102 protein-coding genes, 1 other RNA gene and 1 pseudogene (1 of these 104 only partly in view) are annotated in these 114,546 nt (G+C 60.3%); 52 read left to right on the top strand and 52 right to left on the bottom strand.

Features of this window, described 5'->3' with window-relative positions; genetic code table 11:
• The 6 genes from rraA to FW800_RS06965 form a co-directional block, all read left to right on the top strand.
• A protein-coding gene (gene rraA, locus FW800_RS06990; RefSeq protein ID WP_005790380.1) for a ribonuclease E activity regulator RraA crosses the window boundary here: on the top strand, window positions 1–75 show its 3' portion. It extends 417 nt beyond the left edge of the window; only the last 75 of its 492 coding nucleotides appear in the window; its start codon lies off the left edge, out of view; it ends in the stop codon at window positions 73–75.
• A 15-nt stretch (window positions 76–90) separates the two neighbouring features.
• Window positions 91–1,086 carry a zinc transporter ZntB gene (locus FW800_RS06985; protein ID WP_005790378.1) on the top strand — a complete coding sequence of 332 codons (996 nt, stop codon included), beginning with the start codon at window positions 91–93 and terminating at the stop codon, window positions 1,084–1,086.
• A gap of 86 nt (window positions 1,087–1,172) precedes the next feature.
• Window positions 1,173–1,418 (top strand): hypothetical protein, encoded by a 246-nt coding sequence (locus tag FW800_RS06980; RefSeq protein WP_005790375.1) that lies wholly within the window; start codon window positions 1,173–1,175, stop codon window positions 1,416–1,418.
• 2 nt (window positions 1,419–1,420) lie between these two features.
• Window positions 1,421–2,245: a mechanosensitive ion channel family protein gene (locus FW800_RS06975; protein ID WP_003193288.1), complete on the top strand. Its 825-nt coding sequence runs from the start codon at window positions 1,421–1,423 to the stop codon at window positions 2,243–2,245.
• An 87-nt stretch (window positions 2,246–2,332) separates the two neighbouring features.
• Window positions 2,333–2,923: an RNA polymerase sigma factor SigX gene (gene sigX, locus FW800_RS06970; RefSeq protein WP_003193286.1), complete on the top strand. Its 591-nt coding sequence runs from the start codon at window positions 2,333–2,335 to the stop codon at window positions 2,921–2,923.
• 107 nt (window positions 2,924–3,030) lie between these two features.
• Window positions 3,031–4,011, top strand: a complete 981-nt coding sequence (locus FW800_RS06965) for an OmpA family protein (RefSeq protein ID WP_005790371.1) — start codon at window positions 3,031–3,033, stop codon at window positions 4,009–4,011.
• A gap of 60 nt (window positions 4,012–4,071) precedes the next feature.
• Here the strand turns inward: FW800_RS06965 and cobA are convergent, their stop codons facing one another.
• The 8 genes from cobA to FW800_RS06925 all read right to left on the bottom strand — a co-directional run bounded on the left by cobA (window position 4,072) and on the right by FW800_RS06925 (window position 15,347).
• Window positions 4,072–4,815 (bottom strand): uroporphyrinogen-III C-methyltransferase, encoded by a 744-nt coding sequence (gene cobA / locus FW800_RS06960; RefSeq protein ID WP_446437275.1) that lies wholly within the window; start codon window positions 4,813–4,815, stop codon window positions 4,072–4,074.
• 10 nt (window positions 4,816–4,825) lie between these two features.
• On the bottom strand, window positions 4,826–7,534 hold the full coding sequence (locus tag FW800_RS06955) for a nitrate reductase (RefSeq protein ID WP_446437274.1): 2,709 nt from the start codon (window positions 7,532–7,534) through the stop codon (window positions 4,826–4,828).
• Entirely contained in the window at window positions 7,534–7,851 is a 318-nt protein-coding gene (gene nirD / locus FW800_RS06950) for a nitrite reductase small subunit NirD (RefSeq protein WP_005790365.1), read from the bottom strand. Before nirD ends, FW800_RS06955 begins: the two co-directional genes overlap by 1 nt.
• Window positions 7,848–10,301 (bottom strand): nitrite reductase large subunit NirB, encoded by a 2,454-nt coding sequence (gene nirB / locus FW800_RS06945; protein WP_032879922.1) that lies wholly within the window; start codon window positions 10,299–10,301, stop codon window positions 7,848–7,850. Before nirB ends, nirD begins: the two co-directional genes overlap by 4 nt.
• Before the next feature lie 233 nt (window positions 10,302–10,534).
• Window positions 10,535–12,202: a protein kinase domain-containing protein gene (locus FW800_RS06940; RefSeq protein WP_446437273.1), complete on the bottom strand. Its 1,668-nt coding sequence runs from the start codon at window positions 12,200–12,202 to the stop codon at window positions 10,535–10,537.
• Window positions 12,202–13,413 carry a nitrate/nitrite transporter gene (locus FW800_RS06935; protein ID WP_078822055.1) on the bottom strand — a complete coding sequence of 404 codons (1,212 nt, stop codon included), beginning with the start codon at window positions 13,411–13,413 and terminating at the stop codon, window positions 12,202–12,204. Before FW800_RS06935 ends, FW800_RS06940 begins: the two co-directional genes overlap by 1 nt.
• A 145-nt stretch (window positions 13,414–13,558) precedes the next feature.
• On the bottom strand, window positions 13,559–14,134 hold the full coding sequence (locus FW800_RS06930) for an ANTAR domain-containing response regulator (protein ID WP_005790358.1): 576 nt from the start codon (window positions 14,132–14,134) through the stop codon (window positions 13,559–13,561).
• Between the two features lie 13 nt (window positions 14,135–14,147).
• Window positions 14,148–15,347 carry a CmpA/NrtA family ABC transporter substrate-binding protein gene (locus FW800_RS06925; RefSeq protein ID WP_446437272.1) on the bottom strand — a complete coding sequence of 400 codons (1,200 nt, stop codon included), beginning with the start codon at window positions 15,345–15,347 and terminating at the stop codon, window positions 14,148–14,150.
• Window positions 15,348–15,594: 247 nt separating this feature from the next.
• On the opposite strand from FW800_RS06925, the gene FW800_RS06920 reads away from it, so the two are divergent.
• The 5 genes from FW800_RS06920 (at window position 15,595) to FW800_RS06900 (ending at window position 18,840) form a co-directional block, all read left to right on the top strand.
• Window positions 15,595–16,506, top strand: coding sequence for a secretin N-terminal domain-containing protein (locus tag FW800_RS06920; protein ID WP_446437271.1), 912 nt, complete (start codon window positions 15,595–15,597; stop codon window positions 16,504–16,506).
• 15 nt (window positions 16,507–16,521) lie between these two features.
• Window positions 16,522–16,737 (top strand): FliM/FliN family flagellar motor switch protein, encoded by a 216-nt coding sequence (locus FW800_RS06915; protein ID WP_005790352.1) that lies wholly within the window; start codon window positions 16,522–16,524, stop codon window positions 16,735–16,737.
• A 165-nt stretch (window positions 16,738–16,902) separates the two neighbouring features.
• Window positions 16,903–17,286, top strand: coding sequence for a winged helix-turn-helix domain-containing protein (locus FW800_RS06910; protein ID WP_446437270.1), 384 nt, complete (start codon window positions 16,903–16,905; stop codon window positions 17,284–17,286).
• Complete coding sequence (locus FW800_RS06905) at window positions 17,279–17,740, top strand: transglycosylase SLT domain-containing protein (RefSeq protein WP_005790348.1); 462 nt, start codon at window positions 17,279–17,281, stop codon at window positions 17,738–17,740. Before FW800_RS06910 ends, FW800_RS06905 begins: the two co-directional genes overlap by 8 nt.
• 80 nt (window positions 17,741–17,820) lie before the next feature.
• A complete protein-coding gene (locus FW800_RS06900) occupies window positions 17,821–18,840 on the top strand; it encodes a quinone-dependent dihydroorotate dehydrogenase (RefSeq protein ID WP_446437269.1) in 1,020 nt (339 codons plus the stop codon).
• A 127-nt stretch (window positions 18,841–18,967) separates the two neighbouring features.
• Here FW800_RS06900 and rmf read toward each other — a convergent pair whose 3' ends face one another.
• Complete coding sequence (gene rmf, locus FW800_RS06895) at window positions 18,968–19,183, bottom strand: ribosome modulation factor (RefSeq protein ID WP_002553055.1); 216 nt, start codon at window positions 19,181–19,183, stop codon at window positions 18,968–18,970.
• 532 nt (window positions 19,184–19,715) lie between these two features.
• On the opposite strand from rmf, the gene rlmKL reads away from it, so the two are divergent.
• Together rlmKL and FW800_RS06885 are read left to right on the top strand one after the other, a co-directional pair.
• Window positions 19,716–21,980: a bifunctional 23S rRNA (guanine(2069)-N(7))-methyltransferase RlmK/23S rRNA (guanine(2445)-N(2))-methyltransferase RlmL gene (rlmKL, locus tag FW800_RS06890; RefSeq protein WP_005790343.1), complete on the top strand. Its 2,265-nt coding sequence runs from the start codon at window positions 19,716–19,718 to the stop codon at window positions 21,978–21,980.
• Between the two features lie 230 nt (window positions 21,981–22,210).
• On the top strand, window positions 22,211–24,637 hold the full coding sequence (locus tag FW800_RS06885) for a sensor domain-containing diguanylate cyclase (protein WP_446437268.1): 2,427 nt from the start codon (window positions 22,211–22,213) through the stop codon (window positions 24,635–24,637).
• A gap of 81 nt (window positions 24,638–24,718) precedes the next feature.
• On the opposite strand, the gene dacB is transcribed toward FW800_RS06885, so the two are convergent.
• Window positions 24,719–26,179 (bottom strand): D-alanyl-D-alanine carboxypeptidase/D-alanyl-D-alanine endopeptidase, encoded by a 1,461-nt coding sequence (gene dacB, locus FW800_RS06880; protein WP_005790339.1) that lies wholly within the window; start codon window positions 26,177–26,179, stop codon window positions 24,719–24,721.
• A 236-nt stretch (window positions 26,180–26,415) separates the two neighbouring features.
• On the opposite strand from dacB, the gene FW800_RS06875 reads away from it, so the two are divergent.
• Window positions 26,416–26,760, top strand: a complete 345-nt coding sequence (locus FW800_RS06875) for a YggL family protein (RefSeq protein WP_446437267.1) — start codon at window positions 26,416–26,418, stop codon at window positions 26,758–26,760.
• A 55-nt stretch (window positions 26,761–26,815) separates the two neighbouring features.
• Here FW800_RS06875 and FW800_RS06870 read toward each other — a convergent pair whose 3' ends face one another.
• A complete protein-coding gene (locus FW800_RS06870) occupies window positions 26,816–28,006 on the bottom strand; it encodes a benzoate/H(+) symporter BenE family transporter (protein WP_446437266.1) in 1,191 nt (396 codons plus the stop codon).
• Window positions 28,007–28,250: 244 nt separating this feature from the next.
• On the opposite strand from FW800_RS06870, the gene FW800_RS06865 reads away from it, so the two are divergent.
• Entirely contained in the window at window positions 28,251–29,015 is a 765-nt protein-coding gene (locus FW800_RS06865; RefSeq protein ID WP_005790335.1) for a GntR family transcriptional regulator, read from the top strand.
• Between the two features lie 122 nt (window positions 29,016–29,137).
• Here the strand turns inward: FW800_RS06865 and guaD are convergent, their stop codons facing one another.
• The 4 genes from guaD to xdhA form a co-directional block, all read right to left on the bottom strand.
• Window positions 29,138–30,442, bottom strand: a complete 1,305-nt coding sequence (guaD, locus tag FW800_RS06860; protein ID WP_446437265.1) for a guanine deaminase — start codon at window positions 30,440–30,442, stop codon at window positions 29,138–29,140.
• A 7-nt stretch (window positions 30,443–30,449) separates the two neighbouring features.
• The gene (gene xdhC / locus FW800_RS06855; protein WP_446437264.1) at window positions 30,450–31,292 is read right to left on the bottom strand and encodes a xanthine dehydrogenase accessory protein XdhC; all 843 of its coding nucleotides are present in this window, start codon (window positions 31,290–31,292) and stop codon (window positions 30,450–30,452) included.
• A gap of 123 nt (window positions 31,293–31,415) precedes the next feature.
• Window positions 31,416–33,815, bottom strand: a complete 2,400-nt coding sequence (xdhB, locus tag FW800_RS06850; RefSeq protein ID WP_103733631.1) for a xanthine dehydrogenase molybdopterin binding subunit — start codon at window positions 33,813–33,815, stop codon at window positions 31,416–31,418.
• Window positions 33,808–35,256 (bottom strand): xanthine dehydrogenase small subunit, encoded by a 1,449-nt coding sequence (gene xdhA / locus FW800_RS06845; protein WP_446437263.1) that lies wholly within the window; start codon window positions 35,254–35,256, stop codon window positions 33,808–33,810. Before xdhA ends, xdhB begins: the two co-directional genes overlap by 8 nt.
• A gap of 280 nt (window positions 35,257–35,536) precedes the next feature.
• Here xdhA and FW800_RS06840 point away from each other — a divergent pair, with 280 nt between their 5' ends.
• The 9 genes from FW800_RS06840 (at window position 35,537) to FW800_RS06800 (ending at window position 48,689) form a co-directional block, all read left to right on the top strand.
• A complete protein-coding gene (locus tag FW800_RS06840; protein ID WP_005790326.1) occupies window positions 35,537–36,196 on the top strand; it encodes a GntR family transcriptional regulator in 660 nt (219 codons plus the stop codon).
• A gap of 2 nt (window positions 36,197–36,198) precedes the next feature.
• Window positions 36,199–39,687 carry a chromosome segregation protein SMC gene (gene smc, locus FW800_RS06835; RefSeq protein WP_446437262.1) on the top strand — a complete coding sequence of 1,163 codons (3,489 nt, stop codon included), beginning with the start codon at window positions 36,199–36,201 and terminating at the stop codon, window positions 39,685–39,687.
• Window positions 39,688–39,946: 259 nt separating this feature from the next.
• Window positions 39,947–40,810: a cell division protein ZipA gene (gene zipA, locus FW800_RS06830; protein ID WP_446437261.1), complete on the top strand. Its 864-nt coding sequence runs from the start codon at window positions 39,947–39,949 to the stop codon at window positions 40,808–40,810.
• Between the two features lie 87 nt (window positions 40,811–40,897).
• Window positions 40,898–43,264 carry an NAD-dependent DNA ligase LigA gene (gene ligA / locus FW800_RS06825; protein ID WP_103733634.1) on the top strand — a complete coding sequence of 789 codons (2,367 nt, stop codon included), beginning with the start codon at window positions 40,898–40,900 and terminating at the stop codon, window positions 43,262–43,264.
• A 117-nt stretch (window positions 43,265–43,381) separates the two neighbouring features.
• The gene (locus FW800_RS06820; protein ID WP_446437260.1) at window positions 43,382–44,548 is read left to right on the top strand and encodes a zinc-binding metallopeptidase family protein; all 1,167 of its coding nucleotides are present in this window, start codon (window positions 43,382–43,384) and stop codon (window positions 44,546–44,548) included.
• Window positions 44,549–44,683: 135 nt separating this feature from the next.
• Window positions 44,684–44,780, top strand: an RNA gene (gene ffs, locus FW800_RS06815) — signal recognition particle sRNA small type.
• Between the two features lie 150 nt (window positions 44,781–44,930).
• Window positions 44,931–46,892 (top strand): AAA family ATPase, encoded by a 1,962-nt coding sequence (locus FW800_RS06810; RefSeq protein ID WP_103733636.1) that lies wholly within the window; start codon window positions 44,931–44,933, stop codon window positions 46,890–46,892.
• Window positions 46,893–47,050: 158 nt separating this feature from the next.
• Window positions 47,051–48,097 (top strand): N-acetylmuramidase family protein, encoded by a 1,047-nt coding sequence (locus tag FW800_RS06805; RefSeq protein WP_032879947.1) that lies wholly within the window; start codon window positions 47,051–47,053, stop codon window positions 48,095–48,097.
• A gap of 1 nt (window position 48,098) precedes the next feature.
• Window positions 48,099–48,689: a hypothetical protein gene (locus tag FW800_RS06800; protein WP_446437259.1), complete on the top strand. Its 591-nt coding sequence runs from the start codon at window positions 48,099–48,101 to the stop codon at window positions 48,687–48,689.
• A 113-nt stretch (window positions 48,690–48,802) separates the two neighbouring features.
• Here FW800_RS06800 and FW800_RS06795 read toward each other — a convergent pair whose 3' ends face one another.
• Window positions 48,803–49,666 carry a LysR family transcriptional regulator gene (locus FW800_RS06795; protein ID WP_446437258.1) on the bottom strand — a complete coding sequence of 288 codons (864 nt, stop codon included), beginning with the start codon at window positions 49,664–49,666 and terminating at the stop codon, window positions 48,803–48,805.
• A 99-nt stretch (window positions 49,667–49,765) separates the two neighbouring features.
• On the opposite strand from FW800_RS06795, the gene FW800_RS06790 reads away from it, so the two are divergent.
• From FW800_RS06790 to FW800_RS06765, 6 genes are all read left to right on the top strand, one after another.
• Window positions 49,766–50,707, top strand: coding sequence for a DMT family transporter (locus tag FW800_RS06790; protein WP_103733639.1), 942 nt, complete (start codon window positions 49,766–49,768; stop codon window positions 50,705–50,707).
• 77 nt (window positions 50,708–50,784) lie between these two features.
• Window positions 50,785–52,851: a DNA polymerase III subunit gamma/tau gene (dnaX, locus tag FW800_RS06785; protein WP_446437257.1), complete on the top strand. Its 2,067-nt coding sequence runs from the start codon at window positions 50,785–50,787 to the stop codon at window positions 52,849–52,851.
• A 43-nt stretch (window positions 52,852–52,894) separates the two neighbouring features.
• Window positions 52,895–53,233, top strand: a complete 339-nt coding sequence (locus FW800_RS06780; protein WP_003193199.1) for a YbaB/EbfC family nucleoid-associated protein — start codon at window positions 52,895–52,897, stop codon at window positions 53,231–53,233.
• A gap of 139 nt (window positions 53,234–53,372) precedes the next feature.
• The gene (locus FW800_RS06775; RefSeq protein WP_032879952.1) at window positions 53,373–54,407 is read left to right on the top strand and encodes an NADP-dependent oxidoreductase; all 1,035 of its coding nucleotides are present in this window, start codon (window positions 53,373–53,375) and stop codon (window positions 54,405–54,407) included.
• A 66-nt stretch (window positions 54,408–54,473) separates the two neighbouring features.
• Window positions 54,474–55,076: a recombination mediator RecR gene (recR, locus tag FW800_RS06770; RefSeq protein WP_005790294.1), complete on the top strand. Its 603-nt coding sequence runs from the start codon at window positions 54,474–54,476 to the stop codon at window positions 55,074–55,076.
• A 200-nt stretch (window positions 55,077–55,276) separates the two neighbouring features.
• Window positions 55,277–56,425, top strand: a complete 1,149-nt coding sequence (locus FW800_RS06765) for an acyl-CoA dehydrogenase family protein (protein WP_446437256.1) — start codon at window positions 55,277–55,279, stop codon at window positions 56,423–56,425.
• Between the two features lie 117 nt (window positions 56,426–56,542).
• Here FW800_RS06765 and FW800_RS06760 read toward each other — a convergent pair whose 3' ends face one another.
• Together FW800_RS06760 and fnr are read right to left on the bottom strand one after the other, a co-directional pair.
• Window positions 56,543–57,091, bottom strand: coding sequence for an adenine phosphoribosyltransferase (locus FW800_RS06760; protein WP_005790291.1), 549 nt, complete (start codon window positions 57,089–57,091; stop codon window positions 56,543–56,545).
• 78 nt (window positions 57,092–57,169) lie between these two features.
• Window positions 57,170–57,904 (bottom strand): fumarate/nitrate reduction transcriptional regulator Fnr, encoded by a 735-nt coding sequence (fnr, locus tag FW800_RS06755; RefSeq protein WP_005790290.1) that lies wholly within the window; start codon window positions 57,902–57,904, stop codon window positions 57,170–57,172.
• Window positions 57,905–58,059: 155 nt separating this feature from the next.
• Here fnr and FW800_RS06750 point away from each other — a divergent pair, with 155 nt between their 5' ends.
• Window positions 58,060–58,521 (top strand): hypothetical protein, encoded by a 462-nt coding sequence (locus tag FW800_RS06750; RefSeq protein ID WP_446437255.1) that lies wholly within the window; start codon window positions 58,060–58,062, stop codon window positions 58,519–58,521.
• 6 nt (window positions 58,522–58,527) lie between these two features.
• On the opposite strand, the gene hemN is transcribed toward FW800_RS06750, so the two are convergent.
• The 6 genes from hemN to ccoG all read right to left on the bottom strand — a co-directional run bounded on the left by hemN (window position 58,528) and on the right by ccoG (window position 65,354).
• A complete protein-coding gene (hemN, locus tag FW800_RS06745) occupies window positions 58,528–59,910 on the bottom strand; it encodes an oxygen-independent coproporphyrinogen III oxidase (RefSeq protein ID WP_032879955.1) in 1,383 nt (460 codons plus the stop codon).
• A gap of 103 nt (window positions 59,911–60,013) precedes the next feature.
• Window positions 60,014–60,697 carry a sulfite exporter TauE/SafE family protein gene (locus FW800_RS06740; RefSeq protein WP_446437254.1) on the bottom strand — a complete coding sequence of 228 codons (684 nt, stop codon included), beginning with the start codon at window positions 60,695–60,697 and terminating at the stop codon, window positions 60,014–60,016.
• Window positions 60,690–60,902, bottom strand: coding sequence for a cbb3-type cytochrome oxidase assembly protein CcoS (ccoS, locus tag FW800_RS06735; protein WP_032879957.1), 213 nt, complete (start codon window positions 60,900–60,902; stop codon window positions 60,690–60,692). Before ccoS ends, FW800_RS06740 begins: the two co-directional genes overlap by 8 nt.
• A 22-nt stretch (window positions 60,903–60,924) precedes the next feature.
• On the bottom strand, window positions 60,925–63,375 hold the full coding sequence (locus FW800_RS06730) for a heavy metal translocating P-type ATPase (RefSeq protein ID WP_446437253.1): 2,451 nt from the start codon (window positions 63,373–63,375) through the stop codon (window positions 60,925–60,927).
• Between the two features lie 8 nt (window positions 63,376–63,383).
• On the bottom strand, window positions 63,384–63,923 hold the full coding sequence (locus FW800_RS06725) for a FixH family protein (protein ID WP_032879960.1): 540 nt from the start codon (window positions 63,921–63,923) through the stop codon (window positions 63,384–63,386).
• Between the two features lie 15 nt (window positions 63,924–63,938).
• Window positions 63,939–65,354, bottom strand: a complete 1,416-nt coding sequence (gene ccoG / locus FW800_RS06720; protein ID WP_032879961.1) for a cytochrome c oxidase accessory protein CcoG — start codon at window positions 65,352–65,354, stop codon at window positions 63,939–63,941.
• Window positions 65,355–65,920: 566 nt separating this feature from the next.
• Between ccoG and FW800_RS06715 the strand changes: the two genes are divergently transcribed.
• Window positions 65,921–66,418, top strand: coding sequence for a hypothetical protein (locus FW800_RS06715; RefSeq protein WP_446437252.1), 498 nt, complete (start codon window positions 65,921–65,923; stop codon window positions 66,416–66,418).
• Window positions 66,419–66,513: 95 nt separating this feature from the next.
• On the opposite strand, the pseudogene FW800_RS06710 reads toward FW800_RS06715, so the two are convergent.
• The 9 genes and pseudogenes from FW800_RS06710 to ccoN (FW800_RS06670) all read right to left on the bottom strand — a co-directional run.
• Window positions 66,514–66,627 (bottom strand): annotated as a pseudogene (locus tag FW800_RS06710) (VapC toxin family PIN domain ribonuclease); the annotation flags it as partial.
• Window positions 66,628–66,692: 65 nt separating this feature from the next.
• Window positions 66,693–67,670, bottom strand: coding sequence for a cytochrome-c oxidase, cbb3-type subunit III (gene ccoP, locus FW800_RS06705; RefSeq protein WP_446437251.1), 978 nt, complete (start codon window positions 67,668–67,670; stop codon window positions 66,693–66,695).
• The gene (locus FW800_RS06700) at window positions 67,667–67,852 is read right to left on the bottom strand and encodes a CcoQ/FixQ family Cbb3-type cytochrome c oxidase assembly chaperone (protein ID WP_005790274.1); all 186 of its coding nucleotides are present in this window, start codon (window positions 67,850–67,852) and stop codon (window positions 67,667–67,669) included. The genes ccoP (FW800_RS06705) and FW800_RS06700 overlap by 4 nt, the downstream gene beginning before the upstream one ends.
• Before the next feature lie 5 nt (window positions 67,853–67,857).
• A complete protein-coding gene (gene ccoO / locus FW800_RS06695; protein WP_003193167.1) occupies window positions 67,858–68,466 on the bottom strand; it encodes a cytochrome-c oxidase, cbb3-type subunit II in 609 nt (202 codons plus the stop codon).
• Window positions 68,466–69,908: a cytochrome-c oxidase, cbb3-type subunit I gene (gene ccoN, locus FW800_RS06690; RefSeq protein WP_446437250.1), complete on the bottom strand. Its 1,443-nt coding sequence runs from the start codon at window positions 69,906–69,908 to the stop codon at window positions 68,466–68,468. Before ccoN (FW800_RS06690) ends, ccoO (FW800_RS06695) begins: the two co-directional genes overlap by 1 nt.
• 417 nt (window positions 69,909–70,325) lie before the next feature.
• Window positions 70,326–71,273, bottom strand: a complete 948-nt coding sequence (gene ccoP, locus FW800_RS06685) for a cytochrome-c oxidase, cbb3-type subunit III (RefSeq protein ID WP_005790271.1) — start codon at window positions 71,271–71,273, stop codon at window positions 70,326–70,328.
• Window positions 71,270–71,470: a CcoQ/FixQ family Cbb3-type cytochrome c oxidase assembly chaperone gene (locus FW800_RS06680; protein WP_032879966.1), complete on the bottom strand. Its 201-nt coding sequence runs from the start codon at window positions 71,468–71,470 to the stop codon at window positions 71,270–71,272. Before FW800_RS06680 ends, ccoP (FW800_RS06685) begins: the two co-directional genes overlap by 4 nt.
• Before the next feature lie 3 nt (window positions 71,471–71,473).
• Complete coding sequence (gene ccoO, locus FW800_RS06675; protein WP_446437249.1) at window positions 71,474–72,082, bottom strand: cytochrome-c oxidase, cbb3-type subunit II; 609 nt, start codon at window positions 72,080–72,082, stop codon at window positions 71,474–71,476.
• A 10-nt stretch (window positions 72,083–72,092) separates the two neighbouring features.
• Window positions 72,093–73,517 carry a cytochrome-c oxidase, cbb3-type subunit I gene (gene ccoN, locus FW800_RS06670; RefSeq protein ID WP_005790268.1) on the bottom strand — a complete coding sequence of 475 codons (1,425 nt, stop codon included), beginning with the start codon at window positions 73,515–73,517 and terminating at the stop codon, window positions 72,093–72,095.
• A gap of 79 nt (window positions 73,518–73,596) precedes the next feature.
• Between ccoN (FW800_RS06670) and FW800_RS06665 the strand changes: the two genes are divergently transcribed.
• Entirely contained in the window at window positions 73,597–74,289 is a 693-nt protein-coding gene (locus FW800_RS06665) for an alpha/beta family hydrolase (protein WP_248131086.1), read from the top strand.
• A 102-nt stretch (window positions 74,290–74,391) separates the two neighbouring features.
• Here FW800_RS06665 and FW800_RS06660 read toward each other — a convergent pair whose 3' ends face one another.
• Entirely contained in the window at window positions 74,392–75,957 is a 1,566-nt protein-coding gene (locus FW800_RS06660) for a methyl-accepting chemotaxis protein (protein ID WP_032879969.1), read from the bottom strand.
• 151 nt (window positions 75,958–76,108) lie between these two features.
• Window positions 76,109–76,900: a CPBP family glutamic-type intramembrane protease gene (locus FW800_RS06655; protein WP_446437248.1), complete on the bottom strand. Its 792-nt coding sequence runs from the start codon at window positions 76,898–76,900 to the stop codon at window positions 76,109–76,111.
• Between the two features lie 421 nt (window positions 76,901–77,321).
• Here FW800_RS06655 and FW800_RS06650 point away from each other — a divergent pair, with 421 nt between their 5' ends.
• Window positions 77,322–78,182, top strand: coding sequence for a DMT family transporter (locus FW800_RS06650; RefSeq protein ID WP_446437247.1), 861 nt, complete (start codon window positions 77,322–77,324; stop codon window positions 78,180–78,182).
• Between the two features lie 88 nt (window positions 78,183–78,270).
• On the opposite strand, the gene FW800_RS06645 is transcribed toward FW800_RS06650, so the two are convergent.
• Window positions 78,271–79,155 carry a DMT family transporter gene (locus tag FW800_RS06645; RefSeq protein WP_032879973.1) on the bottom strand — a complete coding sequence of 295 codons (885 nt, stop codon included), beginning with the start codon at window positions 79,153–79,155 and terminating at the stop codon, window positions 78,271–78,273.
• 153 nt (window positions 79,156–79,308) lie between these two features.
• On the opposite strand from FW800_RS06645, the gene aceK reads away from it, so the two are divergent.
• The 5 genes from aceK to FW800_RS06620 all read left to right on the top strand — a co-directional run bounded on the left by aceK (window position 79,309) and on the right by FW800_RS06620 (window position 87,447).
• Window positions 79,309–81,018, top strand: coding sequence for a bifunctional isocitrate dehydrogenase kinase/phosphatase (aceK, locus tag FW800_RS06640; protein WP_446437246.1), 1,710 nt, complete (start codon window positions 79,309–79,311; stop codon window positions 81,016–81,018).
• A 110-nt stretch (window positions 81,019–81,128) separates the two neighbouring features.
• Window positions 81,129–85,040, top strand: a complete 3,912-nt coding sequence (gene hrpA, locus FW800_RS06635) for an ATP-dependent RNA helicase HrpA (RefSeq protein ID WP_446437245.1) — start codon at window positions 81,129–81,131, stop codon at window positions 85,038–85,040.
• Between the two features lie 320 nt (window positions 85,041–85,360).
• Window positions 85,361–86,482 carry a beta-ketoacyl-ACP synthase III gene (locus FW800_RS06630; RefSeq protein WP_005790250.1) on the top strand — a complete coding sequence of 374 codons (1,122 nt, stop codon included), beginning with the start codon at window positions 85,361–85,363 and terminating at the stop codon, window positions 86,480–86,482.
• A 123-nt stretch (window positions 86,483–86,605) separates the two neighbouring features.
• The gene (locus FW800_RS06625; RefSeq protein WP_122732159.1) at window positions 86,606–87,220 is read left to right on the top strand and encodes an RNA polymerase sigma factor; all 615 of its coding nucleotides are present in this window, start codon (window positions 86,606–86,608) and stop codon (window positions 87,218–87,220) included.
• Window positions 87,214–87,447: a zf-HC2 domain-containing protein gene (locus FW800_RS06620; RefSeq protein WP_032879977.1), complete on the top strand. Its 234-nt coding sequence runs from the start codon at window positions 87,214–87,216 to the stop codon at window positions 87,445–87,447. The genes FW800_RS06625 and FW800_RS06620 overlap by 7 nt, the downstream gene beginning before the upstream one ends.
• A gap of 40 nt (window positions 87,448–87,487) precedes the next feature.
• Here the strand turns inward: FW800_RS06620 and FW800_RS06615 are convergent, their stop codons facing one another.
• Window positions 87,488–88,810 (bottom strand): putative porin, encoded by a 1,323-nt coding sequence (locus FW800_RS06615; RefSeq protein WP_005790244.1) that lies wholly within the window; start codon window positions 88,808–88,810, stop codon window positions 87,488–87,490.
• 284 nt (window positions 88,811–89,094) lie between these two features.
• On the opposite strand from FW800_RS06615, the gene FW800_RS06610 reads away from it, so the two are divergent.
• On the top strand, window positions 89,095–90,228 hold the full coding sequence (locus FW800_RS06610) for a GNAT family N-acetyltransferase (RefSeq protein WP_446437244.1): 1,134 nt from the start codon (window positions 89,095–89,097) through the stop codon (window positions 90,226–90,228).
• 118 nt (window positions 90,229–90,346) lie between these two features.
• On the opposite strand, the gene aqpZ is transcribed toward FW800_RS06610, so the two are convergent.
• From aqpZ to FW800_RS06585, 5 genes are all read right to left on the bottom strand, one after another.
• Window positions 90,347–91,048, bottom strand: a complete 702-nt coding sequence (aqpZ, locus tag FW800_RS06605; protein WP_005790241.1) for an aquaporin Z — start codon at window positions 91,046–91,048, stop codon at window positions 90,347–90,349.
• Window positions 91,049–91,222: 174 nt separating this feature from the next.
• A complete protein-coding gene (locus FW800_RS06600) occupies window positions 91,223–93,055 on the bottom strand; it encodes an ABC transporter ATP-binding protein (protein ID WP_032879980.1) in 1,833 nt (610 codons plus the stop codon).
• An 82-nt stretch (window positions 93,056–93,137) separates the two neighbouring features.
• Window positions 93,138–93,701: a peptidylprolyl isomerase gene (locus FW800_RS06595; protein ID WP_078822021.1), complete on the bottom strand. Its 564-nt coding sequence runs from the start codon at window positions 93,699–93,701 to the stop codon at window positions 93,138–93,140.
• A 3-nt stretch (window positions 93,702–93,704) separates the two neighbouring features.
• On the bottom strand, window positions 93,705–94,508 hold the full coding sequence (locus FW800_RS06590) for an alpha/beta fold hydrolase (RefSeq protein ID WP_248161955.1): 804 nt from the start codon (window positions 94,506–94,508) through the stop codon (window positions 93,705–93,707).
• Window positions 94,509–94,522: 14 nt separating this feature from the next.
• The gene (locus FW800_RS06585; RefSeq protein WP_446437299.1) at window positions 94,523–95,446 is read right to left on the bottom strand and encodes a LysR family transcriptional regulator; all 924 of its coding nucleotides are present in this window, start codon (window positions 95,444–95,446) and stop codon (window positions 94,523–94,525) included.
• Between the two features lie 49 nt (window positions 95,447–95,495).
• Between FW800_RS06585 and FW800_RS06580 the strand changes: the two genes are divergently transcribed.
• From FW800_RS06580 to FW800_RS06570, 3 genes are all read left to right on the top strand, one after another.
• Window positions 95,496–95,810 (top strand): 3-phosphoglycerate kinase, encoded by a 315-nt coding sequence (locus FW800_RS06580; protein ID WP_446437243.1) that lies wholly within the window; start codon window positions 95,496–95,498, stop codon window positions 95,808–95,810.
• Window positions 95,811–95,961: 151 nt separating this feature from the next.
• Window positions 95,962–96,561, top strand: a complete 600-nt coding sequence (locus tag FW800_RS06575; protein WP_103733652.1) for an FMN-dependent NADH-azoreductase — start codon at window positions 95,962–95,964, stop codon at window positions 96,559–96,561.
• Between the two features lie 203 nt (window positions 96,562–96,764).
• Entirely contained in the window at window positions 96,765–97,637 is an 873-nt protein-coding gene (locus FW800_RS06570) for a carboxylate/amino acid/amine transporter (protein WP_005790229.1), read from the top strand.
• Here the strand turns inward: FW800_RS06570 and FW800_RS06565 are convergent.
• Entirely contained in the window at window positions 97,591–98,622 is a 1,032-nt protein-coding gene (locus tag FW800_RS06565) for an NADP-dependent oxidoreductase (protein ID WP_446437242.1), read from the bottom strand. The genes FW800_RS06570 and FW800_RS06565 overlap by 47 nt on opposite strands.
• A gap of 63 nt (window positions 98,623–98,685) precedes the next feature.
• Window positions 98,686–99,474, bottom strand: coding sequence for an SDR family NAD(P)-dependent oxidoreductase (locus FW800_RS06560; RefSeq protein WP_103733654.1), 789 nt, complete (start codon window positions 99,472–99,474; stop codon window positions 98,686–98,688).
• Window positions 99,475–99,601: 127 nt separating this feature from the next.
• Between FW800_RS06560 and FW800_RS06555 the strand changes: the two genes are divergently transcribed.
• Complete coding sequence (locus FW800_RS06555; RefSeq protein WP_148852760.1) at window positions 99,602–100,168, top strand: TetR/AcrR family transcriptional regulator; 567 nt, start codon at window positions 99,602–99,604, stop codon at window positions 100,166–100,168.
• A gap of 16 nt (window positions 100,169–100,184) precedes the next feature.
• Here the strand turns inward: FW800_RS06555 and FW800_RS06550 are convergent, their stop codons facing one another.
• Entirely contained in the window at window positions 100,185–101,477 is a 1,293-nt protein-coding gene (locus FW800_RS06550; protein ID WP_103733655.1) for a mechanosensitive ion channel family protein, read from the bottom strand.
• A 192-nt stretch (window positions 101,478–101,669) separates the two neighbouring features.
• Here FW800_RS06550 and FW800_RS06545 point away from each other — a divergent pair, with 192 nt between their 5' ends.
• Window positions 101,670–103,016: a DEAD/DEAH box helicase gene (locus FW800_RS06545; protein ID WP_005790219.1), complete on the top strand. Its 1,347-nt coding sequence runs from the start codon at window positions 101,670–101,672 to the stop codon at window positions 103,014–103,016.
• A 47-nt stretch (window positions 103,017–103,063) separates the two neighbouring features.
• Here the strand turns inward: FW800_RS06545 and FW800_RS06540 are convergent, their stop codons facing one another.
• Window positions 103,064–103,339, bottom strand: coding sequence for a hypothetical protein (locus FW800_RS06540; protein ID WP_032879994.1), 276 nt, complete (start codon window positions 103,337–103,339; stop codon window positions 103,064–103,066).
• 154 nt (window positions 103,340–103,493) lie between these two features.
• Between FW800_RS06540 and FW800_RS06535 the strand changes: the two genes are divergently transcribed.
• On the top strand, window positions 103,494–103,895 hold the full coding sequence (locus tag FW800_RS06535) for a transcriptional regulator (protein ID WP_446437241.1): 402 nt from the start codon (window positions 103,494–103,496) through the stop codon (window positions 103,893–103,895).
• A 39-nt stretch (window positions 103,896–103,934) separates the two neighbouring features.
• Here FW800_RS06535 and FW800_RS06530 read toward each other — a convergent pair whose 3' ends face one another.
• The 3 genes from FW800_RS06530 to FW800_RS06520 all read right to left on the bottom strand — a co-directional run bounded on the left by FW800_RS06530 (window position 103,935) and on the right by FW800_RS06520 (window position 105,986).
• On the bottom strand, window positions 103,935–104,804 hold the full coding sequence (locus tag FW800_RS06530) for a DUF6279 family lipoprotein (protein WP_446437240.1): 870 nt from the start codon (window positions 104,802–104,804) through the stop codon (window positions 103,935–103,937).
• A gap of 66 nt (window positions 104,805–104,870) precedes the next feature.
• Window positions 104,871–105,593 (bottom strand): TorF family putative porin, encoded by a 723-nt coding sequence (locus FW800_RS06525; RefSeq protein ID WP_248128978.1) that lies wholly within the window; start codon window positions 105,591–105,593, stop codon window positions 104,871–104,873.
• 213 nt (window positions 105,594–105,806) lie between these two features.
• A complete protein-coding gene (locus FW800_RS06520) occupies window positions 105,807–105,986 on the bottom strand; it encodes a hypothetical protein (protein WP_003193095.1) in 180 nt (59 codons plus the stop codon).
• Window positions 105,987–106,308: 322 nt separating this feature from the next.
• Between FW800_RS06520 and FW800_RS06515 the strand changes: the two genes are divergently transcribed.
• Both FW800_RS06515 and FW800_RS06510 read left to right on the top strand, forming a co-directional pair.
• Entirely contained in the window at window positions 106,309–107,145 is an 837-nt protein-coding gene (locus tag FW800_RS06515; protein ID WP_019820451.1) for a CvfB family protein, read from the top strand.
• 112 nt (window positions 107,146–107,257) lie between these two features.
• A complete protein-coding gene (locus tag FW800_RS06510; protein WP_032879998.1) occupies window positions 107,258–107,656 on the top strand; it encodes a DUF2177 family protein in 399 nt (132 codons plus the stop codon).
• Here FW800_RS06510 and FW800_RS06505 read toward each other — a convergent pair.
• Window positions 107,600–108,778 (bottom strand): MFS transporter, encoded by a 1,179-nt coding sequence (locus tag FW800_RS06505; protein ID WP_446437239.1) that lies wholly within the window; start codon window positions 108,776–108,778, stop codon window positions 107,600–107,602. The genes FW800_RS06510 and FW800_RS06505 overlap by 57 nt on opposite strands.
• Window positions 108,779–108,882: 104 nt before the next feature.
• Between FW800_RS06505 and ptrR the strand changes: the two genes are divergently transcribed.
• Both ptrR and FW800_RS06495 read left to right on the top strand, forming a co-directional pair.
• Entirely contained in the window at window positions 108,883–109,776 is an 894-nt protein-coding gene (gene ptrR / locus FW800_RS06500) for a putrescine utilization regulator PtrR (RefSeq protein ID WP_103733660.1), read from the top strand.
• Window positions 109,777–109,918: 142 nt separating this feature from the next.
• Window positions 109,919–110,041, top strand: coding sequence for a PA1414 family protein (locus FW800_RS06495; RefSeq protein ID WP_003193089.1), 123 nt, complete (start codon window positions 109,919–109,921; stop codon window positions 110,039–110,041).
• Window positions 110,042–110,230: 189 nt separating this feature from the next.
• On the opposite strand, the gene FW800_RS06490 is transcribed toward FW800_RS06495, so the two are convergent.
• On the bottom strand, window positions 110,231–111,613 hold the full coding sequence (locus tag FW800_RS06490; RefSeq protein WP_032880003.1) for a sodium:solute symporter: 1,383 nt from the start codon (window positions 111,611–111,613) through the stop codon (window positions 110,231–110,233).
• Between the two features lie 131 nt (window positions 111,614–111,744).
• Complete coding sequence (gene speB / locus FW800_RS06485) at window positions 111,745–112,695, bottom strand: agmatinase (protein ID WP_032880005.1); 951 nt, start codon at window positions 112,693–112,695, stop codon at window positions 111,745–111,747.
• A 149-nt stretch (window positions 112,696–112,844) separates the two neighbouring features.
• On the opposite strand from speB, the gene FW800_RS06480 reads away from it, so the two are divergent.
• Together FW800_RS06480 and FW800_RS06475 are read left to right on the top strand one after the other, a co-directional pair.
• On the top strand, window positions 112,845–113,738 hold the full coding sequence (locus FW800_RS06480) for a LysR family transcriptional regulator (protein WP_005790200.1): 894 nt from the start codon (window positions 112,845–112,847) through the stop codon (window positions 113,736–113,738).
• A gap of 7 nt (window positions 113,739–113,745) precedes the next feature.
• Window positions 113,746–114,351 (top strand): tRNA-uridine aminocarboxypropyltransferase, encoded by a 606-nt coding sequence (locus FW800_RS06475; protein WP_446437238.1) that lies wholly within the window; start codon window positions 113,746–113,748, stop codon window positions 114,349–114,351.
• The last annotated feature ends 195 nt before the right edge of the window (window positions 114,352–114,546 follow it).

Raw genomic sequence — 114,546 nt, 5'->3', positions numbered from 1 at the left:
CGTCCGGGTGAGTACATCTACGCCGACAATAACGGCGTGATCGTGTCGCCCAGCCCGCTGAAAATGCCTGAATAAACCCAAGGAGTCTGGATGTTCGAGGAAGAGAACGCGCAATGGGGGCTGGTACATGCCCTGGTGCTGGATGGTAAAGGCGGTGCGCGTTCGATTGCCCGGACTGAGCTCGACGATCTGCAGTTGCAACCCCAGGAAAGCCTGTGGCTGCATTGGGATCGCAGCCATCCCCAGACCCAGACCTGGCTGCGCAAATCCAGCGGCCTGAGCGAATTTGCCTGCGACCTGCTGCTGGAGGAGAACACCCGCCCACGGTTGTTGCCGTTGCCCGACGCCGAATTGCTGTTGTTTCTGCGCGGGATCAATCTCAACCCCGGGGCAGAGCCGGAGGACATGGTTTCGGTGCGTATCTTCGCCGCCGCCAATCGTGTGATCTCCCTGCGTTTGCGCCCGTTGCGCGCCACCGATGAGCTATTGGTGCAACTGGCGGACGGCAAAGGCCCAAAAACGGCGTCTGAACTCATCCTTTATATGGCTCAGTACCTGACCAACAAAGTGCAGGATCTGGTTACAGGGTTGTCAGAAATCGTCGATTCCGAGGAAGAAAAACTCGATGCCGACGAACGGTATACCCCAGAGCACGGCAGCGTTTTGCAGATCCGTCGGCGCGCGGCCGGGCTCAAGCGGTTTTTGGCACCACAGCGGGATATTTTTGCCCAGCTGACGCGAATAAAATTGGCATGGTTCTGCGATGACGATGCTGACTATTGGAACGAGTTGCACAACAGTCTGACCCGTTACCTGGAAGAGCTGGAACTGGCCAGAGAGCGCGTGGGGCTTGTGCTTGAGGCCGAAGACCGGCGCTTGAGCCTGCGCATGAACCGCACCATGTATCGCTTCGGGATCATCACCGGGATCTTCTTGCCGATGAGTTTTCTCACCGGTTTGCTCGGTATAAATGTGGGTGGCATTCCGTTCTCCGAGAGCCCCTACGGATTCATGATTGCGTGCCTGTTGATGGTCTCGGTGGCCCTGGGACAATGGTGGCTATTTCGACGATTACGATGGGTTTGAGCTGAATATGACCTGAACGTAGGAAAGGGTCGATGTGACCCGATGAATTTTACCCTCGTCTTTTAATTCACTTGCGAGAGGTCTCTATGCACGATCCGTTCGAACAGTCTTTGCGTGACATGCTCAATGCTTCGCCATCCAACCGTGATGACGATGCTTGCCTGGGTCGCGTATTGAAAACCGCCAACCGTCAGGTCGGTGCGGGTGATCTGTTCGGGCTGCTCGGGCGTTGGTTGCCGGCATTGATGATGGCCCTGAATAACGGTTCGGCCCATGTGTCACCGGTTTCCCGCCGTAAACCTCTTGCTCGCACTGCTGATAAGGCTGATTGAATATGGAACTTGATCTCTGGACCCAGAGCCTGGTCACCGCGATGACCGCATTGTGGACCAAGGTTGCGAATTTCATTCCCAACCTGTTTGGTGCCCTGGTCCTGGTGTTGCTGGGCTTTGTCGTGGCCAAGTTGCTCGACACCCTGTTGTCCAAGCTGCTCGCCAAACTCGGGCTGGATCGCCTGATGGCCGGCACCGGTTTGACCAAATTGCTGGGTCGCGCCGGGCTGCAGGTGCCGATTTCTACCTTGATCGGCAAGATCGTCTACTGGTTTGTTCTACTTATTTTTCTGGTTTCTGCAGCGCAATCCCTTGGGCTTGAGCGAGTTTCAGCTACGCTCGACATGCTGGCACTGTATTTGCCGAAAGTTTTCGGCGGCGCGCTGGTGTTGCTGGTAGGTGTTTTACTTGCGCAATTGGCCAATGGGCTGGTGCGCGGGGCCGCTGAAGGCGTGGGGTTGGACTACGCGGCAGGCTTGGGGCGAATCGCACAGGGGCTGGTGATCATCATCAGTATTTCCGTCGCGATCAGCCAGTTGGAAGTCAAGACTGACCTGCTGAACCACGTTATTGTGATTGTTTTGATTACCGTTGGTCTGGCCGTTGCACTGGCCATGGGTTTGGGAAGCCGGGAAATTGCCGGTCAGATTCTTGCGGGAATCTATGTGCGTGAGCTATATCAGGTTGGGCAACAAGTGCGTGTGGGCGAGGTTGAAGGGCAGATCGAGGAGATCGGCACGGTCAAGACGACAGTGCTGACCGATGACGGAGAACTGGTTTCGCTGTCCAACCGGATTCTCCTGGAGCAGCAGGTCAGTAGCCGCTAATCCGGCAAACCCTGCTAATGTACGCCGCCGCAAACCCGGGTGACCGGGTTGCAACGGACATTGACCTGACTGCCGGCACGACTTGTTTTGAATAAAGCCCAAACGCTGTCCACGCGCTATGACCCCCGTGAGCTCTCTGATGAGGAGTTGGTCGCGCGCTCGCACACGGAGCTGTTTCACGTAACACGCGCGTACGAAGAATTGATGCGCAGGTATCAACGCACTCTGTTCAACGTTTGTTCAAGGTATTTGGGGAACGATAGAGACGCGGACGATGTCTGTCAGGAAGTGATGCTCAAGGTGCTATATGGCCTGAAGAACTTCGAGGGCAAATCGAAGTTCAAGACCTGGCTGTACAGCATCACGTACAACGAGTGCATCACGCAGTATCGGAAGGAACGGCGAAAGCGTCGCTTGATGGACGCTTTGAGTCTGGACCCCCTTGAGGAGGCGTCTGAAGAAAAGGCGCCGGCACCCGAGGAGAAGGGCGGACTTGATCGCTGGTTGGTGCATGTGAACCCGATTGACCGGGAAATTCTGGTGCTTCGCTTTGTCGCAGAGCTGGAATTCCAGGAAATCGCTGACATCATGCATATGGGCTTGAGTGCTACAAAAATGCGGTACAAACGTGCTCTTGATAAATTACGTGAGAAATTTGCGGGCGAGACTGAAACTTAGTGCGTAGCAAATATCTCTTACGTGTAGGCAAGTTCTGTTAGACTTGTCGCCGAGTTGTCCCCCGGTTTGTGGGACTGCTTTACAATCACCAGATGGGGATTTAACGGATGAAACTGAAAAACACCTTGGGCTTGGCCATTGGTTCTCTTATTGCCGCTACTTCTTTCGGCGTTCTGGCACAAGGCCAAGGCGCAGTTGAAGGCGAGCTGTTCTACAAGAAGCAGTACAACGATAGCGTTAAGCACATCGAAGATGGCTTCAACCCAGGCGCTCGCATTGGTTACTTCCTGACCGACGATCTGTCGTTGAATCTGTCGTACGACAAGACCAATCACACCCGTTCGAACGACGGCACTGGCAACCAGAAGATCAAAGGTGACACTGGCAGCCTCGTTGCTCAGTACCACTTCGGTCAGGCTGGCGTTGATAGCCTGCGTCCATACGTTGAAGGCGGTTTCGGCCACCAGAGCCGTACCAACGTCAAGGCTGACGGCCACAGCGGTCGCGACCAGACCACTTTCGCCACCATCGGTACTGGCGTGAAGTACTACTTCACCAACAACCTGTACGCTCGTGCTGGTGTTGAAGCTGACTACGGTCTGGACAACGGCAAGTGGGACTACTCCGCACTGGTTGGCCTGGGCGTGAACTTCGGCGGTAACGCTGGCGCAGCTGCTCCAGCTCCTACCCCAGCACCAGCTCCAGAGCCAGTTCCAGAGCCAGAAGCTCCGGTTGCTCAGGTTGTTCGTGTTGAGCTGGACGTTAAGTTCGACTTCGACAAGTCGGTTGTTAAGCCTAACAGCTACGGCGACGTGAAAAACCTGGCCGACTTCATGGCTCAGTACCCAGACACCAACGTAGAAGTTGCTGGTCACACTGACTCCGTCGGTCCAGACGCTTACAACCAGAAGCTGTCCCAGCGTCGTGCTGACGCTGTTAAGCAAGTCCTGGTTAAAGATGGCGTAGCTCCTAGCCGCATCACTTCCGTTGGTTACGGTGAGTCCCGCCCAGTTGCTGACAACGCAACTGAAGCTGGCCGCGCTGTTAACCGTCGCGTAGAAGCAGCTGTTGAAGCCACCGCTAAGTAATTAGCCTGGCTTTACAAAAAAACCCGGCTTAGGCCGGGTTTTTTTCGCCTGGAATTTGCCTCAGGCACTGGTCGCCGTCGTCAGGCAAGCCGCCTGCGCAGCACCAGCAACGCTACCAATCACCAGGATAGCCGGGCTCTTCAGGGCGAACGCTTGCGCATCCTCATGCATCCGCTCCAGATCGCTGCGGCATTCGCGCTGCTGGGGCAGCGAAGCATTTTCGATCATCGCCACGGGCATGTCCGGGGTCATCCCACCTTCGAGCAACTGCTGACGAATCTCCTCCAGCTTCGCCACGCCCATGTACACCACCAGTGTGGTTCCACTTTCCGCCAGTGCGCGCCAGTTCAACTGGCTATCGTCCTGAGTATGAGCAGTGACCAGCGTCACCCCACGGCTCACACCGCGTAACGTCAGGGGGATATCGCAGCTCGTCGCTCCGGCCAACCCCGACGTGATGCCGTTGACCAACTCCACCTCAATGCCACGTTCGCGCAGCCACAGCGCCTCTTCGCCACCGCGACCAAAAATGCACGGGTCGCCGCCCTTGAGCCGCACCACGCATTTGCCCTGGCGGGCATACCGCAGCATCAGGCGATGGATAAAATCCTGAGGGGTGGAGCGGCAGCCACCGCGTTTACCGACGGTAATCACGCGTGCATCGCCGCAGTGTTCGAGCACGGCCGGGTTGACCAGGTCATCAATCAGCACCACGTCCGCTTCATGCAGGGCTCTGACTGCCTTGAGGGTCAGTAACTCCGGATCACCGGGCCCCGCGCCTACCAGCCACACTTTTGCGCTCATGTTGTACCCCTTACACACTGATGGCGATTGGCTGCGGTTTGCTGGCCAAAAGACGTTTGATTTCTGGCACGCAGGAGCCGCATTGGGTGCCGCAGCCCAGTTCTCGTTTAAGTCCATCCAGGTCCAGGCCGCGACCAACGCCCGCACACACGGCGTTTTCGCTGACGTTCTTGCAGTTACACACAATCTTGTTGCTGGCCGTTGCGGCACCGGGTGGCGCGCTTAAAGGTGCCAACAGCCAGCGTCGCAGTTGCTCGTCGGCGCGGCCTTCCAGCCACAGGCTTTGCAACCAGTGGCGGGCCAGGGTTTCGCCGGCCAGGCGCAGGGCGGTGATACGGCCTTTTTCGATTTTCACGCGCTTGCCGATCGAGCGGCGCGGGTCGTCGTAGGCCATGACCGGACCGTCGTTCAGGCCCAGCAAGTGGTCAATCCGAGTCAACAAATGCAGGTCCGGCGCCTCGGTATGGGCTGCCCGTACCAGCAACGCAGGGCGTTCACGGCCGGCCAGGCTAAGGCTGACGTAGGCAAATTCCTCACACAGCGGGCGCAGCGCTTCGAAATGCTGCTGCACATTGCCCTCGATCAACGCGAACAGCTGCCACGGCAGTTGCACGGCTTCCAGACGCACCCCGCTGTGCTTGAGTTCAGGCTGTTTGGACAGTGGGTCAAACGCCGGTTGGGTGATCACATTGACGCCGCCCTTGAGAAAGCGGTCGCCCCAATGCATCGGCAGAAATGCCTGGCCGGGCCGTACGCTGTCATCGCTGCTGACAGCGACGATCACGCTGCCGCGACGGCTTTTCAGGCTGACCAGGTCACCTTCCTGGAGGCGGTGGCGGCGAAGCTCGTCCGGGTGCAGGCTCAACAGCGCTTCACTGACATGCCCGAACAACTGTGCGGCCGTGCCGGTGCGGCTCATACCGTGCCACTGGTCACGCAGACGGCCGGTGATCAAGGTCAGGGGGAAGCGCGCGTCCCGTTGTTCCTTGGCCGCGCGGTAAGGGTCGGCCACAAACCGCGCCCGGCCATTGTCGGTGGGGAAGATGCCATCGCTATACAGGCGCGCTGTGCCTGTCTGTGCGCCTGTGGGAAACGGCCATTGCTGCGGGCCGAGTTGGTCGAGCAGGCCATGGCTGATACCGGACAAGTCGAGGTCACGCCCTTGAGTGAGCCCCTTGAACTCGTCAAACAGCTGCGCCGGCTGTGCAAAGGCGAACAGGCTGGGCAACCCTGGCCGTAGGCGACGCTCCAGGCGCTGTGCGAAATCTACGGTAATTGCCCAGTCCGCCCGCGCCTCTCCCGGTGGGCTGATGGCGCGGCGTACGTGGGAAATACGCCGCTCGGAATTGGTGACCGTGCCGTCTTTTTCGCCCCAACTGGCGGCAGGCAACAGCAGGTCGGCATAAGTGGCGGTTTCGGTGGTGCGAAAAGCCTCCTGCAACACCACGAACGGGCACGCCGCCAAGGCCGCACGCACGGCGTTCTGGTCGGGCAAGGATTGTGCAGGGTTGGTGCAGGCGATCCACAGGGCCTTGATCTTGCCTGCCTGCATCTGTTCAAACAGTTCGATCGCGGTAAGGCCGGCGGGTGCAGGCAGTTGCTCCACACCCCAATAGGTGGCCACTTCAGCGCGATGTGCCGGGTTGGACGCCTCGCGGTGGCCCGGCAGCAGGTTGGACAGGCTGCCGGTTTCGCGACCGCCCATGGCATTCGGTTGACCGGTCAGGGAAAACGGCCCGCACCCCGGCCTGCCAATGGTGCCCGTGGCCAAGTGCAGGTTGATCAACGCGCTGTTTTTTGCGCTGCCGGCAGTGGATTGGTTGAGGCCCATGCACCATAGCGACAAAAAGCTGCTGGATGTGCCGACCCACTGCGCACATAGGCGCAGTTGTTCGACGCTGATCCCGCACAACTGTGTGACCATCTGCGGCGTGTAGTCATGCACCAGGCGCTTGAGCTCGGCCAGGCCATCGGTGTGGGCCTGGATGAACGCACGATCAATCCAGTCTTCCCACAGCAGCAAATGCAAAATCCCGTGAAACAACGCCACGTCCGTCCCCGGCAAGATTGCCAGGTGCAGGTCAGCCAAATCGCAGGTGTCTGTACGCCGAGGATCAATCACCAGTACTTTCATCTGCGGGCGCTGCGCTTTGGCCTGCTCCAGGCGTCGGAACAATACCGGGTGGGCGTAGGCCATATTGCTGCCGACGATCATCACGCAGTCGCTGTTTTCCAGGTCTTCATAACTGCACGGCGGCGCATCGGCGCCCAGGCTGCGTTTGTAGCCGACCACCGCCGATGACATGCACAGCCGTGAATTGCTGTCGATATTGTTGGTGCCCACCAACGCCCGGGCCAGCTTGTTGAAGCTGTAGTAATCCTCGGTCAATAGTTGCCCCGAGATATAGAACGCCACGCTGTCCGGGCCGTGCTCGGCGATGGTCTCGGCGAACACGTTGGCGGCGTGATCCAGGGCGGTGTCCCAGTCGGTACGGGTACGGGCCAAACCTTTGCCCAGGCGCAACTCCGGATACAGGGCGCGTGCGCTCACGTCGCCGGTCAGGTGCAGGCTGGCGCCTTTGCTGCACAATTTGCCGAAGTTGGCCGGATGGCTCGGATCGCCTTGTACCCCCAGGATCTGCTCGCCGTCATGCTCGATCAGCACGCCGCAGCCCACGCCGCAATAACAGCAGGTGGACGCGGTGGTCTGGCGGTTCATCAACCCGCGTCCCGCAGGGCCAGCATCACCCGGCCGTTTTCTACCCGGGCCTGATGATGGTGGGCGCAGCCGATATCCGGCGCCTGGGCTTCGCCGGACGCCAGGTCAATCTGCCAGTTGTGCAGCGGGCAGGCGACGCGCTTGCCATAGATTAAGCCTTGGGAGAGCGGGCCGCCCTTGTGCGGGCAACGGTCGTCAAGGGCGAAGACTTCGTCGTCACTGGTACGAAAAATCGCGATGTCGCCTTTGGGCCCGCTGATGATGCGCGAGCCCAGGGTATTGATTTCATCAAGGGCGCAGATATCCAGCCAGTTCATAGCGACACCTCCAGTTGTTTGACCGGGATAACGTCGAACTCCTTTTTCAGCAGCGGCTGTTCCAGGCGTTCCTTCCACGGGTCCTGTTCGAATGACAGCGAGAACTGCAAACGCTCATTGAGCGCCTGGCGGCGGGCCGGGTCTTCGAGTACGGCCTTCTTGATGTGCTCCATGCCCACTCGTTGCAGGTAGTGCACCGTGCGTTCCAGGTAGAACGCTTCTTCGCGGTACAGCTGCAGAAATGCGCCGTTGTATTCGCGCACTTCATCGGCGGTCTTGAGCTTGACGAAAAACTCCGCGACTTCGGTCTTGATGCCGCCGTTGCCACCGATATACATCTCCCAACCGGAGTCGACACCGATAATTCCCACGTCCTTGATGCCCGCTTCCGAACAGTTGCGTGGGCAACCGGACACCGCCAGCTTGACCTTGTGCGGTGACCACATATTGAACAGGTCATGCTCAAGCTCAATGCCCAATTGGGTGGAATTCTGCGTGCCGAAACGGCAGAACTCGCTGCCCACGCAGGTTTTCACGGTGCGGATGGATTTGCCGTAGGCATGGCCGGACGGCATATCCAGGTCCTTCCACACCCCTGGCAAGTCCTGCTTCTTGATGCCGAGCAAGTCGATGCGCTGGCCGCCGGTGACTTTCACCATCGGCACGTTGTACTTGTCGGCCACATCGGCGATGCGGCGCAGCTCCGAAGGATTGGTCACGCCGCCCCACATCCGTGGGACTACAGAGTAGGTGCCGTCTTTCTGAATATTGGCGTGGGCCCGTTCGTTGATCAGTCGTGATTGCGGGTCGTCCTTGGCCTCGCCCGGCCAGGTTGAAATCAGGTAATAGTTGAGCGCGGGGCGGCAGGTGGCGCAGCCATTGGGGGTACGCCAGTTCAGGTAGCGCATGGTGCTGTCGATAGTCAGCAAGTGCTGCTCGCGGATAGCCTGACGGATCTGCCCGTGATTAAGGTCGCTGCACCCACAGATGGCCTTTTCGCTTTTGGGTTTGACGTCAGCCGCGCCGCCCACGGTGTTGATCAGGATCTGCTCAACCAGCCCGGCACAGGAACCGCAGGAGCTGGCGGCCTTGGTGTGTTTTTTCACCTCATCGACGCTGAACAGCCCTTGTTCCTGGATTGCCTTGACGATGGTGCCTTTGCACACGCCGTTGCAGCCGCAGACTTCGGCGCTGTCGGCCATGCTCATGGCTTTGTCCTGGCCTTGATGGCCCACATCGCCCAAGGCGTTCTCACCGAACATCAGGTGATCGCGGATCTCGCCAATTGCATGGTTCTCACGGATCTGGCGGAAGTACCAACCACCATCCGCGGTATCGCCGTACAGGCACGCACCGACCAGGATGTCGTCCTTGATTACCAGCTTCTTGTATACGCCGCCGATCGGGTCGGAGAGGGTGATGGTCTCGGTGCCTTCACCGCCCATGAAGTCGCCGGCAGAAAAGAGGTCGATGCCGGTCACCTTCAGCTTGGTCGAGGTCACCGAGCCTTTGTAAGTGGCAAAGCCCAGTTGGGCCAAGTGGTTGGCGCAGACCTTGGCCTGTTCGAACAGCGGCGCCACCAGGCCATAGGCGATCCCGCGATGGCTGGCGCATTCGCCGATCGCGTAGATGCGCGGGTCGTAGGTTTGCATCGTGTCGTTGACCAGGATCCCACGGTTGCAGGGGATGCCGGACTTCTCCGCCAGTTCGGTGTTGGGGCGGATACCGGCGGCCATCACCACCAGGTCGGCGGGGATGATGTCGCCATTTTTGAATTGCACCGAGCCGACGCGACCATTACCGGCATCATGCAAGGCCTGGGTTTGCTCGCACAGGCGAAACACCAGGCCACGGCTTTCCAGTTCGGTTTGCAGCAACTGGCCGCTGGTCTTGTCCAGTTGGCGTTCCAGCAGCCATTCACCGAGATGCACCACCGTCACGTGCATACCGCGCAGCATCAGGCCGTTGGCCGCTTCCAGGCCGAGCAGGCCACCACCGATCACCACCGCGTGCTTGTGGGTCTTGGCGGTGTCGATCATCGCCTGGGTATCGGCAATGTCGCGGTAGCCAATCACGCCCTGCAAGGTGTTGCCGGGAATCGGCAGGATAAACGGCGTAGAACCGGTGGCGATCAGCAGGCGATCGTACTCGGCCTCGGTGCCGTCTTCGGCGATGACTTTGCGCTTGACCCGGTCGATCTGCACCACCTTGCGGTTGAGCAGTAGCTTGACGTTGTTATCCAGGTACCAGTCGAGGTCGTTGAGCACGATCTCTTCGAAGGTTTGCTCACCGGCCAGCACCGGCGACAGCAGGATGCGGTTGTAGTTGGTGTGGGGCTCGGCGCCGAATACGGTGATGTCGTACAGCTCGCTGCTCAGCTTGAGCAATTCTTCAAGGGTGCGAACCCCGGCCATGCCGTTGCCGATCATCACCAGTTTGAGTTTTTTCATATCGTTCTCCGCAATGGCTCGACAAATCATGCGCAAACAAAAAAAGGCGTCCCCGCTAGTCAGCTAGCGAGGACGCCTTTGTCCTGGTCCCGTTCTCTCGGGAAGCTCGACCCTTCGACGTTGAAGGGGCGGCTATATGTGGGTTGTTGGAAGACCTAATGCAGCAGCTGTGCCAAGTTGCAAACCCCCAGTTTTATTGGGCGTTTAAACAGGAGAGAGGTGGATTTTGCTCGTTAGTGGTGCAGCAGCCAGTACAGCAGCACCAGATTGATCAACAGTGAGGCCACTGCCAGGGTTTGCCAGACCTTCAGCGGCTCGCGCTCCAGCAGCGGTCGTGGCCGTACGCTCAGTTCGCGGCGGTCGGCCTGTTCCAGTACCAGCAGCCATTCTTCGGCAGTTTCATAGCGCTGTGCGGGCAGGGCGGCCACGGCGCGCTCCAGGCTGTGGGGCAACCAATCCGGCAGATCAGGGCGATAGCGGCTGGCGCTGACAGGCTGGTTGAAACGCGGGCGTTGGAAGGCTTCGATTTCGCCGTAGGGGTAATGCCCAGTCAGCAGGTAATACAAGGTCACACCGACACTATACAAATCCTGTTGCGCAGTAGGATGCTCGCCTGCGAAAGCTTCGGGCGCGATAAAACTCGGGGTGCCGGGTAGTAAGTGGGCACGGTCTTCAGAAAGGCCAGGGCAGTAGGCCAGGCCAAAGTCCAGCACCCGCAGTTCCCCGTCATCGCCCAGCAGCAGGTTTTCCGGCTTGATGTCGCGGTGCAGAATCTGTCGGCGATGCAGCAGGCCCACGGCTCGCAGCAAGCGTTCGGCGATTGACTGCCATTGCGCCAGCGGCAGCGGGCCTTGTTGTTGAAACAGCTGGGCGAGGGTCTGCCCGGGGTATTCGCGCATCACGTAGTACAAATGCTGACGACCACTGGCGGTATGCACCTCCGGAAAGGCACGGCCAGCGACGCGGCGCAGAAACCACTCCTCCGACAACAAGGCTTGGGCGGCGTCGGTGTCATCGTGGCGCAAGGGCAAGGTCTTGAGCAGCCAGGGTTGCCGCTGCGCATCGTGCACGCGATACAGCAACGATTGCCGACTCTGCGCGAGCACGCTTTGCACCTCCCAGCCTTCAAAGATCTGCCCAACCTTCAGCGGCGGCGGCGTTGGCCATTGCTGCAACTGCACCAAGGCGTCGCCGAGGGTGGCGGCGCCGAGTTGGTCGATGCGCACCAGCAAGGCGCTGGCGTTGTCTTGGCTGCCGGCCAGGTGGGCGGCGCTGACCAGGGTGCTGACGGCCAGGTCGAGGTCGTCTTGCTCACGCAGAATCGCGCCAATGCTGTGATCGCCCAACGTCGCCCACACCCCGTCGCTGAGCAAGAGGAAACATTCGCCCTCGCGCAATTGGCCGTCGAGGAAGTCCAGCACCAGGTGCTGATCCAGGCCAAGGGCGCGTTTGAGTACGTGCTGCATACCCGGCTGTTCCCACACATGGTCTTCGCTGAGGCGTTGCAACTCGCCGTCGAACCAGCGATATGCACGGCAATCACCGACATGGGCCAGCGTGAAGCGTTGGCCGCGAAACACCAGGGCGCTGAGGGTGGTGAGCAACGGTTGCCCACCACCGTTGGCTTGCAGCCAGCGATTTTGCGCGACCAACAGACGTTCGAGCGCCTGGGCCACCCCCCAGGTCTGCGGCGTGGCGTAGTAGTCCTGCGCCAGCGCCTGCAAGGTCGAGCGCGCGGCCAGGCCACCGTCGGCGCATTGGCTGACGCCATCGGCCAATGCGCACAGGTAGCCTTTGCTCGCCGCCAGTTCCGCCATCGGTGTGACCACCCGCAGCGCATCCTGGTTTTCACTGCGTGGGCCAATGGCGCTGGCCTGGGCGACGCTCAGTCGAAGGCTCATCAGACGCGGGCAGCGGTGACCGCAGCCGAGCCCCAGGTGGTTCTCCAGCGGCGCTTGACGCCATGCAGGCCAAACCAGGCCAGCACTCCGAGGCTGGCGAACAACCACAGCGCCAACTGGTAACTGCCGGTGCTCTGTTTGATCGCGCCCATGCCGGCGGCGAGGGCGAAGCCGCCGATGCCACCGGCCATGCCGATCAAGCCGGTCATTACGCCGATCTCACTGCGAAAACGCTGCGGCACCAATTGGAATACCGCGCCATTTCCGGCACCCAGGCCGAGCATGGTGCAGACGAAAAGCGCCAGCGCCGCGTAGGAGCTGGGCAGGTTGAAACCCACTGCGGCAATACAGATCACCGCCACGCTGTACATGCCGAGCAGGGTCTTGATCCCGCCAAAACGGTCGGCCAGGGCGCCGCCCAGCGGGCGCATCAGGCTGCCACCGAACACGCAGGCCGCGGTGTAGTAGCCGGCGGTCACCGGGCTCAGGCCGTACTGGTCGTTGAAGTAGCCGGGCAGGGCGCTGGCCAGGCCGATGAAGCCACCAAAGGTCACGCTGTAGAAGAACATGAACCACCAGCTGTCGCGGTCGCCCAGGGCCTTGAAGTAGTCGGCCATGGACTTGGCTTTCGGACGTTGTGGTGCGTTGCGTGCGAGCCAGGCGAATACGATCAGGGTAAGGACCAGCGGAATCAGCGCAAAGCCGAACACATTGCTCCAGCCGAACGCAGCCGCCAGCACCGGTGCCAGCAAGGCGGCAAATACGGTGCCGGAATTACCGGCACCGGCGATGCCCATGGCCTTGCCCTGGTGCTCTGCGGGATACCACTGCGATGCCAGGGGCAGAGCCACGGCAAAGGAGGCACCGGCCATGCCCAGAAACACGCCCAGCAGCAAGGCTTGCTCGTAACTGTGGATCCCCAGCTTCCAGGCGCAGAACAGCGCCACGATCACAATCACTTGGCCTATCAGCCCAGCGGTCTTGGGTGACAGCTTGTCGGCCAACATGCCCATCAGAAAACGCAGGACCGCGCCCGCCAGGATCGGCGTGGCCACCACCAGGCCGCGCTGCTGGGTGGTCAGGTGCAGGTCGGCGGCAATTTGCACCGCCAGCGGGCCCAACAGGTACCAGACCATGAAACTCAGGTCGAAATACAGGAACGCGGCAAACAGGGTCGGGGTATGCCCGGATTTCCAGAAGCTTGATTTCATCACGCACCTCAACGGTTGGGGGTCTGAAACGAAAAAACGCCGCCACCGGGTTCGCGAGGGCAAACCGGGTGGGCGACGTCTTTGTCGTGGAGGGGCAACCGCCGTTGGTTACCTGTGAGGATTCTTTAGCAAGAGCTGAGCCAGATCAGCCGAGCAACTCGCTCATGGCAATAATCTGCTCTGCCACCTGGATCAGTTTCTGCTGGCGACTCATGGCCTGACGGCGCATCAGGGTGTACGCCTCTTCTTCATTACAGCTCTTCATTTTCATCAGCAGACCCTTGGCCAACTCGATGCGTTTACGTTCGGCCAATTGCAGGTCACGGGCCTGCAACTGCGCGCGCAGGGCCTGGTCACTCTCGAAGCGGGCCATGGCCACATCAAGGATCGGTTGCAGGCGTTGGGCCTGAATACCTTCGACGATATAGGCACTGACGCCGGACTTGATTGCCTGGCGCATCACATTCGGGTCATGCTCATCGGTAAACATCACGATAGGCCGGGGCTGGTCGCGGCTGACCAACACCACTTGCTCCATCACATCGCGGCCGGGTGACTCGGTATCGATCAGGATCACGTCCGGGCGCACTGTTTCGACGCGTGCGGGCAGGTCGATGGTCAGGCCGGATTCATCGATCACCTCGAAGCCGGCTTCGGTCAGGGCGGCCTTGAGGCGCCCGACCTTGCGCGGGGTGTCATTGATCAACAGGATTCGTAGCATCATTGAGCTCCTGTCAGCGCAGCGCTTGACTGTGGTTGTCATCGCCCAGGGCATTGAGGCGGAAGCTGCGGGCGTAACCGGCGGGGTCGGAGCCGTCCCAGATTTTGCCGTCGATCAATTGACTGCTGCGCATCGGCGCGTCGCCAACGCTGAGGCCCAGCGCATCGGCGGCCTGGCGATACAGTGCCAATTGCTGGACCTGGCAGGCGACGCCGAGGTAGTCAGGGTCTTCACGCAACAAGCCCCAACGCCGGAACTGGGTCATGAACCACATGCCGTCGCTGAGGTAGGGCAAATTCACCTCGCCACCGGCGAAAAAGCGCAAAGCATGGGGATCCTGCCACTGGTTACCCAAGCCGTCCTCGTAATGACCCAGCAGACGCGGCTCGATGCAGTCCAACGGGGCGTCGAGGTAGTCGCGAGCGCTGAGCAACTGCGCGGTGGAACGGCGGTTTTCAATGCTCTGTTCGATAAACCGGCTGGCCTCGAGGATCGCCATGACCAATAGGCGGGCGGTATTGGGAAACCCGTCGACGAACGCCTGGGTGCAGCCCAGGACCTTTTCCGGATGATTGGGCCAGATCGCCTGGGTGGTCGCCAGAGTAAAGCCTTGATGATGTTGCACTGCACTGGCACTCCAAGGCTCGCCGACACAAAAACCGTCGATGCGTCCGGCCTGCAGGTGCGCCACCATTTGCGGCGGCGGCACCACCACGCTGTTCACATCCTGCAATGGATGAATGCCTTGGCTCGCCAGCCAGTAATACAACCACATGGCGTGGGTGCCCGTGGGAAATGTCTGGGCGAAGGTCAGTTTTGTCCGGCTTTGGTGCACGTGGCGTTCCAGCGCTTCAGGAGTGACCACTCCCTGGTGTTGCAGGCCGTGGGACAGGTTGATGCTCTGGCCGTTCTGGTTGAGGCCCATCAGTACGGCCATGTCGGTAGGCGCAACGCCGCCGATGCCCAGATGCACGGCATAGATCAGCCCGTACAGCCCGTGGGCGGCGTCCAGCTCGCCACTGACCAGCTTGTCACGCAGGTTGGCCCAGGATGATTGGCGCTTGAGGTTCAGTGTGAGGCCGTAGGGCTGGGCGAAGCCCTGGGTGGCAGCGACCACCAGCGACGCGCAATCGGTCAGGGCCATGAACCCCAGGTCAAGGCTGCTCTTTTCCGGGGCATCGCTGCCGTTTACCCAAGCCAGCGGATCGTTCATCAATACCTGCCTTTTCTGAAAAAAAAAGCGTCGTTTCCCGGCTTGGCGTGACAGGCCATTGCCGGGTAACGACGCCTTTGTCCGTAGGCCCGCGCCGCCTTTGGTGCGGGCCTGATACAAAGTGCGAAGCAAGGCACATGCCACGGGGGCGTGGTGCAGTCTGCCGTCAACTTTTCATCATGATTGAACCTCTTGCGCCTCGCAGTATGGCCGCTTCTTCAGGCCAGATCGCCCAGGAATACCCACGGTGCACACTGATTCCCCGAACCCCATTAACTGCCGCTGGCTGCACTGCGGGTTACTGTGTGCCGCCCTGTTGCTGGGTAGCCGCGCAGCCTGGGGCCAGGCGTACCAGGCACAGGATGAAAGTTTGCATACTTTCTTTACCGCGCTGTCGGGGCCATTGGGCCTGCCTGTGGTCACCAGCCGTGCGGTGGCGCGCAGGCGCATCAGCGGAATCTTCGACTTTGCAGCGCCGCAACGGGTCCTGGAAACCCTCGCTGAGCAGCAAGACCTGATCTGGCACCGCAGCGGGCAAGTGGTGCATCTCTACACCGCCGATGAGGTGCGTAGTTCTGCGGTCGTGCTGCGGCATATCTCAGTCAATCGGCTGCGCGGCATCATGCGGCGTGCGGGGCTGGATGAGCCGCGCTACCCATTGCGTGAGAGCGGGGCACGTACGTTCTACGTTTACGGGCCACCGAGCTATGTCGATCATGTCTTGCGGCTGGCCAGCCTGATGGACCAGCCACGCCGCAAGCAGCCCGAAGGCGCAACGGCATTCGGCGTTGTCCAGGTGATCAATGCAGCTGTTCAGGACCGCCAGCAAGGAGAGGGTGCCAATAAGGTCCGCGTACCGGGTATGGCTGCCATGATCGAAGCCCGGCTATCCCCTGCGCAGAAAGGTCAATTGGCAGACGGTAGCCTGGTGTTGGTGGCCTATTCGGATACCAACAGTTTGTTGATCAAGGGCCAGCCTGCCCAGGTGAGTCTTATCGAAAAACTGGTGGCGGAGCTGGATAGCGCCACGGTCCAGGATGACGTTTCGTCAGGCCCTGACCCATTACCGCCACCTCCCGCGCCTGCGCAATTGAGCACAGCACAACATGAGCGTGTGCAGCGTGCGTTCCTGCGCACCGATCGTGAGTTTTCCCCATGAAAAAGGCGTTTGTCCATGCACCTGGAAATACTGCTGCAGGAGCAATTGATCAGCCGCAAGCGTTTGGCTGCGTTCGCACCGGGGAAGGTGCTGCCTCTGGATCCAGGGGCGACTCGATGTGTGGAGGTACGGGTCAATGGGCAACTGATGGCGTTGGGTGAGCTGGTGCAACTGGAGGATCGGCTGGGGGTTGAGTTGCAGGAGACGTATCAGGAATGGCTACCCCAATAAGTGCGTGAGGAGAATTGTCTGACCGAAAGTTTCCAAAAAAGGGCGCCCGAATGGGCTTTGTCCTAGCGCGAGCCGTAGGCCGGTTTTTTATAGTCGTGACATTGGCAGGTGAGCCGGTACGGAAACTAAGGATGTGAATGTCAGTAGTAAAAAGCAGAGGTGCGTATGGCCGTCGTGATTGATGAATCGACGACCTCCCTGGTCTTCGCTCGCTGGACCTTGCATGGCGATGGCCGGTTGACGGGCGGCGATGCGGATATTCAGTTGCCGCCCAAGGAGTGGCATGTGCTGCGATTGTTGCTGGCCTCCGGTGGCACGCTGATGACCAAGGATCGCCTGCTGGAGCTGGCCTGGCCCCGGGGAGAGGTGGCCGATGAGTCACTCACGCGCTGTATCTATTCCCTGCGCAAACATTTGAGCGCCGACAAAGGGTTTATCAAGACGATTTATGGCAAGGGGTATCGCTTTACGTGCCCGGTGCGGGTAGGGGAACCACCACGGGGTGTCGTGCATGTGTGCTCTGTGTGTGGCCAGGCCAGCAATGCTTAAGGTTTGGAGCGTGGTACTGCTGCTCGGTGGGCTGATGGGCAGTCACCAGGCACTGGCCTATTGCTGGGACGAGGCGGCCAGCCGGTACGATCTCGAACCGGAACTGTTGCAGGCTATCGCTGATGTCGAATCGGGTTCGCGTGCGCAGGCGATCAACTACGCCAACCGCAATGGCACGCGTGATATCGGCTTGATGCAGATCAACAGCATCCACCTGCCGCGTTTGCTCAAACAGGGCATTACCGAGGAGCGGTTGTTGAGCGAACCTTGTTTGTCGGTGCAAGTCGGTGCCTCGATTCTGGCCGAGTTTATTCAGCGTTTCGGCTACAACTGGATGGCGGTGGGTTCCTACAATGTTGGACCGGGCCCTGGCTCGCAGCGTGAGGCGTTGCGCCAGCGCTACGCCGAAAGGATCTGGGTGCGTTATCAGGCGTTGATTGCTCAGCGCCGATGAGCGCAGCACGCCTCGCATGAGGCCCGCCACCCCGGCTATAATCGCGTCACCTTTTGCCGCCATCCGAGTCTAGCCCGCCCATGTATACCTTGGCCCGCCAGCTGTTGTTCAAACTCTCCCCGGAAACCTCCCACGATCTGTCCCTGGACTTGATCGGTGCCGGTGGCCGCCTGGGGCTCAATGGCCTGGTATGCAAGGCTGCGGCGAAAGTGCCGGTGTCGGTGATGGGCCTGGATTTTCCCAATCCGGTCGGCCTGGCAGCCGGCCTGGACAAAAACGGCGCGGCCATCGACGGGTTTGCACAGTTGGGGTTCGGCTTCGTTGAAATCGGCACCGTGACGCCACGGCCACAGCCGGGAAATCCCAAGCCACGCATTTTCCGCCTGCCGGACGCAGAGGCGATCATCAATCGCATGGGTTTCAACAACCTCGGCGTCGATCACCTGTCATCGCGGGTTCAAGCGGCAAAATACACAGGCATCCTCGGGATCAATATCGGCAAGAACTTTGACACGCCGGTAGAGCGTGCAGTGGACGATTACCTGATCTGCCTGGACAAGGTGTACGCCCACGCCAGCTACGTCACCGTCAACGTCAGCTCGCCCAATACCCCGGGCCTGCGTAGCCTGCAATTCGGTGACTCCCTCAAACAACTGCTCGAAGCCTTGCGCCAGCGTCAGGAAGACTTGGCCGTGCGTCATGGCAAGCGCGTACCCCTGGCAATCAAGATCGCCCCGGACATGAGCGATGAAGAAACCGTACTGGTGGCCCAGGCCCTGATGGATGCGGGCATGGACGCAGTGATTGCGACCAACACCACCCTCAGCCGCGTGGGCGTCGAGGGGCTGGCCCATGGCGACGAGGCGGGCGGCCTGTCCGGCGCGCCGGTACGGGACAAGAGCACCCATATCGTCAAGGTGCTGGCGGCCGAGTTGGCCGGGCGTTTGCCGATCATCGCGGTGGGCGGTATTACCGAAGGCAAGCACGCGGCCGAGAAGATCGCGGCTGGCGCCAGCCTGGTGCAGTTGTACTCCGGCTTTATCTATAAGGGGCCGGCGTTGATTCGCGAGTCGGTGGATGCCATCGCTGCCCTGCGCTGACAATCTGCCAGGCAATAAAAAGGGCTCCATAAAGGAGCCCCTGGGCCGAAGCCCGCCGCCCGGATGGGGCGCGCGTGGTTAAGTCGTTACTCATTCAAAGATGTGTGTCGGAATAAAATGCCCCTGATTAGCCGACGGCGTGAAGTTCGTTGAGTCTGTGGATGCCCGCAGTGCCAGTCATACCGTCCCAGTTGTCGCCGCGTCCTTCTCGCCAGCCGTTGATCCAGGCTTGGCGTACCGACGGTAGAGTAAATGGGCAAAGCTCACGGGATTTTCCATGAACGCCATATTGATATCCGCGTAAAAATGCTCTTTCCAACGGATCACGCTTAAGTCTTCTCATAGGGTGTTTCCCTCACTTGTTGACTGTCTAGATATCCTTCGGCCTTGTCCAAGGCCGGGCAGAGTTTTTCTGCCGTTGGTGGGCTCGCTGCCGGCGTGGCGAGCCGATGTGTCGGCGTCGTTACGGCGCCAACCTGTGTTGAGTTCTAACCAATAGGTCACATGTATTCAATGATCGTTTTGTCATAAGCACGTAACGATAACGATGCTATAGCCATAAGCTGGGATGGTTTTTCGCCCCTTTTATGGAGCAAAGCCAGCTATGATGTGCCCTGCACAGCGAAGCGGGTTAATCCTTTAGTGAGAATGCCCGCCTGTTGCAGTCGGTTATTATTCGACGAAGGGTCTGAATATTTCCTTTTGTTGCTTCACATTGTTTCTCTGCCCCGTCAAACAAGGCTCAACGGCCCGGAAAGCGGGGTGGGACGGCACATTCGTGCCACGCGAGTACTCTTCAAGAAAAGTGCTTGATTGAAAACCGAGCCGGCGATGCGTCGCCCGTTCATTTATTGCTGAAAAGCCTGGAATGCCCCATGTCGGACCGTTTTGAACTCTTCCTCACTTGCCCCAAGGGCCTCGAAGGCCTGCTGATCGAGGAAGCCGTCGGGCTTGGCCTTGAGGACGCCCGCGAGCACACCTCGGCCGTTCGCGGCATGGCCGACATGGAAACCGCCTACCGCCTGTGCCTGTGGTCACGCTTGGCCAACCGTGTGCTGCTGGTACTCAAGCGCTTCCCGATGAAGGACGCCGAAGACCTCTACCACGGCGTGCTGGATATCGAATGGGCCGACCACATGGTTCCCGACGGTACCCTGGCGGTCGAGTTCAGCGGTCACGGCTCGGGCATCGACAACACCCACTTCGGCGCGCTGAAGGTCAAGGATGCGATCGTGGACAAGCTGCGCACCCCAACCGGCGAGCGTCCATCCATCGACAAGATCAACCCGGACCTGCGCATTCACCTGCGCCTGGACCGTGGCGAAGCGATCCTGTCCCTGGACCTTTCCGGCCACAGCCTGCACCAGCGTGGCTACCGCCTGCAGCAGGGCGCGGCACCGCTGAAGGAAAACCTGGCAGCGGCGATCCTGATTCGCGCCGGCTGGCCACGCATTGCAGCCGAAGGCGGCGCGCTGACCGACCCGATGTGCGGCGTCGGCACCTTCCTGGTTGAAGGCGCGATGATCGCCGCCGACATGGCCCCCAACCTCAACCGCGAGCTGTGGGGTTTCACCACGTGGCTGGGCCACGTCCCGGCGCTGTGGAAAAAGCTGCACACCGAGGCCAGCGAGCGTGCGGCCATTGGTATGAACAAGCCACCGTTGTGGGTACGCGGTTACGAAGCCGACCCGCGCCTGATTCAACCCGCCCGCAATAACATCGAACGCGCCGGCCTGAGCCACTGGATCAAGGTGTACCAGGGAGAAGTGGGCACGTTCGAGCCGCGCCCGGACCAGAACCAGAAAGGCCTGGTGATCTGCAACCCACCCTACGGTGAGCGCCTGGGTGACGAAGCCAGCCTGTTGTACCTCTACCAGAACCTCGGCGAGCGCCTGCGCCAGGCCTGCATGGGCTGGGAAGCTGCGGTGTTCACCGGCGCGCCGGACCTGGGCAAGCGCATGGGCATCCGCAGCCACAAACAGTATTCGTTCTGGAACGGTGCGCTGCCGTGCAAATTGCTGCTGATCAAGGTCAACCCGGATCAGTTCGTCACCGGCGAACGTCGCACGCCGGAGCAGCGCCAGGCTGAGCGTGAGCAAGCGGCTTACGACCAGGCGCCGACCGAGCCCGTTGAGCGCCAGTACAACAAGAACGGCAACCCGATCAAGCCAGCCCCGGCCCCGGTGGTCGAACAGGCGCGCTTGAGCGAAGGCGGGCAGATGTTTGCCAACCGCCTGCAAAAGAACCTCAAGCTGCTGGGCAAATGGGCCAAGCGTGAAGGCGTGGATTGCTACCGTGTGTATGACGCCGACATGCCCGAGTACTCCATGGCCATCGACCTGTACCACGATTGGGTTCACGTACAGGAATACGCGGCACCAAAATCCATCGACCCGGAAAAAGCTTCGGCGCGCATGTTCGACGCCCTGGCAGCGATTCCCCAGGCCCTGAACGTCGACAAGAGCCGCGTGGTGGTCAAGCGTCGCGAGCGTCAGAGCGGCACCAAGCAATACGAACGCCAGAGCGCCCAGGGCAAGTTCACCGAGGTCAGCGAAGGTGGCGTGAAGCTGCTGGTCAACCTCACCGACTACCTGGATACCGGCCTGTTCCTCGACCACCGCCCGATGCGTATGCGCATCCAGAAAGAAGCGGCCGGCAAGCGCTTCCTCAACCTGTATTGCTACACCGCCACCGCCAGCGTCCATGCTGCCAAGGGTGGAGCGCGCAGCACCACCAGCGTCGACCTGTCCAAAACCTATCTGGACTGGGCGCGTCGCAACTTCTCCCTCAATGGTTTCTCCGACAAGAACCGCCTGGAGCAGGGTGATGTCATGGCGTGGCTGGAGGCCAGTCGCGATGAGTTCGATATGATTTTCATCGACCCGCCGACCTTCTCCAACTCCAAGCGCATGGAAGGTATCTTCGACGTGCAGCGTGACCACGTGCAGTTGCTCGACCTGGCCATGGCGCGCCTGGCGCCGGGTGGCGTGCTGTACTTCTCCAACAACTTCCGCAAGTTCCAGTTGGAAGACAACCTCAGCGAACGCTATGCGGTCGAAGAGATCAGCGACAAGACCATCGACCCGGATTTTGCGCGCAATGCGAAGATCCACCGGGCCTGGAAAATCACTGCTCGCTGATTAATATCAGCAGTTCTGAATGCGCCGAGTATCCAGTGTGGGAGGGGGCTTGCTCCCGATAGCAGAGTATCAGTCACCAATGTATTGGCTGATCCACCGCTATCGGGAGCAAGCCCCCTCCCACATTAAGCCCCTGCAGTTTTTAGGCTGGTCAAACACCCGACCAATGGCTATAACTTAAACCCCAGCCAACGTGACACCCCCGCACACTGGCGTTGTGAGTGTTGCCTATGCCGATGCAAGCTGTCCGCCCGAAAATCCTTGGTTTTATCAGTGAACAGGCGTCGGCTTGGCTGGTGGCATTGGTGGTGTTGTTGGCTGGCAGCGCGTTGACGATGGTTGTCGCGTGGGCGACTGCCGACCTGTATCAGCAACAGGTGCGCCAGCGTTTCCAGTTGCTGGTCAATGAGCGCTACACCCGCATCCAGGAGCGTTTTGAGGATCAGGAGTTGCGCCTGGGTAGCCTGCAGCGTTTCTTCATCAACTCTGGCGATGTCTCCCGTGCCGAGTTCGACGGCTTCGCCCAGCCACTGCTGCTCAATGCGCGTGCCTACGCCTGGGCACCGCGCATATTTCGTGAGCAGCGCAGGGCGTTCGAGCGAGAGATTTCCCGTCAGCGTGGCATCCCTTTCAGTATCCGTGAACTCAATGGCTTGGGTGAGTTGGCGCCCGCGCCCGAGCGCGATGAATACGTACCGGTGTTGTACAGCCAGACGCAAAGCCTGCTGGGTTCGCCCTTGGGGTTTGACCTGCTGGCCCAGCCCTTGCGCCGGTCAGCCCTGGAGCGTGCGCAAAAAAACGCCAGGCCGGCAGTGTCACAGCCCATGCAATTGGTGGGCGTGGAGCCTGCCTACGCGGGCGGCGTGCTGCTGGTGGCGCCAGTGAGCAAAGCCGTTGGTAGCGAGCCCTACGGCTTTGTCATGGCGGTGCTCAGCATGCGCCAACTGGTGGCCGATGGGTTGCCCAAACCGAATCGCGACAATCTGGTCATGCAGATCGTTGACACTTCCGATACGCAGCAACGGGTGTTGTATGCATCCAGCAATACGGTGGGCAACAGCGACCTGACGGCGACACGCCGCCTCACCCTTGGCGATCACGTCTATGCCCTGAGCCTGCGTGCCAGCGAGGTGTTCGACAAGGCCAATCATTCCTCGATGAACACCATTCTGGGCATGGGTGTGCTGCTCAGCGCCTTGCTCAGTGCCTTGCTCTACGTGCTGGTCAGCCAGCGCCAGCGTGCGCTGAAACTGGTGGAACAGCGCACCGTGCAGTTGCGCTTGCGTGAGCAAGAGTTGCGTGGGGCTCACGGGCAATTACGCAGTGTGCTGAATGCGGCGACTCAGGTCGCGATCATCGCCACCGATTTGCGCGGTGTGATCAACACCTTCAATGCCGGCGCCGAACAGATGTTGGGTTTCAAGGCCGAAGAGGTGCTGGGTCGCCTGACCCTGGAAAGCCTGCACCTGGCCGTGGAACTCGAAGCGCGGGCTGCGCCGTTGAGCCTGGCGCTAGGCAAACGTATTGCGCCGAGCCAGGCGATGCTGGTGGAGAGCCCTGACAGCCTGCATGAAGCTCGCGAGTGGACGCTGGTGCGCAAGGACGGTACCCAACTGACGGTCAACATGCTGGCCACCGTGCTCCTGGACGACTTTGGTCTGTGGGTCGGGCACTTGGCAATTTACCTGGATATCACCGAGCAAAAGCGCGCCTATGAAGCCCTGGCCGCCCGGGACCGTCTGCTGAAAAAACTGAGTGCTCATGTGCCTGGCGGGATTTTCCAGTTCACCCAGGACCTGCAGGGCAATGGGCGTTTCATTTATGCCAGCGAAGGTATGCGCGATATCTATGAAATCGAACTTGGCGCATTACAGCAGGATGCAGGCAAGGTGCTGGAACGCATTCACCCCTTGGACATCGAGCGAGTGCGTGCCTCGATACGTTTGTCGGCGTTGCAACTGAGCCATTGGCGCGAAGAATATCGCGTGCAGTTGCCTCAGCGAGGCTTGCGCTGGATTCGCGGCGAAGCGACACCTGAAGAGTTACCTGGAGGCGGTACGCTTTGGCACGGTTATGTGTCGGATATTTCCGATCTCAAACGGGTCGAGGAAGAACTGCGCGCGCTTTCCATCACTGACTCTCTGACGGGCATCTATAACCGGCGTTATTTTCAGGATCGGCTCAAGGGCGAGATGCTGCGGATCAACCGCACCTCGGGCGCACTGTCGTTGATCATGCTCGATATCGATCACTTCAAGCGCATCAACGACCAGCATGGTCACGCCGTGGGCGACGGGGTGTTGCAGGAGTTGTGCAAGCGCATAGGCCAGCGCTTGCGCCGTACCGACGTGTTTTGCCGCCTGGGTGGGGAAGAATTCGTGGTGCTGTGCCCAAGTACCAATGGTGCCCAGGCCTATAGCCTGGCAACTCAGTTGTGGCAGTCGTTGCGCGATACGCCGATGGAACCGGTGGGCATCGTCACTGCCAGCTTTGGCGTAGCCAGTTGGCGGACCGATGAAGATATCGATGGGTTGCTGCTGCGCGCTGATTCGGCAGTGTATGTGGCCAAGCAGGCGGGCAGGGACCGGGTCGAGGCGTGTGGGAGCGAGCAAGCCCTACTGACTGTAGGAGCGAGCTTGCTCGCGAAAAAACCATAGACGCCGCGTGTACTCAGGAAACACGCGTGATCGTTGACGTTTTTCGCGAGCAAGCTCGCTCCTGCAGGGTAGTGTGATGCTTTACAGAACCGGCGCGGCTGCAACGGCCTTCGGCTGGCGATACAGGTCCAGGAGCACCTGGTCCAACACCGATGACGCGCCCCAAGGCTTGGAGTCGTTGAGAATCGCCACCACCGCCCAAGTGTTGCCATTGTTGTCACGGCTGAACCCGGCGATGGCGCGCACGGTGTTCAGGGTACCGGTCTTCACATGAGCTTCGCCGCGCATCGCTGTGGTCTTCAGGCGTTTACGCATGGTGCCGTCAGTGCCGGCGATTGGCATCGAACTGATGTACTCCGCCGCGTAGGGGCTTTTCCAGGCGGCTTGCAGCATGGCCGCCATCTCGCGGGCGCTGACCCGTTCGGCGCGGGACAGGCCGGAGCCGTTCTCCATCACCAAGTGTGGCGCGGTGATGCCTTTTTTGGCCAGCCATTGGCGCACGACGCGTTGCGCGGCCTTGGCATCGTCGCCATCGGCATCGTTGCGAAATTGCGCGCCCAGGCTCAGGAACAGTTGCTGGGCCATGGTGTTGTTGCTGTATTTGTTGATGTCGCGAATGATTTCCGCCAGGTCCGGCGAGAAGGCGCGGGCCAGCACCTTGGCATCCTTGGGCACTGGCGCCTGGATATCGCGGCCCTGGATGGTGCCGCCCAGCTCCTTCCAGATCGCACGCACGGCGCCGGCGGTGTAGGTGGCGTGGTCGAGCAGTGACAGGTAAGTCTGCGAGCTGCAGCCATCGGCCAGTTGGCCGCTGACAGTCACGGTCACACTGCCGTCGGCGGCGGTCACCGGGTTGTAACGCACGTCACCGGTGCACTGTTTGGCGTTGGTGACTTTCACCTGGTTGTCGATGCGAATGCTGGCAATCGGCGGTTCGACCGACACGATCACGCGTCCCGAATCATTACGGGTCACGAAGCGCAGGGCCTTGAGGTTGACCAGCAAGGCATCGGGCTTGACCAGGAACGGCTTGTTCTCGTCGTTGCCGTCGTCATTGAAATCAGGCAACAGCGGCTGGTTGAAGAAGTTGCGATCCAGTACCAGGTCGCCGGTGACCTGCTGCACGCCATTGGCACGCAGGTCGCGCATCAGCAGCCAGAGCTTTTCCATGTTCAGCTTGGGATCGCCGCCGCCCTTGAGGTACAGGTTGCCACGCAACACGCCACCGCTGAGGGTGCCGTCGGTGTAGAACTCGGTCTTCCACTGGTGGTTGGGGCCGAGCATCTCCAGGGCCGCGTAAGTGGTCACCAGCTTCATGGTAGAGGCCGGGTTCACCGATACGTCGGCATTGAATACGGTTGGCGTACCGGGGCCGTTCAGAGGCAGCATCACCAGAGACAACGCGGTATTGGGCAGTTTGGCTTTCTGCAAGGCCTGCGCGACGCTGGGGGGCAGGGCAGTATTGATGGGGGCGGCAGTGGCCGAAAGGGCCAAAGGCAAAAGGACACTGGCAAGTAATACAGAACGCAACGATTTGATCATAAGAAATAAAACCCTACTGCTGAGAAGGGTGAAAAAGGCGAGGGGTATATAAGAAAATCCCTCAATGGTCACGAAAGTGTCGGCATTATGCCCCAAGGTGGCTTCACTTGTAGCTGAACGATAGCCGCTAATCAGGTTTTTTTAACGGCCGATGCGCCGCCCGTCCCAGAGAGTCGGGCAATTGCCGCCTTAAACTGCTAAAGTGCCGCCCGTTATTACTTATGAGGATTGTTCCAATGGCGACTAACCGTTCCCAGCGTCTGCGCAAAAAACTGTGCGTTGATGAATTTCAAGAGCTGGGTTTCGAACTGAACCTGGACTTCAACGAAGGCCTGAGTGAAGAAGCTATCGACGCTTTCCTCGAAGCATTCATCAAAGAAGCCATGGAAGCCAATGGTCTGGGCTATGTCGGCGGCGATGACTACGGTCTGGTTTGCCTGCAGAAGCGTGGCTCGGTGTCCGAAGAGCAGCGCGCTGCTGTCGAAGCCTGGCTGAAAACCCGTTCCGAGCTGACCAAGGCTGAAGTCAGCCCGTTGCTGGACGTCTGGTACCCGGAAAAGCCGATCAATCCGGTAGCCTGATGTACTGAAACAGCGACCCGCCCGGGTCGCTGTCTCGTTATGAGGTTTTAAAATTTCAGGCCTTGCGCCAATTCAAGATCAACAGCGTCAACACCCCCGCCACAATCCCCCAGAACGCCGACCCGATGGAAAACAACGTCAAGCCTGACGCGGTGACCATAAAGGTGATCAGCGCCGCTTCCCGCTCCTTCGGCTCATTCATGGCAATGCTCAGGCCGTTGATGATCGAGCCAAACAACGCCAGCGCCGCAATCGATAGCACCAGTTCCTTGGGCAGGGCTGCGAACAATGCTGCCAGCGTGGCGCCGAATACCCCGGCAATCCCATAGAACACCCCACACCACACCGCAGCGGTGTAGCGCTTGTTGCGGTCTTCATGGGCGTGCGGCCCGGTGCAGATCGCCGCGCTGATCGCCGCCAGGTTGATGCCGTGGGAGCCGAACGGTGCCAACACCAGCGAGGCCAGGCCGGTGGTGGTGATCAGCGGCGAAGCCGGCACGGTGTAGCCGTCGGCCCGCAGCACGGCGACCCCGGGCATGTTCTGCGAGGTCATGGCCACCACAAACAGCGGGATACCGATGCTGATGGTCGCCGCCAGTGAGAAATGCGGTGTGGTCCATACGGGCGTCGCCACTTCCAGATGAAAACCGCTGAAGTCCAGCAACCCCATCAGCCCCGACAGCGCGGTGCCTATCAGTAGCGCGGCAAGCACGGCATAGCGCGGCGACAGGCGCTTGATGATCAGGTAGGTGAAAAACATCCCCAGTACCAGACCGGTGCGATGCTGCGCAGCGACGAAGATTTCGCTGCCGATCTTGAACAGGATCCCCGCCAGCAACGCCGCCGCCAGCGATGCAGGGATGCGCTTGACCAGTTTTTCAAAGCTGCCGGTCATCCCGCATAGGGTCACCAGCACTGCGCAGGTGATGTAGGCGCCGATGGCTTCGCCATAACTCACGCCGCCTAAACTGGTGATCAACAGCGCCGCGCCGGGTGTGGACCAGGCGATGGTGATGGGTGTGCGATAGCGCAGGGACAGGCCGATGCTGCATACCGCCATGCCGATGGAAATCGCCCAGATCCACGAAGAAATCTGTGCGGTGGCCAAACCGGCGGCTTGGCCGGCCTGGAACATCAGCACCAGGGAGCTGGTGTAGCCGGTCATCATGGCGATAAAACCGGCGACGATGGCCGAGGGGGAGGTGTCGGCCAGCGGGCGCAAGGGCGCTTGGGTGGCGTCGGTCATGGAAGGGTGTTCCTTTTACCTGGGATTTGCCGGTGACGGCGCAGATTCAAGCCTAAACTCAAACGTAACGAGTCATTGCAATACAGCCGGGGCCGCAAACAGCCGTACAGTGTGTTGGCGCATTGGGTTGTGTACAATGTGCGCTGTTTTTAGGTGATACTTGCCAGCGACCCGTAGTTGCCGTATTACCTTGAATTTGCCGTATTACCGTTAATTCGCCGCCGTTCTCCCTACCCGAGTGCCCATGAACGAACAGTTGCAACCTCTCAAGAAACAACCGCGAGCCGGCAAGACCGGTCGCAGCGGAACCCAGGACGATATCGTCTACGCGCATATCTTCGAGGCGATCCTCGAACAACGCCTGGCACCCGGAACCAAATTGAGTGAAGAGGCACTGGGCGAGATCTTTGGCGTTAGCCGCACCATCATTCGCCGCGCACTGTCGCGCCTGGCCCATGAAGGCGTGGTACTGCTGCGGCCCAATCGCGGCGCAGTGGTTGCCAGCCCCAGTGTGGAAGAAGCGCGCCAGGTGTTCATGGCCCGGCGTCTGGTGGAGCGAGCGATCACGGAGTTGGCGGTGCAGCACGCTACCGCTGAGCAATTGGCCGAGTTGCGCCAGATGGTCAATGACGAGCGCGACAGTTTCTCCCGCGGTGATCGCGGTGCCGGTATCCGTCTTTCCGGCGAGTTCCACCTGAAACTGGCCGAAGCGGCCAAGAACGCGCCGTTGATCAGCTTCCAGCGCAGCCTGGTGTCCCAGACCTCATTGATCATCGCCCAGTACGAAAGCGGCAACCGCTCGCACTGTTCCTACGATGAGCACACCCAGTTGATCGACGCGATCGAAGCCCGCGATGCGGTGCTGGCGGTGAACTTGATGATGCATCATATGGATCATATCGACAGCAAGCTCAACCTCGATGAAGAGAGCGCGTCGGATGATTTGCATGCGGTGTTTTCGCACCTTCTACAGACTAAAAAACCTGGGCGCACGTCTGTAAAGTTGTAAACCCAATCAAATGTGGGAGCCGGGCTTGCCCGCGATGCAGGCGCCGCGGTGTATCAGTTACACCGCGGTGATGCTATCGCAGGCAAGCCAGCTCCCACATTGGTTTTGTGGTGTCTCTGAGATCAGCGCTGGTGCACCAGCTGGCCGGCTGCATAGGTTTGAAACACTGCCCGATCATCCCCCAGCGTCATCAGCACAAACAACGTCTCGGCAATGTTATTGGCCTGCTTCAAGCGATAGCTGAGCAGTGGCGTGGCGTTGTAGTCCAGCACCAGGAAGTCCGCATCCGTCCCCGGCTGCAATGTGCCGATCCTGTCTTCCAGACGCAACGCGCGCGCACCGCCCAGGGTCGCCAGATAGAGCGACTTGAACGGGCTCAACCGCGCTCCCTGCAACTGCATGACCTTATAGGCTTCATTCAGTGTTTGCAGGAGCGAGAAGCTGGTGCCGCCGCCCACGTCGGTGCCCAGGCCTACGTTCAATTTGTGCTTCTCGGCCATGGGCAAGTTGAACAACCCACTGCCGAGGAAGAAGTTCGACGTTGGGCAGAACGCCACCGCCGAGCCGGTCTCCGCCAGCCGTGCGCATTCGTCGTCACACAGGTGCACGCCGTGGGCAAACACCGAGCGCTCGCCGAGCAGTTTGTAATGGTCGTACACGTCCAGGTAGCCGTTGCGCTCGGGAAACAGCTCGTTTACCCACTCGACTTCCTGCTTGTTCTCACTGATGTGGGTCTGCATGTACAGATCTGGGTATTCGCCCAGCAATTGCCCGGCCAGCGCCAGTTGCTCAGGCGTGCTGGTGGGGGCGAAGCGTGGCGTAACGGCATAATGCAGGCGGCCTTTGCCGTGCCAGCGTTCGATCAACGCCTTGCTTTCCTGATAGCCGGATTCAGGTGTGTCGGTCAGGTAGTCCGGCGCGTTGCGGTCCATCATCACTTTGCCGGCGATCATGCGCAGGTCGAGTTTCTCGGCCGCTTCAAAAAACGAGTTCACCGATTGCGGGTGTACGCTGCCGAAGACCAGTGCGGTGGTGGTGCCGTTGCGCAACAACTCCTTGATGAAGATATCCGCGACGTTATCGGCGTGGGCCTTGTCGGCGAACTGGCTTTCACAGGGGAAAGTGTAGGTGTTGAGCCAATCCAGCAATTGCTCGCCGTAGGCGCCGATCATGCCGGTTTGCGGCAGATGGATATGGGTGTCGATCAGGCCGGGGGTGATCAATGCGTCCTGGTAGTGCGTGATGTCGATGTCGGCGGGCAGCGTCGGCAGCAGGTCGCTGGCGTGGCCGAGCGCACTGATCTGGCCGTTATCGATCACCAGCAGGCCGTCTTCGAAATACTCGTAGGAGGCGTCGATGCCAACGATGGCAGGGTCGTCGATGCTGTGCAGGATGGCGGCGCGGTAGGCTTTGCGAGTCAAAGGCATGGTTATCTCAATTGATAGCTTGGCTGCGGCGCGAAGCCGGCAGCAGTTTGGCAATGGGTTCGGCGCCGGCAGTGTGCTGGCCGAAATTGGCGTTATAGGTGGCGATGATTTCGCCGGCGATGGAGATGGCGATCTCTACCGGCAACTTGCCCTTCACCTCTGTGAGGCCCATGGGGCAGCGCATGCGTTGCAACCGTGCGGTGTCGAAGCCGCGGTCACGCAGGCGGTGTTCGAATTTGACGCGTTTGGTTTTCGAGCCGATCAGGCCGAAGTAGGCGAAGTCATTGCGCTTGAGCAGGGCGGCGGTGAGTTCCAGGTCCAGCGCGTGATTGTGGGTCATGACGATGCAGTAACTGCCCGCGGGCAGGTCGGCAATTTCATCGACCGGTTCTTCACTGACGATTTTACGCACGCCTTGCGGGACGTGCTCCGGAAACTCCTGCTCACGGGAATCGATCCAGCGTACGCGGCAGGGCAAGCTTGCCAGTAACGGCACCAGCGCACGCCCGACATGGCCGGCGCCAAACACCGCGATCTGCGCCTGCACCTGGCCCATGGGTTCGAACAGCAATACCGCCACGCCACCGCAGCACTGGCCCAGGCTCGCGCCGAGGCTGAAGCGCTCCAGATGAGTGGTTTGCTGGCCGCGCACGAGCATGTCGCGAGCGAGCTGCATTGCCTTGTATTCCAGGTGCCCGCCGCCGATGGTGTCGAAGGTGCGCGCGGCACTGATCACCATCTTGGAACCGGCATTACGTGGCGTGGAGCCCAGCTCTTCGATGATGGTCACCAGTACGCAGGGTTCGCCCTGGTTTTGCAGGGTGGCGAGGGCGCTGATCCAGTTGTCCATGTCTACCTCAACATTTCTGCTGTTAGTTCGGCCGCTATCGCAGGCAAGCCAGCTCCCACATTTGATCGGGTTAGCACCTCAAAATGTGGGAGCCGGGCTTGCCCGCGATGGCAGCGCCTGGGTCTAGAGCGAAGCCAATTCAGTGTCAGCCTCGACAGCCTTCGCCGCCCGCAACTGCCGCATCTGCTCACACCCCCACAACACCCGCTCGGGCGTGGCCGGCGCATCGATCTTTGGTTGCTGGCGATAGTCAGCCAAACTCGCCACCGCATCTTTGATCGCGCACCACGAAGCAATCCCGAGCATGAACGGCGGCTCACCCACGGCCTTGGAATGGAATACTGTGTCCTCCGGGTTCTTGCGGTTCTCCACCAGTTTCACCCGCAGGTCCAGCGGCATGTCCGCTACGGCCGGGATCTTGTAGCTGGCCGGCCCGTTAGTCATGAGCTTGCCCTTGTTGTTCCACACCAGTTCTTCCATGGTCAGCCAACCCATGCCCTGGATAAAGCCGCCTTCGACCTGGCCGATGTCGATGGCCGGGTTCAACGAAGCGCCCACATCGTGGAGGATGTCGGTGCGCAGCATCTTGTATTCGCCGGTCAGGGTGTCGACGATCACTTCGCAGCAGGCCGCGCCGAACGCGTAGTAGTAGAACGGTCGTCCGCGCGACTGGCTGCGGTCGTAAAAGATTTTCGGGGTCTTGTAGAAACCGGTGCTCGACAGCGAGACCTGGCCGAAATACGCCTGCTGGATCAACGCTTCGAACGTCAGGATCTGCTCGCGTACACGCACATGGCCGTTGCGGAACTCTACGTCCGCTTCACTGACGTCGTACTTGCGCGCAGCGAACTCCACCAGGCGCTGCTTGATGGTCTCGGCGGCATTCTGTGCCGCCTTGCCGTTCAGGTCGGCACCGCTGGAAGCCGCAGTGGGCGAGGTGTTGGGCACCTTGTCGGTGTTGGTGGCGGTGATCTGCACGCGGTCGATGTCCACCTGGAACACTTCCGCCACCACTTGCGCGACCTTGGTATTCAAGCCCTGGCCCATCTCGGTGCCGCCGTGGTTCAGGTGGATGCTGCCGTCTGTGTAGATATGAATCAGCGCGCCGGCCTGATTCAGGAAGCTTGCGGTGAAAGAAATGCCGAATTTCACCGGGGTCAGCGCCAGGCCCTTTTTCAGGATCGGGCTGTGGGCGTTATACAGACGGATCGCTTCGCGGCGTTCGGCATATTGGCTGCTGGCTTCGAGTTCGGCGGTCATCTCTTCGAGCATGTTGTGCTCGACGGTCTGGTAGTAGTGGGTGACGTTGCGCTCGGTCTTGCCGTAGTAGTTGGCCTTGCGTACCGCCAGTGGGTCTTGGCCTAAATGGCGGGCGATGGCGTCCATCACTTCCTCGATGGCGACCATGCCTTGGGGGCCGCCGAAGCCGCGATAGGCGGTGTTGGAGGCCGTGTTGGTCTTGCAGCGATGGCCGTTGACCGTCGCATCGCCCAGGTAATACGAATTGTCGGCGTGGAACATCGCGCGGTCGACAATCGAGTTGGACAGGTCTGGCGAGCAGCCGCAGTTACCCGCCAGTTCCAGGTTGATCCCGTGCAGGCGACCGTTGTCGTCGAAGCCCACGTCGTACTCGATATAGAACGGGTGACGCTTGCCCGTCATCAGCATGTCTTCAACCCGCGGCAAACGCATCTTGGTCGGCTGACCGGTCAAGCGTGCCACCACCGCGCACAGGCAGGCGGGGCTGGCGGCCTGGGTTTCCTTGCCGCCGAACCCGCCGCCCATGCGACGCATGTCCACGACAATCTTGTTCATCGACACGTCAAGCACTTCGGCCACCAGCTTCTGCACTTCGGTAGGGTTTTGCGTAGAGCAATAGACGATCATGCCGCCGTCTTCGGTGGGCATTACCGAAGAGATCTGGGTTTCCAGATAGAAGTGTTCCTGGCCGCCGATATGCAGGGTCCCCTGGATACGGTGCTTGGCACTCGCCAGCGCAGACGCCGAATCGCCGCGTTGGTGCGTGTGGCTGTCGAGCACGAAATGCTTGTTGCGAAAGGCCTCGACCACATCCAGCACCGGCTCCAGGTCTTCGTATTCGATCACTGCCGCCATCGCTGCCTTGCGCGCGGTCTCCAGGTCACGGGCCGCCACGGCCAGCACCACCTGGCCGACGAACTGCACAGTGTCGATGGCCAGCAATGGGTCGCCGGGCATCAACGGCCCGATGTCTTTCAGGCCCGGTACATCTTCGTGGGTAATCGCAATGCGCACGCCGTCGAAGGCGTAGCAGGGCGCAGTGTCGATACTGAGAATGCGGGCGTGGGCACGGTCGGACAGGCGCGCATACAGGTGCAACTGGTTGGGAAATTCCAGGCGGTCATCGATGTACTGCGCTTCGCCGCTGACGTGCTTGGCGGCGCTGTCATGCTTGACGCTGCGCCCGACCCCGGAGGTGAGATCCCGGGCAAACAGTTCGGCAAGTTCGGCCTGGGTCTTTACGACGGCGTGATGGTTAGACATAAGCGGTCACCCGAGTCTCGATGTGCGGCGTTTGCAGTTCGATGAAGTATTTGCGCAGCAGGTTCTGCGCGCTGAGCAGGCGATACTCCTTGCTGGCGCGGAAGTCCGACAGCGGGGTGAAGTCCTGTGCCAGGGCGGCGCAGGCTTTCTCGACCGTGGCCGAGTTCCAGATGGCGCCCACCAGCGCGGCCTCGCAACTTTTTGCGCGTTTTGGTGTGGCAGCCATGCCGCCGAAGGCAACGCGCGCCGCGCTGATCACACCGTTGTCGATGTTCAGGTTGAACGCCGCGCACACGGCTGAAATATCATCGTCCAGGCGCTTGGACACCTTATAGGCACGGAACAGTGCGTGGCCTTTGGGCACGATGATCTTCTCGATGAACTCGCTGTCCTGGCGGGCGGTGACACGGTAATCGATGAAATAGTCTTCCAGCGCCAGCGTGCGGCGGGTGTTGCCTTTGCACAGTACGATCTGGGCGCCGAGCGCAATCAACAGTGGCGGCGAATCCCCAATCGGTGAGGCGTTGCCGATATTACCGCCCAGGGTGCCCTGGTTGCGGATTTGCAGGGAGGCGAAGCGCTGCAGCAGTTCGCCGAAGTCCGGGTATTCATGGTGTAGCGCGGTGTAGCAATCGGAGAGAACGGTGGCCGCGCCGATCTCCAGGCGGTCGTCGAAATGTTCGATGCGCTTCATGTCTTCAATGTTGCCGACGTAGATCATCACCGGCAGGGTGCGGTGGAACTGGGTGACTTCCAGCGCCAGGTCGGTGCCGCCGGCCAGCAGGCGGGCTTGCGGATAGGCGTCGTAGAGGTCGGCCAGGTCGGCGACGGTCAAGGGCACCAGGCAGCGTTTGTCACCGCTGTTGAGCTCGCCGGTCTGGGTGGGCGCGATGCTTTTAAGGCGGGCGATGGTGTCGGCCTCGCGGCAGTCGAACTGATCCTGAGGCTTGTTGCAGCAGGCTTGTTCGGCGGCGGCCAGGATCGGGCGATAACCTGTGCAGCGGCACAGGTTGCCGGCCAGGGCTTCATGGGCTCTGTGGCTGTCGGGGGCGTCACTGTTTTTTTGCAGGGCAAACAACGACATCACGAAACCCGGGGTGCAAAAGCCGCACTGCGAGCCATGGCACTCGACCATGGCCTGTTGCACGCTGTGCAGTTGGCCCTGGTGCTTGAGATCTTCAACGCTGATCAGTTGTTTGCCGTGCAGCGACGACACGAAAGTCAGGCAGGAGTTGAGGCTGCGGTAACGAATCTGCTCGGTGCCTTGGTCATCGGTATGCAGCTCACCGACCACCACCGTGCACGCACCGCAGTCGCCGCTGGCGCAGCCTTCCTTGGTACCGGATTTGCCCACATGCTCACGCAGATAGTTGAGCACGGTCAGGTTGGGGTCCAGGGCGTGCTCGCTACGGAGTTCCTGGTTGAGTAAAAACTGGATCACGGAAGGCCTCGCAGACTCATTATTGTTGTTAACCGCTTTGCGCCGAATCTAGTCATGTCTGACTTTTCGGTCAATGGTTTTCTGACCTATGGGTCAAGAAAATGCGATCGCAACACTTTCAATTATGGTTCAGTCTTCTGGCACCGGTGTTTTTGGCGGCGTGTGGGCTGTTAACGTTGCTTATTTCATGCCAAATTCGCCACGGTGGGCGTAGCGCCATCAGCGAGCCAATGCGCTACACTGCCGCGCTTGTACCGATAGAAGATTTTGAAGGGAAAACATGACGTTCAAGGCGCCGGACAGTCTCGCCGAGCAAATCGCTCACCACCTCGCCGAACGTATCATTCGCGGCGAACTCAAGCCTGGGGAGCGGATCCAGGAACAGAAGGTCACGCTGGCGCTCAACGTCAGTCGCGGTTCCGTGCGCGAAGCCTTGCTGATCCTCGAACGCCGCCATCTGATCGCGATCCTGCCGCGCCGTGGCGCCCACGTCACCGAGCTCACCGCGCACAAGGTGCAGAGCCTGTGTACGTTGATGGGCGAGATGTACATCCTGCTCGGCAATGCAGTGGCCGAAGGCTGGCAGACCCAGGCCGATATGGCGCCGTTCTTGCAGATCCAGCAACGCCTGCAGCTGAGCTTGGAGCGCGAGGACATCCGCGCCTTTGTCGAAGAAAGCTTCAGCGTGATGCGCGCCGCGTATCCCTTCGCCAACAACCCGTATTTGCAGGAAACCGTCGAAAACCTGCAGCCGGCGATGAACCGCGCTTATTACCTGGCCCTGGATCAGCGCAAGGCGTCCATGAGCGAGTTCCAGGCACTGTTCGAGCAATTGCTCGCCGCGGTGCTCGCCCGTGATCTGGTGCAGATTCGCCTGGTGCTGTCGGCCTACTGCCAGCGCAGTAGCTCGCTGGTCATCGCTGCGTTGGCGGACGCCTAAGCGTGCGGCTCAAGTGCATCAAGTTGGCGGGGTTCAAATCCTTCGTCGACCCGACTACCGTGAACTTCCCCAGCAACATGGCAGCGGTAGTGGGACCCAATGGCTGCGGCAAGTCGAACATCATCGACGCCGTACGCTGGGTGATGGGCGAGAGCTCGGCGAAGAACCTGCGTGGCGAGTCGATGACCGATGTCATCTTCAACGGCTCCACCAGCCGCAAGCCGGTGAGCCAGGCCAGCATCGAACTGGTGTTCGACAACTCTGATGGTACCCTGGTCGGCGAATACGCCGCCTACGCAGAGATCTCCATTCGCCGCAAAGTCACGCGCGACAGCCAGAACAGTTACTTCCTCAACGGCACCAAGTGTCGCCGTCGGGACATCACCGATATTTTCCTTGGCACCGGCTTGGGCCCGCGCAGCTATTCGATCATCGAACAGGGCATGATCTCCAAGCTGATCGAAGCCAAGCCCGAAGACCTGCGTAACTTTATCGAAGAAGCAGCCGGCATTTCCAAGTACAAGGAGCGCCGCCGCGAAACTGAAAACCGCATCCGCCGTACCCATGAAAACCTCGCCCGCCTGACCGACCTGCGCGAAGAGCTTGAGCGCCAGTTGGAGCGTCTGCACCGCCAGGCCCAGGCCGCCGAGAAGTATCAGGAATACAAGGGCGAAGAGCGCCAGCTCAAGGCGCAACTGTCGGCCCTGCGTTGGCAGGCACTGAACGATCAAGTGGGCCAGCGCGAAGCGATCATTGGCACCCAGGAGGTCAGCTTTGAGGCGCTGGTGGCCGAGCAACGCAATGCTGATGCCAGCATCGAACGCTTGCGTGACGGGCACCATGAATTGTCCGAACGCTTCAATCTGGTGCAGGGGCGTTTCTATTCGGTGGGGGGCGATATCGCTCGGGTCGAGCAGAGCATCCAGCACGGCCAGCAGCGTTTGCGCCAGTTGCAGGATGACTTGAAGGAGGCCGAGCGCGCCCGCCTGGAAACCGAGTCGCACCTGGGCCATGACCGCACCTTGCTGCTGACCCTCGGCGAAGAGCTGGACATGCTCACCCCCGAGCAGGAAATCACCAACGCCGCCGCCGAAGAGGCCGCCGCCGCGCTGGAAGAATCCGAAACCACCATGCACGCCTGGCAGGAGCAGTGGGATACCTTCAACCTGCAATCGGCCGAGCCGCGTCGCCAGGCCGAGGTGCAGCAGTCGCGCATTCAGCAACTGGAAACCAGCATGGAGCGCCTGGCCGAACGCCAGCGTCGCCTGCAGGAAGAACGTGTATTGCTCGCCGCCGACCCCGAAGACGCGGCGATCATGGCGCTGAGCGAGCAACTGGCCGAAAGCGAAATGACGCTGGAAGAGTTGGAAGCCAGCGAGGAACAACAGGTGGAACGCCTGGAGCAATTGCGTCAGCAACTGCATACGGCAACCCAGGCGCAGCAGCAGGCCCAGGGCGATCTGCAACGGCTCAATGGGCGCCTGGCATCTCTTGAAGCCTTGCAGCAAGCTGCGCTGGACCCTGGCACCGGCACCGCCGAGTGGCTGCGCGACCAGCATCTGGCCGAGCGCCCGCGCCTGGCCGAAGGCTTGAAGGTAGAAGCCGGTTGGGAGCTGGCGGTAGAAACCGTACTCGGCGCCGATCTGCAAGCGGTGCTGGTGGACGATTTTGGCGGCTTCGACCTGGCCGGTTTCGCCCAGGGCGATTTGCGTTTGCTCAGCCCGGCGGCCGACGGCACGCGGGTACCGGGCAGCCTGCTGGACAAGGTCGAGGCGGCGATTGATTTGTCGCCATGGCTGGGCCAGGTCAAGCCGGTTGAGTCACTTGAACAGGCCCTGGCCCAGCGCGGTCAACTGAGCGCCGGCGAAAGCCTGATCAGTCGCGACGGTTATTGGATCGGCCGACATTTCCTGCGCGTGCGCCGTGCCAGCGAAGCGGAAAGTGGCGTATTGGCCCGCGGCCAGGAAATCGTCAACCTGATCGCCGAACGCGAAGAGCGCGAAGCCACCCTCGAAAGCCTGGAAACCGAACTGCAAACCCTGCGCGCCACCCAGCGCCAGCAAGAGACTGGCCGCGAACACCTGCGCCGCTTGTTGCAAGACGAAGCGCGCCAGCAAGGCGAATTGAAAGCCCAACTGTCGGCGAGCAAAGCCAAGGTCGAACAACTGACCCTGCGCCGCACCCGCCTTGACGAAGAAGTGGCCGAGATGGGCGAACAGCGCGCCCTTGAACATGAGCAGGTTGGCGAAGCGCGCCTGCAATTGCAGGAAGCCCTCGACAGCATGGCCCTGGATACCGAGCAGCGCGAGTTGCTGCTGGCCCAGCGTGACAGCCTGCGCGAACGCCTCGACCGCGTGCGCCAGGAAGCTCGCCAGCACAAGGATCACGCTCACCAGTTGGCGGTGCGCCTGGGCTCTCTGCGGGCCCAGCATGATTCCACGCGCCAGGCCCTTGAGCGCCTGGAGATGCAGTCCGAACGCCTCACCGAAAAACGTGAGCAACTGAGCCTCAACCTGGAGGAGGGCGAGGCGCCGTTGGAAGAGCTGCGCCTCAAGCTTGAGGAACTGCTCGACAAGCGCATGACCGTCGACGTAGAGCTCAAGACCGCGCAGATCGCCCTGGAAGATGCCGACCGCGAACTGCGTGACGCTGAAAAGCGCCGTACCATGGCCGAGCAGCAATCCCAATTGATCCGCGGCCAACTCGAACAACAGCGCATGGAGTGGCAAGCCCTCACCGTGCGCCGCAAGACCTTGCAAGACCAGTTGCTCGAAGACGGTTATGACCTGCATGGCGTGCTCAACACCCTGACCGCCCAGGCCAACGAGAAGGAAGCCGAAGAAGAACTTGAGCGGATTGCCGCACGCATTCAACGCCTTGGCGCCATCAACCTTGCGGCGATCGATGAGTACCAGCAGCAGTCCGAGCGCAAACGTTATCTGGATGCTCAGGATGCCGATCTGGTCGAAGCCCTGGACACCCTGGAAAACGTGATCCGCAAGATCGACAAGGAAACCCGCAACCGCTTCAAAGATACCTTTGATCAGATTAATGGCGGTTTACAGGCGTTATTCCCAAAAGTTTTCGGTGGTGGCAGTGCCTACTTGGAACTGACGGGCGAAGATCTACTCGATACAGGGGTAACGATCATGGCGCGGCCTCCGGGCAAGAAGAACAGCACCATCCATTTGTTGTCCGGTGGCGAAAAAGCCCTGACCGCATTGGCCCTGGTATTTGCCATCTTCAAGTTGAACCCGGCGCCGTTCTGTATGCTCGACGAAGTTGACGCGCCGCTGGATGACGCTAACGTTGGACGCTACGCTCGGTTGGTCAAAGAGATGTCCCAGACTGTGCAGTTCATCTACATCACCCACAACAAGATCGCCATGGAAATGGCGGACCAGTTGATGGGGGTCACGATGCACGAGCCGGGCTGTTCGCGTTTGGTCGCAGTGGATGTGGAAGAGGCGATGGCAATGGTGGAATCCTGAACCATGCCAGGAGAGAGAATTTACGGCACGTCGTAGGGCGATTTACCGGTCTGGCGAAAGTGGCAAATGGACATATTTGTTCAAGGCATTTTGACAGACGGTGTAAAGTTATCTTTGGTCGTGCTAGTTTAATGTCAATTTTTCGTATGCGTGGGCAAAACGTCAGTCAGAACATAGAGTTGGCGCCACGTTTTAAAGCGGTTTGCACGGTGCTAAACCCCTTATTTTTCAGCATTTTTTATTAGAGGCACGGGATTACATGGAAATCGGTCTGCGCGAGTGGCTGATCGTCATCGGCATCATTGTCATTGCCGGTATTCTTTTCGATGGCTGGCGCCGCATGCGCGGTGGCAAGGGCAAGCTCAAGTTCCGCTTGGACCGAAACCTGTCCAACTTGCCTGACGACGACGGCGCCGCCGAGCTGCTGGGGCCGCCCCGTGTGCTGGATACCCACAAAGAGCCGCAACTGGACGAGCATGATTTGCCGTCAATGAGCGCGCCGTTGCGGGAAGTCCGCGAGCCGTCCTCCAAGCGCGGCAAGCGTGGTGGCGCGGCGGTTGCCGAGCCGCATCAAGGTGACCTGAACCTCGACGTCGATGACGGCCCGAGCTTCAGCAGCCGTGATGACGACTTCCCCGACGAAACTCCGACCAAAAGCGCGCCACGCCAATCGGTAAACGATCAGCCGGCCGCCGAGGAAGTCCTGGTTATCAGTGTGATCTGCCGCGATGCCGGTGGCTTCAAGGGCCCTGCGCTGTTGCAGAACATCCTTGAGAGCGGCCTGCGCTTTGGCGAGATGGATATATTCCACCGTCACGAGAGCATGGCCGGTAATGGCGAAGTGCTGTTCTCCATGGCCAATGCGGTCAAACCCGGCACTTTCGATCTGGACGATATCGACCTGTTCAGCACCCCGGCGGTGAGTTTCTTCCTCGGCTTGCCAGGCCCGCGTCACCCCAAGCAAGCGTTTGATGTGATGGTGGCCGCAGCTCGCAAGCTGTCCCAGGAATTGAACGGCGAGCTCAAGGACGACCAACGCAGCGTCCTGACCGCCCAGACCATCGAGCATTATCGTCAGCGCATCGTCGAGTTCGAGCGTCGTGCCCTGACACAGAAACGCTGAGGTTCGATCATAAGCGTTGTCTGTAGAATCCATGCACTAACATATTGAGCAGCTTCGGCTGCTCTTTTGCTTTATGAGAGAACACCCATGACCGCCGCCCCTACCCGCATTCTCGAACTGCGCGCTGAACTGGATCAGCACAACTATCGCTACCACGTGCTTGACGAGCCGAGCATTCCGGACGCCGAGTACGATCGCTTGTACCACGAGCTCAAGGCCCTGGAAGCCGAGCATCCCGAGCTGGTGACGCGTGATTCACCGACACAGCGGGTCGGCAGTGCGGCGCTGTCGGCATTCACCCAGGTCAAGCATGAGATCCCGATGCTCAGCCTGGGCAACGCCTTTGATGAAACCACCATGCTGGAGTTTGATCGCCGGGTGACCGAGGGTCTCGACCTGCCGGTAGGCGATCTGTTTGGCGCGGGTGCGGCAGTGGAGTACAGCTGCGAGCCAAAGCTCGATGGCCTGGCGGTCAGCCTGCTGTATCAGGACGGCGAACTGGTACGCGGCGCCACCCGGGGTGACGGCACTACCGGTGAGGACATCAGCGTCAACGTGCGCACCGTGCGCAATATTCCGCTCAAGCTGCACGGCAGCGGCTGGCCGGCTACTCTGGAAGTCCGTGGCGAAGTGTTCATGTCCAAGGCCGGGTTCGAACGCCTGAATGCCTCGCAGCTGGAAGTTGGCGGCAAGACCTTCGCCAACCCGCGCAACGCCGCGGCGGGCAGCCTGCGCCAACTGGACTCGAAGATCACTGCCAGCCGCCCGCTGGAATTCTGCTGCTATGGCATCGGCCAGGTGACCGCGGATATCAGCGATACCCATATCGGCAACCTCAAGCAGTTGCAGAAGTGGGGCATGCCGATCAGCCACGAATTGAAGTTGGCCAAGGGTATCCAGGAGTGCCTGGACTACTACCGCGACATTGGCGAGCGCCGTAATGCGCTGGGCTATGAAATCGACGGCGTGGTGTTCAAGGTCAACAGCATCGCGTCCCAGCGTGAACTGGGCTTCCGCGCCCGCGAGCCGCGTTGGGCGATTGCGCATAAATTTCCGGCGATGGAAGAGCTGACCGAGTTGCTCGACGTGGAATTCCAGGTCGGCCGTACCGGTGCTGTGACCCCGGTGGCGCGCTTGAAGCCGGTCAAGGTGGCTGGCGTGACGGTGTCCAACGCGACCCTGCACAACATGGACGAAGTGGCGCGCCTGGGGCTGATGATCGGTGACACGGTGATCATCCGCCGCGCCGGTGATGTGATTCCGCAGGTGGTCTCGGTGGTCACCGAGCGTCGCCCGGAGCACGCCCGTGCGGTGCAGATCCCCGAGAACTGCCCGGTGTGCGGCTCCCATGTGGAGCGCACGCAACTGGTCAAGCGCAGCAAAGGCAAGGAAACCGTCAGCGAAGGCGCGGTGTACCGTTGCGTCGGGCGCCTGGCCTGTGGCGCGCAGCTCAAGCAGGCGATCATCCATTTCGTCTCGCGGCGTGCCATGGACATCGACGGCCTGGGCGACAAGACCATCGAGCAATTGGTGGATGAGAAACTCATCGGTTCGCCGGCAGACCTCTACAAGCTCAAGTACGAACAGATCATCGACCTGGAAGGCTTTGCCGATATCTCCAGCAAGAAGCTGATCAGCGCCATCGAAAACAGCAAGACCCCGACCCTGGCGCGTTTTATCTACGCCCTGGGTATTCCCGATGTGGGCGAAGAGACCGCCAAGGTGCTGGCACGCTCGCTGGCGTCCCTGGAGCGTGTGCAGAAGGCTTTGCCTGAAGTGCTGACCTACTTGCCCGACGTCGGCCTGGAAGTGGCACACGAGATTCATAGCTTCTTTGAAGACAGCCATAACCAGGATGTGATCGGTGCACTGTTGTCGCCGGACGAATGCGGCCTGCAATTGCAGGAGCAAGGCGAACTCAGCGCAGAATTCGCCGCCAGCACCACCTTGGGCGGCTTGCTCGACAAGCTGCATGTACCTTCCGTCGGGCCGGGAGCTGCGCAGAAACTGGCAGACAAGTTCGGTTCGCTGGAAGGCGTGATCAAGGCCGATTGGCTGGATATGCGCCAGGCCCTGCCCGAGAAGCAAGCCAAGGCCGTGCGCGAATTCTTCGACAACCCTGACAACGCCCACCATGCCCTGGCCATCGAACAGCAGCTCAAGGACTTCGGCATGCACTGGCAGAGCGAGAAAAAGGTCGTTGAAGGCTTGCCCGAAGCCGGGCACACCTGGGTACTCACCGGCTCCCTGGAGTTGATGAGCCGCGACGTCGCCAAGGACAAGCTCGAAAGCCTGGGCGCAAAGGTGGCCGGTTCCGTCTCGGCGAAAACCCACTGCGTGGTCGCCGGGCCGGGGGCCGGTTCCAAATTGGCCAAGGCCAGCGAGCTGGGCCTTAAAGTGCTGGATGAGGAGGCCTTCGTCGCCTTCCTGGCCAGCCACAACATCAGCGTCTGACCTCTTCCTGTGGCGAGGGAGCTTGCTCCCGTCGGGCTGCGCAGCAGCCCCTCAAGAAAGCGGAACGATCTCGAGCGAGAAATGATCTAGTCTCTGTCACCCCAGGGAGAGCCCGCCATGTTCCGTTACTTCGAGCAACTCAGTTCGCGCATCGCCGCCCCGTTCATGGCTCAAACCTCGCGCAACAGCAAGGTGTGGCAATGCCGCTGCGGCCAGTCTTTATTCTTTCGCAACAGCCAATGCCTGGCCTGCCAGGCGGTGCTGGGTTATCTGCCGCAGCAAAGCCGTCTGTCTTCCCTGCAGCCCGGCCCTGTCGTTGACACTTGGCTGGCGGATGACGCGCCCGATGCCGGCACCTGGCGTCGCTGCGCCAACCTCGACTCACCGGCCGCGTGCAACTGGCTGATCCCCGCCCACAGCACTGCGTCGCTGTGCGTGGCCTGTAGCCTGAATCGCACAATTCCTGATCTATCCATCCCGGAAAACCCCGAACGCTGGCGCAAGGTCGAAACTGCCAAGCGTCGGCTGGTGGCACAACTGATCAGCCTGGGCCTGCAGGTGGTGCCCAAGAGCGTTGACGAAGACACCGGGCTGGCCTTCGACTTCATCGGGACTGACCTGGCAGGCAATGCGCCGACCACTGGCCATGCCAACGGCCTGATCACCCTCGATATCAAGGAAGCCGACGATGCTCACCGCGAAAAAGTCCGCGTACAGATGCGTGAGCCTTACCGCACCTTGCTCGGTCATTTTCGCCATGAAGTCGGCCACTATTACTGGGATCGGCTGATTGCCAACAGCCACTGGCTTGACGCTTTTCGCACCTTGTTCGGCGATGAGCGCGCCAGTTACGCCGAAGCGCTCGACCAGCATTATCAGAACGGCCCGCGTCCGGATTGGCAGCAAACCTGCGTCAGCGCCTACGCCACCATGCATCCCTGGGAAGACTGGGCTGAAACCTGGGCCCATTACCTGCACATGATGGACGCGGTGGACACCGCGTTGGGCTTTGGCATGAGCGCCCGCGAGATGGACCTGGACTACCAGCCGTTCCCGCTGACAACGCTGTATGACCCGGCACACCCCGGCGGCCCGGCGTTCCTCTCGTTCGTCAATGCCTGGATCGAGCTGGCCGGTATGCTCAACGAACTGTCCCGCGCCATGGGCCAGCCGGATTTCTACCCCTTCGTGCTCCCGCCGGCGGTGATAGCCAAGTTGCACTTTATCCACCTGGTCATCCAGGAAGAGGGCGGCAGAGCGGACGAGGTTCTGCAGGCACAGTGATTGCCCCTGTGGGAGGGGTAATTGCAGAGGGCCATGGCAAGTACTTGAAGCTTCTCATTTTTTACGGTTGTAACTTCCGATCAGATCGGTACAATGGCGCGGCTTGCCGAGAGGCTTGCGTCGTTATGGTGACCCCATCGGTCCCCCCGCAACGATTACCCGTGAACCTGGTCAGAGCCGGAAGGCAGCAGCCACAGCGGGAACATTGTGTGCCGGGGTGTGGCTGGTGGGGTTGCCTCCATAGCGCTCCCTTCTGTTTTACCTATTCCTGAATCCATATAGTCAGCCAGTCATCTGTGACCCTTATCGCACAGTGCACGACGGCCACTCCACGACTAGTGGCATACTCCCAAGCGTGTCTTTCCCCTGGCTACGAGGCTGTATGCACTCGGAACATTTTGATTTGTCCAGCCCTGTGTTCTTGCCGATCACCGAGCAAGCCTGTGCGGGTTTGCTGAGCGGTGACGGTGCAGCAGCGCTGGTAGCCCTGAGTGAGCCGGAGTTGGCGGCGGTGCTGGTGATCCAGAACCTGGCGCAGGTGCCCGAAAGCGACCTGAGCGCCAATGGTGCCGAAAAAGTGTTGGCCAAGCTGATTGACTGGGCGGTAGAGGCCAGCCATTCGGCAAGCGTCTCCCTACTCTCCGAGGCGCAGCGGCTGTTCGACCAAAGGAAGCTGTACTTCGGCCTCAATGTGGTCAAAAGCCTGAAGCTGCGTTTTCTGTTAGCGGAGGAAGTGCAGGCGCGCGACTATCTGTTGCCCAGCGGCAAGTGGGACGTAGAGTACAAAGTCCGCCATCTCAAGACCAATGATCCCTTCAGCAAGCAGATGGTCACGCCCAGGCATCGCGAGCGCTGGTTGAGTGCCGAGCAAGACAAGTTGGTCAGAACCTTCCGTGCCAACTTGAACGAAGACCTGCATGTTCAGGGCTATGCAGGTATCGGCAAGAGTCACCTGCTGGTGGCCCTGATGGAGCACCTGCGCCCGGAAAAGACCTTGTTGCTGGCACGTACCCCGGCAAAGCTGGAAACCCTGCGTGCCCGTATGGTGGGCGTACGCGAGCGAAAGGCCGGGCATACCTTCCATGCATTCGCCCACGCCTTGATGCAGGGTCCCAGGCCCAAGCCGCTGACTGCGCAGGTGAGGGCGCCGAGCAAGCAGGCACTGGCTCAGGAGCTGAATATCTTCGGCTTTCGTGGCCTGCAAGGGCAGGCTGTGGTCGACGTTTGCCTCAACGTATTGCAAGCCTACTGCCGCTCCTGGGAATACAGCCTGTCGGCGAAGCACTTGCCGCATTTCAAACAGCCGCTGTCCAGCGTTGATGCCAGGGCACTGCTCGAATATGCCAGCCGGCTATGGAGCTATCTCGAAGCGAATCCGGCCTGGGGCAGCCAGACTGGGTTTGAAGCCTTGCTGATGATCAAGCGCGCCAGCCTCGCCGGCTGCGTGGTGCCCGAGCGTTATACCCACGTCCTTATCGACGAGAGCCAGGATATTCCGGCGCCGCTGCTGCAAATCATCGAGCGGGGCCGGCAGGTGCTGATAACCCTGGGGGATGAGTATCAGCAGGCCAGTGGAGTCATGGTCAGGCGCGCCCGTGAGGTGCGCCATACGGATGTGTGTTACTCCGTGCGCTCCGGACGCAATGTCGAGCGCCTGGTCAATCCCTTGATCAGCCAGCATTCGGATAAGAGCAAAGTGCTTTTCGAGGGGGCTCGGGATGCCGACGTCGGTATCGAGTTTTATCCGCTGGGCTTTGTACCGCCGCAAGGCTGCGTGGTATTGACCGCATCCCACTGGGACACAATGAAGTGGGCCATCCAGTTGAGCGAAGCCCGTTGTGCGTTCAGCCTGGCCGGTAAAGAAGCGCAGCAGTCGCTCAAGTATTTTATGGACACCGTGGTCGCGTTGTTCAAGCCTGACTTCTACAGCAGCGAGTTCAATGACAGCGGGCCCCACCCGTTTTTCAGCGATATGGCCGATTGGCAGCAAGTACGCGAGGCCTGCCAGTTCGATGAGGCGTTTCTCTGGGTCGAAGCTGAGCTGCAAAAAGGCTTTAATCTGGCGGATGTCACGCGCTTGAACAGGCAAAGCGGCCATCCGGATGAGCGCTGCCTCTTGATGTTGGCGCAAGACGCCGGTGGCATGGAGTTCAACCGGGTGTTGCTCACACCAGCGTTGTTGACCAACGTAAAGTTCCAGGATGCCTACGCGTTCGACCAGCGACTGTGTGCGGTGTATATCGCAATTTCGCGAGCAACCCAGCAGCTCTATCTGCCCTACGATGTGGTTGAGTGGCTCGACTATCACAAGTATCAGAAAACCCGCGAATTACACGGTTACTGAAGGATTTAATCCAGCTGTTTCACAACTTTGGAAAAGCCCTCTGGACAACCCCCAGACCGCCTTGTTAGCTTGCGCCGGCCACTTGTTTCAGAGCATGACAAGGGCATGGACTTGATATTGAAGTGCTATCGCTTCTCTAACTTACAAGGATGTCTGTCATGAAAAGCCTGCAAGGGTTGCCTCGACTTATCAGTGCCTCAGTCGGCGCTCCCGGCAAAGCCCGCAACTTGCCCGCCGATGTGCAGTGCATCCAATATTTATTCAACCTGATCATTCCCAAAATGGGCTTTGCCTTGCTGGAAAACGGCAAGTGTGATGGCCAGTTGGTGCAGTGCATCAGCCAGTATCAGTTCCGCCATCTCAAATATGCTCATCCCGATGGGGTGATCGACCCCACGGGGCGTACGTTCAACAGCTTGATCGAGGAAGCGGTGAAAGTACCCGTACGGGCCTTCCCGACCATGCGTATTCCGAGCTTTCTCAACGCATTGGGCAATAACAACGTCGATGCAGTGCAAGCCACAGTCAATGTCTACCTGAACCAGGTGCGTGCGGTGATCGAAGCCGAGCGGCGCAACCGCCAATTAATGTTGCAGGCCACCTGCGACGGCGGCACGACGCTGAGCGATACGGACTTCCAGAATGCTGCCAAGCAATTGGGCAACGGCATCTCGGTGAATGTGGTCAAGGCGTTCGCCACCATCGAGTCGGGCGGGAAGGTGGGGTTCGGGCCGGCCAAGCTGCCGATCATCGCCTTCGAAGGTCATCACTTTCGCAAGTACACCAAGCATATCTACGACCAGTCGCACCCGCTGCTGTCGTACGTCTACAAGAAAAAAGCCGGGCCGCAGTGGCAGACCAACAACAAGGACCAGGTCAAGGCCTGGGAAACCATGGCCACCGCTTTTGCTCTCGACCAGGAAGCGGCACTGATGTCGGCGTCCTGGGGGATGTTTCAGGTCATGGGGTTCAACTTCGCGTCGTGCGGGTTCAAGACGGTGTTCGAGTTTGCAGCGGCGTTAAAAGTAAACGCCGGTAATCAACTCAAGGCCTACCTCAGTTTTTGCAGCAAGAGCACGGCGCTGATGAGTGCGATGAAAAACAAGGATTTCACAGCCATGGCTCGTAACTATAACGGCGAGGACTATGGCAACTATGACGTGCTGATGAAACAAGCCTACGAAGCCTTTGAAGGGAAGAAATAAGATGATTCGTTTTCTGGCGATGGGAATGCTGTCGTTGTGCGCCGTGGCCCCCGCGTTTGCTGGTTCGGCCGCTTTGCATTCAGGCAAGTACGAAGGGTTGATGCTGGCGGTGACGCCCGGTAACCAGGTTGAAGGCTTTTATTCCGAAGCGATGGGCGAGGGCGTTAGCCGCCGTTGCACCTTCTACCTGCAAGGCAAGCCAGAGACGCTTACCACCTGGCTGGATGCTGCCTACCCTGGGAGTGTGGCAGTGGCGTCCGACGGTGTGGTCCTGACAGTGGAGCAGGGCCGTCAACACCCCGGCTGCATCAACGTGTTGATGCCGGAAATTGCCACGGGCCTGGACCTGACCCAGACCGCCTGCAAAAAGTGGATCGGGCTGGTGACGGTGTCTGCCGACAAGGCTTACCTGCTGAAAACTCCGGGGGCCAAGGCGGTCAAGCGTCCCTATATCGTCAAGGGTGATGTAGTGGGTGTGCTGGCGTTCAAGGACGGCTGGGCGCAGGTGGAGTTTATCAATGCGCACGACCGTTCCTTCACGGGCTGGATCAGCCAGGGCCAGTACACACGGTTGGCTGCACCGAAGCTCTGAGAAGCTCTGAAATGTGGGAGGGGGCTTGCTCCCGATGAGGAAGGGTCAGCTAGCACCTATATTGATTGACCCGCCGCTATCGGGAGCAAGCCCCCTCCCACATTTTGGCGGTGTTAGCCGAAGGTTTCGCGCAGTAGCCCGGAGAATGCATCCCGTGCAAGATGCCGCTGGGTATCTTTGTGCCAGAACAGCAAGTTGTCTACCGCTGCCAGTTCGTCGAACCGATACGATGCCAGCTGATTGGCCTGCTCATAACGCGCCAGGATGCCCTCCGGCGCCAAAGCCACGCCAATCCCCGCGCTGACGCAGCCGATGATCGTGCCCCAACTGGTATAGCTGGCAATCGCCGGCTTGAAGTCCTGGGGCTTGAGCCAGTTTTCCAGTGTTGCGCGGTAGGGGCAGCCGGGCGGCCACACCAATAATGTGCGGCCAGCCAGGTCTTCGGGGCTGTGGATGGGCGTGCTGGACGCGCTGGCGATCAGTACCAGGCGTTCGCTGTAGACCACGCTGTGCTCCAGCTTCGTGTGTTTGCCACTGGCGGCCACGAGGGCCACATCCAGACGATGGTGTTGCAGGTCGTCCAATAGTTGCGCCCAGGCGCCGGTCACCAACTCCAGGCTGACCTCGGGATAACGCCGGTGATACTCCGCCAACAGCGGCGGCAGGCGGCCGCTGGCGCTGGATTCCACCGCACCGATGCGCAAGGTGCCACGGGGAATCGCGCTGGCATCCACCGCACGCTTGGACTCATCCACCAACGCCAGGATGCGCTCGCAGTAATCCAGGAAGATCTCACCCGCAGCACTGATCGCCAGCCCGCGGCCGGCGCGGATAAACAACGGTGTGCCCAACTCACTTTCCAGCTGCTTGATGCGGGTGGTGATGTTGGACGGCACACAGTGCAGTTGCAGGGCGGCCTGGGCCACGCTGCCGGTTTGCGCCACGGCTCGCACCATTTTCAGTTGGGCCAGTTCCATTGCTCAGTTCCAGTGATTTCAGAAGTCAGAAACGCTTAATTGTCCTACGCCTGGCCCGGGCCAAGACTGACGGCACTCCTTCTTTTATGGATGCCATCGATGAGTACCCCGTCACCGCTCAAGCTTACGCTAGTCATTGCCAGCGTCATCCTCTGTTGGGCTTATTCACCCATAGGCGTGCATATGGGGCTGCACAGCTACAGCCCTGGCCAATTGGCGTTGCTGCGTTTCTTGATTGCGTCGCTATTCATGGCGGCTGTGGCCTGGGTAGTCGGCATTGGCCGGCCCCAGGTGCGCGACCTGCCGTGGCTGCTGGTGCTGGGTTTCTTCGGGGTGTTCCTGCACCACACCAGCCTCAATCACGGGCAGCAATGGGTGACAGCGGCGGCGTCGAGTGTGTTGGCACAGTCGGCACCGCTGTTCAGTGTGTTGATCGCTTTTTTCTGTTTGCAGGAGCGCGTCAGCATCTGGCGTTGGAGCTGTGTACTGTTGGGGTTGGCCGGCGTGCTGGTGGTGATCTGGGGCGATCATGGTGTAGGCGATATCGACCCGCGCGGCTTGTTGATCCTGCTGGCGGCCTGCTCATGGAGCGTGTACTTCGCCATCCAGCGGCATTACGCCCATCGCTACAGTCCGTTGACGATGGCGTGCTACATGGTCTGGTCCGGCACCTTGATGCTTTGCGTGAACCTGCCGGGCCTGCCTGCCGCTATCGTGCAGGCGCCGTTGCGGGAGAACCTCGCGGTGCTGGTGTTGGGTATTTTTCCCAGTGCGTTGGCCTATCTGGCCTGGGGTTATGTGCTCAAGCACGTCGAAGTCAGCCGCGCTTCGGTGGCGATGTACCTGATTCCGCCGGTTGCCATGGTGATGGCCGCCACGCTGCTCGGTGAACAGGTGACCCTGCAGGTGATGCTGGGTGCGGTGATCGTGCTGACCAGCGTCGCCGCTATCAGCCTGGAGGGACGCTGGCGCTCAATCGTGCGGCCGGCACACCCGCAGACGCCATCTGGACGGGCAATCAAGCCAGCTTCGTCAGATTAGACGAGCGTGCCGGATGCAATTTCCCCCCTGCTCCGCTAGCATTACCGGCTTCCGCTTCCCAGTTGCGACGGTTTTCGATGAGTTATCAGGTTCTTGCACGTAAATGGCGCCCGCGCTCGTTCCGCGAAATGGTCGGCCAGACCCATGTGCTCAAGGCTCTGATCAATGCCTTGGACAGCCAGCGGCTGCACCACGCCTATCTGTTCACCGGTACTCGCGGGGTGGGCAAGACCACCATTGCGCGCATCATCGCCAAGTGCCTGAACTGTGAGACCGGTATCACGTCAACGCCTTGCGGCACCTGTTCGGTCTGCCGCGAGATCGACGAAGGGCGTTTCGTCGACCTGATCGAGATCGACGCCGCAAGCCGCACCAAGGTCGAAGATACCCGCGAGCTGCTCGACAACGTGCAGTACGCGCCGAGCCGTGGGCGCTTCAAGGTCTACCTGATCGACGAAGTGCACATGCTGTCCAGCCACTCCTTCAATGCGCTGTTGAAAACCCTGGAAGAGCCGCCGCCCTACGTTAAGTTCATCCTGGCCACCACCGACCCGCAGAAACTTCCTGCAACCATTTTGTCGCGGTGCCTGCAGTTCTCGCTGAAGAACATGACGCCCGAGCGCGTGGTCGAGCATTTGACCCATGTGCTGGGTGTCGAGAACGTACCGTTCGAAGACGACGCCCTGTGGTTGCTGGGCCGCGCTGCCGACGGTTCGATGCGCGACGCCATGAGCCTCACCGACCAGGCCATCGCTTTTGGCGAAGGCAAGGTGATGGCTGCCGATGTGCGCGCCATGCTCGGTACCCTGGACCACGGCCAGGTCTTCGACGTGCTGCACGCGCTGATCGAGGGCGACGCCAAGGCATTGCTTGAGGCCGTGCGCCACCTGTCGGAGCAAGGCCCGGACTGGAATGGCGTACTCTCGGAAATCCTCAATGTGCTGCACCGCGTCGCTATCGCCCAGGCCCTGCCGGAAGGCGTGGATAACGGCCATGGCGATCGCGACCGCGTGTTGGCCCTGGCCCAGGCATTACCGGCCGAGGATGTGCAGTTTTACTACCAGATGGGCCTGATCGGCCGCCGCGACCTGCCCCTGGCGCCGGACCCGCGGGGTGGCTTTGAAATGGTGATGCTGCGGATGCTGGCGTTCCGGCCGGCGGATTCGGCAGACGCGCCGAGACAGCCGCTAAAGCCAGTGGGGATCAGCCAGGCCACAGTTGATTCCGCCAAACCAGTGGCTGGCGCGGCCGTTGTCGCGCCAGTAGTGGCTGCGCCTGCACCGGTGGCGCCGGCACCTGAGCCCGAACCTGCGCCGGTTGCAGTGGCACCTGTGGTTGAGCCCGAGCCGGTTATCGAGCCCGCCCCCGTGGTCGACCTGCCCTGGAACGATCCGGTCGAAGCAGAGGCTGAGCCCGAGGCTGAGCAACAGCCCGCCGTAGAACCCGTACTGGAAACTGCCGGCGAGCAGCCCGAGCTGACGCCGATGCCTGCGCCGACCCCGGACAGCGTGGTGCCGGATGCCCCTGAGTGGGTATCGGCGCCGGTTCCCGAGCCGACGGTAGCCCAGGTCGAGGCCGCGACCCCCGGCATCGACCTGGACGACGAACCGCCGCTGGACGAAGACTACATCGAGCCGGACATGGATTCGGCCTACAGCTACCTGGACGAATTGGCCAGCGAGCACACCGCCAAGCCAGCGCCCGAGCCCGAGGCAGAACCGGCTGCGGCCCCGGCCACCGGCCTGGCCCTGCAATGGCTGGAATTGTTTCCGAAATTGCCGATCTCCGGCATGACCGGGAGTATCGCCGCCAACTGCACACTGATCTCCATCGAGGGCGACCATTGGCTGCTGCACCTGGATCCGGCCCACAGCGCCTTGTTCAATGCGACCCAGCAGCGTCGGCTCAACGATGCGCTCAACCAATACCATGGGCGCACGCTGACCATCGCCATCGAACTGATCAAGCCCGAGCAGGAAACCCCGGCCCAGGCCGCGACCCGTCGGCGTCTGAACCGCCAGCGCGAGGCTGAGGATTCGATCCACGCTGATCCGCTTATCCAACAAATGATGCAACAGTTCGGTGCGGTCGTCCGCCACGATACTATTGAACCTGTCGAAGCCCCGGTGCCCCAAGCGTCATGACACCGGGCTATTTATTGATCCACGTACTTTTGAGGTGATTCCCATGATGAAAGGTGGCATGGCCGGCCTGATGAAGCAGGCACAGCAGATGCAGGAAAAAATGGCCAAGATGCAGGAAGAACTGGCCAACGCCGAAGTCACCGGTAAAGCCGGTGGCGATATGGTCAGCGTGGTGATGACCGGTCGTCACGACATCAAGCGTGTCAGCATCGACCCGAGCGTGTTGCCTGGCGTGGGCGAAGATGACCTGGAAATGCTCGAAGCGTTGTTCGCCGCAGCCGTCAACGATGCTGTGCGCAAGATCGAAGCCAATAGCCAGGACAAAATGTCCGGCGTGACGGCTGGCATGCAGCTGCCACCGGGCATGAAACTGCCGTTCTGATACAAACGTTGGCTAGACTCAAATGCCGGGCATTGCGCCTGGCATTTTTTTTGCGCGCACGAAACATCGAACCCCGGCCCGTTGCCTATGGTCTGCACCCTATACCGCTGAATTCTCATCGATAAAAGGAGCCCCGCTGATGCCTCAAGAAATGACGCTCAACCAACGCATCGTTCTGGTCTCACGCCCTCAAGGCGCACCCACGCCGGAAAACTTCCGCCTGGAACGTGTAAGCCTGCCGGATCTGGCAGACGGTCAGGTGCTGCTCAAGACGCTGTACCTGTCTTTGGACCCCTACATGCGTGGACGCATGAGTGACGCGCCGTCCTACGCCGCGCCCGTGGAAATCGGCGAAGTGATGACCGGCGGTGCTGTCAGCCGTGTCGAGCAATCACGCAACCCGAAATTCGAGGTAGGTGATCTGGTGGTCGGTGCCACCGGCTGGCAGAGCCACAGTATCTGCGACGGCAAGAACCTGATGCCATTGCCCAAGGGGCTTGCGAGCCCGTCGATGGCTCTGGGCGTGTTGGGTATGCCAGGCATGACCGCTTACATGGGCCTGATGGATATCGGCCAGCCGAAGGCCGGGGAAACCCTGGTGGTGGCGGCTGCGTCCGGCGCGGTGGGCTCGGTGGTGGGGCAGGTGGCCAAGCTCAAGGGCTTGCGCGTGGTGGGGGTTGCTGGCGGTGCCGACAAGTGCCGCTATGTGGTGGATGAGCTGGGCTTTGACGCCTGTATCGACCACAAGAGCGCAGACTTCGCCCATGAGCTGGCCCTGGCCTGTTTCAAAGGCGTGGACATTTATTTCGAAAACGTCGGCGGTAAGGTCTTCGATGCGGTGCTGCCGCTGCTCAATGCCAAGGCGCGCGTGCCGCTGTGCGGGTTGATCGCCGGCTATAACGCCCATGAAACCCCCAGCGGCCCTGATCGCCTGCCGGCACTGCAACGCACCTTGCTGACCAAGCGTGTGCGTATCCAGGGCTTTATCGTGTTCGACGACTATGGCGACCGCCAGCCGGAATTCCTCAGCGCCATGGCGCCGTGGGTGCGCGATGGCAAGATCAAGTTCCGCGAGGATGTGGTCGATGGCCTGGAGCAAGCGCCTGAAGCCTTTATCGGCTTGCTGGAGGGACGCAACTTCGGCAAGTTGGTGGTGCGCGTCGCGCAAGATTGAGTATTTGACGCTAATCCGGGGCGCGGGTATAAACCGCGTCTCGTTGTTTTGTCGGACCTTTCGCCCATGAGCTTCAGCCCCCTGATTCGCCAACTGATCGACGCCCTGCGCACCTTGCCAGGTGTTGGCCAGAAAACTGCCCAGCGCATGGCGCTGCAACTGCTGGAGCGTGATCGCAGTGGCGGCACCCGCCTGGCCCAGGCTCTGAGCCAGGCCATGGAAGGCGTGGGCCACTGCCGTCAGTGCCGCACCCTCACCGAAGAAGAACTTTGCCCGCAATGCGCCGACCCCCGTCGCGACGACACGTTGCTCTGCGTGGTGGAGGGGCCGATGGATGTGTATGCAGTGGAGCAGACCGGTTATCGCGGCCGCTACTTTGTGCTCAAGGGCCACCTGTCGCCGCTCGACGGTTTGGGGCCGGAAGCCATCGGTATCCCGCAACTGGTCGCGCGCATTGAAGAGCAGGGCACCTTTAGCGAAGTGATCCTGGCGACCAACCCGACGGTGGAAGGTGAAGCCACGGCGCATTACATCGCCCAACTGCTGACCAACAAGGGCTTGATCACTTCTCGGATTGCCCATGGCGTGCCGTTGGGGGGCGAGTTGGAGTTGGTGGATGGCGGTACCTTGGCGCACTCTTTCGCCGGTCGCAAACCGATCGCGCTCTAACATCCGCAGCAGGATCAAATGTGGGAGGGGGCTTGCTCCCGATTGCTGTGTGTCAGTCGACAGAGTTATTGGCTGATCCACCGCTATCGGGAGCAAGCCCCCTCCCACAGTAGTTTTATGGTGTCAGTGATAACTGTGTATGGCTTGAAAACCAAGCAAGCGCTTGGTAAGTTCGTTCCATCTCGCCATGGAGCTTGCCGATGTCTGCCTATCAGGAATACTTCGACCCCAGCCACCAATTGGTCCGCGACAGCGTGCGCCGGTTTGTCGAGCGCGAGATGTTGCCGGGGATCGAGCACTGGGAGGAGGCTGAGAGCTTTCCTCGTGAGCTTTACCTCAAAGCCGGAGCGGCGGGCATTCTTGGGATCGGCTACCCCGAGGCATTGGGTGGAAGCCACGAAGGCGATCTGTTCGCCAAGGTCGCCGCCAGCGAAGAACTGATGCGTTGCGGTTCCGGTGGTGTGGTGGCCGGGCTCGGCTCCCTGGATATCGGCCTGCCGCCCATCGTCAAATGGGCCCGGCCTGACGTGCGGGAGCGTATAGCGCCCCTGGTGCTGGCCGGCGAGAAAATCATCGCCCTGGCGGTTACCGAACCGAGTGGCGGCTCTGATGTCGCCAACCTGCACACCCGCGCCGTGCGTGACGGTGAGCACTACCGTGTGAGCGGTGCCAAGACCTTTATTACCAGCGGCATTCGGGCGGATTTCTATACTGTGGCGGTGCGCACCGGCGGGCCGGGCTTCGGCGGTATCAGCCTGTTGCTGATTGAAAAAGACACCCCCGGTTTCACCGTTGGCCAGCCGCTGAAGAAGATGGGCTGGTGGGCGTCGGACACGGCCGAGTTATTTTTCGACGACTGCCACGTGCCCGTCGGCAACCTCATCGGCGCTGAAGACATGGGGTTTGCCTGCATCATGGGCAACTTCCAGAGCGAACGCCTGGCGCTGGCGCTGATGGCCAACATGACCGCGCAACTGGCCCTGGAAGAAAGCCTCAAGTGGGCCGCCCAGCGCGAAGCGTTCGGTAAACCCATCGGCAAGTTCCAGGTGCTCAAGCACCGCCTGGCGGAAATGGCCACTGCCGTGGAAGTGTCCCGCGAGTTCACTTACCGTCAGGCGGCGAAGATGGCCGCCGGCAAGAGCGTGATCAAGGAGATTTCCATGGCCAAGAACCTGGCCACGGATACCGCTGATCGAGTGACTTATGATGCGGTGCAGATACTAGGGGGGCAGGGGTATATGCGTGGCAGCCTGGTGGAACGGCTGTATCGCGATAACCGGATTCTGTCGATCGGGGGCGGGACGCGCGAAGTGATGAATGAAATCATCAGTAAGCAGATGGGGCTTTGACCTGCGGTGTTCTTTCGGGCCTCATCGGGAGCAAGCCCCCTCCCACATTCTTGATTGTGTTCACAAGTCAAAATGTGGGAGGGGGCTTGCTCCCGATGGGGCCGGCCATGCTAACGACTACCTTTCAGTCAGCCCAAACTGCGTCAGGCAAAACGTGGGAATCCCCATGTCTTCCAACCGCTGCGAACCACCCAATTCCGGTAAATCAATAATCGCCGCCGCTTCAAAGATCTGCGCGCCCATGCGCCGTACCAGGTTGGCCGCAGCAATCAGGGTGCCACCCGTGGCGATCAGGTCATCGAATATCAGCACCGAATCACCTTCGCACAGGCTGTCGGCGTGTACTTCCAGGAAGGCTTCGCCGTACTCGGTCTGGTAACCCTCGGCCAGCACGTCCGCGGGCAGCTTGCCTTGCTTGCGAAACAGGATCAGCGGCTTGTTGAGCTGGTAGGCGATGATCGAACCGATCAGGAAACCGCGGGCATCCATCGCACCGATATGCGTGAAATCGGCTTCGACATAGCGCTGGGCAAAGCTGTCGGCTACCAGGCGCAGGGCGCGGGGTGATTGGAACAGCGGGGTGATGTCACGAAAGATAACCCCAGGCTTGGGGAAGTCGATGACAGGGCGAATCAGGGATTTGATGTCGAACGAATCGAAGGTCATCGTCGCAGAGTCCTGGGCGGAAAACGGACTCGAAGTATACCTGCGGCCTTGCCGATTGGCGCGGCCGCAGTGTCTGGATCAGACCTCCAGTGAGCCCCCGGCCAATGCGCAAAGCTGGATCGGGTCGAGGATATGCACTTCCTTGCCCTCGGCAGCAATCAACTGGTTCTGCTGGAAGCGGGTAAACACGCGGGACACGGTCTCAACTGCCAGGCCCAGGTAATTGCCGATTTCATTACGCGACATGCTCAGGCGGAACTGGTTGGCCGAGAAACCACGGGCACGGAAGCGCGCCGACAGGTTGACCAGGAATGTCGCGATGCGCTCGTCGGCGGTTTTCTTCGACAGCAGCAGCATCATTTGCTGGTCGTCACGAATCTCGCGGCTCATCACGCGCATCAACTGGCGGCGCAGTTGCGGCAGTTGCAGGGCCAATTCATCCAGGCGCTCGAAAGGAATTTCGCACACCGAAGTGGTCTCCAGCGCCTGGGCCGACACCGGATGGATCTCGGTGTCCATCCCCGACAGCCCGACCAACTCGCTGGGCAAGTGGAAGCCAGTGATTTGTTCTTCACCGCCGTCGCTGAGGCTGAATGTCTTCAACGCGCCCGAACGTACTGCATAGACGGAATCAAACTTGTCCCCCTGGCGAAACAAAAATTCGCCTTTTTTCAATGGGCGGCCGCGTTTGACGATGTCGTCCAGCGCATCCATGTCTTCCAGATTCAACGAAAGTGGCAGGCAGAGGGGAGCCAGGCTGCAATCCTTGCAATGGGCCTGGCTGTGAGCGCGCAGTTTAACTGGCTCGGACATTTCTTAAATCCTTGTGGGAAAACACACATAAGACGTAAGGGTAACGCACTGGGGGGTATGGAGGCCAGCGTGTACAAAAAACCTGTCGGTATATAAAGATCTGGCTAAAACCGCCGATAGTACTGCTATCGACTACAAACACGGCGACTCAAAACATGTTAGCCCTCAGTACTCAACTCGCTTCGCGTACTCAGATCCAGGCACAGCCCGAAACCAAGAAAGCTGCCGATTCCGATGTTGCCGCGATTCCGACAGCGGATGAAGCCAAGCCTGCCGTTTCGGTGACCATTTCCGGCGCCGCGATGAAAGCTGCCGCGGCGGAAAAAACCTCAAACAGTGACATCGACGAAAGCGGCCTGGCGGACAACGTCAAGAATCTGCTCAAGATGATTCGTGAGATCAAAAAGCAGATTGCCGAGAAACAGGCTGAGATGGCATCGGTAATGGCCGACAGAAGTCTCAGCCCTGAACAGGCCCGTGCCCGGCTCTCCGGGCTGCAGTCAGCGTTGAGCGCGCTGCAAGCCAGCTTGACCAGCGCCCAGGCGTCCCTGACCAAGGCGATGAAAGACATGAGCGCGGGTGATGCGGTCAAGGCCGCGAGCCTGGCCATGAAGTAAGAACGTCTAGATGACCCGCGAAAATCGTTGCCTGTTCTGGTGCTCCAGATAGGCATCGAACACCATGCACACTGAACGCACCAGCAAGCGCCCGGCCGGCAGCACACGAATGCCCCGGGCGTCCAACTCGATCAGGCCATCGGTGGCCATCGTCTCCAATTGCGGCCATAGCTCGGCGAAGTAGCCGCGAAAGTCGATGTTGTACGCCTGTTCGATCGCCTCGAACCCCAGGCTGAAATTGCAGATCAACTGCTGGATCACTTCCCGTCGCAGACGATCGTCAGTGGTGCAGACCAAACCACGGCTGGTTGCCAGTTGTGCGCCCGCCAAGGCGTTCTGGTAGTGGGTGAGGTCGCTGCTGTTCTGGCAATACAAGTCGCCAATCTGGCTGATCGCCGAAACGCCCAACCCAATCAGATCGCAATGCCCGTGGGTGGTATAGCCCTGGAAGTTGCGCTGCAGCTTGCCTTCCTCCTGGGCGATGGCCAGTTCGTCGTCCGGCAGGGCGAAGTGATCCATGCCGATATAGCGGTAGCCGGCCTGGGTCAGTTGTTCAATGGTGGTTTGCAGCATCAGCAGTTTTTCGGCCGGCGAGGGCAGCTCGTCGGTGTTGATCCGCCGTTGGGGCATGAAACGTTCCGGCAGATGGGCGTAGTTGAATACGGACAAGCGGTCCGGCTGCAAGCGGATGACTTCTTCCACAGTGCGCGCAAAGTTCAGCGGTGATTGCTTGGGCAAGCCGTAGATCAAATCGATATTGATCGAGCGAAATTGCAGGGTACGTGCCGCATCGATCACTGCGCGGGTCTCTTCCAGGCTTTGCAGGCGATTGACCGCTCGTTGCACCTCGGGGTCAAGGTCTTGCAGGCCGATGCTTACGCGGTTGAAACCCAGCTCGCGCAGCAGGCCCATGGTGGCCCAGTCGGCTTCGCGAGGGTCGATTTCGATGCCATAGTCGCCCGAATCATCATCGAGCAAATTGAAATGCTGGCGCAGGCAATTCATCACCTGGCGCAGTTCATCGTGGCTGAGAAAAGTCGGTGTGCCGCCGCCAAAGTGCAATTGCTCCACTGGCTGCTTCGGATCGAGGTGGCAGGCCACCAGCTGGATTTCCTGCTGCAGGCGCTGCAAGTAGGCCTGGGCGCGACCACGGTCCTTGGTGACCACTTTGTTGCAGGCGCAGTAGTAGCAAATGTTGGCGCAGAACGGTACGTGCACATACACCGATAACGGCCGTACCGCCTTGCGGCTTTCGCGCAGGGCGTGGAGCAGGTCGAAGGTGCCGACCTGGCTGTCCAATTGGACGGCGGTAGGGTAGGACGTGTAGCGCGGCCCCGCCAAGTCGTAGCGGTGAATCAGATCTGTGTCCCAACGAATGGCGTCGAGCATGCGGGCGGTCCCCCGGATTGGCTAGTGGGCCGAGTCTAGGGGCAGGGCTGGCAAGGCATGTTGATTTGCATCAACGGGGAGCGGCGCTATGCCACAGGGGCTTTCAATGACCCATGAGCCAGTGCTGATGCGGGCCCGGCAAGGTCCAGATACCGAAGATGATCACCAACAGGCCGCCGGCCATGCGCACGCTGCGTTTACGCAAGAGCGCGGTGACACGCTCCGCCGCCAGCCCGGTGGCCAGCAGCACCGGCCAGGTGCCGAGGCCGAATGCGAGCATCAGCAACGCGCTGTCCAGCGCATTGCTCTGGCTCGCGGCCCACAGCAGGGTGCTGTAGACCAACCCGCACGGCAACCAGCCCCACAGCGCGCCCAGCAGCAAGGCGCGCGGCAGGCTCGACACCGGCAGCAACCGGTTGGCCAGCGGCTGGATATGCCGCCACAGGCCGCGTCCGAGGCTTTCGATGCGGGTCAGGCCGCTCCACCAACCGGCCAGGTACAGGCCCATGCAAATCAGCAGTAACCCGGCGAGTACGCGCATGAACATCGCCGCCGGGCTGTTGGCCACCGCCCAGCCGGCCAGGCCGATCAGCAAGCCGGCCGTGGCATAGCTGAGGATGCGCCCCAGGTTGTACGCCAGCAGCAGGCGAAAGCGGCGGCTGCGTTGCTCCTTGGGGATCGCCAGGGTCAGGGCGCCCATCAGTCCGCCACACATGCCCAGGCAATGGCCGCCGCCCAGCAGGCCGAGGATCAGCGCCGAGACCAGCAGGGGCGCCAGCTCAAGCATGGGGTGGATCTTTGGGCGGTTGTTCGGGGCTGTTGGCTTGGTCGATGGCGGCCAGGTGGTTCGGGTCCTGGTCGTCGAACAACACGCTGTGGGCGGGGCCATCGAGATCCTCGTACTGGCCGCTGTCCACGGCCCAGAAGAAGATGTAGATCGCCACACCCACTAACAGCAGCGCCGCCGGTATCATCACGTATAGAGCTGGCATCTGCACTCCATGCCCACGCGGCTCAGGCCGGCAGCGGGCGGGTTATCAAGGTGGTGCCGGTGGCTGGCGCGCTCGGCAGGCGAGTCAGGCGCAAGGCGTTGAGCACCACGGTCAATGAGCTGAGGGACATGCCGATCGCCGCCCAGATTGGGGTGATCCAGCCCAGGGCGGCAAACGGCAGCATAAGGCCATTGTACAGCCCGGCCCACAGCAGGTTCTCAATGATCACTCGACGGGTGCGCCGCGCCAGGCTGAAGGCCTGCACCAAGGCATCCAGGCGGTTGGACAACAGCACCGCGTCGGCGCTGGTTTTCGCCAGGTCAGTGGCCGAGCCCATGGCCACGCTGATATCGGCGGCGGCCAGCACCGGCACATCATTGACGCCATCGCCCAGCATCAGCACCTTGCGGCCTTGCCTGTGCAGGTTTTGCAGCACCTGCAACTTGTCATCAGGGCGCAGGCCGCCGTGGGCTTCGTCGATGCCCAACTCAAGGGCCACACTGGCGACCATCGGTGAGCTGTCGCCCGAGAGCAGCAGCGTACGCCAGCCGCGTGCCTTGCACGCTGCGAGCAGGGCAGGGGCGTCGCTGCGCAGGCGGTCGTCGAGTACGAACCAGGCGAGGGCGCCGCTGTTGTCACCCAACAGCAGCCATTGCCCGGCTTCGTCCGGTGAGGCGGGAATCGCGCAGCCACTGAGTTCGCAGACAAAACCCGGTTGGCCAATACGCAACAGGCGGTCCCCCACCCGACCCTCCAGGCCCAGGCCAGGGGTGCTCAACACTTCATCAGCGGCCAGTGGCGCACGCCCAAAGGCACGAGCAATCGGGTGTTCCGAGCGGTTCTCCAGGGCGGCGGCGAGGCCCAGGCACTGGTCGCTGTCCAGCGCGCCCAGGGGCTGGATGGCGCGCAACGCCAGGCGTCCTTCGGTGAGGGTGCCGGTCTTGTCGAAAATCACCGTGTCGATCTGGTTCAGGCCTTCAAGCACATGGCCGCGGGTCAGTAGCAACCCCAGGGTGTGCAAGGTGCCGGTGGCAGCGGTCAGGGCGGTTGGGGTGGCCAGGGACAGTGCACACGGGCAAGTCGCCACCAGCATCGCCAACACAATCCAGAATGCGCGTGACGGGTCCAGTTCCCACCACAGCAGGCCGATCAGCACGGCGGCGATCAGCGAGCACAGCAGGAACCACTGCGCGGCACGGTCGGCGATTTGCGCCAGGCGTGGTTTCTCGGCCTGGGCGCGCTCCAGCAGGCGCACAATGGCGGACAGACGCGTGTCGTGGCCCAGGGCGCGCACCTCGACCGTCAGTGCGCCCTCGACATTCAGCGTGCCAGCCGTAACGCTGTCGCCGACCCGCCGCGGCTGTGGCAGGTACTCGCCGGTCAGCAGGGATTCATCGATGCTGGATTGGCCGTCGAGGATCACGCCATCCGCCGGCAGCACCGCGCCGGGATGCACCAGGACACGATCACCCAATGCCAGTTCACTGAGCAGGATGCGTTCGCTCTGACCATCACCTTGGAGGCGCAAGCAGGAGGCGGGCAACAGGTTGACCAATTGAGCGGTGGCCGCTGCGGTGCGCTCCCGGGCGCGGCGCTCAAGGTAACGCCCGGCCAGCAGGAACAGCGCAAACATGCCCACGGCATCGAAATACAATTCGCCCACGCCAGTGATCGCGGTCCAGATGCCCGCCAGGTACGCACCGCCAATTGCCAGGGATACCGATACGTCCATGGTCAGGTGTCGCGTGCGTATGTCACGCAGCGCCCCTTTGAAGAACGGCGCGCAGCTATAGAACACGATGGGGGTGGTGAGAAACATCGCAACCCAGCGCAGGATCACGTGCAACTCCGGGCTCAGGTCGATATTGAATTCCGGCCAGGTCGCCATGGTTGCCATCATCGCCTGGAACCACAGCAAGCCGGCAACCCCCAGTTGACGCAGGGCCAGGCGATTTTCGCTGGCCAATTGTTCGGCGGCGCGGTCGGCCTGGTAGGGGTGGGCGGCGTAGCCGATATGGCGCAGTTCGCTGAGCAGTTGGCTCAACGGCAGTTGCCCATCGGCCCAGCGCACGTGCAAGCGATGGTTGGACAGGTTCAGCCGCGCCTCGGCCACCGCGGGCAGGCTGCGCAGGTGTTTCTCGATCAACCAGCCGCAGGCGGCGCAGCTGATGCCTTCCATCAACAGGGTGGTTTCGGCCAAGTCGCCTTGATGGCGCACAAAGGGTTTTTGCACATCGGCGCGGTCGTACAGCGCCAGCTCATCCACCAGTTGCACGGGGAGCGCCTCAGGGTTGGCCGAGGCTTCGCTGCGGTGCTGGTAATAGCTTTCCAGCCCACCGGCCACAATCGCTTCGGCCACGGCCTGACAGCCGGGGCAGCAGAGTTCGCGGCTTTCGCCGAGGATCCGGGCGGTGAACCGGCTGCCGGATGGGACGGGCAGGGCGCAGTGGTAGCAGGGGATTGGGCTGGTCATGGGCGCTGCTATTTTTTCAGGTCTTCGGCACCCTGCAATGGTTCGTCACCCAACAGCAAGTCTTTGTCGTGGCTGACCTCTTCTTCCTCGAACATCCTCCAGGTGTTGCTGCCTTCCACGCCAAGCAGTTCCACGAAACGCCGGCCTTCGACCTTGTCGGTGACCTGGCCGATGTAGCGGCCCTGCTCGCTATCACTGCGGGCCAGGACGATCTTGCGATCCTTCTCCGGCTGGGTCGGGGAAATCAGGTTCAGTTCCAGGGTTGCAGGGCCGCTGTTGCCGGTCAGGTGCAACTCGACTTCGCCGGTCAGTTCATCCAGGTGCAACTTGGCACGCAGTTGCAGCGTCTGGGCCAGGCGTTCACGGTCCAGGGAGCGGTTGATGCCTTTGCCGGCCTCGTAGTAATTGTCGTTGACCAGGTTGTCCGGGTTGTTGACCGCGATGGTCACCATGGACAGGGTCAGCGTCACCGAGCAGGCCAGGATCGCGATGATGATCCATGGCCAGAGGTGCTTGTACCAAGGGCTTGCAGCAGTGGTTGCGGGCATTCTTGTGTTCCCTGTTTAACGAACTTGTGGGCCGATGAATCGGCTCTTGGCTTCAATATGAACGCTGGTGTCATCGGCATCTTTGAGGATGAAAGTCACCTCGTTGGTGCTCGACGGCAGTTGCTCCGGCGCACTCGACAACTCCACCGGCATACTGACGATATCGCCGGCGGCCACCTTGATTTCGCGTCGCCCCTGCAACTTGAGGTCCGGCAGGCCGGCGGCGTCGAGCACGTAGGTGTGGTCGTGCTGGTCCTTGTTCATGATCTTCAGGCTGTAGACGTTTTCGATTCGCCCTTCGGCGTTTTCCCGGTACAGCACGCGGTCCTTGCTGACATCGAAACCCACCAGCGAGCGCATGAAGAATGCGCCGACCAGCAAGCCGATCATGGTCAGCAGCACCAGCGCATAGCCGATCAGCCGTGGGCGTAACTTATGGGTCTTCTGACCGGACAGATTGTGCTCGGTGGTATAGCTGATCAGGCCGCGTGGGTAGTCCATCTTGTCCATGATGTTATCGCAGGCATCGATACAGGCGGCGCAGCCGATGCACTCGATTTGCAGGCCGTCGCGGATATCGATGCCGGTCGGGCACACCTGCACGCACATGGTGCAATCGATGCAGTCTCCCAGGCCCTGGGCCTTGTAGTCGACGCCCTTTTTACGCGGGCCGCGCACTTCGCCACGGCGCGGGTCATAGGAAACGATCAGGGTGTCTTTGTCGAACATTACGCTCTGGAAGCGCGCGTAAGGGCACATGTAGATACACACCTGCTCGCGCAGCCAGCCGGCGTTGCCGTAGGTGGCGAGGGTGAAGAAGCCGACCCAGAAATACGACCAGCCGTCGGCCTGGCCGGTGAAGAAATCGAACACCAGCTCGCGGATCGGCGAAAAGTAGCCGACGAAGGTCATGCCGGTGGCGAAACCGATCAACAGCCACAGCGTGTGTTTGCTGAACTTGCGCAGGAACTTGTTGGCGCCCATGGGCGCCTTGTCCAGCTTGATGCGCTGGTTGCGGTCGCCTTCGGTGACCTTTTCGCACCACATGAAGATCCACGTCCACACGCTTTGCGGGCAGGTATAGCCGCACCACACCCGTCCGGCGTACACGGTGATAAAGAACAGGCCAAAGGCCGCAACAATGAGAATGCCCGAGAGCAGGATGAAATCCTGGGGCCAGAAGGTGGCGCCAAAAATGAAGAACTTACGCTCCGGCAGGTTCCACCACACCGCCTGGTGGCCGCCCCAGTTCAGCCACACGGTGCCGAAGTAAAGCAGGAACAGGCCGGCGCCACCGAGCATGCGCAAATTGCGGAACAGGCCGGTGAAGGCACGGGTATAGATTTTCTCTCGCGAGGCGTAGAGGTCGACGCTATTGCTCGCGTTTTTGGCAGGCGGGGTAACGTCATGTACCGGTATCTGGTTGCTCATCATTGCATCCCACGGCGGTGGAGATTTGCCTCGGCCAGTACGTGCCAGCCAGGGTCAAATGGGGGTGTTGCAGTGGCCTAATGATACGCCCCCGATGTTGTGCAAAGGGTGCGACCTTTGGTCGCGTTGGGAGAAATCAAATGATGGTGTACGTGACCTGGATCAATTGACTTGTGAAGTATGGACGGTTTTGGTGGGTGTGCCGGTCATTCGTCCTTCGGGTCAATCAGTGGCGCGCCGCTGGGCCAGAAGTCGCTGATGTGGCGTGAGCAGGGTGAGTCACGGAAAAGCGCAGATTCAAGTTGGGCAATATTTTTATATTGCCGTGTCAGTCTGGCTCGGCTGTTTTATAGCCATGGCATAAGCTGTAAATATATAGGCAAGCATCAAGTGCGATTGGTTGTTTACTACTTGCTGCGCATGAAGTTTTCACTGGTGGCTAGTCGCCAAGTATGTATACATGCATTTACATGTTTTTGCTCTGCGGATTGAACTGTTTGGTAAGTGGTATTCACTAATGGGTGTGTGGTTTTTTTGCTGGTCTTATCTATTTTTCGAGGTGTTAGATGATAAGTGATAATGTTTTTAATGCTTCAGATTTCGAGGTTTTTAATCTGCGCTCTATCTTGGGGCTGCCACCTTCAGATCATGCTGTACCCGCGAGCGCGATGACGTTGCGTAGTTTTGCCGTTCAACCATCCTTTTCTGGCAATCGAGTGCCTGATGACTCGAAGGTGATAGAGGGCGAGGTGGTGGAACGACTGCTGCAAAACTTCAACGTGTTTGAAGATCCAGGTTCTCCAGGACGCATTACGGTTGGGAGTTTGGTTGAAGTGCTTTGCGGGTTTAAGCCTGAGGTGTCGGAAAGGAACGTCGAGTTGGTTAAGATGATTTTTCTAATGCCCGGACTTTTGAATAAGCTTTGTAGTGCCCATGGTGTTGATAAAGTAGGTGCTCCCTCATCGGATGGCAGTATTGATAAGTTTGATTTGGAACGGCTGGATAATTTTCATGCGCCGTTGCGTAATCGCCGACGGGAATTTAATAAGATGTTTAAGTATTAATCTCAGCGACCAGAGCGAATGATCTGTTGCAGTTGGGGGACTTTGTCTGGATCAATTGAATTGTGAAGTACGGACGGTTTTTGCTCGCAAGACGGTCATTCGCCCCATGGATTGATCAGCGCAACGCCGCTGGACTTGAAGTCGCTGACGTTGCGTGTGACCACGGTAAGCCCATGAACCAGAGCGGTTGCGGCAATCGACGAGTCACTCGCAAGCCAGAAACAAAATAGCCCCGCCAGTTTTCGCTGGGCGGGGCTTTTTTGTGTGCGAGGATTTATTGCTCTTCTGGGTTCTTATCCCCATGGGACAGGCTGTACACATACGCCGCCAGCAAGTGCACTTTGTCATTGCCTTGCAGCAACTCCTGCGCTGGCATCTGACCTTGGCGGCCATAACGAATGGTCTGTTGCAATTGCGCGAAGCTTGAGCCGTAGATGAATGCGCCCGGGTGCGTCAGGTCGGGGGCGCCCATGGCTGGCGTGCCTTTACCGGCCGGGCCGTGGCACGCCACGCAGTTGGCGGCGAAGAGTTTCTCGCCGTTGGCTACATCTGCCTTGGCGCCTTCGGGCAGCTTGCGGCCATCGAGGTTGGTCACCACAAAGCCTGCTACGTCAGCCACGCCTTGCTCGCCGATGACTTCGGCCCAGCCTGGCATCACTGCGTGGCGGCCTTTCATGATGGTCTCCTTGATGGTGTTGGGTTCTCCGCCCCAGCGCCAGTCAGCGTCGGTCAGGTTAGGGAAACCGTAGGCGCCCTTGGCGTCGGAGCCGTGGCACACCGAGCAGTTGGAGGCAAACAGGCGGCCGCCCATCTTCAGGGCTTGCGGGTCCTTGGCCACCTCTTCAATGGGCATCGATGCGAATTTGGCGAAGATCGGCCCGAACTTGGCTTCCGATCTGGCCATTTCCTTTTCCCATTCATGCACGCCGGTCCAGCCGGTCTGGCCGTTGGCAAAGGCGGTTTGCTTGTCGTTGTCCAGGTAGTTATAGCCCGGCAGCAGGCCCTTCCAGTTACCCAGGCCGGGGTAGAGCACCAGGTAGCCGAGGGCGAAGACGATGGTGCCGACAAACAGCATGAACCACCATTTGGGCAGTGGGTTGTCGTACTCCTCGATGCCATCGAACGAGTGGCCGACGGTCTCGTCCGTCTGCTCGGTGCGCTGGCCCTTGCGGGTCGACAGCAGCAGCCAGGTCAGGGCGAAGATGGTACCCAGACTGAGGACTGTGACGTACAGACTCCAGAACGTAGTCATTCTTTGTTACTCCTAGAAGCTTGCTCGACGTGCTTGATGGCTTCGGGATCATCTGCAAAGGGCAGCATGGTCGCGTCGTCAAACTCCGACTTGCGCCGCGGGCTGAACACCCACAGCGCCAGGCCGACAAAGGCCACCATCACCACAACGGTGCCCAGGCCACGAATCATCCCGATATCCATGTAGGTCACCGTTTGCTTTTGATGATGGTGCCAAGGCCCTGCAGGTAGGCCACCAGTGCGTCCATTTCGGTCTTGCCCTTCACAGCGGCCGCTGCACCGGCGATGTCTTCGTCGGTGTAGGGCACGCCCAGGGTGCGCAAGACTTCCATCTTCTTCGCGGTGTCCTTGCCGTCGAGCTTGTTTTCCACGAGGAACGGGTACGCCGGCATTTTCGACTCCGGCACCACGTTGCGCGGGTTGTACAAGTGCGCACGCTGCCAGTCATCGGAGTAACGCCCGCCCACACGGGCAAGGTCTGGGCCGGTGCGCTTGGAACCCCACAGGAACGGGTGGTCCCACACGCTTTCACCGGCGACCGAATAGTGGCCGTAGCGTTCGGTTTCGGCGCGGAACGGGCGGATCATCTGCGAATGGCAGCCCACGCAACCGTTGGCGATGTAGACGTCGCGGCCTTCCAGTTCAAGGGCGGTACGCGGCTTCATGCCTTCGACCGGCTTGTTGGTCACGTCCTGGAAAAACAGCGGCACGATCTGGGTCAGGCCGCCGATACTCACGGCAATGACCATGAAGAAGGCCAGCAGGCCGATATTCTTCTCGACTACTTCATGCTTCATCAGTGGGCTCCCACAACGGCGATCTTGGCGGCGGCTTCGGCTTCTACAGGGTCAGAGGCACGTACGGTGCGCCAGACGTTGTAGGCCATCAACAACATGCCGCTGGCAAAGAATGCGCCGCCCAGGGCACGCACGATAAAGCCCGGGTGGCTGGCTTGCAGCGCTTCGACGAAGGAGTAGGTGAGGGTGCCGTCATCATTGATCGCACGCCACATCAGGCCCTGGGTGATGCCGTTGACCCACATCGAAGCGATGTAGAGCACGGTGCCGATGGTCGCCAGCCAGAAGTGCGCATTGATCAGCCCGACGCTGTGCATCTGAGTGCGGCCGAACAGTTTGGGGATCATGTGGTACAGCGCGCCGATGGAGATCATCGCTACCCAGCCCAGTGCGCCGGCATGTACGTGGCCGATGGTCCAGTCGGTGTAGTGGGACAGCGAGTTGACGGTCTTGATCGCCATCATCGGCCCTTCAAAGGTCGACATGCCGTAGAACGCCAGCGACACCACCAGAAAGCGCAGGATCGGGTCGGTGCGCAGCTTATGCCAGGCGCCCGACAGGGTCATCATGCCGTTGATCATGCCGCCCCAGCTTGGTGCCAGCAGGATGATCGACATCGCCATGCCCAGGGACTGTGCCCAATCCGGCAAGGCGGTGTAGTGCAGGTGGTGGGGGCCGGCCCAGATGTACAGGGTGATCAGCGCCCAGAAGTGCACGATGGACAGGCGATAGGAGTAGATCGGGCGCTCGGCCTGCTTGGGCACGAAGTAATACATCATCCCCAGGAAGCCGGTGGTGAGGAAAAAGCCTACGGCGTTGTGGCCGTACCACCATTGAATCATCGCGTCCGTCGCGCCAGAGTAGGCCGAGTAGGACTTGAACAGGCTGACCGGCAAGGATGCGTGGTTGACGATGTGCAGCATCGCCGTGACCAGGATGAACGCCCCGTAGAACCAGTTGCCCACATAAATGTGCTTGGTCTTGCGCTTGACGATGGTGCCGAAGAACACCACCGCGTAGGTCACCCAGACGATGGCGAGCAGAATCGCGATCGGCCATTCCAGCTCGGCGTATTCCTTGGTGGTGGTGTAGCCCAGCGGCAGGCTGATGATGGCGCCGACGATAACCGCCTGCCAGCCCCAGAAAGTGAACGCGGCCAGGCTATCCGAGATCAATCGCGTCTGGCAGGTGCGTTGCACCACGTAGTAGGAGGTGGCAAACAGTGCACAGCCACCGAAGGCGAAGATCACCAGGTTGGTGTGCAGCGGGCGCAAACGACCGAAGGTCGTCCAGGGCAGGTCGAAATTCAATTGCGGCCAGACCAGTTGCGAGGCGATGAACACCCCGAGCCCCATGCCAAGGATCCCCCAGACCACCGTCATGATGGCGAACTGGCGGACTACCTTATAGTTATAAGCAGTCGGACTGATTGCTGTGCTCATTCTAAGGTTCCACGGTTTAGGTTTTTTTATAGGTAAAATCGGTCGCAAGTATGTAGAAAGCGAGGGGCCATTGCAACGCAATGGCTGACCTGTATCAATGCGTTCCACGCCAGATTCTGCGCCCTTTCCATGTTTGGCGTAAGGATTAAATCCGAAATAGAAAGCTGATCAAGTGGACAGGAATTTTAGGGGGCGCAACGGATACCGTCGCCTACGCCAGAATTGCTCCACTGTGGGAACAAGCGTAGACCCGAATGGGAGGGGGGGAAAGTTGGGTGTTGCGAGGGTGCGACACTTGGTCGCGACTTATGCCTGTGGCGAGGGAGCTTGCTCCCGCTGGGCTTCGCAGCGGCCCCAAAATCTTGGGAGCGCTTCGCACTCCAGCGGGAGCAAGCTCCCTCGCCACAGGTAGAGCTTTTACTGCGGTTGGCTGTCTGGCGTTGCACCATCAGCATTATGGGACAGGCTATACACGTACGCCGCCAGCAGATGCACCTTGTCATTACCCTGCAGCACTTCCTGGGCCGGCATCTGGCCCTGGCGACCATGGCGGATGGTCTGCTGCAGCTGCGCCAGGCTGGTGCCGTAGATAAACCCGCTTGGTTCGGTCAGGTTCGGCGCGCCCATGGCTTCCACGCCGTGGCCTTGTGGGCCATGGCAAGCCACGCAGGTGGTGCTGAATGCGGCTTGGCCTGCGGCCAGGTCAGCGGTGTTGTCCGCCGGCAAGGGCAGCTTGGCCAGGTCGTGGCGCACATAGGCGGCGACGTTTTTCACCCCGTCCTCGCCCAGCACTTCACCCCAGGCCGGCATGGCCGCGTGGCGACCGGCCATGATGGTAGCCTTGATCGCTTCGGCCGAACCACCCCAGCGCCAGTTGCTGTCTGCCAGGTTCGGGAAGCCATAGGCGCCCTTGGCATCCGAGCCGTGGCACACTGCGCAGTTGGAGGCGAACAGGCGACCGCCCATCTTCAACGCTTGTGGGTCCTTGGCGACTTCTTCCACGGGCATCGCCGCGAACTTGGCGAAGATCGGCCCGAACCTGGCGTCGGCCTTGGCCATTTCCTTGTCCCATTCCTTGGTCTGGGTCCAGCCATCTTCATAGCCCGGCAGCACGCCTTTCCAGTTGCCCAGGCCCGGGTAGAGAATCAGGTAGCCGACGGCAAATACCAGCGTGCCGGCGAACAGCATGAACCACCACTGGGGCAGCGGGTTGTCGTACTCCTCGATACCGTCGAAGGCGTGGCCCATGGTCTGGTCGACGCTGCCCTTGGTTTCGCCCTTGCGGGTGCCGACCAACAGCCAGGTCAGGCCGATCAGGCTGCCGAGGGTCAATACGCAGATCCATGTACTCCAAAAAGTAGTCATGGCCGAGTGCTCCTTGTTACTGGCTCTGCTTGAGCGTCGGTTGGGGAGGGTTCATCGGCAAACGGCAGCATGGTCGCATCGTCAAACTCCGACTTGCGCCGTGGGCTGAACACCCACAGCGACAGGCCGATAAAGGCGATGGCGACCACCAGCGTGCCGAGGCCGCGGATGGTGCCTGCATCGAATTCAAATCCCATGGCTCACCTCTTGCTCTTGATGGCAGTGCCGAGCACTTGCAAGTAGGAAACCAGCGCGTCCATCTCGGTCTTGCCCTTGAGGCTGGCGACCGCGCCGTTGATGTCGTCGTCGGTGTACGGCACGCCGAGGGTGCGCATCACTTTCAATTTGGTCTCGGTGTGGCTGCTGTCCACGGCGGCGGTGACCAACCACGGATAGGCCGGCATTTTCGACTCCGGCACCACGTTGCGCGGGTTGTACAAATGCGCGCGGTGCCAGTCGTCCGAGTAGCGCGCGCCGACGCGGGCCAGGTCCGGCCCGGTGCGCTTGGAGCCCCACAGAAACGGGTGGTCCCACACGCTTTCGCCGGCCACCGAGTAGTGACCGTAGCGCTCGGTCTCGGCGCGGAACGGGCGGATCATCTGCGAGTGGCACTGCACGCAGCCTTCGCGGATGTAGATGTCGCGGCCCTCCAGCTGCAGCGCGGTGTAGGGCTTCATGCCTTCCACCGGCTTGTTGGTCACGTCCTGGAATAACAGCGGGACGATCTGGGTCAGGCCGCCGATGCTCACGGCGAGCACCATCAGCAGCATCAGCAGGCCGACGTTTTTTTCAATCGTTTCGTGTTTCATCATCGAGTCCTCAGGCCATCTGCGCTGCGGCGCTGATTTCAGCTGGCTGCGCCGAACGCACGGTGCGCCACGTGTTGTAAGCCATCAGCAACATGCCGGTGAGGAAGATCGCACCGCCCACCAGCCGCACGATGAAGCCAGGGTGGCTGGCCACCAGGGTTTCGACGAAGGAGTAGGTCAAGGTGCCGTCTTCGTTGACCGCACGCCACATCAGGCCCTGGGCGATGCCGTTGACCCACATCGAGGCGATGTAGAGCACGGTGCCGATGGTGGCCAGCCAGAAGTGCGCGTTGATCAGGCCGAGGCTGTACATCTGCTCGCGACCGAAGACTTTCGGGATCATGTGGTACAGCGCGCCGATGGAGATCATCGCCACCCAGCCCAGCGCCCCGGCGTGTACGTGGCCGATGGTCCAGTCGGTGTAGTGGGAGAGAGCGTTGACGGTCTTGATCGCCATCATCGGACCTTCGAATGTCGACATGCCGTAGAAGGCCAGGGACACAACGAGGAAGCGCAGGATCGGGTCGCTGCGCAACTTATGCCAGGCACCCGAGAGGGTCATCATGCCGTTGATCATGCCGCCCCAGCTTGGCGCCAGCAGCACCAGTGACATCACCATGCCCAGGGACTGCGCCCAGTCCGGCAAGGCGGTGTAGTGCAAGTGGTGAGGGCCGGCCCAGATGTACAGGGTGATCAGCGCCCAGAAGTGCACGATCGACAAGCGATAGGAATACACCGGACGCTCGGCCTGCTTGGGTACGAAGTAGTACATCATCCCCAGGAAGCCTGCGGTGAGGAAAAAGCCTACCGCGTTATGCCCATACCACCACTGCACCATGGCATCCGTCGCACCGCCGTACAGCGAGTAGGACTTGGTCAGGCTGACCGGGATTTCCAGGTTATTGACGATATGCAGGATGGCCACGGTGATGATGAACGCACCGAAGAACCAGTTACCGACGTAGATGTGCTTGGTCTTGCGCTTCATGATCGTGCCGAAGAACACGATGGCATAGGCGACCCAGACGATGGTGATCAGGATATCGATCGGCCATTCCAGCTCGGCGTATTCCTTGGAACTGGTGTAGCCCAGCGGCAGGCTGATTGCGGCCAGCAAAATCACCAGCTGCCAGCCCCAGAAGCAGAACGCGGCCACTTTTGGCGCGAACAGCTGAGTCTGGCAGGTACGTTGTACCGAGTAGAAGGAGCTGGCGAACAGCGCGCAGCCACCGAAGGCGAAAATCACCGCATTGGTGTGCAACGGGCGCAGGCGGCCGAAGCTGGTCCAGGGTAAATCGAAGTTGAGCGCAGGCCAAACCAATTGGGCGGCGAGAAAAACCCCGAGCCCCATGCCGACGATGCCCCACACCACCGTCATAATGGCGAATTGGCGGACCACCTTGTAGTTATAGGCGGTACTTAAAGTAGTGTTCATGGTTCCCCATCCACGGTTCAACCCAAGCAAGTGCGGCACTTGGGCTGGAGTTATAGGCAGACTAAAAAGCGAGGCAAGCATGGGCAAAGAGCACAAGGCCAGTATTGACGGGGATCAATGGGCGCAGTGTGTGCGCGAACGCGGCTGGCTGTGGGATGTCGCCACGGGCACGGCTTCGGGCGAGCCGGTCACGCTGATCCTGGCCCACGGCGCCGGGGCACCGATGGACTCGGCGTTCATGAACGACATGGCGGCACGCCTTGCCGGGCATGGCGTGAGCGTGGTGCGCTTCGAGTTCCCGTACATGGCCCAGCGCCGTATGGATGGCGGCAAGCGCCCGCCGAATCCGGCGCCGAAACTGCTGGAGTGCTGGCGCGAGGTGTATGGCGAGGTGCGACGTCATGTCGCTGGGAAACTGGCTGTTGGCGGCAAGTCCATGGGTGGGCGGATGGCCAGTTTACTGGCCGATGAACTGGGCGCCGATGGGTTGGTGTGCCTGGGCTATCCGTTCTATGCGGTGGGCAAGCCAGAGAAACCCCGGGTGGAGCACTTGGCTGCGCTTACGACGCCAACGTTAATTGTGCAGGGCGAGCGTGATGCCTTGGGCAATCGGGCAGCGGTGCAGGATTATGAGTTGTCAGAGAGTATTGAAGTGATGTGGTTGGTGGCGGGCGATCATGACTTGAAGCCGTTGAAGGCTTCGGGGTTCAGCCATGAGCAGCACTTGGAGGCGGCGGCGGTGCAGGTGGCTGAGTTTCTCAGGGCCTGTTAGGGCCCTATCGGGGGCAAGCCAGCTCCCACATTGGACTGGGTTCACCTATTTCTATCGGTGAATACCGTCCAGTGTGGGAGCTGGCTTGCCTGCGATAGCGGTTTATCGGTTAAAACGCTCCACCAGCGAGTACTGGGTATTGGCGGTATGCGTCAACTCCTCACTCAACTGCGCCGAGTTCATCGCCTGCTCTGAAGTCTGATCCGCCAACAGTGCGATGGTGCTGATATTGCGGCTGATCTCCTCGGCCACGGCGCTTTGCTCTTCGGTAGCAGCGGCAATCTGGGTGGTCATGTCGGTGATATTGGCCACCGCCTCACTGATGCCCACCAACGCCTGATCCGCTTCCATCACCCGCGCTACACCCTCTTCAGCCTGGCGATGCCCGGCGTCCATGGTTTGCACAGCCGCAGCCGCCGTGTGTTGCAGCTTGGCGATCAGGGTATGGATCTGCCCGGTGGATTCGGCCGTACGCTGCGCCAGTTGGCGCACTTCATCGGCGACCACCGCAAATCCACGGCCCATCTCACCGGCACGCGCGGCTTCGATAGCGGCATTGAGCGCCAGCAGGTTGGTCTGGTCGGCGATGCCTTTGATCACATCGACCACACCGCCGATTTCATCGCTGTCCTTGGCCAATTGGGTGACGGTCACGCCCGTCTCGCCCACGGCCACCGACAGTCGCTGGATCGCCTCGCGGGTTTCCCCGGCGATATCGCGGCCGCGACCGGTCAGGCGGTTGGCTTCCTGGGTGGCATCGGCGGTGCGCTGCACATGGCTGGCGACTTCCTGGGTGGTCGCGGCCATCTGGTTGACGGCGGTGGCTACCTGTTCGGTTTCCACGCGCTGACGTTCCAGGCCGCTGGAGCTGCTGTGCGCCAGGGTGTTGGACTGCGCCGCTTGGTCGTTGAGGTGCTCGGCGGTGTCCTGCAGACGGGTCAGGCAGGTCTTCAGGCGCGCTTCCTGGCTGAGGATCGACATTTCCAGTCGGGCCTGGGCGCCACGGCTGTCGGTGTACATCTGCGCGATCAACGGATCGGAGGTGGTCTGCTCGGCCAGGCGCAGCAAGCGCTTGAGGCCGCGCTGCTGCCAGCTCAGGCCCAGCAGGCCCAACGGCACCGACAGCGCTGCCGCCAGGGCAAAGCCCCACTGGGAGGTGAGGGTGGCGCCGATCATGAAGCTCAGTTGGCTGACCAGGATAAACGGCAGCCAGTCCTGTAGCACCGGCAGCCATTTGTCGCGCTGGGGGATGGCCGACTTGCCCTGGTTGATGCGTTGATAGAGCGCCTCGGCTCGGCGGATCTGCTCCGCGGTGGGCTTGATGCGTACCGATTCGTAGCCGATCACCTGGTTGCCGTCGAACACCGGAGTCACATAGGCGTTAACCCAGTAATGGTCACCGGTCTTGCAGCGATTCTTGACAATGCCCATCCATGGCAAGCCTTGTTTGAGCGTGGACCACATGTGCGCGAACACGGCCGAGGGCACATCCGGATGGCGCACCAGGTTGTGTGGGGCACGGATCAGTTCGTCGCGGGTGAACCCACTGATTTCGACAAACGCGTCGTTGCAGTAGGTAATGACACCCTTGGCATCTGTGGTGGAGATCAACCGTTGCTGAGCGGGGAAGGTACGTTCGCGCTGGGTAACGGGTTGGTTATTACGCATGATTGTTCAATCCGCAAGGCTTTCAGGGGGTATCGGCCATGGCGGGCATTTATTTAACTTATTTTTGCAACAATCCTGGGAGCAGTGGGCTGGCTGTGGTGAGGGAGCAAGCTCCCTCGCCACAACAACTCGCTCCTGCAGCAAGAAAGGCTCAGCCGGCCAGCATCGGGTAGGTGAACAGCCCGAAGTGCAGCAGATTCAAGCCAAAGTGCGTGGCAATCGCTGCGCCGAGCCCGCCAAAGCGATACGCCAGGCCGTAACCGACCCCGGCAATACTCGCCAGCATTACCCATTGCCAACCCGCACCAAAATGCGCCAGGCCGAATAACAGCGAGGCCAGCAGCAGCGCGAGGTTCTCGCCGTAGGGCAGGTGTTTGAAGCGCTGGCTCAGGCCGCCCTGAACATAGCCACGAAACAGCGCTTCTTCCACCAGCGTCACCAGCAGCAGGTTATTGAGTACCCACAGCCATGCCTGGTCCGGCCATTTGGGGGCCCAACTGATCATCCCCATCAGGGCCGCGCCACCCAGGGCAGCGATGGCGGTCAGGGTCAGTGCCAGGGCGGTGACGCAGATCGACAGGCGCAATGAACGTTGCGCCACAATCCACGGGCAGGCCAGCAACAGCCAGAAGCCGATCAGGGGTTTGTCCTGGTTCAGGTACATCGAGAAGGGCACTGAGTCCGGGGTAAAACGCTGGGGTGCAATACCTCGGCCATTGTAGAAACCCGGCAGCCAGTGCATCGCCAGCCCCAGGGCCAGGACGATAAACAAGCCGTGGCCCAGGTAGCGTGCCCAAGGAGTGCGTTGCTGGCGTACGGCGTAGCCGGCCACCAGCAACAGCGCCACTGACACCGCCGCCAGTATGCCCAGTTGGCCGTAGATCAAGGCCGTGACATAGCCAATGCAAAGTAGTGTGAGGTACAGCCAGGGCAGAGCAATCATGTGAAATCCTTAACAAAAACCGGGCGGCATTATAGCGAGAGGTCTGGTTCGGGGGCATGAAAACGCCTCTACGTACAAGGTAAGGGGGAAAGGATTGCAAAGTATGTTTGCGGCTGGTTATAGTCGTCGCGTCTTTCTCCCTTCAAAAAGATCAGCACATGTCAGCTTCCCAGCGCATAGCGGTAGTCGATTCAGCGGTCAACGCTGTGGTCGTGCCGTGCGGCGCAAAGCAGCCTGCGCAGATCAGTCACTACCCCCCACCTGTCAGTAGCACGCCGGTGTACGCAGTCGTATCACCGCCGGGCGTTGGCATTTCGGGCTGATCAGCTGTTTGCTGTTGCCCTGTGCCTGCCTGAAAAAAACCTACTGAAATTCAGTTCTTACTGAGTCGGCTTTTTTGCCTGATAACAGGTGGTAACTCATGTCTGTTCTTTCGAAACAATCCGTGGCCGCGGCGGCCTCGACGAGCTTGTTTGTCTTGCTGTGGAGCAGCGGGGCGATCTTCTCCAAGTTGGGCCTGGCCCATGCTTCGCCCTTTGCCTTTCTGCTGATCCGCTTTGCCATCGCCCTGATGGGGTTGGTGGTGCTGGTGCCGATCCTCAAGTTGAAGCTGCCACGTCCCGGCAAGCCCATGCTGTATGCGGCGGCGACGGGCATGGTGTTGTTGGGGGCCTACCAGATTTTCTATCTGCTGGCCCTGGACCTCAAAGTCACCCCAGGGGTGATGGCGACCATCATGGGGGTCCAGCCGATCCTCACCGTGGTGCTGATGGAGCGTCAGCGCTCGTTACGCCGGCTGTTCGGCCTGGGGTTGGGCCTGGCCGGGTTGATCATGGTGGTGTACCAGGGCATCGGGCTGGCGGGCATGTCCCTGGCCGGGATGCTGTTCGGGCTGCTGGCGCTGGCGAGCATGACGTTTGGCTCGATCATGCAAAAGCGCATCACCGACAACCCCTTGGGCACATTGCCGCTGCAATACCTGGCCGGGCTGTTGTTGTGCGCGGTGTTCGTGCCCTTCCAGCCGTTCCACTTTGAACACAGCGCGGGCTTTTACCTGCCAGTGTTGTGGATGGGGCTGGTGGTGTCAGTGCTGGCGACGCTGTTGCTGTATCGCCTGATTGCCCGGGGCAACCTAGTGAATGTCACCAGCCTGTTCTACCTGGTGCCGGCGGTGACCGCGGTGATGGACTACCTGATCTTCGGCAACCGCCTGGCGCTGTTGAGCCTGTTGGGCATGGCGTTGATCATCGTCGGTTTGGTGTTTGTATTCCGTAAAAACTAAAACCTATCCCTGTAGGAGCAAGCTTGCTGTGGCGAGCAAGCTTGCTTGCGTTGGGGGGCGAAGCACCCCCAGGAGCAAGGGCGCGCTCCTATAGTTTTTGCGGGCGCAGCACCAACCACAACGCTCCGGCAATCAGCACCCCGCCATACAGGTGAGCCATGGACAGCGGCTCATCCAACAGCAACGCCCCCCACAGCACGCCGAACGGCGGAATCATAAAGGTCACGGTCATCGACTTGACCGGGCCAATGGATGACAGCAGGCGGAAGTACAAAATGTAGGCGAACGCCGTACACACCAGCCCCAGGCCCAGCAGCGACGCCCACACCTGCCAGCCGCCCCAGCTTGCCGGTGGATGGCTGATGGCGCTGTAGGCAAAGAGCGGCAAGAGAAACAAGGTAGCGCCGAGCATACTGCCCAAGGCTGACAGACGACTGTCCAACCCGCCGCGCTGATCCAGCCAGCGTCGTGCCAGGAAACCGGCAAAACCGTAGCAGGTGGTTGCCAGCAGGCACGCCAGCGCGCCCATCAACAATTGCAGATCAAAGGCCACCGGCCCCGCGCGCGTGAGCACGGCGACGCCAAACAGCCCCAAGGCAACCCCCGCTATTTTTGACGGTGTCAGGCGCTCGCTGAAAAACAACCCGCCAATCAGCACGCCCATCAGCGGCGTGGTGGCGTTGAAAATCGCCGAATAACCCGCCGGCAGTACCTGCGCTGCCACTGAATACATGGTCGCCGGAATTCCGGAGTTGATCACCCCCAACAGCAAAACGGTCTTGAACTTGCCCTGGAAATCCCAGCTCACGCGCAGCATCGCCAGGATCACCAGCAACCCGGCGGCGGCAATCGACACGCGGAAAAACGCAGTCGGCACTGTGCCGATTTCCGGCGCAATGATGCGCATGAACAGGAAACTCGCGCCCCAGATGGCAGCCAGTCCCAGCAAGTAGAGGGTGTCAACAGGTCTCACGGAAAACTCCTACGCCAATCAGGCGGGGAGTGTTGCCCAGTGCTCAGGCCGACACAATCGCTAACTACGACGGCCCCTTAAAAATCCTCCTTCTCCTGCCAGCGTTCACTGGCTAAGCTCTGAGCTTCCCGCTACCCGTTCGAGGTTTCCCGCATGTCGCAGCCCGCCCTCGCTATCGCCCGGATGATCCTCGACGGTTTCGACGATTACCGTGAGCACTTTCACCAGATCACCGATGGGGCCCGCGAGCGTTTCGAGAAGGCCCAGTGGCAGCAAGGGCAGGCGGCGTCTGCGGCACGCATCAACCTGTATGAAGAGAAAGTTGCCGAGGTCACTGCCCGCCTGCGCGCCGGTTTCGAAGCGGGTGCGCTGCAGGACATCGAGCTGTGGCCCCTGGTGAAAAGCGCGTATATCGGCCTGATCGACCTGCGCTTTGACGATGAGTTGTCCGAGACCTGGTACAACTCGATCTTCTGCGGCCTGTTCAGCCATGACCTGATCAGCGACGGCTGCATGTTCATCCACACCACCCGGCCGAGCCTGCGCCGGGCGCGGGCGGCGCAAACCCGGGTCTACACGCCGGCCGGTAAAATATCAGACATGCTGGCGCAGATTTTCTCTGACTACAGCTTCAGCGAGCCTTACGCCGACCTTCCTGCCGACCTGCGTCGCCTCGAAGCCCAGCTGCGGGAAAACCTGCCGGATTGGGTGTGCAAGGACCCGGATCTCAAGGTCGAGCTGTTTTCCTCCGTGCTCTACCGCAACAAAGGCGCCTATCTCGTGGGGCGCATTTATACCCGCGACGAACAGTGGCCGTTGGTCATCCCGTTGCTGCACCGCGAAGGGCGCGGCATCCAGATCGATGCGTTGATCACCGACGAAGCCGACGTGTCGATCATCTTTTCGTTCACCCGCTCCTATTTCATGGTCGACGTACCGGTGCCTGCCGAATTCATCGGTTTTCTCAAGCGCATCCTGCCGGGCAAGCACATTGCCGAGCTGTACACCTCCATTGGTTTCTACAAGCACGGCAAGTCCGAATTCTACCGCGCACTCATCAACCACCTGGCCACCACCGACGACCAGTTCATCATGGCCCCCGGCGTGCGCGGCATGGTCATGAGCGTGTTCACGCTGCCGGGATTCAACACCGTGTTCAAGATCATCAAGGACCGTTTTTCACCGTCGAAAAACGTCAACCGCGCCACGGTGATCGAGAAGTACCGGCTGGTTAAGAGTGTCGACCGGGTAGGACGCATGGCTGACACCCAGGAATTCGCCGACTTTCGTTTCCCCTTGAGCAAGTTCGAGCCCGAGTGCCTGGCCGAGTTGCTGGAAGTCGCGGCCGGCACGGTCGAAGTGGAAGGCGACAGCGTGCTGATCCGCCACTGCTGGACCGAGCGGCGCATGACCCCGCTCAACCTCTACCTCGACAACGCCAACCCCGCCCAGGTGCGCGAAGCCCTGGAAGACTACGGCCTGGCAATCAAGCAACTGGCGGCGGCGAATATCTTCCCTGGCGACATGCTGCTGAAAAACTTCGGCGTCACCCGTCATGGCCGCGTGGTGTTCTACGACTACGATGAAATCTGCTTTCTGACCGAAGCCAACTTCCGCCATATTCCTGCGCCACGCACCCCCGAGGACGAAATGGCCTCAGAGCCCTGGTACTCCATCGGCCCGCTGGATGTGTTCCCCGAAGAGTTCCCGCCGTTCCTGTTTGCCGACGCCGGGCAACGCAGGTTGTTCGATGAGCTGCATGGCGAGCTGTACAACGCCGATTACTGGAAGGGCCTGCAGGACGCGATTCGCGCCGGTAAGGTTATCGACGTATTCCCCTATCGCCGAAAAGACCCGCTGTAAGGCTTTCTCTTGTGGGAGGGCTTGCTCCCACATGTTTGACCTGCCAGATGAGTCGCTTTTCTGCCACACTTGCCGGCCGCGCATAACATAGATGACCGTCGAAGTAGCTGATGACTGACCAAGCACCCACCATCGACCAACTGCTCAAAACCCTCGATCACGCCATGCTCGCCGACCGCCACCGCTTGCGCCGGCAGTTGCTTGAGCTGCGCAAGAAACCCGATGAGGACAAGCTGGCGCAGTGGGTGGCGCGGATGCAGGCATCCTGTGCCCAGGTCACGGCGCGGCGCGCCAGCCTGCCGGTGATTCGCTACGACGACAGCCTGCCGATTGCCGCCAAGCGCGATGAGATCAAGGACGCGCTGCTCAAACACCAGGTGTTGATCATTGCCGGCGAGACCGGCTCGGGCAAGACCACCCAGTTGCCGAAAATCTGCCTGGAAATCGGCCGCGGCCAGTACGGCCTGATCGGCCACACCCAGCCGCGCCGGATCGCAGCACGCAGTGTCGCCAGCCGTGTCGCTGAAGAGCTGGCCACGCCATTGGGCGCCTTGGTCGGCTATCAGGTGCGCTTCGAAGACCAGAGTGATTCCAACACCCTGATCAAGCTGATGACCGACGGCATCCTGCTGGCCGAAACCCAGAACGACCGTTATCTGGAACGCTACGACACGATCATCGTCGACGAAGCCCACGAGCGCAGCCTTAACATCGACTTCCTGCTCGGCTACCTCAAGACCCTGCTGCCGCGTCGCCCTGACCTGAAAGTCATCATCACCTCGGCGACCATCGACCTGGAGCGCTTTTCCAAGCACTTCGACGATGCGCCGATTGTCGAGGTCTCGGGCCGTACCTTCCCGGTGGACACCTGGTATCGCCCACTGACCCTGGAACAGGACGAAGAGGGCAACCGCGTCGAGGATGACTTGACCGTCGACCAGGCGATCCTCGCCACCCTCGATGAAATCGCCGCCTATGAGCGCAGCGAGCGACGCAGCCCCGGCGATGTGCTGGTGTTTCTGCCCGGAGAGCGCGAGATTCGTGATGCCGCCGACATGCTGCGCAAGGCCCAGCTCAAGCACACCGAGATTTTGCCGTTGTACGCACGGCTGTCACCGGCCGAGCAACAGCGCATTTTCCAATCCCACCCAGGCCGGCGCGTGGTACTGGCGACCAACGTTGCGGAAACCTCGCTGACGGTGCCGGGCATTCGCTATGTGATCGACAGCGGCACGGCGCGCATCAGCCGCTACAGCTACCGCGCCAAGGTGCAGCGCCTGCCGATCGAGGCGATCTCCCAGGCCAGCGCCAACCAGCGTAAAGGCCGTTGCGGCCGGGTTGAGCCGGGCATTTGCGTGCGCCTGTACAGCGAAGAAGATTTTATCGGGCGCCCGGAATTCACCGACCCGGAAATCCTGCGCACCAACCTCGCCGCCGTGATCCTGCAGATGCTGCACCTGCGCCTGGGCGAAATCACCGATTTCCCGTTTATCGAACCGCCGGATGGCAAGGCGATCAGCGACGGTTTCAACCTGCTGCAGGAACTCTCGGCGGTGGACCGTAACAGCCAACTCACGCCGTTGGGCCGCCAGCTTGCACGCTTGCCGGTGGACCCGCGCATGGGCCGCATGTTGCTCGAAGCGGCCAAGCTGGGCAGCTTGCAGGAAGTGTTGATCGTGGCCAGCGCCATGTCTATCCAGGACCCGCGCGAGCGGCCACCGGAGCGTCAACAAGCCGCCGACCAGGCCCACGCTCAGTGGAAAGATCCGGATTCGGACTTCGCCGGGCTGGTCAACCTGTGGCGTGGCTTTGAAGAGCAGCGCCAGGAACTGACCGCCAGCCCGCTGCGCAACTGGTGTCGCAAGAACTTCCTCAACTACCTGCGCCTGCGCGAGTGGCGCGACTCCCATCGCCAGTTGAGCCTGATCTGCCGCGACATGCAGCTGAACATCAATAAAGAGCCTGCGGACTTCCCCAAACTGCACAAGGCGGTGCTGTCCGGCCTGCTCAGCCAGATCGGCCAGAAGACCGAAGACGGCGATTACCTCGGTGCGCGGCAGCGGCGTTTCTGGATCCACCCCTCGTCCGGTATCGGCAAGAAGCGCCCGCAATGGCTGATGACTGCCGAGCTGGTGGAAACCACCAAGCTCTATGCGCGCATGGTGGCGAAGATCGATGCCGACTGGATCGAGCCGCTGGCCGGGCACCTGATCAAGAAAAACCACTTCGAGCCCCATTGGGAGAAGAAGCGCGGCCAGGTGGTGGCGTTTGAGCAGATCACCCTGTTCGGGCTGATCGTGGTCGGGCGTCGGCCGGTGCATTACGGGCCGATTGACCCGGTGGTGTCCCGCGAGTTGTTTATTCGTGAGGGCCTGGTGCGCGGCGAGATTCAGTCCCGGGCCAAGTGCCTGGCGGCCAACCAGCGCCTGCTGGAGCAACTCGACGAACTGGAGGCCAAGGCGCGCCGTCGCGACATCCTCGCCGACGAAGAAACCCTCTACGCCTTCTACGATGCGCGCCTGCCAGCGGAGATTCACCAGACCGCTACGTTCGACAGCTGGTACAAGGTCAACAGCCAGAAAGACCCGCAACTGCTGATCATGCGCGAAGAAGATGTGCTGGCCCGCGAGGCCAGTGAGGTTACCGCTGCGCATTATCCGGACACATTGCACCTGGGTGACCTGGCGTTGGCCTTGAGCTACCACTTCGAACCCAACCACCCTCGCGATGGCGTCACCCTGCGTGTACCTGCGCCGTTGCTGCCGGCGTTGCCGGCCGAGCGCCTGGAGTGGCTGGTGCCGGGCGTGATCGAAGCCAAATGCATCGCGTTGGTACGCAACCTGCCCAAGGCATTGCGCAAGAACTTCGTGCCGGTGCCGGACTTCGTCAAGGCGGCGCTGCAACGCATCGAATTCGGCCAGGGCTCGCTGCCCCAGGCGCTGGGGCGCGAGTTGCTGCGCATGACCGGTGCGCGGGTCAGCGATGAAGCCTGGGCCGAAGCGGCGCAGCAGGTAGAAAGCCACCTGAAGATGAACCTGGAAGTGGTCGACGGCCAAGGCAAGTTCCTTGGCGAAGGCCGCGACCTGGCCGAACTGACCGCACGTTTTGCAGAGGCCAGCCAGGCCGCGTTGGCCGTACCGCAAACCGCGAAAAGCCAACAGCCGGTAGAAGCCAAGGTGTTCGCGGCGGTGGCTGAAAAGACCCAGCAAAACATCGCCGGCCTGTCGATGACGGTGTACCCGGCGCTGGTGGAAGAGAACGGCACGGTCAAGGAAGGGCGTTTCTCCACCGCCGCCGAAGCCGAGTTCCAGCATCGCCGCGCGTTGCAGCGCCTGCTGATGCAACAACTGGCGGAACCGGCGAAATTCCTGCGCGGCAAATTGCCGGGCCTGACCGAGCTGGGCTTGATGTACCGCGAACTGGGGCGTATCGACGCGTTGGTGGAAGACATTCTGCTGGCCAGCCTCGACACCTGTGTACTTGAGGGCGAAGAAAGCCTGCCGCGTGATGGCGCGGGCCTGGCTGCCCTGGCCGAGCGCAAGCGTGGCGGTTGGACCGAACACGCCGAGCGCCTGGCATGCCTGACCCTGGAGGTGCTGAAACTCTGGCACGGCCTGCAAAAGCGCTTCAAAGGCAAGATCGACCTGGCCCAGGCGGTGGCCTTGAATGATATCAAGCAGCAACTGAGCAACCTGGTATACCCAGGTTTTGTGCGCGAAACCCCGGCGCAATGGTTCAAGGAGCTGCCGCGCTATCTCAAGGCTATTGAGCTGCGCCTGGAAAAGCTGCCGAGCCAGGTGCAAAAGGACCGCGTGTGGAGTAGCGAATTGGGCGGCCTGTGGGCGCAATACCAGAACCGCTTGAACAAACACGCCCAGGAAGGCAAGCGTGACCCACAGTTGGAGTTGTACCGCTGGTGGCTGGAGGAATACCGGGTGTCGTTGTTTGCCCAGCAGTTGGGCACCAAGGTACCGATTTCCGATAAACGCTTGAGCAAGCAGTGGAGCCAGGTAGAGCCCTGATTCCGAAGCTGAACAAACCCAACTGTAGGAGCGAGCTTGCTCGCGAAAAAACGTCAACGATAACGCGTGTTTCCTGAGTAAACGCGATGCCTGTGGGTTTTTCGCGAGCAAGCTCGCTCCTACAGGCATTAGGCTTGCCCCTCCCACAATTGGGGTTTGTGTGGCCTATAGCGCCAAATCTCCAGGGTTGTGGCAAACTTCGCGGTTACAAGATTGAATAAAGCGTCGCCAGTTTGAGGCCCGCTGGACGGAATCAAACGACTTTAAGTTTGGTACGACGGTACCAATATCTTCTGCCTGACAGATTTAGAGGAACGACCGTGCATAACGTCGTCATCAGCGGCACTGGCCTGTACACCCCGGCCAACAGCATCTCCAACGAAGAGCTGGTGCAGTCTTTCAATGCCTATGTGCAACAGTTCAACGCAGACAACGCCGCCGCCATCGAGCGTGGCGAGGTGCAGGCGCTGACGGAGTCGAGCGCGGCATTCATCGAAAAGGCATCCGGCATCAAGAGCCGTTTTGTGATGGACAAGGACGGCATCCTCGATCCGCAGCGCATGGCGCCACGCCTGCCCGAGCGTAGCAACGACGAATGGTCGGTGCTCTGCCAGATGGCGGTCGGTGCCGCCGAACAAGCCCTGCAACGCGCCGGCAAGACCGCCGCCGACATTGATGGCGTGATCGTTGCCTGTTCCAACCTGCAACGTGCCTACCCGGCGATTGCCATTGAAGTCCAGGAAGCCTTGGGTATCCAGGGCTTCGGTTTTGACATGAACGTGGCGTGTTCTTCGGCCACCTTCGGCATCCAGAACGCGGCCAACAGCATCCAGTTGGGCCAGGCCCGGGCGATCCTGATGGTCAACCCGGAAGTCTGCACCGGCCACCTGAACTTCCGCGATCGCGACAGCCACTTCATCTTCGGTGACGCCGCCACTGCGGTCATCCTGGAACGCGCTGACCTGGCGACGTCCGAGCACCAGTTCGATGTGGTGAGTACAAAGCTGCTGACCAAGTTCTCCAACAACATCCGCAACAATTTCGGCTTCCTCAACCGCACGGCGGAAGAAGGTGTCGGTGCCCCCGACAAGCTGTTCGTGCAGGAAGGCCGCAAGGTGTTTCGCGATGTCTGCCCGATGGTGGCCGAATTGATCGGCGCGCACCTGGCGGAAAATCAGTTGAGTGTGACCGATGTGAAGCGCTTCTGGCTGCACCAGGCCAACCTGAGCATGAACCACCTGATCGTGAAAAAGCTGCTGGGGCGCGACGCGTCGGTGGAAGAAGCGCCCGTGATCCTCGATACTTACGCCAATACCAGCTCGGCCGGCTCGGTGATTGCGTTTCACACTTACCAGGATGACCTGCCCAAGGGCTCGGTTGCCGTACTCAGCTCCTTTGGCGCCGGGTATTCGATTGGCAGTGTGATCCTGCGCAAACGCTGATTGTGTGGGAGCTGGCTTGCCTGCGATGGCATCACTGTGGTGTGACTGATACACCGAGGTGTCTGCATCGCAGGCAAGCCAGCTCCCACAGGACCGGGTGTGCACTTTTAAATAGAGGTTTGAATGGCAGCAGCGGACGACGCGCACCTGCTTGAACGCCTGCTCAAGGGTGAGCAGCGGGCCTACAAGGAATTGGTCACCACTTACCAGAGCGCAATGCGGGCGGTGGCCTACGCCATCGTCGGTCAGCGCCACGCCGACGAAATCGTGCAAGACGCCTGGGTTTCGGTCGTACGCAACCTGGCCAAATTCGAAGGGCGATCGAGCCTCAAGACATGGTTATTGACCATTACCGCCAACGCCGCCAAGGGACGTTACAAACAGAATCGTCGGGAAGTGCTGCTCGACGATTTGCCTTCGCCCCACGGCACCATTGGTGATGATCGCTTCAGCCCGGATGATGGCCATTGGGCTGTCGCCCCGTATGCCTGGCACCAGGACACCCCTGAAGCGCTGCTGACCGAAGATGAACTGCGCAAATGCCTGGAGCATACGATTCTGAGTTTGTCCGAACTGCAAAGCAGCGTGCTGGTGTTGCGTGAACGCCAGGGTCTGGAACTGGAGGAAATCTGTAATCTTCTGAGCCTTTCGCTCTCCAACGTTCGTGTGCTCCTGCATCGAGCACGGCTTAAAGTCTTTGCTACGGTGGAGCATTTTGAGGAGACGGGCGAATGTTGACCTGTAAAGAGCAAGTAGCGCGCTCCAGTGACTATCTGGATGGTCAATTGACCTTCCGTGAACGTCTGATGGTGCGTCATCACTTGATGTTCTGCCCGAACTGCCGACGGTTTATCCGGCAGATGCGCCTGTTGCAGGCGACGCTCAAGCGTATGCCGCAGGAGCCGGTGGACGGTGCTGATGCGCTGGCTGAACAGATGGCAGCCGAGCGCCGTAAGGATATGTAGGAGCGAGCTTGACACAGCAAGCTCGCTCCTACAGTAACGGTTAGAACTTGGCTTCAGCATCCAGCTGCAGGGTGTTGGTGTTGGCATCCCGCTGGGTACGGCTGGCGTAGTCCGCCTTGGTCAGGAAGTAGGTGGCGCCCAGGGCGAAGTTCTTGTCGATGTCGTAGCTGACCTTCATCTTGTGGCCGCGCGAACCGGTGGTACCGTTGGCGAAGTCCGAATCGGTGAACGCGCCTACGACGGCATTACGCTGAACATCGCGGTAGTTGTAGTCCAGGTTGAAACCGAACACCTTGGACTTGGCACCCAGCAACCACGCGGTGTCCTGGTCGGTCACGGCATCGTTGTTTTTCACGTATTGGCCGTAGAACGACAGTGGCACTGCCAGGCCGCCGATGTCTGCCTGGGCAAAACCTTCATACAGGCGGAACTCGTTGTTGGCCGAGTTGCCGTTGACCGCCAACGCGCAAGGCGTGGTGGTGGTTGTGCAGCGGCTGTCCTCGTCATTTTTGTAGGCGTAGACGCTGCCGCCCAGGGTCATTTTCAGGTTGTCGGTGACCGAGAAACGCGTACCCAACTGGCCGGACGTCAGGCGCAGGTCGTGGCGGAACTGCACGCCGTCGCCGTCGACGTTGTCCTTGAGGTTGTAGTTACCCAGGCTGCCGAACAGTTCGGCGCTGCTGCCCAGTGGGTATTTGTAGGTGACGGCCAGGCCTTCAGGGTTGATATCGCTATCCCAGATCACGTCGCCCATGTTTACCCAAGGCTGAAGCATCTTGCCGCCGATCACGTGCAGGTTCTTGATCTGGTCCGGGTGGTAGTCGATGTAACCGAGGTCCAGCCAGATCGATTTTTTATCGAAGTAGCCGTCCTGATCCTGGTTGGTAGAACGCGCATCGTCACCACCGCCGGTGGCGATACGGATACCGGTGTCCACCTGCGGGTTGATTTCGGTGTAGGCACCCAGGCGGGCGCGGATACGTTGACGGTCTTTGTCACGCCCACCGTTGTTGGGTTCGCCATCAATCTTGATGGTTTCCTGGCGGAAGCGTACATCACCCTTGAATTGAGTCTTGGCGGCCCAGGCCAGCTTTTGGTCGAAGCTGCTCAGCTCGTTGGTTTTTTTCGCAGTGGCTGCGATCTGCTCGTTGGTCTCTTGCTGAGCTTGGCGTGCGATCTGCTGTTCTTTCTGGTCCTTGGCCAGTTCCGCTTGCAGTTCTGTGTACTGCGACGCGGTGATCTGGCCGTTGGCCTTGAGCATGTCGAGCAATTTAGCGTCGACTGCAGCGCTGGCCGGTACGCTCAGGGCCAGCAACAGGCCGCCACACAGGAGCGCCGCAGTTTTAGTGGAAGCAAGACGCATATCAATCTCCGAAAGTGAGGAGGGATGGCAAACCATCCAGGACACAACCGACCCATGACGGACGGAAAAAATGTCGCCCGGTAGATCCGGACGCTCTAAAAACTGGCGTCAGTATCGCGGCCGTTTATGACGGAGTAGTGGCTAAGTGATTTCATGTAGATGACAGCTTGTAACGGGAAGGAACTAACGCTTGCGCGGTCTGTCGGCGCGTTTTGCAGATGTACGCCAGGCTGCGATAAGCGATACTGCCCAGGCTTTCATGCCGCGAAACAATGAGGATGTCGATGCCACTGCAACGCCTGGACAGCCTGTCCGCAATCGCTGCTCACACTTGGGATGCCCTGGTGCCGCAGGCCCAGCCTTTTGTGCGGCATGGGTTTTTGAGCGCGCTGGAAGACAGCGCCAGCCTGGGCCTGCAAACAGGCTGGCAGCCGGAACATCTGCTGCACTGGGAAGGCCCGCGTTTGGTGGCGGCATTACCCAGTTACCGCAAGTGGCACTCCTATGGCGAGTACGTGTTCGACCATGGCTGGGCCGACGCCTGCGAGCGTGCCGGGATTGATTACTACCCGAAGCTGCTGACAGCCGTGCCGTTCAGTCCGGTCAGCGGGCCGCGTTTATTGGCCGCCAGTGCCGAAGACGGCTTTGAGTTGCTCAAAAGTTTGCCGGGTTACCTGGAAATCGAAGGGCTCTCCAGCGCCCATATCAATTTCACCGACGCTTTGGCCGACGACGCCTTGGCCCGGCAGCCCGACTGGATGCAACGCCTGGGCTGCCAGTTTCATTGGCAGAACCGTGGCTATCGCGACTTCCAGGACTTCCTTGATGCCTTGAGTTCACGCAAGCGCAAGCAGATGCGCAAAGAGCGTGAACAAGTGGCCGGGCAGGGCATCGAGTTCGAGTGGCTGCAAGGTCATCAATTGAGCGAGGCCCAATGGGATTTTGTTTATGCCTGCTATGCCAACACCTATGCGGTGCGCCGCCAAGCGCCCTATCTGACGCGGGCGTTTTTCAGCCTGTTGGCCGAACGTATGCCCGAGGCGATCCGCGTGGTGCTGGCCAAGCAAGGCCCGCGTCCGGTGGCCATGGCGTTCAGCTTGATCGGTGGCGACAGCTTCTACGGCCGCTACTGGGGCTGCCTGGGGGAGTTCGACCGGCTGCATTTCGAAACCTGTTTCTACCAGGGCATGGACTACGCCATCGCCCACGGCCTGCAACGCTTCGATGCGGGGGCCCAGGGCGAGCACAAATTGATTCGCGGGTTTGAGCCGGTGATCACGCGGTCCTGGCACTACCTGCGCCATCCGGGGCTCAAGAGTGCCGTGCACGACTTTCTTGAACGTGAACGGGTGGGGATTCTGGCGTATGCCGAAGAGGCGAGGGCGGCTTTGCCTTATCGGCAACCTGACAGCAAGTGAAACACCTTGTAGGAGCGAGCTTGCTCGCGAAGAACGCTTAGGCGAAGCGGGCTGCATCTGGAAGCCTGCGTCATCGTTGACGTTTTTCGCGAGCAAGCTCGCTCCTAGAGGGGTTTGGTCAGGCAGGCTTTTCTGCGCCCAACCATCGGTACGTAATGCCACCGATCACCGCGCCCAGGATCGGCGCAAGCCAGAACAGCCACAACTGTTCGAGCGCCCAGCCGCCGACAATCAACGCGGGCCCCGTGCTGCGGGCCGGGTTGACCGAGGTGTTGGTGACCGGGATCGAGATCAGGTGGATCAGCGTCAGCCCCAGGCCAATGGCGATGGGGGCAAAGCCCGCGGGGGCACGGCGGTCGGTAGCGCCCAGGATGATCAGCACGAACATCGCCGTCATCACCAGCTCACAGACCAATCCTGCTGCCATCGAGTAACCACCGGGTGAGTGTTCTCCATAGCCGTTGGAGGCCAGGCCACTCGCCAGTTCAAAGCCGGGTTTGCCGCTGGCAATAAAGTACAGCAGCGCAGCGGCGATGGTGGCACCGATCACCTGAGACACGATGTAGGCCGGCAACTCTCTGGCCGGAAATCTTCCGCCCACTACCAGCCCCACCGAAACGGCCGGGTTGAGGTGACAGCCGCTGATGTGCCCGATGGCAAACGCCATGGTCAGCACTGTGAGCCCGAAGGCCAGGGCCACGCCGAGCAGGCCGATTCCGACATTGGGGAACGCTGCGGCCAGCACCGCACTCCCGCAACCGCCCAACACCAGCCAAAACGTACCCAGCCCTTCCGTTACGGAACGTTTGAACAGTGACATGAACACTTCCTTAGATTGCTCTATCTGATTAACGGTCTGTGAAGCTTCCCTGCCGCCTAAATCAGGGCCCTCCTGGGGCCTGATTGCAGTACAGCAGGATTGTGTCGCAAGACCAGTTCGATAGAGAAAACTGTCAGAATTGTTCGGAATTGCCCGGGCACCTATCCAATGAAATCAGTCTATTCCGACGAATCCGCCGGTCTGGTGCTGCCATAACCGCGAATAAAGCCCGCCCTGCGCCAGCAACTCGGCATGGCTGCCGCTCTCGGCAATCTGGCCTTTCTCCAGCACTACCAAGCGGTCCATTCGTGCGATGGTCGACAACCGGTGGGCGATCGCAATCACGGTCTTGCCCTGCATCAGAGTTTCCAGGCTCTCCTGGATTGCCGCTTCCACTTCCGAGTCCAATGCCGAGGTGGCTTCGTCCATGATCAGGATCGGTGCGTCCTTGAGCAGCACGCGGGCGATGGCGATACGTTGACGTTGACCGCCAGAGAGTTTCACCCCGCGCTCACCAACATGGGCGTCCAGCCCGGTGCGGCCCTCGGAATCCGACAACAGCGGGATGAACTCATCGGCGCGAGCCTTGTGCACCGCAGCCCAGAGTTCTTCCTCAGTTGCGTCGGGCTTGCCATACAGCAGGTTGTCACGGATCGAACGGTGCAGAAGCGATGTGTCCTGGGTGATCATGCCGATCTGTGCACGCAGGCTTTCCTGGGCCACTTCGGCGATGTTCTGGCCGTCGATCAGGATGCGGCCGCCTTGCAGGTCGTAGAGGCGCAGCAGCAGGTTGACCAGGGTCGACTTGCCCGCGCCGGACGGGCCGATCAAACCGATCTTTTCCCCGGCCTTGATGTTGAGGTTGAGGCCGCCAATGATCCCGCTCTTCTTGCCGTAGTGGAAATCCACCTGCTCAAAGTGCACTTGGGCATTGGGGACTTTCAGGCGCGGGGCGTTTTCACGGTCGGTCACGGCCAGTGGTTGGGCGATGGTTTTCAGGCCGTCCTGCACGATGCCGATATTTTCGAAGATGCCATTGACCACCCACATGATCCAACCGGACATGTTGACGATGCGGATAACCAAGCCAGTGGCCAAGGCAATCGCACCGACGGAAATCAGCGACTGCGTCCACAACCACAGGGCCAGGCCGGTGGTGGTCACAATCAGCAGGCCGTTCAAGATACAGATCACGGTGTCCATGCTGGTGAGCACACGGGCGGCCAGTTGGGTTTTTTCGGTCTGCTCGATGATCGCTTGCTTGGCGTATTCCTGTTCATTCTGCGTATGGGCGAACAGTTTCAAGGTGGTGATATTGGTATAGCCGTCGACAATTCGGCCCATCAATTTGGAGCGCGCCTCCGAGGAAATCACCGAGCGCTCCTTCACGCGCGGTACGAAGTAACGCAGGGCCAGGCTGTAGCAGATGATCCAGGTGATCAGCGGGATCATCAGCCGCCAATCGGCCTCGGCAAACAGCACCAGGGCACTGATGGCATAGATCGACACGTGCCAGATGGCTTCTGCCGTCGCCACTGCCGAGTCACGCAAGGAGTTGCCGGTTTGCATGATCCGCTGGGCGATGCGCCCGGCGAAATCGTTCTGGAAAAAGTTCAGGCTCTGCTTGAGCACGTAGCTGTGGTTCTGCCAGCGAATCAGGCTGGTCATGCCTGGGTTGATGGTCTGGTGCACCAGCAAGTCATGCAGGCCGTTGAAAACCGGGCGCAGCAGCAGGGCGACCACGGCCATCCAGATCAGCTCGGCGCTGTGGATCTGGAAGAAATTCGCCGGTGGTGTGCCTTGGGCCAGGTCGATGATGCGGCTCAGATAGCTGAACAGCGCCACTTCGATAAGCGCACCGACCAGCCCCACCACCAACAGTGCGGCGAAGCAGGGCCAGACCTGGCGCAGGTAATAGAGATAGAAGGGCAGGACTTTTTCGGGAGGGGCCGCGCTGGGAGCGTCGCGGAAAATATCGATCAGTTGTTCAAAGCGACGATAGAGCATTGGGTTTGACGCCCGCCGGGCGGGCTCTCCTTTCAAATGCGCGCGGTGCCGTGTGGGCACCACGCGAAGCTACCTGCAGACCTCAGTCGATGCGCTTGGCCGACTTGATCAACACAGGATCGATTGGCACGTTCTGCATGCCTTGTTTGGTGGTGGTCTGGGAGTTGACGATGATGTCGACCACATCCATGCCCTTGACCACTTTGGCGAACACGGCGTAACCGGCATCGCGGCCCGGGTCGAGGAAGGCATTGTCGGCTACGTTGATGAAGAACTGGCTGGTGGCCGAGTTCGGGTCATTGGTGCGGGCCATCGACAGCGTGCCGCGCACGTTATGCAGGCCATTGCTGGCTTCGTTCTTGATCGGTGCTTCAGTCGGTTTTTGCGACATCTGCTGGGTGAACCCGCCGCCCTGGACCATGAAGCCCGGGATCACGCGGTGGAAAATCGTGTTGGTATAGAAACCCTTGTCGACATAGGTGAGGAAGTTCTTGGTGCTGATCGGCGCCTTGACCGGGTCCAGTTCGATTTCAATGTCGCCATTGGTGGTGGAGATCAATACGTGGGGCGCCTTGGCCGGTTCGGCCGCCATCAGGTTGGCAGCGAACAAAACAGAACCGGCAAAGAAGGCGATTTTTTTCAGCATGGGTCAGTGATCCTGGGTAGTGGTTTCGACTGTCTTTAGAAAATCGAGCAAGGTCGCGTTAAAGACTTCGGGTTGATCCAAGGGCGTGGCATGGCGGGAATCTTCGATCACCACCAGTCGCGCATCGGGCAGCAGTTTTACATAGATTTCTTTCTGCGCCACGGGGGTGTAGTCGTGGTCGGCGCTGATGACCAGGGTTGGACAGGTAATTCGCGAAAGTTGTTCCTGCACGCCCCAGCCCACAATCGCGTCGAAGCTGGCGAGATAAGCACGTTTGTCGTTGCTTGCCCAGCGTTCGGCCATCTTGCGGCGCAGGTCGGCCTGGGCAGGTTTGGGAAACAGTCGTTCGCCCAGGGCGTTGCCGATGGTGCGCAGGCTGAGTACGCGGGCCAGGGTCCAGCGTTTGGCCCACTGCCAATAGTCACTTGCGCTGTGCACCTTGACTTCGGGCGCGCTGTTGACGATGCACAGGCTTCTGACTCGCGCAGGGTCGTCCACCGCCAGTTGGAAGGCGATCATGCCGCCCATGGATAAACCCACAACGTGGGCGGGCGGCAGGTCCAGGTGCTCGATCAGGGCGAGCAGGTCGAACGTGAAGCCCTGGATGCTGTAGCGCTCGCGGGGCTTATCGGAGCGGCCATGCCCACGCACGTCGACCACGATCAGGCGATAGTGCCGAGCCAGTACCGGCACTTGCAGCTCCCAATCCTGGCTACTGGAGCCCAGGCCGTGGATCAGGATCAGCGGCGCGCCGTGGCCGTATTCCTCGTAGTGCAGGCTGCAGCCTTCGTGGTCGAACCAGGCCATGGATGAACTCCGTTTCAGGCTTGTCGGGGAGCGGCGAAAGGCGCGTCCAGGGGAGCGGTGTCAAACGTGCGCAGCAGCTCCACGAGAATCTGCGTCGCCGGCCCCAGGGGTTTGTCTTTGTTGGAGTAGAGATAGAACGTCGGGTGACGGCTGCCGCCTTGTTCCAGGGGCAGTTGCTTGAGTACACCTTCGGCCAGTTCGCGCTCGATCATGTGCCGCGGCAGCCAGGCAAAGCCCAGGCCGCTGCCCACGAAGGCGGCGGCGGTAGCCAGGCTGCCGACGGTCCAGCGCTGTTCGGCGCCCAGCCAACCCACGTCGCGCGGTTGCTGGCGGCCGGAGTCGCGGATGACCACCTGCATCTGGCTTTCCAGGTCCTGGAAACTCAGCTCGCGATTCATGCAGTGCAACGCATGTTCGGGGTGGGCCACGGCGATAAATTCCACATCGCTCATTTCGGTGCCCAGGTAACCGGGGATGCTGAAACCGCAAATTGCCAGGTCGGCTACGCCTTCGATCAGCAGTTCTTCGACGCCGGACAACACCTCTTCACGCAAGCGCACGCGGCAGCCGCGACTTTGCGGCATAAACGCAGTCAGGGCGCGCACCAGGCGCGCATTGGGATAGGCCGCATCCACTACCAGGCGCACTTCGGCCTCCCATCCCTGTTCCATATGATGGGCAAGGTCTTCCAGTTGACTGGCGTTCTTCACCAGTTGCCGGGAGCGACGCAGCAGCACTTCACCGGCCTCGGTCAGCACCGCCTTGCGCCCGTCGATGCGCAGCAGCGGCACGCCGAGTTGATCCTGCATACGAGCCACGGTGTAGCTCACCGAGGATTGCGAACGGTGCAGCGCTTCAGCCGCCTGGGCGAAGCCGCCATGGTCAACCACGGCCTGCAACGTGCGCCATTGATCGAGGGTAACGCGGGGCGCTTTCAACATGAGCTCCTCTTGTCCTAAGCTGGCGGTCCTTATTGGAGACTGCCGAATGAGAAAATTGTGTTGTGTATTGCTGGCGCTGCTGCCGATGAGCGTATTTGCCTACCCTATCGACGTGACGAAAAAGATCGATGGCGTCAGCATTGATTACACCGCCTCCGACGTGGACGCAGACATCAGCTCGATTCAGCTAAACAACTACGGCACCCAGGATGCTGTGTGTTCGGTAATCTTCACCAACGGCCCGGAATCGCCGCGCCGTCGCACCGTGAGCGTGCCAGCAGGCAAAAGCACCAACACCATGGTCAAGTTCAACCGCTCCATCATCAAGATGCGCATTGCCTTGGACTGCAGCCCCAAATAAAGCGATAGCGGAGCCTTTCCACAGGGGTACTCCGCTTATAAACAAATTTATAGATGGGTTATAGCAGTTTTTTGCGCTTTTTTATCGAATGAGCCCTGGTTAATCTTTTCTCCATCGACTTACAACATTCACCGATGGAGCCTACATAGCCATGTCCAACGTTCTGATCATCGAAAGCAGTGCGCGCCAGCAGGATTCTATCTCTCGCCAGCTCACGCAACAGTTCATCAGCCAATGGCGGGCTGCCCACCCAGCCGATCAGATCACCGTGCGCGACGTGGCACTCAACCCGGTTCCACACCTGGACGCCAACCTCCTTGGCGGCTGGATGAAACCTGAAGATCAGCGTAACGACAGCGAGCAGGTATCCCTGGAGCGTTCCAACGCATTGACCGACGAATTGCTCGCCGCCGATGTGTTGGTAATGGCTGCACCGATGTACAACTTCGCCATCCCCAGCACCCTCAAAGCCTGGTTGGATCACGTACTGCGCGCCGGCGTAACGTTCAAGTACACCGCCACCGGGCCGCAGGGCTTGCTGACCGGCAAACGTGCCATTGTGCTGACCGCCCGTGGCGGCATTCACACCGGGGCCACCTCGGACCACCAGGAACCCTACCTGCGCCAGGTGATGGCCTTTATCGGCATTCACGACGTGACCTTCATTCACGCCGAAGGGGTGAACCTGAGCAGCGACTTTCAGGAAAAAGGCATCAACCATGCCAAAGCCCTGCTCGCACAGGTGGCGTGATCCGTTAATCGCCAGATAATCGCGGGTTGTTTATATAACGCCACGCCAACCCTTCAAGTACGCGTATCGAACCTCCCTTTGCACTTGTTGCTCCTGAGTGCTCCTGCCCGACTGCCGCTTTAGCGAGGTCGGGTTTTTTTTGCCTTGAGTTTCTTCAAGGCTGGAAAAGCTTTAATGTCGCGCCCATTCGAAACGAGGCGCGCATGGGCTATTTACTGGTTGTCACCCTGATTCAGGCATTTTCCTTCAGCTTGATCGGCGAATACCTCGCCGGTCACGTTGACAGCTACTTCGCAGTGCTGGTGCGCGTGGTGCTGGCCGGGCTGATCTTTATCCCGCTGACGCGCTGGCGCTCGGTGGAGCCTGCGTTCATGCGCGGCATGTTGGTGATCGGTGCATTGCAGTTCGGCGTGACCTACGTATGCCTGTACTTGAGCTTTCGCGTGCTGACGGTGCCGGAAGTGCTGCTGTTCACCATCCTCACACCGCTGCATGTGACCCTGATCGAGGACGCGCTTAATCGGCGCTTCAATCCTTGGGCACTGGTCGCGGCCCTGGTGGCGGTGGGCGGTGCGGCGGTGATTCGTTTCGATCAGATCACCCCGCACTTCCTGATGGGGTTCTTGCTGCTGCAATTGGCCAACTTCACCTACGCCGCCGGGCAAGTCATGTACAAGCATCTGGTGGCGCGTTATCCCAGTGACCAACCGCACTTCCGGCGTTTCGGTTATTTCTACCTGGGCGCCTTGCTGGTGGTGTTGCCGGCGTTCCTGCTGTTCGGCAAGGCTGACTTCTTGCCGCAAGCGCCGCTGCAATGGGGCGTGCTGGTGTTCCTTGGTTTGGTCAGCACCGCGCTGGGCATGTACTGGTGGAACAAGGGCGCCTGTCTGGTCAATGGCGGTACCCTGGCGGTGATGAACAACCTGCATGTACCGGTTGGGCTGCTGTTGAACTTGCTGATCTGGAATCAGCATGAGCCGCTGGGCCGACTGGCCCTGGGCGGCCTGGTGATTCTGGGCGCGGTGTGGATCAGTCGGCTCGGCGCACGCCAGGCGCGGGCGGCGCTGTCATCGTGATCACCACTTTGCCTTTGGCGCGGCCTTGTTCGACATAGCTCAGGGCTTGGGCTGTGGACTCGAAAGGGAAGGTGCGGTCGATCACCGGCTTGATAATGCCGGCTTCCACCAGCGCGGTCAGTTCATCCAATTGGGCGCCGCTGGCGCGCATGAAGAGGAAGTCATAACGCACGCCTTGTTTGCGCGCTTTGCGGCGTATACCGCTGCTCAACACACCCATGACCAGGCCCAATAGCCACGACAGCTGCTGCTCGCGAGCAAACGCCTGGGTCGGTGGCCCGGAGATGGAGATGAGTTGACCGCCCGGTTTGAGAATGTCGAGTGACTTTGCCAGTGCGTCCGGACCGAGACTGTTCAAGACGACGTCATAATCATTGAGCAGGGTTTCGAAGTTTTGCTGCTTGTAGTCGATCACTAGATCGGCACCCAGTGCCTTGACCCACTCGACATTGGCGGTGCTGGTCGTCGTTGCGACAAATGCGCCCAAATGCTTGGCAAGCTGGATGGCGATACTGCCGACTCCGCCGGAACCGGCATGAATGAAGACCTTCTGGCCTTTTTTCAGCCTCGCTGTTTCAACCAGTACTTGCCATGCCGTCAATGCGACCAGAGGCAGGGCGGCGGCTTGCTCCATCGTGATGTTTGCAGGTTTGCGTGCCAGTGCGTCCTCGCGTACCGCAATCAGCTCGGCGAACGTGCCGATACGCTGCTGTGGAGGGCGGCCATACACTTCGTCACCCGGCTTGAAGCGTCGCACCGCAGTCCCCACACTGAGCACCACACCGGCCAAGTCATTGCCCAGTATCAACGGCAATGCATACGGCAGAATCAGTTTGAATTCGCCCTTGGCGATTTTTGCATCCAGCACGTTGACGCTGCTGGCATGTACTTGAACCAGCACGTCATGCTCACCCACCACTGGTGTTGGCGCTTCGGTGATGCGACCGGTCTGTTTGCCGTAACGTTCGATGGAAAATGCCTTCATGGTTCAACGCTCATCGCTTCGAGAGGAAGGGCAGGCGCATAGAGCGCGCCTGCAACCGGTTGATCAGGCTTGGGTCAGGTACCGCTCGGCAACCTCGGACTGCTTGATCTGCGACAGCAAGCCTTGTCGGGCTGCCTGCAAGGCATCCCAGCGTGCGCCGTCCTGCAAGGGCGGGATGGTCACGGGCTCACGACGGTCGAAACCGACCAGCGCCGCATCCACCAGGTCACCTACTTCCATCACGTCCGTGAGGGTGTTGATGTCAATGCCCGCCCGGTCCCAGATCTCGGTACGCGTAGCGGCCGGTAGCACGGCTTGTACATAGACACCTTTGGCGCCCAACTCCAGGCTCATGCCCTGGGACAGGAACAGTACGAATGCTTTGGTCGCGCCATATACGGTCATGCCGAACTCCGGCGCCAGGCCCACCACCGAGCCAATGTTGATGATAGCGCCGTTGCCGGCTGCCGCCAGGCGTGGGGCAATGGCGCTGGCAAGCCGTACCAGCGCGGTGGTGTTGAGCGCGACCAATTGAGCGACGCTGTCGGTGGACTGTTCGATGAAGCTGCCGGACTGTGCGGCACCGGCATTGTTGACCAGCGTACCGATGCTGGAATCTTCGCGCAGACGTGCTTCGACCGCTGCCAGGTCAGCGATCTGGGTCAGGTCAGCGGGGAGGATATCAACCGTGATGGCGTGCTCTTCACGCAGACGTGCAGCGAGCGCTTCCAGGCGCTTGGTATCGCGGGCGACCAGAACCAGGTCGTGACCACGCTGGGCAAAACGTTCGGCGTAGGCGGCACCAATGCCGGTCGAGGCGCCAGTGATGAGAACGGTCTTGGAAGTGCTCATGGTGTGATGCTCAGTGAGTGCAGGGAGGTTTTATGATGTCGATCATAATCAAAGCTGTCAACGGTTTTGATTATGATCGACATCATAGTAAGATCCCTCTATCGCAGGGCAGCAGGAGCGCATAGAAATGAAGATCACCAAGACGCAATCACAGAACAATCGGGCGCATATCGTCGCGACGGCTTCCGCGCTGTTTCGTGAACGTGGTTTCGATGGGGTCGGTGTGGCCGAACTGATGGCTGCCGCTGGTTTTACCCAGGGCGGCTTCTACAAGCACTTCGGCTCCAAGGCGGATTTGATGGCAGAAGCGGCCGCCAATGGCCTGGCGCAGTCGCTCGCCAGCAGCGTGGAGATGGAGGCGGGGGAGTTTTTCGAGGTTTACCTGTCCCGGCAGCACCGCGATCATCGCGGCGGCGGGTGCACGTTGGCGGCGTTGTGTGCAGACGCTGCGCGTCAATCGGACACGCTTAAGGAGACTTTCGCCAACGGGCTGGAAAACACGCTGCAAGCCCTGGAGGCAAAGTACAACACGACGCAGGACGAGCCACAGCAAGACGTGCGCGCGAAAATGCTCAACAGGATGGCCCATGCCATTGGCGCAATCATGTTATCGCGGGCGTGCCCGGATGATTCCGCTTTGGCTGATGAAGTGCTTGAGGTTTGCCGCCGGGAGATTACGGCATCACTGCCGTAATCCCGTTCGGATCACTTCACGCCGTTTCGATGGCGGGTAGTTGCGCGGCCCCGGCCAACGCCGGCAGTACGCCGGCGCGCAGGTCATTACCGCTTGGCTGCTGATACAGGCTCAGCCCGAACTCCGGCAACACTGCCAGTAGATAATCGAAAATATCCCCCTGGATCCGCTCGTAATCCGCCCACGCGGTGGTGCGGGTAAAGCAGTAGATCTCCAGCGGCACGCCCTGGGCGGTGGTTTGCATCTGGCGCACCATGCAGGTCATGTTCGGCTGGATGTCCGGGTGGCTTTGCAGATACGCCAGGGCATAGGCGCGGAACGTGCCGAGGTTGGTCATGCGCCGGCGGTTGGCCGACAGTTGCGCGCTGTGGCCCTGGGCCTCGTTCCAGGCCTTGAGTTCGGCCTGTTTGCGACCGATGTAGCCGGTGAGCAGGTGCACCTGGGTCATGCGCACTTCTTCGTCATCGCGCAAAAAGCGCACGCCGCTGGCATCGATGTAAAGGCTGCGCTTGATGCGCCGCCCGCCGGAGGCCTGCATACCGCGCCAGTTTTTGAACGACTCGGACATCAAGCGCCAGGTCGGGATGGAAACGATGGTCTTGTCGAAATTCTGCACCTTGACCGTATGCAGGGTGATGTCCACCACATCGCCGTCGGCGCCGACCTGGGGCATTTCGATCCAGTCACCGACCCGCAGCATGTCGTTGCTGGTCAATTGCACACTGGCGACGAACGACAGCAGCGTGTCCTTGTACACCAACAGAATCACCGCCGACATCGCACCCAGGCCCGACAGCAGCAGCAGCGGCGAACGGTCGATCAGGGTGGCGACGATGATGATTGCGCCAAACACGAACAACACCATTTTTGCCAACTGCACATAACCCTTGATCGAGCGGGTGCGTGCGTGTTCGGTGCGTGCGTAGATATCCAGCAGCGCATTGAGCAGGGCACTCATGGCCAGCACCATAAACAGAATGGTGATCGCCAGAGCCACATTGCCGATAAACAGAATGGCGGTCTTGCTCAGGTCAGGTACCAGGTACAGGCCGAACTGGATCACCAGGGACGGCGTCATTTGCGCCAGCCGATGGAAGACTTTGTTATGTCGCAGATCGTTCAGCCAGTGCAGGGCCGGTTGCCGGCCAAGCAATTTGACTGCGTGCAGGATGAGGTAACGCGCTACCCGTCCAACCAGCAATGCCACCACCAGCAGCACCAGCAAGCCGAGGCTGGAATGCAGGACCGGGTGTTCATCGAGGGCGCCCCAAAGGTCTTGGACGTTGAGCCAGAGCTGTTTGATATCCATGAGTGAACCGATTCTTCTGTAAGACAACACGGGGCGATTAGAGCATTTAAGTGCAACAAAGTTGACGCTCTGGACAAAATCGCTCACAAAAAAGCAGCTGATTAGCCCTGTTCGCGTAAAGAAACTCGGTTTGGCCGCCCGAAACCGGTAACCTATGGCGCTGATATTTTGTATTTCTTCGAGGTAGCACCCGTGTTTTCCCAATTCGCCCTGCACGAACGCCTGCTCAAAGCCGTGGCCGAGCTTAAATTTGTCGAGCCTACGCCTGTGCAAGCAGCGGCCATCCCGCTCGCGCTCCAAGGGCGTGACCTGCGGGTGACGGCTCAAACCGGCAGCGGCAAGACCGCCGCTTTCGTCTTGCCGGTTCTGAATCGTCTGATTGGCCCGGCCAAGGTCCGCGTCAGCATCAAGACCCTGATCCTGCTGCCGACCCGTGAGCTGGCCCAGCAGACCCTCAAGGAAGTCGAGCGCTTCTCGCAGTTCACCTTCATCAAGTCCGGCATCATTACCGGCGGCGAAGACTTCAAGGTCCAGGCTGCCATGCTGCGCAAGGTGCCGGACATCCTGATCGGTACCCCGGGGCGCATGATCGAGCAACTCAATGCCGGCAACCTCGACCTCAAGGAAGTCGAAGTACTGGTGCTCGACGAAGCCGACCGTATGCTCGACATGGGCTTTGCCGATGACGTGCAGCGCTTGGTTGCTGAATGCGTCAATCGCCAGCAGACCATGTTGTTCTCCGCCACCACCGGCGGTTCAACCCTGCGCGACATGGTTGCCAAGGTGCTGAACAACCCTGAGCACTTGCAGGTCAACAACGTCAGTGACCTGAACGCAACCACGCGTCAGCAGATCGTGACCGCTGACCATAACGTGCACAAAGAACAGATCCTCAACTGGTTGCTGGCCAACGAGACCTACCAGAAGGCCATCGTGTTCACCAACACCCGTGCCGCCGCCGACCGTATCTACGGGCGTCTGGTCGCGCAGGAATACAAGGCGTTCGTGCTGCACGGCGAGAAAGACCAGAAGGACCGCAAGCTGGCCATCGACCGCCTCAAGGCTGGCGGCGTGAAGATCCTGGTAGCCACCGACGTCGCTGCGCGTGGCCTGGACGTTGATGGCCTGGATCTGGTGATCAACTTCGACATGCCCCGCAGCGGCGACGAATACGTGCACCGTATCGGCCGTACCGGGCGTGCCGGCAACGATGGCCTGGCCATCTCGCTGATCTGCCACGGCGACTGGAACCTGATGTCGAGCATTGAACGCTACCTCAAGCAGTCGTTCGAGCGCCGTACCATCAAGGAAGTCAAAGGCACTTACACCGGGCCGAAGAAGGTCAAGGCGTCGGGCAAGGCCGTTGGCGTGAAGAAGAAAAAGACTGACGCCAAGGGCGACAAAAAGAAAACCGGCGCCAAATCGCCGACCAAGCGCAAGATCGCCAACCGGCCGAAGACCGACAACCTGTCGCTCGTCAGCAAGGATGGCATGGCGCCGCTCAAGCGCCGCAAGCCAGAAGCACCGGCTGCCGAATAAGCAGCCAGGCAGAAAAAAACCGGACAATGTCCGGTTTTTTTTCGCCATCAGTTTTTGGCTTTGGAGGCGGCTTCTTTCAGTTCTTTGAGCCGGGCGTCGATCAGTTGGCATTTGTCGGGAAACTCGGCGCTTTCGGTGTCCAGGTCCATTTTCTGCAATTGGGCATTCATCTCCTTGGCCTTCTGCGGATTCTGCTCCGTTAGCTGGGTCACTTGCTTGGCCAGTTCTTCGCGTTTGGCCGTGGCCTCTTCAGGCGTGCAAGCCCAGGCGGGCAGGGCGCTTAACAATGTGGCGGCAATCGCCAGGTTCATCAGGGTTTTCATGGTCGGACGTCCTTGGCGGTATAGGCAGTTGAGGCGGCGAACGTCTGGAAAGTTCAGAGAAATGACGCCCGTCTATCCGGGTGAACGGCCAGTGCCCCCACGTGTCACTACCTATGACGGGCTAATTTTCCATCGGCCTGCAGGAGGAATCAGGATGACGACTTACAACTGGGATCTGATCGAACGTCTGCTGCATGAAGTGCAGAACGGCGAGGGCAGCTTCGCCCCGCGTAAATACGCCGAGCAGGAAGCCGCTGATAAGGCTGCGGCTGGCGAGGACACCGGGAACCTGGATGCGCTGAAAAAAACCGCTGCGGATTACGAGGCGTTGTTGTTCAAGCGCGGGTTTATTGAGTCGCGTCCCGAAGAGGAAGGCGGCAATGGTGAAAACTTCATCTTGACTGAGCGGGGTGCAAGTCTGCTGGCGTTGATCGACAGCTCGATTCCTGGCAATGAGCACCCCCGTCAAGTGATGGACGAGCAGGAGGACGCGCTGGAGGAGGCGACCTTCGATCAAGTCTCTTCCAAAGCTGCGATTGCCGGTGGCGCTATCTAACCCCTGAATCCAATGTGGGTGGGAGCCCTGCTCCCCTCCCTATTGATTTGCGCCGGCCTTGCGGCATTTAAGCGCTTTGAAATCGCCTCGTACGCCGTCGATTTTTTGCCTCAGCTTCTGACGCTGTTGCTCGGTGCTCTCAGCCATCAGGTCCACGATCAGACTGCGCGCCGCCGCTTCGGTCTGGGCATAGGCAGCGCGGTATTCAGGCGTCCATAGGCTCTCCCTGTCCACCAGCAAACGTTGCATTTTCTGCGGGAAGTCGGCGTCGTGGCGGTGTTCAACGGCCTCGATAAACTGCGCCTGCCAATGGGCGCGGTTGCCGATCCACGCCTGGTTCTGTTCGCCCAAAGCGTTGGACCACGCCGTTACGCGGTTTTGCTGGCTGGCGCTCAGCGGGCCGATCCAGGCATCCAGGCGCTTGCTCATGCGCTCGGCGCGTTCCTTGATCTGCTGGGCCAGCGGCGGTTTCAGGTATTCATCCTGGCGTTTGCGCAGGTCTTTGGCCAGGGCGTCGCTCATGTCCTTGACCTGTTGATCATCCAGACCCTGCAGCAACTGCACGGCGGACGGGGTGATCTCCCGCGCGATCTCGGCAATCGCCTGCTTGGCTTCCACGGTTCGGGTTTGCAGCGCGGCGTCAGTGATTTGCTGGCTGTCGACCATCTGCTGCAGGCGGTCGAGCCAGTCCAGGTAGCCCGGCAATTGCGTGGTGCAATGCCAGGCCAGGTGTTCCTTGAGGGTGTCGTTGAACCAGCTCTTCTGCCCGGCATTCATATCCAGGTAGTCGTTGAGGGTCCAGGGGATGATCACGTCGAGATTACGGTAGGCCAGGCCCACGCGATTGCAGCCGGCGAGCACCAGGCTCAGGGTCAGCAGTACCATCAGGGGTTTGAGCCGGCGCAACATGGGCGAGTCCTTGCACGGATGGGGTTAATGCATGTGAACCTGCGCGGGGTGCGACAGTTCAGCCCATCAATAAAACGGCCGGACGGCCTTCAAGGTCAACAGGCCGTCGCATTGCGAGTTGTGTCCGGAGTAGGCCGAGCACTCTCCGCCGCTGAGGCTGGAGTCGCTGTAGATCAGATCCAGGTCGATGCCTTTCCAGGCCCGGGAGAATTGCACCGACCAGTCGCTGAAACTGCTGATGGCGCCGTTTTCCACCGACACCGGTGTGCCCAATTGGTGGGTGGTGTATTTCATGCTGACGCCGATACCGAAGGGCTGGGTGCCGCCGAGGTCGGCGAACAGGGTGCTGTCCTGGCGGTCGGGGTCGTTGCTGAAGGACACGCCGAAGCGGTTGCCCAACAGGTTCAGGCCGCCGTAGAACTCCTGGCTGTCGAGGGGGCTGACCTTGGGGTAGCTGTAGTGAATCAAGCCCACTTCATAGCCCAGGGTCTGGTCGAAAGGGCGTTTGAAACCCAGGTAGGAGTCAACTTCGAGATTGTTGGCCGACGACAGGCCCATATTCGGTGAAAACTGGCCGAAATACAGGCCGCTGTCGTGGGTAAGGTCCAGGCCACCGTGGAATGAGTCACTGCCAGGGGAGGTGGGCTTGACCAGGCCCTGGGCCATGCTACGGCTGGGGGTAGTGCCCAATTTCAGGTCGAAGTCGCCCAGTTCACGCTGAAAAATCTGCGCTTCGGCCAAAGGGCTGGCGATCAGAATGCTGACCAGGAAAATACAGCGTTTAAGCATGCTTCACTCCATGAAAAGCGAGGAGCAGTAACGGATGGGTTCGAGCAGATGCCCGTGCTAGACGTGTGCAAGGATACCGGCGAATGCCAGGCATTGAGGCCCGTTCGTCGATTAGCTTGATATTGAAGGGTGTACGAGGGTGTTTCCAACTCTAGTCCTAGCGCCTTGAAGGCAAGACGCTTAGGGACCAGATGCAGTGCGCAGGTAGGACGATTACTTCTTGCCCAGGCTGATCTGCTTGGACGGGCCGAAAGTCTGGCCGCTCACGCCCTTGGCAATTTGCTGGATTTCGCCGCCGGACTTGAGGAAAGCAGCAATCTGGCTGTTGATCGATTCGCTGGTTTCAACGGCGGGAGCTGGCTTTGCTTTGCTGTTGGATGCTTTTACACGCATGGCGGCCACTAACCTGTAGAGAATTAACTTGGCCAGGCATCGTACAGGAAATACTTGACAATTGCTTGGCAAATATCCCCTGAGAATATAGGCCAGGCAGGGAAAGAGCCCAGGTTTAATGATGAAATAAGCCGCTAACTTACTGTTTTAGCTCGAAACCATGGGCGTGTGCGAGGTTGGCGGCCCGGAAAAATTCAACCGATTGATCAGACGAGCGGGGCGATGCCAGTAGAACGCTATGCCAGCCCGCGATTTTTCAGGCGCGCGCGCGTGCAGGGCCCAACTCGGGTAGAATGCCGCCCACGCAATGAGGGTATTGGAAATGGCTTTAGTCGGGCGCTACAACAGCTTGCAAGTGGTCAAGCACACTAACTTTGGTTTGTACCTCGATGGTGCGCAAGACGGCGAAATCCTCTTGCCTAATCGGTATATCCCTAAAGATATTCCCAGTGAAGATGAAGACTGGCTCAATGTTTTCATTTACTTGGACAGCGATGACAAACTTATCGCCACCACTGAAAAACCCAAAGTTCAAGTCGGCGAATTTGCCAGTTTGAAAGTTGTGGAAGTCAACAGTATCGGGGTGTTCCTCGACTGGGGCCTGCCAAAGGATCTGCTGCTGCCGTATTCGGAAGAAAAGCGCCAGCTGACGGCGGGTGAATATTGCGTGGTGCACGTCTATCTGGACAAACACACCAAGCGCATCACCGCCACCGCACGTCTTGACCGTTACCTGGACAAGACGCCAGCCAACTACCAGGTGGGCCAGGAAGTCGATCTGTTGGTGGCTGAAGCCACGGACATGGGCTTCAAGGCAATCATCAACAACAAGCACTGGGGCCTGATCCACAAGAACGAAGTGTTCAAGTTCCTGCGCCCGGGCAAGGAAGAAAAAGGCTTCATCAAGGAGATTCGCGCCGATGGCAACATCAGCCTGAGCCTGCAACCGGTCGGCCAGGAAGCGGCCTCCAGCCTCAACTCCAAGATCCTCGCCAAGTTGCGTGACAACAACGGCACCCTGCCGGTCAGCGACAAAAGCGATCCGGCGGTGATCAGCAACTTGTTCGGCGTCAGCAAAGGCAACTTTAAAAAGGCCATTGGTGCGCTCTACAAGCAAGGCCAGATCGTGATTCACGCCGACCGCATTGAACTAAGCTGATCGCGCCTGGCTCTTTGTAGGAGCGAGCTTGCTCGCGAAAATATTCCAGGCGCAGTGTGGCGTCGGATGTACGTTTTTCGCGAGCAAGCTCGCTCCTACAAAGGCTCGTGTCATGTCCAAGAGACCGCTCTTCGCCTACCTCGGCACCTTGCTCGCCTTCCTGGTCCTCGACGGCCTCTGGCTCGGCGTGCTGATGGGCCCCACCTACAAATCCCTGCTCGGCCCGCTGATGCTTGATCAGCCGCGCCTGTTGCCTGCGGTGTTGTTCTATCTGCTGTATGTCCTCGGTTGTGTGGTGTTCGTGGTCTTGCCCAGTGCCAGTTGGCAACGTGCTGCGCGGTTGGGCGCACTGCTGGGCCTGGTGGCCTATGGCACTTATGATTTGAGCAATTGGGCCACGCTTCAGGGCTGGTCCGCCGGGCTCGCGGTGATGGACATGGCGTGGGGCACCTGTTTAACCGCCCTGTGCTGCACCGTCGGCCACCTGTGTGCACGGCGTGTGCATCGGTAGTTGGCGGTTGATCAAGACCGAGCCTGCCACTAACAACCCGGCACCGGCGACGATCAACGCCGGGTGCAGACCACCACTGAGGTGACTGCTCATCGAGGCCAGTAGCGGCCCGCTCAGTTGGCCGATGGCAAAGCTGGCGGTCAGTAGCCCCGTGCTGCGTTGGTAGCCGTTGGGCGCAACCTCGCGCAGGCGCGCCATGACCAGTTGCATGCAGGCCAGGAAGGGCGCGCCGCACAACAACACGCCCAGCGCAAGGCCCCAACTGTTACCGAGCAGGCAGGCGAAGACCCCGGCCGCTTGCAGCCACAAGGTCACGATCAGCCATCGGCGCGTGGTGTCCGGGCTCTTGCGGCGCAGACTTGCCACCACCACACCTACAGCGGCAGCCAGGCCGAAGCAGGGCCAGAACAGATCGGCCTGCCAGGCTCCGTTGAACTGTGCGTTGGCCATCTGCGACAGAAAGGTCGCGGGGATGATGTAGCCCAGGCCGAACAGGAAATAGATCCAGCACAGATGCGCGATGCTGCCTTTGTTGCTTGCACGGGTTTCAGCAGGCGCCGTGAGGGTTGGCTTGGGTAAAAAGGGCAGGATCGCCAGCAGCATCACCAGGGCAACGATGCCGTAGACCAGCCACAGCATGGCGGAGCCTTGCCCCAGCAAGTTCGAGCCCAGCGCCAGCAGCCCCGTCAGCGCAATCCCAAGTCCCGGCCCGGCAAATACCAGCGCACCCAGACGCGGCCGGCCGGCGGCGATCGCCAGCGGCTGGCTCAGGCTGGTAATCATCACCAGAGCCCAGGCGCTGGCCACGCCGGTTCCGAAGCGCAACAGCAAGTGCGGCCAGAACCCATGGGCCCAGTATGACGCCAGCGTCAGCAGGACGCAGAGCCACAACCCGCCATAAAGACGGCCGCGTACATGATGATGGCTGCGAGCAAAGATCGAATCCACCGCGCCCACAAAGTAGCCCAAGTAATTGGCGGCCGCGATCAGCCCGGCATCCGCCAGATCGACCTGACCTTCGCTGAGCAGATGCGGCATTTGCGGGGTCAGGGCGAAGCGGCCAATGCCCATGGCCATCATCAGGGCGATAAAGCTGGCGAGTAAACGAATCTGCGGTGACATGCTTAGGTTTCCTACAGGAAAGCGAATGACTTGTAGGCTAAGGCGGATTGACTTTCTGTAAAATTGAATAATAGTGAGTAACTTGTTCAGTTTTGGAGAAAGGTATGGAGTTCAGTCAATTGCGGATTTTCCAGGCCGTGGCGGAAGAGGGCTCCATCACCCGCGCCGCTGAACGTTTACACCGCGTGCCATCGAACTTGTCGACCCGCCTCAAGCAGATGGAGGAGCAGCTGGGGGTCGAGCTGTTTGTGCGTGAGCGCCAGCGGTTGCAGCTTTCTCCTGCGGGTAAAGTGCTGCTGGACTACAGCACTCGGCTGCTGGCGCTGCATGACGAAGCTCACGGCGCCGTACAAGGCGGGCAACCGGCTGGTGATTTTGTGCTGGGCAGCATGTACAGCACCGCCGCGGTGCATTTGCCCAAGCTGCTGGCGCGCTATCACAGGACTTACCCCATGGTGAACCTGCAAGTGCAGTCGGCGCCCAGCGGGGAGCTGCTGGAAGGTTTGATTACCGGACGGCTGGACGCAGCGTTTGTGGACGGTCCGCTGACCATCGCGACCCTGGATGGCGTACCGCTGTGCGAAGAGCGCCTGGTATTGATTTGCGAAGCCGATCACCCACCGGTGCGCGGTCCCCAGGACGTTGCCGGGCGATCTGTGTTCACCTTCCGACGCAGCTGCGCCTATCGCACGCGCCTGGAAACCTGGTTTTCCCACGAGCATGTGGCCATGGGGCGGGCTATCGAGATCGAGTCCTATCAAGGGATGCTCGCGTGTGTGATCGCCGGTTCGGGGGTGGCGTTGATGTCGCAATCGATGCTCGACAGCCTGCCAGGCAAGGACAGCGTGTCCGTTCATCCGCTGACCGGGCCTTTTGCCACTGCGACCACCTGGCTGATGTGGCGAAAGGGTATGCTCGGCGCTAACCTCAATGCATGGATCGACCTGCAGCACGAAGGCAGCCCGGCAAGCCTGGCAGATACGCGCGCCATCGCTTGAGCGATCCGTCAGGATTTGGATCAATCCAGTAATAGTTAGTTGTGGTTTCGTTCAAGCATTACCTAGGACTTAGGGCTACTATCTCTGTAGGAAACGGCGACAAAACTCACGCCGACCAGCACTACCCTCAAAGGGGGCAACCATGAAAGAGAAAATCCAGAACTGGCTCCACGATCTTGGCGTTGCGCTGGGCTTGATCGAGCCCCCGCTGCAACCGGTGCCGATCCGCACGGATGATGAGCAGCGCCGGCCCCGTCGCCGCTGAGTATCAGGCCCAAACAATATGGGAAATGTGGGAGCGGACTTGCTCGCGAATACGGTGCATCAGCCAGTAAATGGTTGAATGACACACCGCATTCGCGAGCAAGTCCGCTCCCACAATTATTTTGTGCAGGGCAAAAAAAACGGGTGCGAACACCGACGCCGCACCCGCTGAAGAAATTATCCTAATCGCTCAAGCCGCCCGAGCCGCCACGGTATCCGGTTTGCGCGACAACACACTCACCAGCACAAAACTCACCAGGGCTACCGCCAGGCTGCAGTAAATCGGTGTGTTTGCATCCAACCCATCCTTGAACATAAACACCAGCGCGGTTACGAAACCCAGCGCCATGGACGTGATCGCGCCCGAGGTGGTGGCTCGCTTCCAGAATATCGCGCCAATCAGAGGTACCAACATACCGCCCACCAACAGGTTATAGGCCAGGGTCAGCGCGCTGATCACGTCATTCACCACCAGTGCGATGCCCAATACGGCAACACCGGTCATCAGGGTGAACACGCGGTTGATGCCCAGGCTCGATTGCTTGCCACCGCGCAGCCGTGGCAGCAGGTCTTCGGTCAACACGGTGGACGCAGCGAGCAGGCCGGCGCTGGCGGTGGACATCATCGCCGCCAGGGCAGCCGCAATCACCAGGCCACGAATACCGTCCGGTAACGAGGCTTTGACGATGGCGGCAAAGGCATTGTTGACGTTATCCAGGTCCGGGATCAGCACGTGAGCCGCCATGCCAATCAGGGCGCAGGCCAGGCCGTAGAGAATGCAGTAGAAACCGGCGAAAGTGCCCGCGTACTGGGCGACCTTTTCATCACGGGCGGTGAATACTCGCTGCCAGATATCCTGGCCGATCAGGATGCCGAAGAAGTAGATCATGAAGTAAGTGATGATCGTGTCCCAACCGATCGCGGTAAAGCTGAAGTTCGACGCCGGCAGCTTGGCCACCAGTTCATCCCAGCCGCCGACGCGGTACAGGCAGATCGGCAGCAGGATGAACATCAGGCCGACGGTCTTGATCACAAATTGCACGATATCGGTCAGGGTCAGCGACCACATGCCACCGATGGTTGAATACACCACCACCACACCGCCGCCTACCAGCACCGACATCCAGAACGGCAAGTCGAACAGCACTTGCAATACGGTGCCGATGGCCAGGATCGAGGTCACGCCGATCATCAGTGCATAGGCCAGCATGATCACAGCGCTGGCCTGGCGCGCCATGGGGTTGTAGCGTTTTTCCAGGACCTGGGTCACGGTGAAGATTTTCAGCTTCAGCAGCGGCTTGGCCAGGAACAGGTTCAGCGCAATGATCCCGGCGCCCAGCGCGGCGCACAGCCAGAAACCTGAAATGCCGTGCACATAACCCAAGCGCACGGTGCCGACGGTGGAGGCGCCGCCCAATACCGTGGCGGCCATGGTGCCCATGTACAGCGATGGGCCGAGGTTACGGCCCGCCACCAGATAGTCTTCGTGGGTTTTGGCGCGGCGCATACCGTAGTAGCCAAGCACGAGCATACCGGCGGCGTAGATGAGTACGACGAATAAATCCAAAGCCATGACGGTGATTCTCCGATTATCTTTTTTATGGGCGATCAAGTGGCAGCCGGCTCGGTCAACACGCGAGCGAAGGTCAGGTATATCGTTGGACGGGGATCTGCGCGATCCCCTTGATTGTTATCGTGAAGGCATCAGCGATGCGCGACGCCAGGCAATACGCAGAGCATCTCGTACAGCAAGTTGGCGCCCAGCAGCGAGGTGTTGCCGGTGGTGTCATAGGGCGGCGAAACTTCCACCAGATCACAACCAATCAGGTCCAGGCCCTGGCAGCCACGGATGATCTCGATCGCCTGGATGGTGGTCAGCCCGCCGATTTCCGGGGTGCCGGTGCCGGGTGCCCAGGCGGGATCGATGCCGTCGATATCGAAGCTGAGGTACACCGGGCCGCCGCCGACTTTCTCCCGCACTTGGGCCATCAACGGGGCCAGGGAGTGGTGCCAGCATTCTTCGGCCTGGACCACGCGAAAGCCTTGCTTGCGGCTCCAGTTGAAGTCTTCGGCGGTGTAGCCCTGGGCACGCAGGCCGATCTGCACCACGCGGTCGCAATCGAGCAACCCTTCTTCCACGGCGCGGCGGAAGGTGGTGCCGTGGGCGATTTTTTCGCCGAACATATGGTCGTTGACGTCGGCATGGGCATCGATGTGCACCAGCCCGACCTTGCCGTGTTTCTTGTGGATCGCCCGCAGGATCGGCAGGGTGATGGTGTGGTCGCCGCCCAGGGTCAGGGGGATCACGTCGTGCTCAAGAATTTCATCGTAGGCCTCTTCGATGATGCGCACGGCGTCGAGCAGGTTGAAGGTGTTGATCGCCACGTCGCCGATGTCGGCCACTGACAGTGAGTCGAACGGTGCCGCGCCGGTGGCCATGTTGTAGGGGCGGATCATCACCGACTCGGCGCGGATTTCCCGAGGCCCGAAGCGTGTGCCGGCGCGCAGCGAGGTGCCGATATCCAGGGGAACGCCGATAAAGGCAGCGTCCAGACCCTTGGCCGTTTGCAGGTGGGGAAGACGCATCATGGTGGCGATGCCGGCGAAGCGCGGCATTTCGTTGCCGCCCAGTGGTTGGTGGAAAATCTTGTCCACGGGATTGCCTCATCGTTGTTTTGTTTATTGATGGCCGATTCTGCGAAAAGCCTGGGGCAGGAAGAATCGGCAGGGGCAAATACTTAGTTCAGATTTTTCTAAACTAATGCAGGGAGGTAGACTGCATGCATCCCTGTCCGGAACCGACCATGGCCAACGCCTTGCCCGACCTGAAACTCCTGCGCATCTTCGTCAGCGTCGTGCGCCACCAGGGGTTCGCCAATGCCCAGCACGAACTCAACCTGTCGACGTCGGCCATCAGCACGTATATGAGCCAACTCGAATCCGCGCTGGGCCTGGTGCTGTGCCATCGAGGACGTGGCGGTTTCAGCCTGACCAGCAAAGGCGAGCTGTTTCATCAGGAAACCCTGCGCCTGTTGGGCGAGCTCGAGGGCTTCGAGCAATACGCCGCCGCGCTCAAAGGCGAGTTGCGCGGCACGCTCAAGCTGGGCGTGCTTGATTCCACCGTCAGCGACAAGGCCCTGCCATTCGCCGAAGTGATTGGCGCCTACAGCCTGGAACATCCGGCGGTTCACCTGAATCTGTCGGTGATGAGCCCCTACGAACTGCAACTGGGCGTACAGGACAACCGCCTGGACCTGGCAATCGGTGCGTTCTCCAACCGTATGAGCGGGCTGATCTATATGCCGCTGTACCGCGAACAGCACTGGCTGTATTGCAGCAACCGGCACCCGCTGTTCAGCGAGCGGCGTATTCCCGAACAGGTCATCACTCAGCAACGTATGGTCGGCCGCGGCTACTGGAGCCAGGCCGAACTGGCGCGCCACGGCTTCAAACACAGCGCCGCGACCGTGGAAAGTATGGAAGCGCAGTTGATCCTGGTATTGTCCGGCGCCTACATCGGTTACCTGCCCGAACACTACGCCCAGGCCTGGGCCGACAAGGGTGACCTGCGCGTGTTACTGCCGGCGACCTTCGGCTACCAGGCGCCGTTCTCGATGATCATGCGCCGTGGTCGTAGCCGTGAACCGCTGATCCAGACCTTCCGCGACTTGCTCAAGACCCAGCTTAACCAGGCCTGAAAAAACCATGTCCAGACCCCAATGCCCGCAATGCTTGCGGCCGACCACTCATTGCCTCTGTGCACTGATCCCGACCCTCGACAGCCGCACTCGCGTGTTGCTGTTGCAGCACCCGAGCGAGGTCGGCCATGCGCTCAATACCGCGAGGTTGGCGGCGTTGGGCTTGAATAATGCGCAGTTGGTGGTGGGGGAGGTGTTTGATGATCTGGCGACGTTATTAAACCCGCCTGGTTATCGGGCGCGGCTGTTGTTTCCGGCGGATGACGCCGAGCCGCTGCACGCTTATACACCTGACGATCAGCCATTGTTATTGGTGGTTCCCGATGGCACCTGGCGCAAGGCGCGCAAGCTGTTGCACCTCAATCCTTTGCTGGCGGCGTTGCCCCGGGTGACATTGGCCCTAGGCGGCGTTTCCCGCTATCGCTTGCGCAAGGCGCCGGGGCCTGGTGCCTTGTCGACGGTTGAAGCAATCACGCAAGCGTTGCAGGTATTGGAAGCTCCACTATCGTTCGAGCCGCTGCTCAAACCCTTTGAAGCGCTGATCGAAGGGCAGATTACTGCGATGGGGGATGAGGTATTCCAGAGAAATCATGGTGAAGGGCAGAAGGATTAGCAGGTTTGACGAGGCGCGCCCATCGGGAGCAAGCCCCCTCCCACAGTCGATCGCGTTCCTGCATAAAAATGTGGTCCGATGTGGGAGGGGGCTTGCCCCCGATGGAGCCCTCACAGTCAACACTTTAATGGCTTATGCCTTTAAGCCATAAGCACCGCACTTTGCGTGATATGGCCCGCCGGCCTTTCCCGGTAT

This window comes from Pseudomonas sp. 910_23, assembly GCF_052850795.1.
This window is presented reverse-complemented; position numbering and strand designations above follow the sequence as displayed.

Bases quoted from the DNA above. Each gene is read 5' to 3' on its own strand.
- xdhC (WP_446437264.1), bottom strand. From the start codon at position 31,292: ATGGACAACTGGATCAGCGCCCTCGCCACCCTGCAAAACCAGGGCGAA.
- FW800_RS06725 (WP_032879960.1), bottom strand. From the start codon at position 63,923: ATGCCCGCAACCACTGCTGCAAGCCCTTGGTACAAGCACCTCTGGCCA.
- FW800_RS06560 (WP_103733654.1), bottom strand. From the start codon at position 99,474: ATGAGCACTTCCAAGACCGTTCTCATCACTGGCGCCTCGACCGGCATT.
- dnaX (WP_446437257.1), top strand. From the start codon at position 50,785: ATGAGTTATCAGGTTCTTGCACGTAAATGGCGCCCGCGCTCGTTCCGC.
- FW800_RS06955 (WP_446437274.1), bottom strand. From the start codon at position 7,534: ATGAACCGCCAGACCACCGCGTCCACCTGCTGTTATTGCGGCGTGGGC.
- FW800_RS06610 (WP_446437244.1), top strand. From the start codon at position 89,095: ATGCCACTGCAACGCCTGGACAGCCTGTCCGCAATCGCTGCTCACACT.
- aceK (WP_446437246.1), top strand. From the start codon at position 79,309: ATGTCGCAGCCCGCCCTCGCTATCGCCCGGATGATCCTCGACGGTTTC.
- FW800_RS06930 (WP_005790358.1), bottom strand. From the start codon at position 14,134: ATGCTACGAATCCTGTTGATCAATGACACCCCGCGCAAGGTCGGGCGC.
- hrpA (WP_446437245.1), top strand. From the start codon at position 81,129: ATGACTGACCAAGCACCCACCATCGACCAACTGCTCAAAACCCTCGAT.
- ccoP (WP_005790271.1), bottom strand. From the start codon at position 71,273: ATGACTACTTTTTGGAGTACATGGATCTGCGTATTGACCCTCGGCAGC.
- FW800_RS06910 (WP_446437270.1), top strand. From the start codon at position 16,903: ATGGCCGTCGTGATTGATGAATCGACGACCTCCCTGGTCTTCGCTCGC.
- FW800_RS06870 (WP_446437266.1), bottom strand. From the start codon at position 28,006: ATGACCGACGCCACCCAAGCGCCCTTGCGCCCGCTGGCCGACACCTCC.
- FW800_RS06840 (WP_005790326.1), top strand. From the start codon at position 35,537: ATGACGTTCAAGGCGCCGGACAGTCTCGCCGAGCAAATCGCTCACCAC.
- FW800_RS06885 (WP_446437268.1), top strand. From the start codon at position 22,211: ATGCCGATGCAAGCTGTCCGCCCGAAAATCCTTGGTTTTATCAGTGAA.
- FW800_RS06575 (WP_103733652.1), top strand. From the start codon at position 95,962: ATGTCCAACGTTCTGATCATCGAAAGCAGTGCGCGCCAGCAGGATTCT.
- nirD (WP_005790365.1), bottom strand. From the start codon at position 7,851: ATGAACTGGCTGGATATCTGCGCCCTTGATGAAATCAATACCCTGGGC.
- FW800_RS06595 (WP_078822021.1), bottom strand. From the start codon at position 93,701: ATGCTGAAAAAAATCGCCTTCTTTGCCGGTTCTGTTTTGTTCGCTGCC.
- FW800_RS06600 (WP_032879980.1), bottom strand. From the start codon at position 93,055: ATGCTCTATCGTCGCTTTGAACAACTGATCGATATTTTCCGCGACGCT.
- FW800_RS06620 (WP_032879977.1), top strand. From the start codon at position 87,214: ATGTTGACCTGTAAAGAGCAAGTAGCGCGCTCCAGTGACTATCTGGAT.
- FW800_RS06805 (WP_032879947.1), top strand. From the start codon at position 47,051: ATGAAAAGCCTGCAAGGGTTGCCTCGACTTATCAGTGCCTCAGTCGGC.
- ligA (WP_103733634.1), top strand. From the start codon at position 40,898: ATGACCGCCGCCCCTACCCGCATTCTCGAACTGCGCGCTGAACTGGAT.
- cobA (WP_446437275.1), bottom strand. From the start codon at position 4,815: ATGAGCGCAAAAGTGTGGCTGGTAGGCGCGGGGCCCGGTGATCCGGAG.
- FW800_RS06750 (WP_446437255.1), top strand. From the start codon at position 58,060: ATGTTAGCCCTCAGTACTCAACTCGCTTCGCGTACTCAGATCCAGGCA.
- ccoO (WP_003193167.1), bottom strand. From the start codon at position 68,466: ATGAAGCATGAAGTAGTCGAGAAGAATATCGGCCTGCTGGCCTTCTTC.
- FW800_RS06570 (WP_005790229.1), top strand. From the start codon at position 96,765: ATGGGCTATTTACTGGTTGTCACCCTGATTCAGGCATTTTCCTTCAGC.
- FW800_RS06740 (WP_446437254.1), bottom strand. From the start codon at position 60,697: ATGCTTGAGCTGGCGCCCCTGCTGGTCTCGGCGCTGATCCTCGGCCTG.
- FW800_RS06935 (WP_078822055.1), bottom strand. From the start codon at position 13,413: ATGAAATCAAGCTTCTGGAAATCCGGGCATACCCCGACCCTGTTTGCC.
- FW800_RS06800 (WP_446437259.1), top strand. From the start codon at position 48,099: ATGATTCGTTTTCTGGCGATGGGAATGCTGTCGTTGTGCGCCGTGGCC.
- FW800_RS06865 (WP_005790335.1), top strand. From the start codon at position 28,251: ATGAACGAACAGTTGCAACCTCTCAAGAAACAACCGCGAGCCGGCAAG.
- FW800_RS06550 (WP_103733655.1), bottom strand. From the start codon at position 101,477: ATGGATATCAAACAGCTCTGGCTCAACGTCCAAGACCTTTGGGGCGCC.
- FW800_RS06490 (WP_032880003.1), bottom strand. From the start codon at position 111,613: ATGGCTTTGGATTTATTCGTCGTACTCATCTACGCCGCCGGTATGCTC.
- xdhB (WP_103733631.1), bottom strand. From the start codon at position 33,815: ATGTCTAACCATCACGCCGTCGTAAAGACCCAGGCCGAACTTGCCGAA.
- FW800_RS06535 (WP_446437241.1), top strand. From the start codon at position 103,494: ATGACGACTTACAACTGGGATCTGATCGAACGTCTGCTGCATGAAGTG.
- dacB (WP_005790339.1), bottom strand. From the start codon at position 26,179: ATGATCAAATCGTTGCGTTCTGTATTACTTGCCAGTGTCCTTTTGCCT.
- FW800_RS06615 (WP_005790244.1), bottom strand. From the start codon at position 88,810: ATGCGTCTTGCTTCCACTAAAACTGCGGCGCTCCTGTGTGGCGGCCTG.
- FW800_RS06730 (WP_446437253.1), bottom strand. From the start codon at position 63,375: ATGACCAGCCCAATCCCCTGCTACCACTGCGCCCTGCCCGTCCCATCC.
- FW800_RS06915 (WP_005790352.1), top strand. From the start codon at position 16,522: ATGCACCTGGAAATACTGCTGCAGGAGCAATTGATCAGCCGCAAGCGT.
- FW800_RS06940 (WP_446437273.1), bottom strand. From the start codon at position 12,202: ATGAGCCTTCGACTGAGCGTCGCCCAGGCCAGCGCCATTGGCCCACGC.
- FW800_RS06980 (WP_005790375.1), top strand. From the start codon at position 1,173: ATGCACGATCCGTTCGAACAGTCTTTGCGTGACATGCTCAATGCTTCG.
- FW800_RS06480 (WP_005790200.1), top strand. From the start codon at position 112,845: ATGGCCAACGCCTTGCCCGACCTGAAACTCCTGCGCATCTTCGTCAGC.
- FW800_RS06925 (WP_446437272.1), bottom strand. From the start codon at position 15,347: ATGAACGATCCGCTGGCTTGGGTAAACGGCAGCGATGCCCCGGAAAAG.
- FW800_RS06660 (WP_032879969.1), bottom strand. From the start codon at position 75,957: ATGCGTAATAACCAACCCGTTACCCAGCGCGAACGTACCTTCCCCGCT.
- FW800_RS06555 (WP_148852760.1), top strand. From the start codon at position 99,602: ATGAAGATCACCAAGACGCAATCACAGAACAATCGGGCGCATATCGTC.
- guaD (WP_446437265.1), bottom strand. From the start codon at position 30,442: ATGCCTTTGACTCGCAAAGCCTACCGCGCCGCCATCCTGCACAGCATC.
- FW800_RS06795 (WP_446437258.1), bottom strand. From the start codon at position 49,666: ATGGAACTGGCCCAACTGAAAATGGTGCGAGCCGTGGCGCAAACCGGC.
- rmf (WP_002553055.1), bottom strand. From the start codon at position 19,183: ATGAGAAGACTTAAGCGTGATCCGTTGGAAAGAGCATTTTTACGCGGA.
- FW800_RS06765 (WP_446437256.1), top strand. From the start codon at position 55,277: ATGTCTGCCTATCAGGAATACTTCGACCCCAGCCACCAATTGGTCCGC.
- hemN (WP_032879955.1), bottom strand. From the start codon at position 59,910: ATGCTCGACGCCATTCGTTGGGACACAGATCTGATTCACCGCTACGAC.
- FW800_RS06775 (WP_032879952.1), top strand. From the start codon at position 53,373: ATGCCTCAAGAAATGACGCTCAACCAACGCATCGTTCTGGTCTCACGC.
- FW800_RS06475 (WP_446437238.1), top strand. From the start codon at position 113,746: ATGTCCAGACCCCAATGCCCGCAATGCTTGCGGCCGACCACTCATTGC.
- FW800_RS06875 (WP_446437267.1), top strand. From the start codon at position 26,416: ATGGCGACTAACCGTTCCCAGCGTCTGCGCAAAAAACTGTGCGTTGAT.
- FW800_RS06680 (WP_032879966.1), bottom strand. From the start codon at position 71,470: ATGGGATTTGAATTCGATGCAGGCACCATCCGCGGCCTCGGCACGCTG.
- nirB (WP_032879922.1), bottom strand. From the start codon at position 10,301: ATGAAAAAACTCAAACTGGTGATGATCGGCAACGGCATGGCCGGGGTT.
- FW800_RS06495 (WP_003193089.1), top strand. From the start codon at position 109,919: ATGAAAGAGAAAATCCAGAACTGGCTCCACGATCTTGGCGTTGCGCTG.
- FW800_RS06665 (WP_248131086.1), top strand. From the start codon at position 73,597: ATGGGCAAAGAGCACAAGGCCAGTATTGACGGGGATCAATGGGCGCAG.
- FW800_RS06625 (WP_122732159.1), top strand. From the start codon at position 86,606: ATGGCAGCAGCGGACGACGCGCACCTGCTTGAACGCCTGCTCAAGGGT.
- ccoS (WP_032879957.1), bottom strand. From the start codon at position 60,902: ATGCCAGCTCTATACGTGATGATACCGGCGGCGCTGCTGTTAGTGGGT.
- ccoG (WP_032879961.1), bottom strand. From the start codon at position 65,354: ATGAGCAACCAGATACCGGTACATGACGTTACCCCGCCTGCCAAAAAC.
- FW800_RS06905 (WP_005790348.1), top strand. From the start codon at position 17,279: ATGCTTAAGGTTTGGAGCGTGGTACTGCTGCTCGGTGGGCTGATGGGC.
- FW800_RS06540 (WP_032879994.1), bottom strand. From the start codon at position 103,339: ATGAAAACCCTGATGAACCTGGCGATTGCCGCCACATTGTTAAGCGCC.
- FW800_RS06760 (WP_005790291.1), bottom strand. From the start codon at position 57,091: ATGACCTTCGATTCGTTCGACATCAAATCCCTGATTCGCCCTGTCATC.
- FW800_RS06530 (WP_446437240.1), bottom strand. From the start codon at position 104,804: ATGTTGCGCCGGCTCAAACCCCTGATGGTACTGCTGACCCTGAGCCTG.
- FW800_RS06965 (WP_005790371.1), top strand. From the start codon at position 3,031: ATGAAACTGAAAAACACCTTGGGCTTGGCCATTGGTTCTCTTATTGCC.
- fnr (WP_005790290.1), bottom strand. From the start codon at position 57,904: ATGTCCGAGCCAGTTAAACTGCGCGCTCACAGCCAGGCCCATTGCAAG.
- FW800_RS06975 (WP_003193288.1), top strand. From the start codon at position 1,421: ATGGAACTTGATCTCTGGACCCAGAGCCTGGTCACCGCGATGACCGCA.
- FW800_RS06900 (WP_446437269.1), top strand. From the start codon at position 17,821: ATGTATACCTTGGCCCGCCAGCTGTTGTTCAAACTCTCCCCGGAAACC.
- rlmKL (WP_005790343.1), top strand. From the start codon at position 19,716: ATGTCGGACCGTTTTGAACTCTTCCTCACTTGCCCCAAGGGCCTCGAA.
- FW800_RS06565 (WP_446437242.1), bottom strand. From the start codon at position 98,622: ATGAAGGCATTTTCCATCGAACGTTACGGCAAACAGACCGGTCGCATC.
- ccoO (WP_446437249.1), bottom strand. From the start codon at position 72,082: ATGAAACACGAAACGATTGAAAAAAACGTCGGCCTGCTGATGCTGCTG.
- FW800_RS06820 (WP_446437260.1), top strand. From the start codon at position 43,382: ATGTTCCGTTACTTCGAGCAACTCAGTTCGCGCATCGCCGCCCCGTTC.
- ccoP (WP_446437251.1), bottom strand. From the start codon at position 67,670: ATGACTACGTTCTGGAGTCTGTACGTCACAGTCCTCAGTCTGGGTACC.
- ptrR (WP_103733660.1), top strand. From the start codon at position 108,883: ATGGAGTTCAGTCAATTGCGGATTTTCCAGGCCGTGGCGGAAGAGGGC.
- ccoN (WP_446437250.1), bottom strand. From the start codon at position 69,908: ATGAGCACAGCAATCAGTCCGACTGCTTATAACTATAAGGTAGTCCGC.
- FW800_RS06810 (WP_103733636.1), top strand. From the start codon at position 44,931: ATGCACTCGGAACATTTTGATTTGTCCAGCCCTGTGTTCTTGCCGATC.
- FW800_RS06580 (WP_446437243.1), top strand. From the start codon at position 95,496: ATGAGAAAATTGTGTTGTGTATTGCTGGCGCTGCTGCCGATGAGCGTA.
- FW800_RS06515 (WP_019820451.1), top strand. From the start codon at position 106,309: ATGGCTTTAGTCGGGCGCTACAACAGCTTGCAAGTGGTCAAGCACACT.
- FW800_RS06700 (WP_005790274.1), bottom strand. From the start codon at position 67,852: ATGGATATCGGGATGATTCGTGGCCTGGGCACCGTTGTGGTGATGGTG.
- FW800_RS06650 (WP_446437247.1), top strand. From the start codon at position 77,322: ATGTCTGTTCTTTCGAAACAATCCGTGGCCGCGGCGGCCTCGACGAGC.
- recR (WP_005790294.1), top strand. From the start codon at position 54,474: ATGAGCTTCAGCCCCCTGATTCGCCAACTGATCGACGCCCTGCGCACC.
- FW800_RS06780 (WP_003193199.1), top strand. From the start codon at position 52,895: ATGATGAAAGGTGGCATGGCCGGCCTGATGAAGCAGGCACAGCAGATG.
- FW800_RS06715 (WP_446437252.1), top strand. From the start codon at position 65,921: ATGATAAGTGATAATGTTTTTAATGCTTCAGATTTCGAGGTTTTTAAT.
- aqpZ (WP_005790241.1), bottom strand. From the start codon at position 91,048: ATGTCACTGTTCAAACGTTCCGTAACGGAAGGGCTGGGTACGTTTTGG.
- FW800_RS06505 (WP_446437239.1), bottom strand. From the start codon at position 108,778: ATGTCACCGCAGATTCGTTTACTCGCCAGCTTTATCGCCCTGATGATG.
- FW800_RS06520 (WP_003193095.1), bottom strand. From the start codon at position 105,986: ATGCGTGTAAAAGCATCCAACAGCAAAGCAAAGCCAGCTCCCGCCGTT.
- FW800_RS06590 (WP_248161955.1), bottom strand. From the start codon at position 94,508: ATGGCCTGGTTCGACCACGAAGGCTGCAGCCTGCACTACGAGGAATAC.
- FW800_RS06510 (WP_032879998.1), top strand. From the start codon at position 107,258: ATGTCCAAGAGACCGCTCTTCGCCTACCTCGGCACCTTGCTCGCCTTC.
- FW800_RS06655 (WP_446437248.1), bottom strand. From the start codon at position 76,900: ATGATTGCTCTGCCCTGGCTGTACCTCACACTACTTTGCATTGGCTAT.
- FW800_RS06525 (WP_248128978.1), bottom strand. From the start codon at position 105,593: ATGCTTAAACGCTGTATTTTCCTGGTCAGCATTCTGATCGCCAGCCCT.
- FW800_RS06790 (WP_103733639.1), top strand. From the start codon at position 49,766: ATGAGTACCCCGTCACCGCTCAAGCTTACGCTAGTCATTGCCAGCGTC.
- zipA (WP_446437261.1), top strand. From the start codon at position 39,947: ATGGAAATCGGTCTGCGCGAGTGGCTGATCGTCATCGGCATCATTGTC.
- FW800_RS06985 (WP_005790378.1), top strand. From the start codon at position 91: ATGTTCGAGGAAGAGAACGCGCAATGGGGGCTGGTACATGCCCTGGTG.
- ccoN (WP_005790268.1), bottom strand. From the start codon at position 73,517: ATGAACACTACTTTAAGTACCGCCTATAACTACAAGGTGGTCCGCCAA.